General features: G+C 62.6%; 118 protein-coding genes and 1 pseudogene (1 of these 119 running past the window's edge). 56 read left to right on the top strand and 63 right to left on the bottom strand.

All coding sequences use genetic code 11. The annotated features are described in order from the left end of the window. The 4 genes from NKH97_RS08260 to NKH97_RS08245 all read right to left on the bottom strand — a co-directional run. Nucleotides 1-832, bottom strand: the 5' portion of a protein-coding gene (locus tag NKH97_RS08260; RefSeq protein ID WP_128303772.1) for a glycosyltransferase family 4 protein. It extends 191 nt beyond the left edge of the window; the window shows 832 of its 1,023 coding nt (coding positions 1-832); its start codon is at nt 830-832; its stop codon lies off the left edge, out of view. A 221-nt stretch (nt 833-1,053) separates the two neighbouring features. After that, complete coding sequence (locus NKH97_RS08255) at nt 1,054-2,469, bottom strand: ATP-binding protein (protein ID WP_127416366.1); 1,416 nt, start codon at nt 2,467-2,469, stop codon at nt 1,054-1,056. Nucleotides 2,470-2,518: 49 nt separating this feature from the next. Next, nucleotides 2,519-3,238 (bottom strand): response regulator, encoded by a 720-nt coding sequence (locus NKH97_RS08250; RefSeq protein ID WP_013530014.1) that lies wholly within the window; start codon nt 3,236-3,238, stop codon nt 2,519-2,521. Continuing rightward, entirely contained in the window at nt 3,225-3,758 is a 534-nt protein-coding gene (locus NKH97_RS08245) for a MarR family winged helix-turn-helix transcriptional regulator (RefSeq protein ID WP_027039379.1), read from the bottom strand. The genes NKH97_RS08250 and NKH97_RS08245 overlap by 14 nt, the downstream gene beginning before the upstream one ends. A 246-nt stretch (nt 3,759-4,004) precedes the next feature. Between NKH97_RS08245 and NKH97_RS08240 the strand changes: the two genes are divergently transcribed. The 3 genes from NKH97_RS08240 (at nt 4,005) to NKH97_RS08230 (ending at nt 6,137) form a co-directional block, all read left to right on the top strand. Continuing rightward, the gene (locus NKH97_RS08240) at nt 4,005-4,898 is read left to right on the top strand and encodes a branched-chain amino acid aminotransferase (protein WP_352796052.1); all 894 of its coding nucleotides are present in this window, start codon (nt 4,005-4,007) and stop codon (nt 4,896-4,898) included. A gap of 145 nt (nt 4,899-5,043) precedes the next feature. Next, nucleotides 5,044-5,361 (top strand): hypothetical protein, encoded by a 318-nt coding sequence (locus tag NKH97_RS08235; protein ID WP_023809804.1) that lies wholly within the window; start codon nt 5,044-5,046, stop codon nt 5,359-5,361. Between the two features lie 137 nt (nt 5,362-5,498). Continuing rightward, nucleotides 5,499-6,137 carry an MBL fold metallo-hydrolase gene (locus NKH97_RS08230; RefSeq protein WP_024505622.1) on the top strand — a complete coding sequence of 213 codons (639 nt, stop codon included), beginning with the start codon at nt 5,499-5,501 and terminating at the stop codon, nt 6,135-6,137. 126 nt (nt 6,138-6,263) lie between these two features. On the opposite strand, the gene NKH97_RS08225 is transcribed toward NKH97_RS08230, so the two are convergent. The 3 genes from NKH97_RS08225 to NKH97_RS08215 form a co-directional block, all read right to left on the bottom strand. Then, entirely contained in the window at nt 6,264-6,692 is a 429-nt protein-coding gene (locus NKH97_RS08225; RefSeq protein WP_023809802.1) for a BA14K family protein, read from the bottom strand. Nucleotides 6,693-6,874: 182 nt separating this feature from the next. Beyond that, complete coding sequence (locus NKH97_RS08220) at nt 6,875-7,087, bottom strand: cold-shock protein (protein WP_013530020.1); 213 nt, start codon at nt 7,085-7,087, stop codon at nt 6,875-6,877. Between the two features lie 320 nt (nt 7,088-7,407). Then, entirely contained in the window at nt 7,408-7,620 is a 213-nt protein-coding gene (locus NKH97_RS08215) for a cold-shock protein (RefSeq protein WP_006202520.1), read from the bottom strand. A gap of 492 nt (nt 7,621-8,112) precedes the next feature. Here NKH97_RS08215 and NKH97_RS08210 point away from each other — a divergent pair, with 492 nt between their 5' ends. Further along, a complete protein-coding gene (locus tag NKH97_RS08210) occupies nt 8,113-8,547 on the top strand; it encodes a Kazal-type serine protease inhibitor domain-containing protein (protein ID WP_352796047.1) in 435 nt (144 codons plus the stop codon). A 31-nt stretch (nt 8,548-8,578) separates the two neighbouring features. Here the strand turns inward: NKH97_RS08210 and NKH97_RS08205 are convergent, their stop codons facing one another. From NKH97_RS08205 to NKH97_RS08180, 6 genes are all read right to left on the bottom strand, one after another. Further along, nucleotides 8,579-10,132, bottom strand: a complete 1,554-nt coding sequence (locus NKH97_RS08205) for an EAL domain-containing protein (RefSeq protein WP_352796044.1) — start codon at nt 10,130-10,132, stop codon at nt 8,579-8,581. A 466-nt stretch (nt 10,133-10,598) separates the two neighbouring features. Then, complete coding sequence (locus NKH97_RS08200; protein ID WP_023809800.1) at nt 10,599-10,736, bottom strand: hypothetical protein; 138 nt, start codon at nt 10,734-10,736, stop codon at nt 10,599-10,601. A gap of 39 nt (nt 10,737-10,775) precedes the next feature. Continuing rightward, nucleotides 10,776-11,057: a hypothetical protein gene (locus NKH97_RS08195; RefSeq protein WP_023809799.1), complete on the bottom strand. Its 282-nt coding sequence runs from the start codon at nt 11,055-11,057 to the stop codon at nt 10,776-10,778. After that, entirely contained in the window at nt 11,054-11,323 is a 270-nt protein-coding gene (locus NKH97_RS08190) for a hypothetical protein (protein WP_023809798.1), read from the bottom strand. The genes NKH97_RS08195 and NKH97_RS08190 overlap by 4 nt, the downstream gene beginning before the upstream one ends. 144 nt (nt 11,324-11,467) lie before the next feature. Then, complete coding sequence (locus NKH97_RS08185) at nt 11,468-11,674, bottom strand: cold-shock protein (RefSeq protein WP_023809797.1); 207 nt, start codon at nt 11,672-11,674, stop codon at nt 11,468-11,470. A gap of 219 nt (nt 11,675-11,893) precedes the next feature. Next, complete coding sequence (locus tag NKH97_RS08180; protein ID WP_155930562.1) at nt 11,894-12,304, bottom strand: hypothetical protein; 411 nt, start codon at nt 12,302-12,304, stop codon at nt 11,894-11,896. Between the two features lie 94 nt (nt 12,305-12,398). Here NKH97_RS08180 and NKH97_RS08175 point away from each other — a divergent pair, with 94 nt between their 5' ends. Continuing rightward, entirely contained in the window at nt 12,399-14,021 is a 1,623-nt protein-coding gene (locus NKH97_RS08175; RefSeq protein ID WP_352796039.1) for a tetratricopeptide repeat-containing sulfotransferase family protein, read from the top strand. A gap of 144 nt (nt 14,022-14,165) precedes the next feature. Here NKH97_RS08175 and NKH97_RS08170 read toward each other — a convergent pair whose 3' ends face one another. Beyond that, nucleotides 14,166-14,519, bottom strand: coding sequence for a DUF1428 domain-containing protein (locus NKH97_RS08170; RefSeq protein ID WP_023809794.1), 354 nt, complete (start codon nt 14,517-14,519; stop codon nt 14,166-14,168). A 75-nt stretch (nt 14,520-14,594) separates the two neighbouring features. Next, on the bottom strand, nt 14,595-15,023 hold the full coding sequence (locus NKH97_RS08165) for a VOC family protein (RefSeq protein WP_023809793.1): 429 nt from the start codon (nt 15,021-15,023) through the stop codon (nt 14,595-14,597). A 237-nt stretch (nt 15,024-15,260) separates the two neighbouring features. Between NKH97_RS08165 and NKH97_RS08160 the strand changes: the two genes are divergently transcribed. Beyond that, entirely contained in the window at nt 15,261-15,875 is a 615-nt protein-coding gene (locus NKH97_RS08160) for a glutathione S-transferase family protein (RefSeq protein ID WP_023809791.1), read from the top strand. A gap of 16 nt (nt 15,876-15,891) precedes the next feature. Here NKH97_RS08160 and NKH97_RS08155 read toward each other — a convergent pair whose 3' ends face one another. The 10 genes from NKH97_RS08155 to NKH97_RS08110 form a co-directional block, all read right to left on the bottom strand. Continuing rightward, entirely contained in the window at nt 15,892-16,050 is a 159-nt protein-coding gene (locus NKH97_RS08155; protein WP_023809790.1) for a hypothetical protein, read from the bottom strand. 136 nt (nt 16,051-16,186) lie between these two features. Continuing rightward, nucleotides 16,187-16,495 carry a HigA family addiction module antitoxin gene (locus NKH97_RS08150; RefSeq protein WP_023809789.1) on the bottom strand — a complete coding sequence of 103 codons (309 nt, stop codon included), beginning with the start codon at nt 16,493-16,495 and terminating at the stop codon, nt 16,187-16,189. A gap of 27 nt (nt 16,496-16,522) precedes the next feature. Continuing rightward, nucleotides 16,523-16,801, bottom strand: coding sequence for a type II toxin-antitoxin system RelE/ParE family toxin (locus NKH97_RS08145; protein WP_023809788.1), 279 nt, complete (start codon nt 16,799-16,801; stop codon nt 16,523-16,525). Nucleotides 16,802-16,879: 78 nt separating this feature from the next. After that, nucleotides 16,880-18,406, bottom strand: coding sequence for an ABC-F family ATP-binding cassette domain-containing protein (locus NKH97_RS08140; protein ID WP_352796035.1), 1,527 nt, complete (start codon nt 18,404-18,406; stop codon nt 16,880-16,882). Between the two features lie 252 nt (nt 18,407-18,658). Next, nucleotides 18,659-19,246 carry a hypothetical protein gene (locus tag NKH97_RS08135; RefSeq protein ID WP_081734780.1) on the bottom strand — a complete coding sequence of 196 codons (588 nt, stop codon included), beginning with the start codon at nt 19,244-19,246 and terminating at the stop codon, nt 18,659-18,661. A 136-nt stretch (nt 19,247-19,382) separates the two neighbouring features. Next, on the bottom strand, nt 19,383-19,691 hold the full coding sequence (locus NKH97_RS08130; RefSeq protein WP_023809784.1) for a hypothetical protein: 309 nt from the start codon (nt 19,689-19,691) through the stop codon (nt 19,383-19,385). 63 nt (nt 19,692-19,754) lie between these two features. Next, nucleotides 19,755-22,925 carry an excinuclease ABC subunit UvrB gene (gene uvrB / locus NKH97_RS08125; protein ID WP_023809783.1) on the bottom strand — a complete coding sequence of 1,057 codons (3,171 nt, stop codon included), beginning with the start codon at nt 22,923-22,925 and terminating at the stop codon, nt 19,755-19,757. A gap of 128 nt (nt 22,926-23,053) precedes the next feature. After that, the gene (locus tag NKH97_RS08120; protein WP_023809782.1) at nt 23,054-24,676 is read right to left on the bottom strand and encodes a DUF2778 domain-containing protein; all 1,623 of its coding nucleotides are present in this window, start codon (nt 24,674-24,676) and stop codon (nt 23,054-23,056) included. A gap of 145 nt (nt 24,677-24,821) precedes the next feature. Further along, nucleotides 24,822-25,076, bottom strand: coding sequence for a hypothetical protein (locus tag NKH97_RS08115; RefSeq protein WP_155930561.1), 255 nt, complete (start codon nt 25,074-25,076; stop codon nt 24,822-24,824). A 35-nt stretch (nt 25,077-25,111) separates the two neighbouring features. Further along, nucleotides 25,112-26,374, bottom strand: coding sequence for a hypothetical protein (locus tag NKH97_RS08110; protein WP_023809781.1), 1,263 nt, complete (start codon nt 26,372-26,374; stop codon nt 25,112-25,114). A gap of 106 nt (nt 26,375-26,480) precedes the next feature. On the opposite strand from NKH97_RS08110, the gene NKH97_RS08105 reads away from it, so the two are divergent. Both NKH97_RS08105 and NKH97_RS08100 read left to right on the top strand, forming a co-directional pair. After that, nucleotides 26,481-27,539, top strand: coding sequence for a CapA family protein (locus tag NKH97_RS08105; RefSeq protein ID WP_023809780.1), 1,059 nt, complete (start codon nt 26,481-26,483; stop codon nt 27,537-27,539). An 84-nt stretch (nt 27,540-27,623) separates the two neighbouring features. Continuing rightward, a complete protein-coding gene (locus NKH97_RS08100) occupies nt 27,624-28,574 on the top strand; it encodes a hypothetical protein (RefSeq protein WP_352796031.1) in 951 nt (316 codons plus the stop codon). A 13-nt stretch (nt 28,575-28,587) separates the two neighbouring features. On the opposite strand, the gene NKH97_RS08095 is transcribed toward NKH97_RS08100, so the two are convergent. Next, nucleotides 28,588-29,508, bottom strand: a complete 921-nt coding sequence (locus NKH97_RS08095) for a YegJ family protein (RefSeq protein ID WP_352440385.1) — start codon at nt 29,506-29,508, stop codon at nt 28,588-28,590. A gap of 12 nt (nt 29,509-29,520) precedes the next feature. On the opposite strand from NKH97_RS08095, the gene NKH97_RS08090 reads away from it, so the two are divergent. The 4 genes from NKH97_RS08090 to NKH97_RS08075 all read left to right on the top strand — a co-directional run bounded on the left by NKH97_RS08090 (nt 29,521) and on the right by NKH97_RS08075 (nt 32,897). Beyond that, nucleotides 29,521-29,763 (top strand): DUF1344 domain-containing protein, encoded by a 243-nt coding sequence (locus tag NKH97_RS08090; RefSeq protein WP_013530037.1) that lies wholly within the window; start codon nt 29,521-29,523, stop codon nt 29,761-29,763. Between the two features lie 233 nt (nt 29,764-29,996). Further along, nucleotides 29,997-31,619 (top strand): FAD-binding oxidoreductase, encoded by a 1,623-nt coding sequence (locus NKH97_RS08085; protein ID WP_352752058.1) that lies wholly within the window; start codon nt 29,997-29,999, stop codon nt 31,617-31,619. A 17-nt stretch (nt 31,620-31,636) separates the two neighbouring features. Beyond that, nucleotides 31,637-32,269 carry a hypothetical protein gene (locus tag NKH97_RS08080; protein WP_352796028.1) on the top strand — a complete coding sequence of 211 codons (633 nt, stop codon included), beginning with the start codon at nt 31,637-31,639 and terminating at the stop codon, nt 32,267-32,269. Nucleotides 32,270-32,366: 97 nt separating this feature from the next. Continuing rightward, nucleotides 32,367-32,897 (top strand): dihydrofolate reductase family protein, encoded by a 531-nt coding sequence (locus NKH97_RS08075; protein WP_352610452.1) that lies wholly within the window; start codon nt 32,367-32,369, stop codon nt 32,895-32,897. Between the two features lie 33 nt (nt 32,898-32,930). Here the strand turns inward: NKH97_RS08075 and NKH97_RS08070 are convergent, their stop codons facing one another. The 3 genes from NKH97_RS08070 to NKH97_RS08060 all read right to left on the bottom strand — a co-directional run bounded on the left by NKH97_RS08070 (nt 32,931) and on the right by NKH97_RS08060 (nt 35,173). Continuing rightward, a complete protein-coding gene (locus NKH97_RS08070; protein WP_023809774.1) occupies nt 32,931-33,452 on the bottom strand; it encodes a hypothetical protein in 522 nt (173 codons plus the stop codon). A gap of 149 nt (nt 33,453-33,601) precedes the next feature. Further along, a complete protein-coding gene (locus NKH97_RS08065; RefSeq protein ID WP_352440389.1) occupies nt 33,602-34,732 on the bottom strand; it encodes a hypothetical protein in 1,131 nt (376 codons plus the stop codon). 6 nt (nt 34,733-34,738) lie between these two features. Then, nucleotides 34,739-35,173 carry a hypothetical protein gene (locus tag NKH97_RS08060; protein ID WP_127294990.1) on the bottom strand — a complete coding sequence of 145 codons (435 nt, stop codon included), beginning with the start codon at nt 35,171-35,173 and terminating at the stop codon, nt 34,739-34,741. 723 nt (nt 35,174-35,896) lie between these two features. Between NKH97_RS08060 and NKH97_RS08055 the strand changes: the two genes are divergently transcribed. Beyond that, nucleotides 35,897-36,835, top strand: coding sequence for a diacylglycerol/lipid kinase family protein (locus NKH97_RS08055; RefSeq protein ID WP_352630010.1), 939 nt, complete (start codon nt 35,897-35,899; stop codon nt 36,833-36,835). 79 nt (nt 36,836-36,914) lie between these two features. On the opposite strand, the gene NKH97_RS08050 is transcribed toward NKH97_RS08055, so the two are convergent. From NKH97_RS08050 to NKH97_RS08040, 3 genes are read right to left on the bottom strand one after another with little or no spacing between them, the layout of a single operon-like run. Beyond that, nucleotides 36,915-37,832 (bottom strand): NAD(P)-dependent oxidoreductase, encoded by a 918-nt coding sequence (locus tag NKH97_RS08050; RefSeq protein ID WP_352796024.1) that lies wholly within the window; start codon nt 37,830-37,832, stop codon nt 36,915-36,917. Continuing rightward, the gene (locus NKH97_RS08045) at nt 37,829-39,040 is read right to left on the bottom strand and encodes a mandelate racemase/muconate lactonizing enzyme family protein (protein WP_352440392.1); all 1,212 of its coding nucleotides are present in this window, start codon (nt 39,038-39,040) and stop codon (nt 37,829-37,831) included. Before NKH97_RS08045 ends, NKH97_RS08050 begins: the two co-directional genes overlap by 4 nt. Further along, the gene (locus tag NKH97_RS08040) at nt 39,037-40,653 is read right to left on the bottom strand and encodes a GMC family oxidoreductase (protein WP_352796255.1); all 1,617 of its coding nucleotides are present in this window, start codon (nt 40,651-40,653) and stop codon (nt 39,037-39,039) included. Before NKH97_RS08040 ends, NKH97_RS08045 begins: the two co-directional genes overlap by 4 nt. A 258-nt stretch (nt 40,654-40,911) precedes the next feature. Here NKH97_RS08040 and NKH97_RS08035 point away from each other — a divergent pair, with 258 nt between their 5' ends. The 3 genes from NKH97_RS08035 to NKH97_RS08025 all read left to right on the top strand — a co-directional run bounded on the left by NKH97_RS08035 (nt 40,912) and on the right by NKH97_RS08025 (nt 42,930). Beyond that, the gene (locus NKH97_RS08035) at nt 40,912-41,853 is read left to right on the top strand and encodes a phosphoribosylaminoimidazolesuccinocarboxamide synthase (protein WP_352796022.1); all 942 of its coding nucleotides are present in this window, start codon (nt 40,912-40,914) and stop codon (nt 41,851-41,853) included. Between the two features lie 365 nt (nt 41,854-42,218). Next, the gene (locus NKH97_RS08030) at nt 42,219-42,614 is read left to right on the top strand and encodes an acyl-CoA thioesterase (RefSeq protein ID WP_013530049.1); all 396 of its coding nucleotides are present in this window, start codon (nt 42,219-42,221) and stop codon (nt 42,612-42,614) included. Nucleotides 42,615-42,726: 112 nt separating this feature from the next. After that, complete coding sequence (locus NKH97_RS08025; protein WP_352555037.1) at nt 42,727-42,930, top strand: hypothetical protein; 204 nt, start codon at nt 42,727-42,729, stop codon at nt 42,928-42,930. Nucleotides 42,931-43,080: 150 nt separating this feature from the next. Here the strand turns inward: NKH97_RS08025 and NKH97_RS08020 are convergent, their stop codons facing one another. Continuing rightward, complete coding sequence (locus tag NKH97_RS08020) at nt 43,081-43,449, bottom strand: winged helix-turn-helix transcriptional regulator (protein ID WP_164780174.1); 369 nt, start codon at nt 43,447-43,449, stop codon at nt 43,081-43,083. Between the two features lie 89 nt (nt 43,450-43,538). Here NKH97_RS08020 and NKH97_RS08015 point away from each other — a divergent pair, with 89 nt between their 5' ends. Beyond that, a complete protein-coding gene (locus NKH97_RS08015) occupies nt 43,539-44,144 on the top strand; it encodes an NADPH-dependent FMN reductase (RefSeq protein WP_352796019.1) in 606 nt (201 codons plus the stop codon). 62 nt (nt 44,145-44,206) lie between these two features. On the opposite strand, the gene NKH97_RS08010 is transcribed toward NKH97_RS08015, so the two are convergent. Then, nucleotides 44,207-45,016, bottom strand: a complete 810-nt coding sequence (locus NKH97_RS08010; protein ID WP_352792980.1) for an MBL fold metallo-hydrolase — start codon at nt 45,014-45,016, stop codon at nt 44,207-44,209. Between the two features lie 68 nt (nt 45,017-45,084). Next, nucleotides 45,085-45,489 (bottom strand): winged helix-turn-helix transcriptional regulator, encoded by a 405-nt coding sequence (locus NKH97_RS08005; RefSeq protein ID WP_352796017.1) that lies wholly within the window; start codon nt 45,487-45,489, stop codon nt 45,085-45,087. A 97-nt stretch (nt 45,490-45,586) separates the two neighbouring features. Between NKH97_RS08005 and NKH97_RS08000 the strand changes: the two genes are divergently transcribed. Both NKH97_RS08000 and NKH97_RS07995 read left to right on the top strand, forming a co-directional pair. Then, nucleotides 45,587-46,567 carry a quinone oxidoreductase family protein gene (locus NKH97_RS08000; protein WP_352629994.1) on the top strand — a complete coding sequence of 327 codons (981 nt, stop codon included), beginning with the start codon at nt 45,587-45,589 and terminating at the stop codon, nt 46,565-46,567. A 109-nt stretch (nt 46,568-46,676) separates the two neighbouring features. Beyond that, a complete protein-coding gene (locus tag NKH97_RS07995) occupies nt 46,677-47,603 on the top strand; it encodes a DMT family transporter (protein ID WP_352796015.1) in 927 nt (308 codons plus the stop codon). A gap of 10 nt (nt 47,604-47,613) precedes the next feature. On the opposite strand, the gene NKH97_RS07990 is transcribed toward NKH97_RS07995, so the two are convergent. Then, the gene (locus NKH97_RS07990; protein ID WP_128303794.1) at nt 47,614-48,522 is read right to left on the bottom strand and encodes an alpha/beta fold hydrolase; all 909 of its coding nucleotides are present in this window, start codon (nt 48,520-48,522) and stop codon (nt 47,614-47,616) included. Nucleotides 48,523-48,638: 116 nt separating this feature from the next. Here NKH97_RS07990 and NKH97_RS07985 point away from each other — a divergent pair, with 116 nt between their 5' ends. Then, the gene (locus tag NKH97_RS07985) at nt 48,639-49,337 is read left to right on the top strand and encodes a CGNR zinc finger domain-containing protein (protein WP_352796013.1); all 699 of its coding nucleotides are present in this window, start codon (nt 48,639-48,641) and stop codon (nt 49,335-49,337) included. 55 nt (nt 49,338-49,392) lie between these two features. On the opposite strand, the gene NKH97_RS07980 is transcribed toward NKH97_RS07985, so the two are convergent. Then, nucleotides 49,393-50,898, bottom strand: a complete 1,506-nt coding sequence (locus NKH97_RS07980; protein ID WP_128303796.1) for a winged helix-turn-helix domain-containing tetratricopeptide repeat protein — start codon at nt 50,896-50,898, stop codon at nt 49,393-49,395. Nucleotides 50,899-51,128: 230 nt separating this feature from the next. On the opposite strand from NKH97_RS07980, the gene NKH97_RS07975 reads away from it, so the two are divergent. Next, nucleotides 51,129-51,383, top strand: coding sequence for a DUF1127 domain-containing protein (locus NKH97_RS07975; RefSeq protein ID WP_023809755.1), 255 nt, complete (start codon nt 51,129-51,131; stop codon nt 51,381-51,383). Between the two features lie 25 nt (nt 51,384-51,408). On the opposite strand, the gene NKH97_RS07970 is transcribed toward NKH97_RS07975, so the two are convergent. Both NKH97_RS07970 and NKH97_RS07965 read right to left on the bottom strand, forming a co-directional pair. Continuing rightward, nucleotides 51,409-51,540, bottom strand: a complete 132-nt coding sequence (locus NKH97_RS07970) for a hypothetical protein (RefSeq protein WP_352752079.1) — start codon at nt 51,538-51,540, stop codon at nt 51,409-51,411. Nucleotides 51,541-51,760: 220 nt separating this feature from the next. Next, complete coding sequence (locus NKH97_RS07965; RefSeq protein ID WP_128303797.1) at nt 51,761-52,114, bottom strand: winged helix-turn-helix transcriptional regulator; 354 nt, start codon at nt 52,112-52,114, stop codon at nt 51,761-51,763. A gap of 129 nt (nt 52,115-52,243) precedes the next feature. Here NKH97_RS07965 and NKH97_RS07960 point away from each other — a divergent pair, with 129 nt between their 5' ends. Beyond that, nucleotides 52,244-53,128, top strand: coding sequence for an NAD(P)-dependent oxidoreductase (locus NKH97_RS07960; RefSeq protein WP_352629988.1), 885 nt, complete (start codon nt 52,244-52,246; stop codon nt 53,126-53,128). 1 nt (nt 53,129) lies between these two features. Next, the gene (locus NKH97_RS07955; protein WP_023809752.1) at nt 53,130-53,522 is read left to right on the top strand and encodes a hypothetical protein; all 393 of its coding nucleotides are present in this window, start codon (nt 53,130-53,132) and stop codon (nt 53,520-53,522) included. Nucleotides 53,523-53,549: 27 nt separating this feature from the next. Here the strand turns inward: NKH97_RS07955 and NKH97_RS07950 are convergent, their stop codons facing one another. Continuing rightward, entirely contained in the window at nt 53,550-54,860 is a 1,311-nt protein-coding gene (locus NKH97_RS07950; RefSeq protein WP_023809751.1) for a hemolysin family protein, read from the bottom strand. Nucleotides 54,861-54,935: 75 nt separating this feature from the next. Then, nucleotides 54,936-55,850, bottom strand: coding sequence for a LysR family transcriptional regulator (locus NKH97_RS07945; protein ID WP_023809750.1), 915 nt, complete (start codon nt 55,848-55,850; stop codon nt 54,936-54,938). Nucleotides 55,851-55,976: 126 nt separating this feature from the next. Here NKH97_RS07945 and NKH97_RS07940 point away from each other — a divergent pair, with 126 nt between their 5' ends. Then, nucleotides 55,977-56,999, top strand: a complete 1,023-nt coding sequence (locus tag NKH97_RS07940; protein ID WP_352440404.1) for a zinc-dependent alcohol dehydrogenase family protein — start codon at nt 55,977-55,979, stop codon at nt 56,997-56,999. 13 nt (nt 57,000-57,012) lie between these two features. Here the strand turns inward: NKH97_RS07940 and NKH97_RS07935 are convergent, their stop codons facing one another. Next, nucleotides 57,013-57,720 carry an LssY C-terminal domain-containing protein gene (locus NKH97_RS07935; RefSeq protein WP_352796008.1) on the bottom strand — a complete coding sequence of 236 codons (708 nt, stop codon included), beginning with the start codon at nt 57,718-57,720 and terminating at the stop codon, nt 57,013-57,015. 110 nt (nt 57,721-57,830) lie between these two features. Here NKH97_RS07935 and NKH97_RS07930 point away from each other — a divergent pair, with 110 nt between their 5' ends. Continuing rightward, nucleotides 57,831-58,544: a gamma-glutamylcyclotransferase gene (locus NKH97_RS07930; protein ID WP_023809747.1), complete on the top strand. Its 714-nt coding sequence runs from the start codon at nt 57,831-57,833 to the stop codon at nt 58,542-58,544. 12 nt (nt 58,545-58,556) lie between these two features. Here the strand turns inward: NKH97_RS07930 and NKH97_RS07925 are convergent, their stop codons facing one another. The 3 genes from NKH97_RS07925 to NKH97_RS07915 form a co-directional block, all read right to left on the bottom strand. Beyond that, on the bottom strand, nt 58,557-59,363 hold the full coding sequence (locus NKH97_RS07925) for an extensin-like domain-containing protein (protein WP_352440407.1): 807 nt from the start codon (nt 59,361-59,363) through the stop codon (nt 58,557-58,559). 115 nt (nt 59,364-59,478) lie between these two features. Further along, nucleotides 59,479-60,432 (bottom strand): extensin-like domain-containing protein, encoded by a 954-nt coding sequence (locus NKH97_RS07920; RefSeq protein ID WP_502897073.1) that lies wholly within the window; start codon nt 60,430-60,432, stop codon nt 59,479-59,481. 271 nt (nt 60,433-60,703) lie between these two features. Then, complete coding sequence (locus NKH97_RS07915) at nt 60,704-61,129, bottom strand: DUF3775 domain-containing protein (protein WP_013530064.1); 426 nt, start codon at nt 61,127-61,129, stop codon at nt 60,704-60,706. A gap of 143 nt (nt 61,130-61,272) precedes the next feature. Here NKH97_RS07915 and NKH97_RS07910 point away from each other — a divergent pair, with 143 nt between their 5' ends. Both NKH97_RS07910 and greA read left to right on the top strand, forming a co-directional pair. Continuing rightward, nucleotides 61,273-61,812 carry a tetratricopeptide repeat protein gene (locus NKH97_RS07910; protein ID WP_128303804.1) on the top strand — a complete coding sequence of 180 codons (540 nt, stop codon included), beginning with the start codon at nt 61,273-61,275 and terminating at the stop codon, nt 61,810-61,812. A 270-nt stretch (nt 61,813-62,082) separates the two neighbouring features. Further along, on the top strand, nt 62,083-62,556 hold the full coding sequence (gene greA, locus NKH97_RS07905) for a transcription elongation factor GreA (RefSeq protein ID WP_013530066.1): 474 nt from the start codon (nt 62,083-62,085) through the stop codon (nt 62,554-62,556). Nucleotides 62,557-62,797: 241 nt separating this feature from the next. On the opposite strand, the gene waaC is transcribed toward greA, so the two are convergent. The 3 genes from waaC to rfaD are packed head-to-tail and all read right to left on the bottom strand — an operon-like array spanning nt 62,798 to nt 65,732. After that, a complete protein-coding gene (waaC, locus tag NKH97_RS07900; RefSeq protein WP_352677319.1) occupies nt 62,798-63,787 on the bottom strand; it encodes a lipopolysaccharide heptosyltransferase I in 990 nt (329 codons plus the stop codon). Further along, entirely contained in the window at nt 63,784-64,791 is a 1,008-nt protein-coding gene (gene waaF, locus NKH97_RS07895) for a lipopolysaccharide heptosyltransferase II (RefSeq protein WP_352796005.1), read from the bottom strand. Before waaF ends, waaC begins: the two co-directional genes overlap by 4 nt. Then, a complete protein-coding gene (gene rfaD / locus NKH97_RS07890) occupies nt 64,764-65,732 on the bottom strand; it encodes an ADP-glyceromanno-heptose 6-epimerase (protein ID WP_352796003.1) in 969 nt (322 codons plus the stop codon). Before rfaD ends, waaF begins: the two co-directional genes overlap by 28 nt. A 147-nt stretch (nt 65,733-65,879) precedes the next feature. On the opposite strand from rfaD, the gene NKH97_RS07885 reads away from it, so the two are divergent. The 6 genes from NKH97_RS07885 (at nt 65,880) to NKH97_RS07860 (ending at nt 70,059) form a co-directional block, all read left to right on the top strand. Continuing rightward, nucleotides 65,880-66,116 (top strand): type II toxin-antitoxin system Phd/YefM family antitoxin, encoded by a 237-nt coding sequence (locus NKH97_RS07885; protein WP_023809741.1) that lies wholly within the window; start codon nt 65,880-65,882, stop codon nt 66,114-66,116. Then, complete coding sequence (locus tag NKH97_RS07880) at nt 66,109-66,522, top strand: hypothetical protein (protein WP_236382885.1); 414 nt, start codon at nt 66,109-66,111, stop codon at nt 66,520-66,522. Before NKH97_RS07885 ends, NKH97_RS07880 begins: the two co-directional genes overlap by 8 nt. 36 nt (nt 66,523-66,558) lie before the next feature. Continuing rightward, nucleotides 66,559-67,191: a LysE family translocator gene (locus tag NKH97_RS07875; protein WP_352555052.1), complete on the top strand. Its 633-nt coding sequence runs from the start codon at nt 66,559-66,561 to the stop codon at nt 67,189-67,191. Between the two features lie 142 nt (nt 67,192-67,333). Next, entirely contained in the window at nt 67,334-68,827 is a 1,494-nt protein-coding gene (rfaE1, locus tag NKH97_RS07870) for a D-glycero-beta-D-manno-heptose-7-phosphate kinase (protein ID WP_352796000.1), read from the top strand. Between the two features lie 7 nt (nt 68,828-68,834). Then, the gene (locus NKH97_RS07865) at nt 68,835-69,407 is read left to right on the top strand and encodes a D-sedoheptulose-7-phosphate isomerase (RefSeq protein ID WP_023809738.1); all 573 of its coding nucleotides are present in this window, start codon (nt 68,835-68,837) and stop codon (nt 69,405-69,407) included. Beyond that, nucleotides 69,400-70,059 (top strand): HAD family hydrolase, encoded by a 660-nt coding sequence (locus tag NKH97_RS07860; protein ID WP_352795998.1) that lies wholly within the window; start codon nt 69,400-69,402, stop codon nt 70,057-70,059. The genes NKH97_RS07865 and NKH97_RS07860 overlap by 8 nt, the downstream gene beginning before the upstream one ends. Before the next feature lie 4 nt (nt 70,060-70,063). Here NKH97_RS07860 and NKH97_RS07855 read toward each other — a convergent pair whose 3' ends face one another. Together NKH97_RS07855 and NKH97_RS07850 are read right to left on the bottom strand one after the other, a co-directional pair. Continuing rightward, complete coding sequence (locus NKH97_RS07855; protein ID WP_128303810.1) at nt 70,064-70,858, bottom strand: glycosyltransferase family 2 protein; 795 nt, start codon at nt 70,856-70,858, stop codon at nt 70,064-70,066. 251 nt (nt 70,859-71,109) lie between these two features. Continuing rightward, nucleotides 71,110-71,589, bottom strand: coding sequence for an Lrp/AsnC family transcriptional regulator (locus NKH97_RS07850; protein ID WP_023809735.1), 480 nt, complete (start codon nt 71,587-71,589; stop codon nt 71,110-71,112). A gap of 247 nt (nt 71,590-71,836) precedes the next feature. Here NKH97_RS07850 and trxB point away from each other — a divergent pair, with 247 nt between their 5' ends. Beyond that, nucleotides 71,837-72,811 carry a thioredoxin-disulfide reductase gene (gene trxB, locus NKH97_RS07845; RefSeq protein WP_128303811.1) on the top strand — a complete coding sequence of 325 codons (975 nt, stop codon included), beginning with the start codon at nt 71,837-71,839 and terminating at the stop codon, nt 72,809-72,811. Between the two features lie 79 nt (nt 72,812-72,890). Further along, nucleotides 72,891-73,787 carry a LysR family transcriptional regulator gene (locus NKH97_RS07840; RefSeq protein ID WP_023809733.1) on the top strand — a complete coding sequence of 299 codons (897 nt, stop codon included), beginning with the start codon at nt 72,891-72,893 and terminating at the stop codon, nt 73,785-73,787. Between the two features lie 177 nt (nt 73,788-73,964). Here the strand turns inward: NKH97_RS07840 and NKH97_RS07835 are convergent, their stop codons facing one another. Together NKH97_RS07835 and NKH97_RS07830 are read right to left on the bottom strand one after the other, a co-directional pair. Then, nucleotides 73,965-74,462, bottom strand: coding sequence for a methyltransferase family protein (locus NKH97_RS07835; protein ID WP_127295043.1), 498 nt, complete (start codon nt 74,460-74,462; stop codon nt 73,965-73,967). A 718-nt stretch (nt 74,463-75,180) separates the two neighbouring features. After that, nucleotides 75,181-77,232: an elongation factor G gene (locus NKH97_RS07830; RefSeq protein WP_352795994.1), complete on the bottom strand. Its 2,052-nt coding sequence runs from the start codon at nt 77,230-77,232 to the stop codon at nt 75,181-75,183. A 309-nt stretch (nt 77,233-77,541) separates the two neighbouring features. Here NKH97_RS07830 and NKH97_RS07825 point away from each other — a divergent pair, with 309 nt between their 5' ends. Further along, nucleotides 77,542-77,937, top strand: coding sequence for a (R)-mandelonitrile lyase (locus NKH97_RS07825; RefSeq protein WP_352795993.1), 396 nt, complete (start codon nt 77,542-77,544; stop codon nt 77,935-77,937). A gap of 182 nt (nt 77,938-78,119) precedes the next feature. Beyond that, a complete protein-coding gene (locus tag NKH97_RS07820; RefSeq protein WP_352795992.1) occupies nt 78,120-79,637 on the top strand; it encodes an MFS transporter in 1,518 nt (505 codons plus the stop codon). 93 nt (nt 79,638-79,730) lie between these two features. On the opposite strand, the gene NKH97_RS07815 is transcribed toward NKH97_RS07820, so the two are convergent. Next, on the bottom strand, nt 79,731-80,933 hold the full coding sequence (locus NKH97_RS07815) for a pyridoxal phosphate-dependent aminotransferase (protein WP_352795991.1): 1,203 nt from the start codon (nt 80,931-80,933) through the stop codon (nt 79,731-79,733). Nucleotides 80,934-81,138: 205 nt separating this feature from the next. Here NKH97_RS07815 and NKH97_RS07810 point away from each other — a divergent pair, with 205 nt between their 5' ends. The 3 genes from NKH97_RS07810 (at nt 81,139) to NKH97_RS07800 (ending at nt 83,621) form a co-directional block, all read left to right on the top strand. After that, nucleotides 81,139-82,029, top strand: coding sequence for an EAL domain-containing protein (locus NKH97_RS07810; protein WP_352796250.1), 891 nt, complete (start codon nt 81,139-81,141; stop codon nt 82,027-82,029). After that, nucleotides 82,026-82,874, top strand: coding sequence for an EAL domain-containing protein (locus NKH97_RS07805; protein ID WP_352795990.1), 849 nt, complete (start codon nt 82,026-82,028; stop codon nt 82,872-82,874). Before NKH97_RS07810 ends, NKH97_RS07805 begins: the two co-directional genes overlap by 4 nt. A 138-nt stretch (nt 82,875-83,012) precedes the next feature. Further along, nucleotides 83,013-83,621: a glutathione S-transferase family protein gene (locus NKH97_RS07800; protein WP_128303818.1), complete on the top strand. Its 609-nt coding sequence runs from the start codon at nt 83,013-83,015 to the stop codon at nt 83,619-83,621. Between the two features lie 236 nt (nt 83,622-83,857). Here NKH97_RS07800 and NKH97_RS07795 read toward each other — a convergent pair whose 3' ends face one another. Then, a complete protein-coding gene (locus tag NKH97_RS07795) occupies nt 83,858-84,070 on the bottom strand; it encodes a cold-shock protein (RefSeq protein ID WP_010910991.1) in 213 nt (70 codons plus the stop codon). Nucleotides 84,071-84,346: 276 nt separating this feature from the next. Between NKH97_RS07795 and NKH97_RS07790 the strand changes: the two genes are divergently transcribed. After that, nucleotides 84,347-84,676 (top strand): hypothetical protein, encoded by a 330-nt coding sequence (locus NKH97_RS07790; RefSeq protein ID WP_023809723.1) that lies wholly within the window; start codon nt 84,347-84,349, stop codon nt 84,674-84,676. Between the two features lie 26 nt (nt 84,677-84,702). On the opposite strand, the gene NKH97_RS07785 is transcribed toward NKH97_RS07790, so the two are convergent. Then, nucleotides 84,703-85,593, bottom strand: a complete 891-nt coding sequence (locus tag NKH97_RS07785; RefSeq protein WP_164892914.1) for a LysR family transcriptional regulator — start codon at nt 85,591-85,593, stop codon at nt 84,703-84,705. 156 nt (nt 85,594-85,749) lie between these two features. Here NKH97_RS07785 and NKH97_RS07780 point away from each other — a divergent pair, with 156 nt between their 5' ends. Continuing rightward, on the top strand, nt 85,750-86,652 hold the full coding sequence (locus NKH97_RS07780; protein ID WP_023809722.1) for an MBL fold metallo-hydrolase: 903 nt from the start codon (nt 85,750-85,752) through the stop codon (nt 86,650-86,652). Between the two features lies 1 nt (nt 86,653). Then, a complete protein-coding gene (locus tag NKH97_RS07775; protein ID WP_352721595.1) occupies nt 86,654-87,043 on the top strand; it encodes a nuclear transport factor 2 family protein in 390 nt (129 codons plus the stop codon). Between the two features lie 304 nt (nt 87,044-87,347). Here NKH97_RS07775 and NKH97_RS07770 read toward each other — a convergent pair whose 3' ends face one another. Next, complete coding sequence (locus NKH97_RS07770; protein WP_023809720.1) at nt 87,348-87,917, bottom strand: methylated-DNA--[protein]-cysteine S-methyltransferase; 570 nt, start codon at nt 87,915-87,917, stop codon at nt 87,348-87,350. A gap of 181 nt (nt 87,918-88,098) precedes the next feature. On the opposite strand from NKH97_RS07770, the gene NKH97_RS07765 reads away from it, so the two are divergent. The 5 genes and pseudogenes from NKH97_RS07765 to NKH97_RS07745 all read left to right on the top strand — a co-directional run bounded on the left by NKH97_RS07765 (nt 88,099) and on the right by NKH97_RS07745 (nt 92,854). Next, entirely contained in the window at nt 88,099-89,004 is a 906-nt protein-coding gene (locus NKH97_RS07765) for a lytic transglycosylase domain-containing protein (protein WP_023809719.1), read from the top strand. A 5-nt stretch (nt 89,005-89,009) separates the two neighbouring features. After that, nucleotides 89,010-89,498: a GNAT family N-acetyltransferase gene (locus tag NKH97_RS07760; RefSeq protein WP_023809718.1), complete on the top strand. Its 489-nt coding sequence runs from the start codon at nt 89,010-89,012 to the stop codon at nt 89,496-89,498. A gap of 251 nt (nt 89,499-89,749) precedes the next feature. Further along, nucleotides 89,750-91,018: pseudogene (locus tag NKH97_RS07755) on the top strand (ABC transporter substrate-binding protein). 47 nt (nt 91,019-91,065) lie between these two features. Beyond that, entirely contained in the window at nt 91,066-92,028 is a 963-nt protein-coding gene (locus tag NKH97_RS07750) for a carbohydrate ABC transporter permease (RefSeq protein WP_352721590.1), read from the top strand. 1 nt (nt 92,029) lies between these two features. Further along, nucleotides 92,030-92,854 (top strand): carbohydrate ABC transporter permease, encoded by an 825-nt coding sequence (locus NKH97_RS07745; protein WP_352721588.1) that lies wholly within the window; start codon nt 92,030-92,032, stop codon nt 92,852-92,854. 13 nt (nt 92,855-92,867) lie between these two features. Here the strand turns inward: NKH97_RS07745 and NKH97_RS07740 are convergent, their stop codons facing one another. Beyond that, entirely contained in the window at nt 92,868-93,203 is a 336-nt protein-coding gene (locus NKH97_RS07740) for a hypothetical protein (RefSeq protein ID WP_023809714.1), read from the bottom strand. A 145-nt stretch (nt 93,204-93,348) separates the two neighbouring features. On the opposite strand from NKH97_RS07740, the gene NKH97_RS07735 reads away from it, so the two are divergent. Both NKH97_RS07735 and NKH97_RS07730 read left to right on the top strand, forming a co-directional pair. Next, nucleotides 93,349-94,092 carry a DUF899 family protein gene (locus NKH97_RS07735; RefSeq protein WP_352795985.1) on the top strand — a complete coding sequence of 248 codons (744 nt, stop codon included), beginning with the start codon at nt 93,349-93,351 and terminating at the stop codon, nt 94,090-94,092. Between the two features lie 210 nt (nt 94,093-94,302). Further along, nucleotides 94,303-94,860, top strand: coding sequence for a DUF4142 domain-containing protein (locus NKH97_RS07730; RefSeq protein WP_352795983.1), 558 nt, complete (start codon nt 94,303-94,305; stop codon nt 94,858-94,860). 349 nt (nt 94,861-95,209) lie between these two features. On the opposite strand, the gene NKH97_RS07725 is transcribed toward NKH97_RS07730, so the two are convergent. After that, nucleotides 95,210-95,530, bottom strand: a complete 321-nt coding sequence (locus NKH97_RS07725; RefSeq protein WP_352657104.1) for a DUF1476 domain-containing protein — start codon at nt 95,528-95,530, stop codon at nt 95,210-95,212. Between the two features lie 204 nt (nt 95,531-95,734). Here NKH97_RS07725 and NKH97_RS07720 point away from each other — a divergent pair, with 204 nt between their 5' ends. From NKH97_RS07720 to NKH97_RS07705, 4 genes are all read left to right on the top strand, one after another. After that, nucleotides 95,735-96,118, top strand: coding sequence for a DUF6152 family protein (locus NKH97_RS07720; RefSeq protein WP_352610394.1), 384 nt, complete (start codon nt 95,735-95,737; stop codon nt 96,116-96,118). Beyond that, nucleotides 96,119-96,580 (top strand): DUF6644 family protein, encoded by a 462-nt coding sequence (locus NKH97_RS07715; RefSeq protein WP_352775395.1) that lies wholly within the window; start codon nt 96,119-96,121, stop codon nt 96,578-96,580. Nucleotides 96,581-96,930: 350 nt separating this feature from the next. Further along, a complete protein-coding gene (locus NKH97_RS07710) occupies nt 96,931-97,323 on the top strand; it encodes a Rid family hydrolase (RefSeq protein ID WP_352795980.1) in 393 nt (130 codons plus the stop codon). Between the two features lie 178 nt (nt 97,324-97,501). Beyond that, a complete protein-coding gene (locus tag NKH97_RS07705) occupies nt 97,502-99,343 on the top strand; it encodes an ATP-dependent nuclease (RefSeq protein WP_352792994.1) in 1,842 nt (613 codons plus the stop codon). Between the two features lie 20 nt (nt 99,344-99,363). Here the strand turns inward: NKH97_RS07705 and carB are convergent, their stop codons facing one another. The 4 genes from carB to NKH97_RS07685 form a co-directional block, all read right to left on the bottom strand. Further along, complete coding sequence (gene carB, locus NKH97_RS07700) at nt 99,364-102,867, bottom strand: carbamoyl-phosphate synthase large subunit (protein ID WP_352795978.1); 3,504 nt, start codon at nt 102,865-102,867, stop codon at nt 99,364-99,366. 288 nt (nt 102,868-103,155) lie between these two features. Continuing rightward, nucleotides 103,156-104,055: an SH3 domain-containing protein gene (locus tag NKH97_RS07695; RefSeq protein WP_352792997.1), complete on the bottom strand. Its 900-nt coding sequence runs from the start codon at nt 104,053-104,055 to the stop codon at nt 103,156-103,158. A 178-nt stretch (nt 104,056-104,233) separates the two neighbouring features. Beyond that, on the bottom strand, nt 104,234-104,998 hold the full coding sequence (locus NKH97_RS07690; RefSeq protein ID WP_128305504.1) for a metallophosphoesterase family protein: 765 nt from the start codon (nt 104,996-104,998) through the stop codon (nt 104,234-104,236). Nucleotides 104,999-105,269: 271 nt separating this feature from the next. Next, nucleotides 105,270-105,626 (bottom strand): ArsR/SmtB family transcription factor, encoded by a 357-nt coding sequence (locus NKH97_RS07685; RefSeq protein ID WP_128305503.1) that lies wholly within the window; start codon nt 105,624-105,626, stop codon nt 105,270-105,272. A gap of 199 nt (nt 105,627-105,825) precedes the next feature. Here NKH97_RS07685 and NKH97_RS07680 point away from each other — a divergent pair, with 199 nt between their 5' ends. After that, nucleotides 105,826-107,004 carry an MFS transporter gene (locus tag NKH97_RS07680; protein ID WP_352795975.1) on the top strand — a complete coding sequence of 393 codons (1,179 nt, stop codon included), beginning with the start codon at nt 105,826-105,828 and terminating at the stop codon, nt 107,002-107,004. A 24-nt stretch (nt 107,005-107,028) separates the two neighbouring features. Here the strand turns inward: NKH97_RS07680 and NKH97_RS07675 are convergent, their stop codons facing one another. Beyond that, nucleotides 107,029-107,484, bottom strand: a complete 456-nt coding sequence (locus tag NKH97_RS07675) for a MarR family winged helix-turn-helix transcriptional regulator (protein ID WP_352440436.1) — start codon at nt 107,482-107,484, stop codon at nt 107,029-107,031. Between the two features lie 208 nt (nt 107,485-107,692). On the opposite strand from NKH97_RS07675, the gene NKH97_RS07670 reads away from it, so the two are divergent. After that, entirely contained in the window at nt 107,693-108,487 is a 795-nt protein-coding gene (locus NKH97_RS07670; protein WP_128305500.1) for an SDR family NAD(P)-dependent oxidoreductase, read from the top strand. The last annotated feature ends 139 nt before the right edge of the window (nt 108,488-108,626 follow it).

The raw sequence follows: 108,626 nt of genomic DNA, 5'->3' as shown, positions 1-108,626 counted from the left end.
TAGGCCCGGTCACCGGATAGGCGGCAACCGGCGTGCCGCTGGCCAATGCCTCGATGATGACGTTGCCGAACGTGTCGGTGCGGCTCGGGAAGACGAAGACATCGGCCGAGGCATAGATCTCGGCCAGTTCGTCGTTGGGGCGATGGCCAAGGAAATGCGCTTGCGGATATTTTGCCTTGAGCCTGGCAAGCTCGGGGCCTTCGCCGACGATCACCTTGCTGCCCGGCAGGTCGAGGTCGAGAAAGGCGGAGAGGTTCTTTTCGATGGCGACGCGGCCGACGCAGAGGAAGACAGGGCCGGGGAAGCCGAGATCCTTCTTCTTGTCGGGCCGGAAATGGTCGGTGTCGACGCCGCGCGTCCACGGCCGCAGCTTGGTGAAGCCGCGCGCTGAGAGGTCGTCTGCGAGCGACTGGGTGGCGACCAGCGTGCCTTGGCCGGAATTGTGGAAATCGCGCAGCCAGCGATAGGCCCAGCTTTCCGGCACCGGCAGCCGTGCGCTGAGATATTCGGGGAAGCGCGTGTGATAGCTGGTGGTGAACGGCCTGCCGGCATTGCGGCAATAGCGCCGCGCCATGATGCCGAGCGGTCCTTCGGTGACGATGTGGATGTGGTCGGCTCTGCCGGCGTCGATCAGGCGCGCGACATGGCCGGGCGTGGTCAGCGCCAGCCTGATGTCGGGATAGGTCGGCAAGGGCAGGGTGCGAAAGATGTTCGGCGTCAGGAAATCCACGGCGACATCGAAGGATTTCAGCGTCTCGGTGAGCCGCTCCAGCGTGTGGACAACGCCGTTAACCTGCGGCCGCCAGGCATCGGTGACCATCAATATGCGCATGGCGGCCCTTTGCAGGAAAGGTCGACGGTTGCCTTGAGACGATGCCGGAACGGCGACCAGCCCGCTGCTCTCGCTTCGCTCCAGCGCACCCGGACGGGCACGGGGTCGAAGTGAGGCGGCAAGGCCGAATCAATTGAGGTCGCGCGCTTCATGCACGCTCTTGATCATGGTTTCATGACGGGCCGATGAAGCCGGTTTCCACTTTTCGGAATCGTGCCCCGTTATGCGGGAACCTTGATGATGGCGCGCAGTCCGCCGAGCGGGCTGTCTTCAAGGGTGATGTCGCCGCCATGGGAACGGGCGATGTCGCGGGCGATCGACAGGCCGAGCCCGGTGCCGCTGGCATCGAGGTTGCGGGCCTCGTCGAGCCGCACGAAGGGTTTGAACACGTCTTCGCGCCGGTCAGCGGGGATGCCCGGACCATCGTCGTCGATGGTGACCAGCAGCGAGCCGCGGCCATGGGTGGCGTTGACTTCCACCGTCTTGGCATAGCGGAAGGCGTTGCCGATGACGTTGGACATCAGCCGGGCAAAGGCGTTCGGCCGCACATGCACGTCGGGGTCTCCGGCAAGCGTCGTTGACAGCTTGCGCTTGCGCAGCCTGGCCTCCTCGTCGAGCTTCTCGAAATAGGCCTCGAGATCGAACCGTCCGGCGTCTTCCGAAGCCTCGCCACGGGCAAAGGCGAGATAGCCTTCGAGCATCGACTGCATGTCGTCGATGTCCTGGTCGAGCGCGGCCTTGGTCTCGGCCTTGCCGCCGGAAAGCGCCAACTGCAGCTTGAAGCGGGTGAGGATGGTTCGCAGGTCATGGCTGACGCCGGTCAGCATGGCGGTGCGTTGCTCGATCTGGCGCTCGATGCGCTCGCGCATCTGCATGAAGGCAAAGCCGGCGCGGCGAACCTCCTCGGCGCCGCGCGGCCGGAAGTCGCGCGGCATCGGCCGGCCCTTGCCGAAGCTTTCGGCGGCTTCGGCGAGCATCAGGATCGGCCGGATCTGGTTGCGCAGGAAGGGGATGGCGATCATCAGGAGCACCAGCGAGGTGCCGACCATCCAGATCAGGAAGATGTGGGTGTTGGAGGCATAGGCCTGGCTGCGGCGCACGAAGACGCGCAGCACCTTGCCCTCGAGCTGCACGCGCACCTCGACGATGTTGGAGTTGCCGACCGTGTCGATCCAGAACGGGCGGTTGATCTGGCGGGTGATCTCGGACGAGAGAACATCATCCAAAATCGAGAAAAACGGCTTTGGACCGGGCGCGGGCAGTGGGTCGGGCGGCAAGAGGTCGACCTTCAGCTGCATGCGGTCCTGGGCGATGCGGATGATGTTGGTGTAGTCGGCATCGCGCGGATAGGTCTCGATCAGGTCGATGATGGCGGCAATGTCGCGCACGGTGGCCTGCGACAGGCGCTGCGTCACGGTTGCCCAATGACGTTCCATGAAGACGAAGGCGACGACCGATTGCAGCAGGATCATCGGCGCGATGACGATGATCAGCGAGCGGGCATAGAGCCGCTTGGGCATATAGAGCGAGACGAGGCGCCAGAAGCGGTTCCAGGCGCGCGGCACCGCCTTCAGCGTCCGCGCGGCGCGTGCGCTCAAGCCGCCATTGCCCGGCTGTTCCAGTTCCGTGGTTGCCATTCGCTCATTTCGCTTGCCCGCAGCCGCTCAGCAGGCCGCAGGCGGCATTCTATTCCACGCTGAGCCGATACCCAATACCGCGCACGGTCTGCAGCCAGACCGGGTTGGACGGATCGCGCTCGATCTTGCGGCGCAGCCGGTTGATCTGGACGTCGATGGTGCGCTCGCCGACCTCCGAATCGTCACCGACAAGCTCGTGGCGGGGTATCGTCTCGCCGGCCCTTGCCGCGAAGATCGCCAGGATCTCCTGTTCGCGGTCGGTCAGCTTCAGCGCCTCGCCGCCACGCTTCAATTCGCGCCGGGCGATCTGGAAGGTGTAGGGGCCGAAGACCAACTGCTCGACCTTGGGCGTGGTCGCCGGGCCACCACGGCGAAGGATGTTGTTGATGCGCAGGATCAGCTCGCGCGGATCGAACGGCTTCGGCAGGTAGTCGTCGGCGCCGGCCTCAAGCCCTGAGATGCGGCTGTCGGTCTCCGACAGGGCCGTCAGCATCAGGATCGGTACGTTCTTTTCGGCCCGCAGCGACTTGGTCAGGTCGACGCCCGTCTCACCCGGCATCATGACGTCCAGCACCAGAAGGTCGAAGTCGAGGCCGGCAAGCTTGCGCCTGGCTTCGCCGGCATTGCCGGCGACGGTGACGCGAAAGCCGTTTTCGGTCAGATACTGCTTGAGAAGATTGCGGATGCGGGTGTCGTCGTCGACGACAAGCAGATGCGGCGCGTCGTCGTCCGGCGCGGCCGCATGATCGACCCGTTCAGTGCTCTCCATGGCTTTTCCCTGACATTTTTGCGGACCCAACGTCGATCTGCGCCCTCAGTTCCGGATTGACCATCGCTTCGAGGAACCGTTCCACCAAGGTCCGTTCGGTTACTCCGGAATCCCCCAATGCAGCATGGATGCGGCGCGACTGTGGCCGCGCCAGCGCCAGCGCCAGCGCACGGCCCTTGGCCGTCGGATAAAGTTCGCGCTGGCGGCGGTCGCGCGGACCTTGCAACTGCACGACATGGTCGGTGTCAATCAACTGCTTGAGCACACGGGCCAGGCTCTGTTTGGTGATCTTCAGCACGTCGAGCAGTTCGGCGACCGTCAGGCCCGGCCTGCGGTTGACGAAATGCAGCACCCGGTGGTGGGCCCGGCCGAAGCCGTAGTCGGCCAGGATCTGGTCCGGATCGGAGGTGAAGTCACGATAGGCGAAGAAGAGCAGCTCGATGATGGCGAAGTCGATGCCGTCCTCGACCGACATGGCGGTCCTGATCGGTTTTCCGGCGGCTGGGCTTCGATCCGTCATTATTTCTCCGTGGGAAAGAGAGATTATGTCAGTACTATTGACGTAATTTCCCTGCAATGGTAATTTTTGACAAGCTTTTGGGCGGATTGCGAACGAAAAGGCAAAGGAGGCCGGTTTTTCCGGAATTTCCTAAGTTTGCCAGAGCGCAATTATCCGCCTACGCTCCACCATAAAAGCCGCTTTGGGCGGCCGACACGAAACACACAACGATACAACTATCCGGGCTGCCGCCCGTGGGAGGTTAACATGGCATCCGTTCCCTTCGATCAACTCGATGGCTTCATCTGGATGAACGGCGAATTCGCCCAATGGGGTGACGCCAAGATCCATGTGCTGACGCACGGGCTGCATTACGCCAGCGCCGTTTTCGAGGGAGAGCGCGCCTATGGCGGCGAGATCTTCAAGCTCAACGAACACACCGAGCGCCTGCATGAATCGGCACGCCTGCTCGGTTTCAATATCCCCTATTCGGTGGCCGAGCTCAACGACGCCTCTTCCACGCTTCTCAAGAAGCAGGGTTTCCAGGACGCCTATGTCCGGCCGATTGCCTGGCGCGGCAGTGAGCAGATGGGCGTCTCGGCGCAGAACAACCGCATCAACTGCGCCATCGCCATCTGGCAATGGCCGAGCTATTTCGATCCTGCGCAGAAGCTGAAAGGCATCCGTCTCGATGTGGCGGAATGGCGCCGGCCCGACCCGCGCACCGCGCCTTCCAAGTCGAAGGCAGCCGGCCTCTACATGATCTGCACCATGTCCAAGCACGCCGCCGAGGCCAAGGGCTATGCCGACGCCATGATGCTCGACTGGCGTGGCCAGGTCGCCGAAGCGACCGGAGCCAACATCTTCTTCGTCAAGGAGGGCAAGATTCACACACCCAAGCCCGACTGCTTCCTCGACGGCATCACCCGCCGCACGGTCATTGGGCTGGCCAAGGATCGCGCCTTGGAGGTGATTGAACGCGCCATCCTGCCGGAAGAGCTGGAAAGCTTCGAGCAGTGCTTCCTGACCGGGACGGCAGCGGAAGTGACGCCGGTTTCCGAGATCGGGCCTTACCGATTCGAGGTCGGCGAAATAGCCAAGAATCTTATGAATGACTATTCTGCGGCCGTTCAGCCCAAGCACGCGATCGCCGCAGAATAACGAAAGTCACAGCTTTTTTAGGAAGTAGGGGCGGTTTTCGGGCCGCCCCTTTTATTTCAGCGTTTCTGCATTTGACTTTCGTCCAATTCGGCGTCTCATGATGGTGTCGGCCCGGGAGGCTGACAGCTATGGAGGGACTAATCATATGGACATGAACACGCTTCTTCCGATCATCATACAGGTGATTACTGGCGTCATCGGTGGTCAGGCGGTCGGTGCGGCGCTCAAGACGGCGGCGATGGGTCAGCTTCCCAAAATCCTGGGCGGAGCCATTGGCGGCGTCGGCGGTGCGGCGATCCTCGGCAGCCTGCTGGGTGGCGGTGCGGTCGATCCGGCGGCTGCGGCAGCAGCAACGAGCGGTCTCGGCAGCGCGCTGAACCTGCAGAACATCGTCGGCGGCGCCGGCGGCGGCGCGATCTTGACCGCCATTCTCGGCGCGGTCATGGGCGCCATGAAGAAGTAGGCAGGCCGTTTCGGTCTTTTCAAATGGGCGGCTTCGGCCGCCCATTTCCGTTTTCGGAGCTACCGATGTTCGTCTTTCGAGGGTGGACGCCCTTTGTCCGCGCCTCTACATCACCCGTGAACATCGAAAGGACGATCATGGGTCAGCTCAATGCCGGCATCGTGCCGGTCACACCGTTCCAGCAGAATTGCACCATCCTGTTCGACATGGATGACAAGCATGGCGTCGTCGTCGATCCTGGCGGCGATATCGACAAGGTGCTGGCGGTGCTGAAGGACAATGCGATCTCAGCCGGGGCTATCTGGATAACGCATGGCCACATCGACCATGCCGGCGGCGCAATGGAGTTGAAGGAGGCGCTCGGCGTCGAGATCATCGGTCCGCATGAGGCCGACAAGTCGCTGCTCGACAATCTGGAAAACCAGGGCAAGCGCTACGGCATCGCCGGAGCGCGTAACTGCGTGCCCGACCGGTTCCTGGCCGAAGGCGAGACCGTGTCGTTCGGCGGCCATGTGTTCGAGGTGCTGCACTGCCCCGGCCATGCACCAGGTCACGTTGTTTATTACAACCGCGCGGCCAAGTTCGCCCATGTCGGCGACGTGCTGTTCCGCGGCTCGGTCGGCCGCACCGACCTGCCGGGCGGCGACCACGCGGCGCTGATCGCTTCGATCAAGGACAAGCTCCTGCCGCTCGGCGACGACATCGGCTTCATCTGTGGCCACGGTCCCGGCGGACGTTTTGGCGAGGAGAGGCGGACCAACCCTTTTTTGACTTGAACCAGGCTCGGAACCGTAGCTGTTTTCATCAGCCTCAAGCGACCGTTGACATTGTAGGGACCACAACAAAAAAGCGCTGGCCTTGCGGTCAGCGCTTTTCTGTTTTGGGGCAGGGAAGCCCTTGGTTTAATTGGCAGTGCAGAAATGCTGTTCGCCGTCATTGCCGGTGAACGTTCCGGTACGGGAATTGAAGCTGCGGTAGCGGTCCGAGCAGTATTCGTACCAGTCACGCGTCCACGGCTCGGCATAACGATCGGCGTAGACCACCCGCGGCTCCGCATAGTAGCGGCGCACCGGGGCCGGGCGTATCACCACGTCACGATCGTAACCGTCATCGTAGTAGCGGTCAGCGCCGGGCGGCGGCCGGTCATTGGCCAATGCACCACCGATCAGCGCGCCGGCCGCGAGGCCGAGCACGCCGGCGGCAATGGCATCGCCGTTGCCATGATGGCCATGATGACGGCGCCAGTCGCGTGCATTGGCGGCGGGCAAGGCCGTGAGCGTGGTAGCGACCACCGCAGCGGCCAGGACGGCGGTTTTGAAAATTCGGTTCATGTCGATCTCCTTCGTGCCGGCCCGTGTAGTTCGGGGATGCGGTCCGGCTTTACCGAAGACTAATATGCGACCGTGGCTGAACGGGGGCTGAACGGATTTTTACGTGTCTATTCAAAACAGACGTCAAAAATCATAGGCTCTCAAGGGAGCGATCTGCCTGGGATCGCCGGTTTGAAGCCGGCTCAGCCGACCGACAGGTTGACGGCCTTGGGACCCTTGCCGCGCTTGTCCGGCTCGGTGTCGAACGACACTTTCTGGCCATCCTCGAGACCGGGAAGACCGGACGCCTGCACGGCTGAAATATGGACGAAAACATCCTTCGCTCCATCATCGGGCGTGATGAAGCCGAAGCCCTTGGCATGGTTGAAGAATTTGACGGTGCCGGTCTGCGGCATGGGAAGCTCCTTTGTCCCATAGACTCCAGTCTCGGGCCGGCAAATGCCCGAGTGGAAATTTGTCCTTTATTTTAGCGTCATCGGCAAGGGAAAGTTTTGCGGGCGTCTAAAGCACGTTGCGGCATGCTTTGGGTCTTTGTTTTTATGCAAGTCGTTGCCCAGAACCTGGCGGCTTGGGCGACATCACCGGCCCGCGCCTTCGATAAGGAAAAGGCGCGACGAAGATCGCCGCGCCTTTCAAAATTCAGATCCCTCTCCAAGCCAGGGGCAGGCATGGAGCCTCCGTCGCACGTCCGAGTGACATGCGGCGCGCCGATGGCTCAGGCTGCGCGGAGGTTGACGGCCTTGGGGCCCTTGCCCATGCGGTCCGGCTCGACGTCGAAGGTGACCTTCTGGCCGTCGACGAGCGTGCGCAAGCCGGAGGCTTCGATCGCGGAGATATGGACGAACACATCCTTGGCGCCACCATCGGGCGTGATGAAACCGAAGCCTTTGGTCGCGTTGAAGAATTTAACGGTGCCGGTCTGGGCCATTGGGGAAACTCCTTCACCCGTTCAGTCTTTGGTGGTCCCGCCCGCCGCCTGGCGCAAAGGGCAGTTCCCGGTGGTTGCTTCGGCAGTCATGCATTGGCGCATGGTCAAACCCCCCGCCGAAAACGGGGCCGTCAGAGATTCACAGTATCGGGGAAAGGTCGTCCAAAACGTTCCGCTCTCCGGGTCGCAAATGCCCGAACACGGAATTTATCGCACGGAAACGTGATGGTTGCAAGATACCGCCGCGGGCCGCCACACTGGGCGCATCCCGACGCAAGGATCGACTGACTTGGGCATCGATGGGCTCGGCATAGGCTTGCTTGCCGGTCGGGTCATCGGCCAGAGCCAGCCCACGAATGGGCCAGACATCGGCGGCGCGCTATCCCCCCTTGCGGGCCAGGCGCCGTTGTCGTTTGCGAGGCTCAAACGGGGTTGCATTTGGCAAAGGAATGGCGAGGATCGGTAACCGGGGACCGATCGTGGGAGATCATCATGAAATTTCTGGCGGCAATCTTTTCGCGGCAGGGTTTTGTCATCCTGTTGCTGTCGGCAATTCTTGCCGCCTGCACCGTCGTCGTCGATGAGGGACCAGGGCCGCGCCCGCGTCCGCCACGGCCCGAACCGCAATATTGCAGCAAGCAGTACGAGCCGGTCTGTGCCCGCCGCGGCGGCGACCGCCAGACCTTCGCCAATGCCTGTCTTGCCGACCGGGCCGGCTACCGCATCGTGCGCGACGGCCCGTGCCGCGACGGCGGCGGTGGCGGTGGCGGTGGCGGTGGCGGTGGCGGTGGCGGTGAAGAGCAGACGTTCTGCACCCGCGAATATGCTCCGGTCTGCGGCCGCCGTCATGGCGAGATGCGCACCTTCCCCAATTCCTGCGAAGCCCGCGCCGCGGACTATCGCGTCGTTGGTGACGGGCCGTGCTGAGAACGATGCGCCTTGTTGAGGACGACAGGCGTCAAGCCGTCGGCTTCACCTGGCGACAGTAGGCGATGAACTCGGACGCGGGCATGGGTCTGGCGAAAAGCCAGCCCTGGGCGTAGTCGACGTCGCGCGCCGCGAGGTAGTCGGCTTGCGCCTGCGTTTCCACGCCCTCGGCAACGATCTTCAGCTTTAGTGTCTTGGCCATGTCGATGATATGCGGGGTGACGGAACTGGTGGCGGAATTCGTGCTGATCGTATCGATGAACGATTTGTCGATCTTGAGCGCATCGAGCGGCAGCCCCTCGAGATAGGACAGGCTGGAATAGCCGGTGCCGAAGTCGTCGATTGCCACTGCGTGGCCAAGTTCGCGGGCACGAACGAGCGTCGAGCGGGCCGAGTTGATATCGACGAAACCTCGCTCCGTCGCCTCGAGCCAGATTTGCTGGGGCCGGATCCCGGTGTGCTGCAACGCCTTTTCGATGATAGGCAGGACCCGCGCGGTGCCGACATCGGTTGCGCTGAGATTGATGGCGATGTGAAGCGAGCGGTCGGCGACCAGAAGCCTGTTCAGGTCGAACACAACCATCGCAATGACCTGATCGGTGATCGCCGTGATCAGGCCGCTCTCTTCCGCCAGCGGAATGAAGAGATCGGGCCGGACGAGGGAACCGTTCGGCCGCTTCCAGCGCACCAGCGCTTCCGCCCCGATGCAATTGCCGGTCCTGAGTTCGACGATCGGCTGATAGTGGACGATGAATTCGCGCTTGCGCACGGCGATCTGCAATTCTCCCAAGGGCGAAAGCCGCCTTCGCGACAGCCACACAACCATGCCGATGATGAAGGCGGCCATGAAGGCGCCGAGCGGGAGCAGCAGGAATTGCTGCTGGCGAACGCTGCCCAGGATCTGGCTTGTCGGTTCGGTGGCGACAGCGATCCAGCCCGTCTCGCGCGCGGTGGCAAACAGGAGATCGTCATCGATGCCTTCGCCGGGGCCGGCGACGATCTTCTCGATGCGGGCGGGATCCGGTCCGTTCAGCGCGCCAAGCAGGATGCCCGTTTGCGTCGTCAAAGCGAGCTGGACACCGGGATCGACGATGACGTCGACAAAGCGTACCGGATCGACAAGGACATTGTGGTCCCTGTATTGCAGCGCCATCAGAAAATGGTCCTCGCTCATCACCGGCTGCATGCGGGCGGTGACGGCAATGCCGTCCCTGGTGGTGAAGTCCGGGATGGATTGCGCAACGCGCCCTTCAGTCAGTCCCCAGGAAGAGCATTTGAGCAGGCCATTTTCGAAATAGCCCATCTCTTCGATCGGGCGCGTGTTGATGGTGAGTTGCCGCATGCGGGCTATATGGTCCGCCGAACAGCGGACGCCGGTGAACTGGTCGATCTGCCGCAAGGCGACGGTCGCATCCTTGAGCGAGATGTCGGCCCTGGCGATGGCGCGGCTGGCGAACAACTGCAGCCGCTCATGTTCCTTTTGGACGGCCTGAAGCCAAGCGAGATGAAACATAGCCGCTATCGGTACGATGGCGCCCAGCATGGCCAACACCACCGCCGTCACGATGATGCGCGACCTGTCCATGCGCCTCCTGCCTTCGGGTATGAGCGGCGATCGTGGGTGGTCGCCCGCAAACGTCTCGGCCACCAATCGTGGCAGCGGCCCGGTTCAGGCGGATCTTAGGGCCTCGATCTTACGTGAACTTTAATGGAGTCGTGGGGCAGCACCGCCGCTCTAAACCGGATAGGCGCCGTCGGCCGGGCCGGCGTAAAGCTCGCAGCCATTGTCGTCGCAGATGCGCAGGCGATCGGGGATTTGCGGCATGGCCAGCGTGTGGAACAGCGCGGTGGCGCCCTGCAGCGGCGCGCAGGTTCGGCGCCTCCAGTGATACCTTGTCGAGAGTGGCTTCGTCGGCGTCGCGCGACCGGTAGAACTCGATGACGAAATTCAAGCGCGCCTCCGTGGCAGAGCATTGCGCGGGCCTGTTCAGTCAATTCGTCCCCCACAGAGGGACGACGGAGAGGACGCACGAGGCGCGCCCTCCAGTTTGTCAGCCCTTCGACTTCGGCTTCAGGTTGCTCTCCGCCTGCTTGACCGAGGAGCCGAACGGGGAGGCGGGCTTTGCCACGACCTTGTCCTTCTTCGGCTTGCGTGTCTCGCGGTTGCTTCGCTGTTGACCTTTGGACATGTCGTGCTCCTACTTCAGTGTTGGCTTGGCGGTGAGGTCTCAGATGAGCGGGTTGCTGGCAACAACGGGGTTGCCGGCAACAACCGGATCTGCCGGTTCGAGATTGTCTTCGGTGGTGACCCGCTCATAGGTCTCCTGCTCGCTGCGGATGCGGTATTGCGGCGAACCATCCTTGACCGGCAGCCTGCTCTTGATCTGGAACAGTTCGGCGGTCTTCTGGACGAGGCCGGTGCGGCTCTTCATGCGCACGGTCTGACCGATCGAAAACTGGTGCGCGGGCGTGTCGGTGCGCGGGCGCGCATTCTGCTGGAAACGGATCATGCTGCATTCTCCCTGTCGCGCTTCAGCGCTGTTTCGAGTTCGAGGTAATCGATGGCGACAAGCTGGCTGGTGGGCGGGTTTTTCGCTGCCCTTGCCGGCAGATGGATGAAAGTGGCGACGCGGCGCCAGGCAAGCCGCGACATGCCCTCGATCAGCTCTTCGTCGTGGTCGATGTCGTAGTCGCCGGCCGGCAGCTGCCCTTCCAGTCCGCCGAGCACGAAAGGTGCGGTGAAGTGCGCGATGGAGTGGGTGGTGCGGTCCGGCATTGTCTTACCTATGCAAAGCAGCGGTCCTGAAAACAAAAAAGCGGGGACGAGCCCCGCGTTCCTATTTCCGGCAGTCGCTGGAAATAAGCCGCTTTCGAGAGCTGCCAGTACATCCGTGGTCAGCGTTCATCGAATTCGGCCGGATCAGATCAATTGCAAATTGGCGGCCGACTCGCGGCCCTTGGTGTCACGCTCCAACTCGAACTGCAGCTTCTGGCCTTCGGCGAGGCCGGGGAAGCCGGCGCGCTCCAGTGCGCTGACATGGACAAAGACGTCCTTGCCGCCATCGGTCGGCTGAATGAAGCCGAAGCCCTTCTGGCCATTGTAGAACTTCACGGTTCCGGTGTTCATGTCGGTCTTTCGAAGAATGAGAATGGTCGCGCGGAGCGAATATGCCGCGCGCCCGGTATCGATGATTTGGAATGAGATTGGCGGGTCGAGAACCTCTGACGCCGCGAGATGCCAATTCTGGCCCAAAGCGATCCTGTACAAATAGGCCTTTGTTGTAATTTAATCAAGGCGTTTTAAAATAAAATTGGGTTTCATTCAAAAAATTGCGCGCTGTAACTATCAGAAAAATGATGATACAAATTCATACAATTCAAAAACTGTTTGAAGCTTAGCGGGAATAATTCTCCCGGTATTTTCATTTTTCTTGTGAATTGAAGAAGGAGACCTCGTGATGTCCGTAAAGACGCCAATAGGCACCCCCGTAACGATCACGCCGGTCGCAAAGCCGGTAATGGCAAAGCCGATGGTTGTCCTGTCGCCGCGGCTGACTGTCAGAAGTGACGAGGCGGCAAAGCGAAGGATCGCCGACACCGATGGAACGGTCCGGCGTGCCAGGCAGGTTGCCGAGACCAATCGCCTGATTTGATCTTTCCGCACCGACGAAAGGACGAGACAGCAGGCGAAGCCTTGAACCTGCGGCGCCGATGGCTTAGATCGCCACAGGCGGACAAAACACGGCAGGTTTCCCATCAACAGAGATCAAAGACGAGCGGCGGGTGCGGGAGCCAGGTCTGGCGCAGGCGGACAGCCCCCGCTGGGCCTCGACCAGTATGTGCAGCAGGCGTTGCAACTGCATCAGGCCGGGCGCCGGCAAGAGGCTGAGACGATCTACCGGCAGGTGCTGGCGCGTCAGCCCAAGCACGCCGCCGCCGCGCATTTCCTGGGACTGCTGCTGCACCAGACCGGGCGCAGCGAAGAAGGGCTGGATCTCATCGAACGGTCGGTGAGCCTGCAGCCGACGAATCCCGATTTCCTCAACAATTTCGGGACGGTGATGCGCGACCTCGGCCGCCCTGCTGCGGCCATCGATTTCTTCCGCGGGGCGGTGGATCTGCGGCCGGACCAGCTCGCGGCGCGCGACAATCTAGGCTCATCGCTGAAGCAGGTCGGCCAGTTCGAAGAGGCCGAAGAGATTTATCGCGGCACGGTTGCACGCAACCCATTTCATGTGCGCGCCCGCATCGGGCTTGCCGAAACCCTGCAGGAAGCCGGGCGGCTGGATGAGGCGCTCGCCGTCTTCCGCGAAGCGCTGACGATCCGGCCCAAGGATGCCGACCTGCTGCACGGGCTCGGCGTCGGGTTGATGGAAAAGGGCAAGCTTGACGAGGCGGCCGACCTGTTCCGGCAGGCGTTGGCGATCAATCCCGCCATGGCCACAGCCTGGCTGATGCTGACGCAGGTCAAGCGCCAGAAGGAGCGCGACAGCGAGCTTGGGGGCATGGAGGCCCAGCATGCCAAGGCGCCGCAGGACAGCCTGGCACGCATGCAGCTGTCTTTCGGACTCGGCAAGGCGAATGACGATCTCAGCGATTATGGCCGGGCCTTCGACTATTTCGCCGAAGGCAATGCGATCCGCCGCAAAGGCATCGACTACGATCAGGCCAGGACGCGGGCCGAGTTCGAGGCGATGAAGGCCACCTTCGATGCCGGCTTCTTCGAGAAGCACAGGCCCAGCTCAATCAGCGACGACACGCCGATCTTCGTCGTCGGCATGCCGCGTTCGGGCACGACGCTGGTCGAGCAGATCATTGCCAGCCATCCGCAGGTCTATGGCGCAGGCGAGCTCAGCATCTTGAAGAAGGCGGTCGGCAGGCAGTTCCCGGCGACCATGCCGGGTGGCTTCCCATGGGGCGTATCGGATACCGGCGATGCGGATTTTGCCGAGGCAGGCCAAGCCTATCTCGACATGCTGCATGCCCGCTATACGAACATGCGTCACGTCACCGACAAAATGCCAGGCAACTTCCTGCTTGTCGGCTTCATCCACATGATGATGCCGAAGGCCAGGATCATCCACTGCGCGCGCGATGCAGCGGCCACCTGCCTGTCGATCTACAAGGTGCATTTCCGCGGCGACAGCCATCGCTATGGCTACGATCTCGGCGAGCTCGCCGACTTCCACAATCTCTACACCGACATCATGAAGCATTGGCACACGGTGCTGCCGGGCGTCGTGCATGATGTACGCTACGAGGATTTTGTCGCCGACCAGGACGGACAGACGCGGGCATTGATCGCTCATCTCGGCCTGCCTTGGGACGATGCGGCACTATCGTTCCACGAAACCGACCGACCGGTTCGCACGGCTTCAGCCGCACAGGTGCGCCAGCCGATGTATCAGGGGTCGGTCGATCTGTGGAAGCGCTATGGAGACCGGCTCAAGCCGTTGCTGGACAAGCTGGATTAGTGCAACGCTATCTAGCTGATCGCGTGGCCTTAGAGATTGGCCTAAGCACCCGCGTCGTCATCCTAGGGGCTTCGCGACGGAGCTTCGCTCCTGCTTCGCCCTAGGATGACGAAGCTGAGGCTTCTTCTAATCGCTACCGGCTGCTCAAAGCTCAATGAATGGCTTGAAGCCACCGAAGATCATGCGCTTGCCGTCGAACGGCATGTCCGCCCAATCGGCCTTCAAGCGCGGGTCGGCCATCACCTTGGCCATGACGGCATCGCGGCTCTCCCGCGACTCATAGACGGCCCAGGCGAAGACGACGATCTCGTCGTCCTTGGCCTGCACGGCACGCGGGAAGGACGTGACCTCGCCATAGGGCACGTCGTCGCCGATGCATTCGACATAGGCGAGCGCGCCATGTTCCCTCCAGATAGGCCCTGCGAGGTTGGCCAGCTTCTTGTAGTCATCGAGTTTTGCCTTGGATACGGCAAGTACGAAACCATCGACATAGGACATTTTGGATCTCCTCCTGGAAGTTCACGGGGCCTCACCGGCGCTGGCCGGTGAGGGGCTCGGGCCATCGGCGGCAGATCAGGCTTTCTTCACCGGCGCGTTCATCGCCCATTCGACGCCGAACGGGTCGCGCATATTGCCCCATTGATCACCCCAGAACATGACCTGGAGCGGCACGGCGACTTCGCAGCCGGCATCGACGGCGCGCTTCCACCAGGCTTCGATATCGTCGCTGCCGAGGTGAAGCTGCATTGTGTAACCCTGCGGCTTGACGGCGGGCATTCCGTTTTCCGGATAGAAATCGGAGAGCATGAGCGTCGAGCCGTTGATGTAGAGGTGAATGTGCATGGTGCGGCCTTTTTCGTCCGCCGGATAGGCAAAGACCTGCTCCGCGCCGAAGGCCTTCTTGTAGAATTCGGCAGCCTTGAAGGCGCCATCCAACTGCAGATAGGGGGTCAATCCGCCGAGCACTTTGGCCGCGGGCTGAACGGGGGTCTGGTCAGTCATTTGTTGTTCCTCTTTGCGTTTGGCGTTGCGAGCCAAAGGACGGATGAGGCGGCGGCGATCCTACATGGCCGGGAGATTTTTTTGGCCGACCGGCCCTGGACTGGCCAGGCAGCCGGCAGCTGAACGAGAGACGTGAAACGAACTTGCGTCGGCGGCCCCCAATCAGAGCGCAATTCTCGCTGCTCGCGGGCTAGAACAGATGGATCACGCGAACGCCGCTTCAGCCCCGAGATGACAATGATCCTCTACTATCAGACCCATTCACCCTTTGCGCGCAAAGCGCTCGTTTTCGCTCATGAGGCCGGCATTGCCGATCGGCTCGAGGTCATTCATCACGAGACCAGTCCGACCTTGCACAATGCTCGCGTCTACGCCGAAAATCCCCTCGGCAAAGTACCGGTGCTGCTGCGGCCCGACGCGTCGCCGATCTTCGACTCCGATGTCATCTGCGCCTATCTCGACACGCTGCATGACGGCCGCAAGCTGCTGCCGCAAGATGGCGAAGCGCGCTGGCAGGCGTTGCGGCTGCAGTCGGTCGCCCAGGGCCTCGCGCAGACAGGCATCGCTTTGCGCTGGGAGACGGAAAGAAGACCCGAACAGCTGCGTTATAGCGCTCTCGCCGACGGATACCGGGAAAAGATCGAGGCGAGCTACGACTGGATCGAAAGTACGCTGGACGACGAGGCACCGCTCCATGTCGGCCACATCGCCTTGGCCACCACGCTGTCCTGGATGGCGTTCCGACACCTGCCGCCTTTTCGCTCGCGGGCGCGGCTGACGCACTGGTTCGAGGCTTTCGAAAAACGCGTATCGATGCAGGCGACACCGCTTTCAGGCGATACGCATGACTGACTGGCGCCTCGCGAGGTCAGGGGCGGCGGCCGTTCTGCGCGTCGAAGACGTCCGGAAAACCGATATCCTTGCGCAGCGAGGCAGGCAGTGAAAGCAGGATGCGCTCGCTGCGGTGACGAGCGCGCGCTGCCGCATACCGGGTTGCGATGCGACCGATGGATGAAAGAACCGACATGATAATTCTCCCTGGGTTGGCGCCGGCATCATCGTGTCGGCATCCCAAGGACGGGGCTGGCTGAGGCTATCCGACAGACCGTCGAAATTTTTTTATCGTGGCGTCTGATGGTCTATTCGAATGCTGCCGTACGGACCTACGCAACCCTGAGCGTAGGGATCGCTGAAACATCAACCTCACGCTCTGCGTGCCAGGCATCGAAAGCCGCCTGCATTCGAAGCCAGATCGCGGCTCCGTCGCCGAACAGCTTGCCAAGGCGAGCGGCCACAGCCGGTGAAACCGGCTTCTTTTCGCGGATGATGTCATAGAGATGCTGCCGGGAGATCCCGAGCAGATTTGCAATTTCCACCTTGGTCTTGCCAGTTGCCGGGATAATGTCCTCAAGCAGCGCTCCTGGGTGGGAGGGACAACGCTCAATAGGACGCGTCGGCTCGTGCACGGTCATAAGTCGAACTTCTCCAGTCTGGCCGCCTCAGTGATATTGCTCGAAATCGACGCGGGCGGCATCCTTGCCGTCGAACTCGAATGTGATGCACCACGGGCCGTTGACGTGGACCGTGTAGCGGATTGGATCGAAGCCTTTCAGCGGGTGGAAATCGAAGCCGGGAAGGTTCATTTCCTCCGGCTTCTCCGAAGCTTCCAGGCGGTCAAGCCGGACAAGAATGCGCTTGTGCATCTTGGCGTCGATCTTGCCGGTCTTTCCAGTTTGAAAGAGGTCCGACAGCGCCTTGTTCTTGAAGGACTTGATCATCGGTATATGTAAACAGATTGCTTACAAAAAACAAGGTCTGTAAGCAAATAATTTACATGCCAGTCGACTCCGTTGGCCTCATCCTGCCGTTTCAACCACCGAGCGGAAGAAATCCTCCGGGTCTTCGACTTCGGTGAGCTTCCGCTTCTCGATCAGCCAGAAGCGGTTGCCGATGGCGCGGATGAAGGAGCGGTCGTGCGAGGCGAGCACGCAGCTTGCCTGATGTGCCAGCAGTTCCGCTTCCAGCGCTTCCTGGCCGTCGATGTCGAGATGGTTGGTCGGCTCGTCGAGCAGATAGAAGTTGGGATCGGCGAGCCTGAGGGCCAGCATCATCAGCCGCGCCTTCTGGCCGCCGGACAGCACGCCGATCTTTTTCTCCTGCATCTCGATGACCACGCCGGCGCCGGCCAGCAAGGACCGTGCGCGCTGCTCGCCGACATCGTAGCGGCGCGAGACCATCGCCAGCGGCGTGTCGTCGCCGCTGATGCCGGACAGCGCCTGGTCGCTGTAGCCGAGCACGGTCGACGGCGTCACCTTCACATTCCGCAACGTGTCCGGTTCGATGATGGCATTGCGGATCAAGGTGACGAAGCGCGACTTGCCGACGCCATTGCGGCCGAGCAGCACGATGCGGTCGCCCTGGCAGATATGGCGCCTGCCGGTCTGAAACAGCAGTGTGCCGTCGGGTGTTTCGACAGCCGCGTCGTCGAGCGTGATCAGCACTTTGGCGTGAGTGCCGCGATTGGCCAGTTTTATGGCACCCGCCGACTTCTCGCGATGCGCCGGGTTCGCCGCTTCCTCTAGTTTTTCGGCCCGCTGGTTGAGTTGCTTGGTCTTGACCGTCAGCAGATCGCTGCCCGAATTGATGCCGATGTTGTTGAGCTTGGCCGCCTGTCGGCGCAATTGCTGCGCCACCTTCATGTCGCGCTGGAACTTGCGCTCCATCGAAGCATCGACGTCGTCGAGCGCCTGTCTGGCGCGGGAGTAGGGCAGAGCAAACACCGGCGACTGTTCAGGGCGCAGGAACAGCGTCCGGTTGGTGGTGGCGTCGAGGAAGGCCCGGTCGTGGCTGGCGATGACGACCGGCACTTCGCGCGGCAGCGTGTTCAGCCAAGTTTCGAGCTGGCTGATGCGGGCCAGATCGAGATGGTTGGTCGGTTCGTCGAGCAGCAGCACGTCCGGATCTGTCACCCAGACGCGGGCGATCAGCGCCAGTCTCTGCCAGCCGCCGCTCAGCGCCTGCATTGGCCGCTCGCGCATGGGCTCCGGCACATCGAGTGAATCGAGAACCACGTCGACGCGCCACAGCTCGCTTTCAGCCTGCTCGGGCGGCAAGACGTCGGCCACTACCTGATGGAAGCTGCGGGTGAGAAGGGCCGGGGCAACGGATTGCTCGACATGACCGACGCGCAGGCCGCGCGTGCGGGTGATGTCACCGGAGGTCGGCTCCATCTCGCCGGTCAGGCATTTCAGCAAGGTCGACTTGCCGCGGCCATTGGCGGCGACAATGCCGAGCCGGTCGCCGGAGCCGATGGTGAGGTCGAGATTGGCAAACAGCGGCGCACTCATGGTGACGCCGAGGGATTTGAGGCTGATCAGGGCCATTTTGATTTCTCTGGTCTTGCCGGAGGAAAAGTCCGGTTCAATGCACTTTGACGGTGCGCAGGCTGGCCATCAGGCTCGGCGTTGCAAAACCACGAAGGGCAGACCAAAAAATCGAAGCGGGAAAACCCGGACCGTCCCTGGTCAGCCCTGCAAGCAAGCTCGCAGGGCAGAAATCGGGCCACGCTGACGATGGTGACGATGAAACGTAAACACGTGAGCCCTCCTTTCAAAACGTTCGAGTGTGTGGACTGGCTACACCAAAGGTGGGGCCGCTGGCAAGTGTGTCCTCTGCAGGCCGGCCTTAGTCTCGCGGCGGATTACCCAGTCCCCCTTATTTCCCTGGATTTCCTGCGGTGTCAGGAAGTGAAACTCCATCAGGATCGGTTCTTCCGGTCCCTTGAAGAAATGAAGCTCGGCGTGGGGGAGCACGAGCCGGCGGACAGTTTCAGATACGCTTTCCACCTTATATTCCTCGGCATGCAGTCCTAGACCTGCGAGGAGCGTCCTGGCGGCCGAAATCGTCATTGCCGGGCTAAAGCCATCGAGATCGATTTGGCTGTTGCCGCTCCATTTCAAAGGCAAAGGCTTGGGGACATCAGGCATGTCCCAAAGTTTGATGCTGATGCGATGGACGCGTGCTCGATTGCGCCTGGTCAAAATGTCGATTTCCAGATCGCCATAACCCAGAAGAAAGCCGCACGGCTGATCCTGATAGACATACAACCATTTAGGAAAGCCAAGGTGTTTCTCGACCGGACCGAGATCAGCTCCGGCCCGCAAAGGCGTGTCTTTGCTACCTAAGATTAGGGGGAGAATATGGAGTTTGCCTCGCTGTCGCATCGATCAAACCTTGGTTGGCTGGATATCCCGTCGCAGGGAGCATATTCCGCCTGCCCTGACCATTGTGCTACCCAGCTGATTGATTGAGCTTCACAGGTCAAAGGGCCGGATCAGACAGGTCTCAAGTAACCGCCGCTTAGTCCATATTCTTTGTTGAGATCGAGTAGGAAATGCCGAACACCGCGCTTCTGCCGAGATCGACAACGATCACAAGCAGGGCGTTGAACCTGCCGGTGCCAATCAAAACTTGATCAAACCGGTTTTGAACGTCCCGGTAAACATAGTGGACGTCGTTCAAATAGGGCACGCCGACTTCGTCCAGATTTAGCGCGTCGACATAGGGCCATATGTCTACGACAGCATTCGCCGTCGCGGTGATATTCGTCATCGGCTCGGCAAAGCAAGCCTTGAACTCCTCTTCATCAAGTCTGCGAACGACGACCATCACCTATTCTAAGCGGCGGCATCTGAAATCCGCAACCGATCGCAGGCTCGATGCTGCAGCTTCCTACCGCCCCGGCCTACCTGTCTTTCCCGGCCGACGCTTTTCGCGGCGGGCATCTCCCGCGTCTTCATACGAGCCGATGCCGGCGCGCTGGCGAACGATTGGTTTGCCGTCGCGTTCCTTTGTGCCCCCCTCTGTCCTGCCGGACATCTCCCCCACTTGGGGGGAGATCGGCTGTGGCTTTGCCGGCACTTTTCCCTCGACCGGCTTTTCCGTGCGCCGCACGGTCATCTCATCAAGCGAGTTCTTCTTGAACAGCGGCTTGACCGGCTCGCCGGGAATGCCGAAATCGGAGCCATGCGCCTCTTCGGCCGACTGTTTCTTGAACAACGAGCGCGACACCGCGCCGGCCGGCGTCGGCATGTCGGTGCCCGGACCCATGTCGTCGATCGAGGGTTTCGAAAACAGCGGTTTTTTCACTGGTACGGCGCCATCGGCGCCCATCTCGTCGAGATCAGGCTTGCGGAAGAGGTTGGGCCGCGCAGCCTTGGCCGCCTCTTCGGCGGCACGGGCTTCGTCGAACTTGCGGAAACGCTCCTGTTCCTCTGCTGTCCGATGTTTGGCCACGCCCTTGTTGTGCTTGCCCTTTTCGCGACCTGAGGCAGGACTTTCCATATCGGCGTATTTGGCCAGTGGGTCTTCGGAGATGGACAGTTCCATCTCTCGCAGACGCTTGATCTCGTCGCGGATACGAGCCGCCTTCTCGAAGTCGAGATTGGCCGCGGCATCGCGCATCTGCTTTTCCATCGCGTCGAGATGGGCCTTGAGGTTGTTGCCCATCATGGCGCCGGCATTGTCGGTGAACTGCGAAATGTCGGCGCGGACGTGGTCCTTCTCGTAGACCGAATCCAGAATGTCGGAGATGCGCGACTTGACCGATTCCGGGGTGATGCCGTTGGCCTCGTTCCATTCCACCTGCTTTTCGCGGCGGCGGTTGGTCTCGGCCATCGCCCGCTCCATCGAGCCGGTGACTTGGTCGGCATACAGGATGACCTTGCCGTCGACGTTTCTGGCGGCGCGGCCGATGGTCTGGATCAGCGAGGTTTCCGAGCGCAGAAACCCTTCCTTGTCGGCGTCGAGAATGGCGACGAAGCCGCATTCGGGAATGTCGAGGCCTTCGCGCAGCAGGTTGATGCCGACCAGCACGTCGAAGGCGCCGAGGCGCAGATCGCGCAGGATCTCGATGCGCTCCAGCGTGTCGATGTCGGAGTGCATGTAGCGGACGCGGATGCCTTGCTCATGCAGATATTCGGTCAAATCCTCGGCCATGCGCTTGGTCAGCACCGTGACCAGCGTGCGGTAGCCGGCCTTGGTGGTGTCGCGGATTTCGCCAACGACATCGTCGACCTGGGTCTTGGCCGGGCGAACCTCGACCGGCGGATCGATCAGGCCGGTCGGGCGGATGACCTGTTCGGCGAAGACGCCGCCGGCCTGCTCCATTTCCCAGCCGCCAGGGGTCGCCGAGACGGCGACCGAAAGCGGACGCATGGCATCCCATTCCTCGAAGCGCAGCGGCCGGTTGTCCATGCAGGACGGCAGACGGAAGCCGTATTCGGCCAGTGTCGCCTTGCGGCGAAAGTCGCCGCGATACATGCCGCCGATCTGCGGCACGGTGACATGGCTTTCATCGATGAAGACCAGCGCGTTGTCGGGAATGTACTCGAACAGCGTCGGCGGCGGATCACCCGGCTGGCGGCCGGTGAGATAGCGCGAATAGTTCTCGATGCCGGCGCAGGAACCGGTGGCTTCCAGCATCTCGAGGTCGAAGCGGCAGCGCTGTTCCAGCCGCTGCGCCTCGAGCAGGCGGCCTGCGCGCTCGAGTTCGACCAGCCGGTGCTTGAGCTCTTCCTTGATCGACTTGATCGCCTGGTTCAGCGTCGGGCGCGGCGTCACATAGTGCGAATTGGCGTAGATCTTGACGCTTTTCAGCTCGCCGGTCTTCTGGCCGGTCAGCGGGTCGAATTCGGTGATCTGCTCGATCTCGTCGCCGAACATTGAAATGCGCCAGGCGCGATCCTCCAAGTGGGCCGGGAAGATCTCGATCGTGTCGCCGCGCACGCGGAACGAGCCGCGAACGAAATTGATGTCCTGCCGTTTGTACTGCTGGGCGACGAGATCGGCGAGCAGCGCGCGCTGGTCGAGCCGATCGCCGATCTGCATCTGGAAGGTCATCGCCGTATAGGTCTCGACCGAGCCGATACCGTAGATGCAGGACACCGAGGCGACGATGATGACGTCGTCACGCTCGAGCAGCGAACGCGTCGCCGAATGGCGCATGCGGTCGATCTGCTCGTTGATCGAGGATTCCTTCTCGATGAAGGTGTCGGTGCGCGGGACGTAGGCTTCCGGCTGGTAGTAGTCGTAGTAGGAGACGAAATACTCGACGGCGTTTTCCGGGAAGAATTTCTTGAACTCGGAATAGAGCTGCGCCGCCAGCGTCTTGTTCGGCGCCAGGATCAAGGCAGGGCGCTGCGTCTCCTCGATCACCTTGGCCATGGTGAAGGTTTTTCCGGAGCCGGTGACGCCGAGCAGCACTTGGGTCCGGTCGTTGTTGTCGACGCCTTCGACCAGATCCTTGATCGCGGTCGGCTGATCGCCGGCCGGCTCGAAATCCGAAACCATCTTGATGGCAATGCCGCCTTCGGATTTTTCGGGGCGGGCAGGGCGGTGCGGCGTCCACAGCACGCCGTCCTTGTGCAGCGGATTGCCGGATTCGATCAGCGCCGACAGCGCGGCGACGGTAGCGGTGACGCTGCCCGAGGCCATCGTCTCGGCGTCTTCCAGCGAGATGTCGAGACCGGCGACCGGGTTGAGGCCGGCTGCCGTGCGCTCCCTGGCTGACGCCGCGCCACCCATCGAGGTGCCGCGCGAACTGCGTCCCGGCGAGCTTGAGCGCTCGGGTATCTTCTTCGACGGCTTCGGCGATTTGCCGCCGTCGCCCTTGCCGACAAGACGTCCTTCGTTTTCGGCTTCCTGCTCGATCTGCTCGGCCCAATCCGCGATCGAACCGGTCAGCGGCGTGCCAGAGAGCTCCGGCTGCGGCATCTCGGCGAAACCGCCTTTGTGCAGCGGCTCGGAGGCGTCGAGGAAATCGGTCAGCGGGCTGCGCCGCTTCGGCGCGGCGCGGTCGTCGTTCGCCGTCGGCGGCGTTTTCTTATCGGGGGATTTGGCCATGTCCCGAATATGGGATTTCCTGGCCAAAATGGAAAGAGCGCGGTGGGGAGAGGCGTGCCGAACAGCGCTGCTCCTGACAGCAGGCTGTCAGGAGCAGGCGGGAAGGTGCGGCCGAAAGCCTCTTGTCGCTACACGCCCCTGGCGGCTGATGCGACCTGCGTCGCCGACCCGTTCAGGCGCGGCACCACGACAAGGCGTTTGATCTTGCCCTTCTTGTAGGCGGCGAGGAAGCGCGCATAGTCCTTGAAGGCGACGCAACCGCTCGACTGGCCGTAGCGGCCTCGAAGCAGGTAGGTATGGGCCAGAAAGCCGTCGCGATTGTATTTGTTGCGGCCATCGGCCGGTGTCAGGCGCAAGGCCTCCACTCCGTGGAAGCGCGTCTCGCGCAGCGACAGATTGTAGGTGTTGGGCGGTGTCGGTCCGCGGTTCTTCTGGTCGGCATAACGCGGCTGGTCCGTCATGGCGCCGATGCCAGAATGAGCCTCGAGCCTTGAGCCGTCAGGCATGTAGACGGTGCCGGCGCTGATATCGTAGACGGCGACGCCATTTCCGGCTCCGCTTCTGGATCCCGGCGAGTTGAACAGATTTCTGAACGCCTTGCCAAGGCCGCCCGAAGGCGTGTCGGGCTTAGCATAGGCCAGCACATCGCCGCCATCGGCTGGCCGGCCTTGCCGCGTCGGTTTCGCCGGCTGGGCCTGCTGGACCGTCTCGCGTGCCGGCTTCGATTGCTGGGCGGGCTTGAGCTGCTGAACAGATTTGGGCTGCTGAACGGGCTTAGGCTGCTGCTGGACGATTTTGGGCTGCGGCGGGTCGAATTGCGGGCGGCGGGTCGGCAACGGCACGTCGTTGGTCAGCGCGTCCGGCAGCGAGGCGGCATCACCGGGTTGATCCTGCTGGGTTTCGACGGGGGAAACCGCGACATCGGCTGACGATTCCTCGATCGGCAGCGGTGAGGCAAACGCCCCGGCGTCGACCGGCAGCGACTGCACGAGGGCAAGTGCCAACTGCGAATTGTCTGGCGTATCAGATTGGGCAAAGCCCATCGGCTGCGGTGCGGTCTGCACGACCACCGAGCCGGTATCCAGCCGGGCGAAACGTTCGGCCGCCGGAACTGGCATGTTATCGGACAGGCTGGCCGTGACCTGGACGGACGGCACCAGCGACGCCTCGGCAATTCGCGGTGCGACGGTGGAGATCACCGGGCGCGTGTTGGCAGTGGCGGCAGGCTTTCCGGCGTCGGCAAAGGCAGCGGCCAGCTTCATCGGCGAAAGCGACGCTTCCATGCGTTCGAAGCGCTCCTGCGCCTTCGACTTCACGGCGGCTGGCATCGGCTTTGCCTGCGCTACAAGGCGTTCGGACTTTTCCGCCCGTGAGCTTACCCTGGCCAGCTTGAAACAGCTGGCACCGCACTGCACCGAATGATCATGCAGGGCCTGAGTGCCGCCATTGGCATTGGCCAGCACGAAGGGTGCTTTCAAGAAGTGCTGTTTCAGCGGATCGGTAAATGCGAGCGATCCCGGCATGGACAGCGTCTGGGGCAGGCCAACCGAAGTCGCCGACAGCGAGGCGCCGACGGAACTGAGGCCGGCCATGGTGCCGATCAGCCAAAGGCCGATGGCAGTGCTGACGCAGGGCAGTGCGACCCAGCGGGCCACCCGGCCAGCGTTGAAGGAAGAGGAACGCGGAGCATCGACGAACTCGCCGCCCTCACGCTGTCCCCGGTTTTTTTTATGTGTACTCAACAACGCCATGCAACCAATCTCGCTTCAATCGGTTTCCCCGTACGTGGCCTTGAGAGCCGCGACGACCATTCTGTGAGTGATCCCAGGTGGTCCCCGACGCGTTTGCCGCGTCTGTAGTTGGTTGCCAATTGCTTCAAAATATGGACAAAGTTGGTTAATCAATTCCTCTCAAAACCAACGACGAGATGTGGATTTTGGCCAAATCAGCCTTCGTCCACGGCCAGGAAAGTGGTGTTGTCGCCCTTCCGACCTGGTTTTGCTGCCTGTTTTTGGCGGCCGAGTCAAGCAAAACAGCCGCTGCTAATTTTTGCGAAGCGCCTTCGCGCGGCATCTGCAGTGAGGTGACTGCCAGCAGACATCGCTTGGGAAAGGCGCCTGTTTCCAGTAAAAATGTTGCCGGTCTTGCCAAGATTTCCCCTGCGGAAGAGCCTCAACATCCCGCCCTCAGTTGAACCAGAGCGCAAAGGTCAGAAACCCGCCGCCGCCGAACTGGCGCTGGATCTGGTCGAAATCGCTGCTGGTGACGAGCTCGCCGCTTTCGAGGTAGGGCGCGATGGCCGGGCCGGTGATCGACAGCACCAGATCGAAGTTTTTCGGGTCATCGAAGAAGCGCTTCATGTTGATGCCAAGGCCCGTGCCGGCGGTGACGCGGAAATGCGGCAGCAACTTGCGGCCCTCCAGGAGATCTTCGGCCATGGTCAGGGCGGCGAGCCAGGCCTGAACCTGCTCCTCGCCGACTTCGAGGCCGGTGAGCGGGTTCTCGCCCTTCTGCTGCGGTCCAGGCAGCCATTCGCGGTCATTGTCGGTCTCGGCGCGGATCGCCTTCCAGTCCTCGCGCGACAGCCGGATCATTTCCAGCAGGTGGCGGCGCGCCGCTTGCCGGCGCTCCGGTTCGACCACCGGCCAGTTGATGAGATGCACCATCGAGATGAAATCGGCGATGCGCCATTCCGACGAGAAGATGCTCGAGCCCATGTCGCCGGCCGGCGGCACCAGAATATCCTGCAACGGCAGCTTGGCGCGCGGGAACAGCATGTGGAACGAGCCGTCGAAGGTGCTCCTGAAATCATGCGCCAGCCAGAAATCGGCCTGGGCCATCAGGAACTCGGCATAGCCCTGCAGCCAGTACCCGTCGGCGCGGTCGAAACGGAAGGTGAGCGTGGGGACGGCGTCGTCCGATGTAATGCCGCCACGGGACAACGCGGCGATGATCGCCGCCATGCTCTCGTCCGGAGCGATGGTGCCGTCCTCGTTGAGGTCTATGCCCGCACGGGTGAGATCGATCGCCATGCCGATATCGGCGTTCGCCGGCACCGACGCAAACGTCGCCGCGGATTTTTCCAGCCGGTCGCGGAAGCCGACCAGGATGGCGCGGAACTGCTCGTAAGTCAGCGGCTCGGGATTGGGATTGTCGGGCACCGGCAACCGCATCAGTGGCAGCATGAAGGACTGCGGGCTTTCGAAACCATGGCGGTGCAGGCCGGTGGCCAGGATCTCCAATGCGGTAAAGAACTCGCCCGCCCCGGCCGCATAGGCGGATGCCGGGTCGTTTGGCGCGGCGGCCTCCAGCATCGACAGGGCAGCGTCGCGCGCGGCCACGCTCTTCGCCTCGAACAGTCGGGTAGCCGCTTCGGGCATTGCCGCCGACGCGGAAGACAGCGGCAGGAGCAAAATGAAAGCGGTCAGCAGGCCTGCCAGTCGTGTCATCTTTTCCCCCAATATTTGTCGCGCAGCGCAGATATACACCATTTGCAGCGCTGCGCTTCAACCCGCCCGCCGGACGGTCTACACAGGGCAAACAATTGGGCATCGCGTGTCGAATTATCCGTTTTCCTACAAACTGTCCTGGCTGCCGCGTTTCTTGAAGCCGTCTCTGGCCGGCGATGTGCAAGACTTTGCGCTGATGGCTGGGACGCTTATGGATCCGCCGCCGAGGCAGACAATGCGGCTTGCCTTTGTCGGGGACATCTCGGCGGTGGCCAACCGCAGCGCGCCGGATTGCGATCCGGCGATCAAGGCGCTGCTCGGCGCTGCCGATCTGGTGATCGGCAATTGCGAAAGCCCCGTGGTGGACAGACCAAGCGCGGCGCTGGGCACAAGGCTCGGCACGCATCATGCGATGAGCGAGTTGTTTCTGGCCGAGGCGCTGGCGGCGGTTGGTATTGCGCGAGAAAGGCTCGTGCTGTCGCTGGCCAACAACCATGTGCTGGATCAGGGCGTCGCCGGTTTCGACGAGACGGTGGCGGCGTTGCAGCGGCTCGGCATCCGCACGGTCGGCCTGGCCGCCAATGGCCCGGTGGTGCCTGTCCAGGTCGGACCGCTTGATATCGGCTTCGCCGCATTCACGCTGTGGCGCAACGCCGATGAAAAACTGTTTGCGGGGCGCGTTTCGATGGACAGCGATCCGACGGGCTGGCCGCGCGCTGGCTTGGATCTTCTCTGCGCCGTGCCGCATTGGGACTGGGAGTTCCGGCATTTTCCGCGTGCCGAGACGCGGGCGCTGGCCAGGCGGCTGGCCGGGCAGGGCGTCGGACTGATCGCCGGCCATCACGCCCATGTCGTGCAGCCGGTGGAAAGGATCGACAAGACGGTGGTCGCTTATGGACTTGGCGATTTCCTCGGCACCGCCTTCGCCCGCCAGCCATGGCCGGGTCGCATCGGTTCTATCCTCACTGTCGATGTCAGTGCCGATGCCGGTACGCGCGGGACGATCGCGTCTTACCGGCTGCATCCCTTCATGCGCCTGCGCGCCGGCGACCATGAGCGGCTGGTGTTGGTGGAGGCTTTGGAGGGCCGAGTGCGTGACAAGGTCGAGGGGCGACTGAAAGCGATCTTCCCTTCTCCACCAACCGATCAAGGCGTACCCGCTTAAACGTCTGGCGGCCCCTGCAAAACCGACTATCATGCTCCCGCAGAGGCAGGATTGCGGGGGATAGCGGTGGAAACAGCGGATTTCATGCCGAGCGAAACGGTCATCGCCGGCATCCGGAAAGACATCGCGGCCTATGAAGCGGCGAGGGCGTCGGCGGTCAGGCAGGTGCGCTGGCGGGTGCCGGTGTTCGTCGGCCTGGTGCTGGTGGCCGTGGTGCTGGTCGCCTGGCTGTTCAACAAGGTCGCCGACCCCAACGAGCAATGGGTCTCGACGCCGCATGTGTTCCTGTATGTCATCGGCTTCGCGGCTTCGATCCTGCTCTATTTCCAGGCCAGGAAACCGGCGACGCGGCTGCAGCAATCGTTCCGCGAGACGCTGTTGCCGATCATCTTCGGCTTCATCGCCGACATGCGCTACCAGCATGGCGTGACGCCGAATTCATTCGACCGGTTGCCGCGCACGGCGGTTGGTCCGTTCAACCGGCAGGCGTTCGACGACATCGTCGCGGGCCGCTACGAAGGGTTTCCGTTCGAGCTCTACGAGGCGCATCTGCGGGAAGGGTCGGGCAAAGGCTCGTCGACGGCCTTTCAGGGCGTCATCGTCGCCTTCGAGACCATCGCGCCGTTCCCCGGCATATTGGTGGCGACGCGCCGGACCAACGCGGTCATCAGTTTCTTTCGCGGCATATTCGCCAGCAAGCTGCAGGAGCTGTCCAGTGGCGACGTGGCGCTCGACGCCGCGTACGAGTTCCGCACCGACAATCTCGGGGCGGCACAGCCACTGGTGAGCGGCCGGCTGGCGCAGGCGCTGAAATGGCTTGGCGAAACCTGGCCGGACGATCCGGCCCGTGTCGCGCTCAATGGCAGCGATGGGTTCCTGCTGCTGCCGCAGACGAAGAACTTCTTCGAGCTGCCGGATATTTCGGTGCCGCTCGATTACACCACGCATGTCGCGCCGATGATATCGGACATCGGCGCGATGCTGGCGACGGCGGCACTTGTGCGCAAGATCGGCGCGAAGGACGAGATCGATTAGTTGGGCCTCGCTGTCAGCAGTCAAAGCCGTATTGGTCGCGCATGGTGTCCGCCTCCTCTTTCGACATTTTGTTGAACATAACGCAGACGGTGAAGCTGCCGACCTGATGGCCGGCGCGCATATAGCCCCAGTCGGAAATATCGTTTCGGGTGAATTCTATATTCTGCCCGAGGACCACATTACGCACTTGCTCCGGCTGGTTCGCCAATATGCCGACAAAGCCTGTTTCAGTGCGGCGGAACGGGATGACCCAGAAGTGCTCGCTGACGTTGCCGTCGCGCACCTTGACCTTCAATTTGAACCTGTCGGTGTCGGAGGAAGGAGCCTCGGACAGTGCCAGGAATTCATCCAGGCTGGCGAGCGCCTGCGCTGTCGCTGCCGCCATCTCGGGATCGTCCTCGGTAAACATAATCGTCTTGTCATCGCCCGGATCCGCGCCTTGCGCACAGGCGGACCCCGGCGCAAGCGCCAGCATCAGGGACATCGCGGTCCGGACTGCAAGTTTCATGGAAGGCCCCCTTTCATCGTAACGGCGCACCATCCTGCATCCGTTCCCGATTTGCAACCGGAGCGCGAGTTTCATCCACTTCGGAGCGGCGAGTTGAGCTGATCCATGAAACAAAATGTGTATCGATGACCGGTCGGCAGTCTGTTTCGTGATGCCGCTTGAGACGGATTGCGGCGGCCGCGCCGTGATCGAAACCGCCCGCCACAATCCGGCTAAACGACTCTTTTCGCGGACAGAAGTCCGCTCATTGGGGGAGCCGAAGCGGCCTGAAATGATCTCGGTCGCAGACAATGTGTCGGAATTAAGCCTATGATATTGTTTGCAAAAATTCACCCAACGTGATTTGCGGAGCGAGCGCTTCCGTTCCAGTTTAAGGCCGTCCGGTGCTGTCGTTTCCCAAGGCGGCCCGGAAAAGTGAAACAGCACGGAGTGCACCCCATGAAGAAGACCCTCGCAACCACCGCCGCTCTGCTCGCCTTCCTCGGCACGGCCTATGCCGCGACCGTTCAGGGCACGATCCAGGCCGTCGACCCGACGACCAAGTCGATCACCCTCGACGACGGCAAGATCTACCAGCTGTCACCGGAAGCGACGATCGGGAAATTGAAGGTCGGCGCCAAGGTGGCGGTGACTGTCGATGACAAGACCGGCATCGTGACGTCGATCAAGAAGGCCTCGTAACGCGAGAGCATCGTGCGTCGGCAGACCTGCTGACCGGATTTTTCAAACCCTGTTCCACTCATGGCCGGTCCCTCCGGGGATCGGCCATTTTCATGCCTCGCCCCTCGATGCCGGGCGACCTGGATGAGGTCTTCCGGCTGGACCCCAGGGCCGGCCGGCGGAACGCTGTCCGGCGGCATCGCTATGGTTTTTGCCAAAAAGCCGCGCTATCCCTTGGCCAACGGGGGATATTCATGGCCGACGAACAAAAAGGGTTTCGCCTGTCGCGGCGATTGCTGCTGGGTGCGGCTGTCCTAGGTGGCGCGGTGCTGTGGGGCGGCAACACCGTGGCGCGGCTGGCGCGCGCGCCTTCGGGGCCGAAGAACGCCGGACGGATAGCCGATATCGACGGCTTCGCGTTGCCTTTGAAGCCGCTGGACAATGCGCCGGCCTTCGATGCGTCGCTGCCCTGGTCGGCAAAAGGCGGCGACATCAACGATGCCAGCGGCCTGTCGATGACGCCGGTCTACGGCGTCGTCGAGGTCAGCGAGGACGAGCACATCGCCAATGCGCTGGCCTTCGCGCGTGCCAATGGCCTGAAAGTCTCACTGGCCGCCATCCGCCATTCGATGGGCGGGCATGCCTTCGACGACAACGCGCTGGTACTCGACCTCAGAAAGTTCAACAATGTGACCGTGGATGCGGCGGCGAAGACCATGACCTTGCAGCCGGGCGCGCGCTGGCACGACATCCAGAACCTTCTGCATCCGCGCTTTGCGGTGAAGGCGATGCAGTCGACCGACATCTTCTCGGTCGGCGGCTCGCTGTCGGTCAATGCGCACGGTATGGACCACCAGGCAGGGTCGGTGGCGGGCTCGATCCGCTCGATGCGAGTGATGCTGGCCGACGGCTCGGTGACGACCTGCTCGCCCACCGAGAACACCGATCTGTTCCGCCACGTCGTCGGCGGGTATGGCCTGTTCGGCGTGGTGCTGGAGGCGACGCTCGATATCGTCGAAAACGCCGTCTACCGGACCTCGCGCGAAATCATCAGATCGGACGATTTTCCGAAATTCTTCGCCGAGGTGCTGGAGCCGAACAAGAATATCGGCCTGTTCTACGGCCATCTGTCGACGGCGCCCGGCAATTTCCTCGAGGATATGATCGTCTACCGTTACGACAAGGTGGCGGAGCAGCCGCCGGCGGATCAGCCTGAGATCGGCGAGCCGGGTTCAGTCGGGTTGAAGCGGGTGATCATCAACCTGGCGAAATGGGGCAGCCTGTTCCAGGAGTTGAAGTGGTTCACCGAAAAGACGCTGGAGCCGAAATTCGAAAGCTGCACGGTGGCGCGTACTTCGGCCATGGCCGAGGGCGAGGCCTGTCTCGTCACCCGCAACAACCCGATGCATGATTCGGTGCCCTATCTCTTCAACGATCAAATAGAAGAGACCGACATCCTGCACGAATATTTTATTCCACGTGCCGCCTATGTCGAATTCATCGCGGAAGCGCGCGAGATCCTGCGCAACCAGACGCTGCCGGTGCTCAATGCTTCGGTGCGCATCGTCCACAAGGAGGATGTGGCGCTGACCTACGCGCCGGAGCCAGCCTATTCGCTAGTGCTCTACATCAACCAGCCGACCGATGCCGACGGCAATGCCAGGATGCGCGCGCTGACGCGGGCGCTGATCGACGTGACGATCAAGCATGGCGGGCGCTTCTTCCTGCCTTACCAGCTGCATTATACGGCCAGGGAATTGCTGGCCTCCTATCCCGAACTGCCGGCCTTCCTGGCGGCGAAGCGGCAGTATGACCCTACGGAACTGTTTTCCTCGACCTTCTACCGTGCCATCAAGGCGCTGAGCGGGGTGGCATAAGAAGCAGGAGAACAGCCATGCGCATGGTATCGGCGGCGGCATTCACCCTCATCGCGCTGTGCGCTGGACCGGCCGGGGGCGAGGATCTCAAAGCCTTCAAGCTGACCATCGACGGGGTAACGATCGATATCGATCCCGGCGAGAGCACTGATGTGACGCTACCCGGCGGTAAGCACAGCAAGGTGACGCTCGAGCGCAACGACTTCGCCACCTTTTCCGGCAGCGTTTTCTCCTTCGTTCACCCCAGCAGCATTTCGGTGACCAAGACCGATCTCGGCGATGATATCACGCAGTATCTGATGGCGTCGGCTCTCGGCACGATCGTCGTCGTGCAGGAATATGGCACGATGAACCCGGTGTCGCTCAACCAGCTGATGCTGCAGGAGATGACCAAGGAATCGGTGCAGGCCGGCGCCAAGCTGACGCAGGAGCCGACGACGCGCAAACTCGCCGACGGCAAGGAATTGACCGGGATTCGCGCCGAGGTGAAGACACGCACCGACACCGCCGATTTCGAGATCGTCGGCTTCGACCTGGCCGATCGGGGGCTGCTGTTCATCACCCGCGTTGCCGGCGAGGATGCAGCGACCGAAAAGCCGCTTATCGACAAGTTCTGGCAGAGCCTGAAAGTCAAGCTGCAGCGGGACTAGGCTCGTCTCTCAGTTTGGGTTTCGGGGGGGAATCCATACTTTTGCATAACGGCGGCTCAAGTTATTCTGACGATCCGGATGTTGGAGATCCTGCAGCATGGCGAAGCTCATTTTCAGAATGAACCAGTCCCTCGACGGCTATGTCGACCACCAGAAAATGCCGTCAGGCCCGACAATCTTTCGTCACTGGATAGAGCAAGTGCGCAATTTGAGCGGCAGTGTTTACGGTCGCGGCATGTACGAGGTCATGCGTTATTGGGACGAAGACAGTCCTGAATGGAGCGCGGAGGCGCACGAATTCGCGGCGGCGTGGCGGAGCCAACCGAAGTGGGTTGTGTCGCGCTCTCTGAAGTCGCTCGGCCCCAACGCCACACTTGTCGGGGACGACGTCGAGGCGGTGATAGGTGGGCTTAAGGCTGAGCTCGTCGGGGAGATTTCAGTTTCCGGACCAAACCTGGCACGAAGCCTGACCGACCTTGGTCTTATCGATGAATATCAACTCTACCTCCACCCGTTCGTGCTCGGTCATGGCAAGCCATTCTTCGCCGGCCCCCGGCCGCCGCTTCGCTTTGTGGCCAGCGATTTGATCGGCGATGACGTAATCAGGTTGACCTATGTGCCTGCCTGATTAAGCGGTCGTCAAACCGAGACGCTAGCAGGACTACAGCCCCTTTGGCACTAAGCCGGCCAGCCAGTTCACGGAGCGTTTCGCGGCATCGGCGGTCGCCGAGGCGGCGCGGCCGAGATCGGTCTTGACCACGGCGTAGCCGTTCTTGGTGCGATAGAGCACGCCGGTTCCGCCATCGACCACCTGTTCATAGGCGACGGGCCGGGCGGCGTCGGCTTCCATGGCCGTCGTCGGCGAACCGACCGAGACGCTCGGCCGGTGGCTCAATTCAGGCGGTAGCGGGCTTTCGGTTCTGACAACGCGGCTGGCCGGCTTCAGCTCCGGGCGCGACGCGGTCGCGGCCAGTTGCGAGGAGGACGACGAACCCTTCGTGCGGCAAATGCCGGAGACGAGCGGATAGTTGAAATTGCGCTCGTGCAGCATCTGGCTCTTCATCGCCGCTTCGCACTCGGCGACGGTCGACCACTTGGCCGGCGTCTCGCCGATATATTCGCAAAGCTTGGCGTCGCAGTCGCAGCCGACAATGGTCATAGCGACAAGGGCGGTCTTGATCACGGTCTTGTCCCTTCGAGATGCCCCCGGCAACCCATCCATTTCTTCCCATTCCTTCGCGCGCGAACAAGGCGGGATTTGGCCGCGATTGTGGAATGGGCGTGGCGGAGCCCAGGAAATGCATAATCCTGGCCGGGCGTGGCCGAAAGGCCTCAGTAGTCGTAGACGTGTTCAAGCCTGGCGCCAGCCTTGATCAGCGCCGGCAGCACGAGATGCAGCTTGCGCACGGCGACGGTCAGCCCGGTGCGGCGCGTGGATTGATCGGCCGGGAGCGGATAGCTGAACAGGATGCGCATGCCTTCAGGGATGGCGATCGTATCGGTGGAGAGCACCGTGACCATGATCTCGTCATTGCCGCCGATCTCGACGAAGGAGACGCCCTTGTCGATCAGGCGCGGGATCATTTCGGTGAAGACCTGATAGCGCCTGGTGACGAAGATGGTGCCGTCAGCGCCCATGTCGCGTTCGAGCAAGGTGTCGGGCTCGTTGCGGGTGGCTTCGCCGACGGGTCCCTTGGCCCAGACATGGACGTCGAGCAAGGCAGGGTCCATCGTCGCGGCGAGCGCCTTGGTGATCAGGTCGGCATAGCCCTGCTTGATGGTGTCGGCGAGGCCGAACGCCAGCTTGCGTTCGCTGGTCCGGATCGAGCTGTCTCCCGGCGCCGGCTGCACGGCAAACAGGCCGGCGCGCTTCTCGGCATAGGGGAACTGATACCAGGGCACCTGGTCGAGAAACCCTGCATAGTCCGCCGCCAGCTTGGCCTGATAGATGTCGGCGGCGGTGCGCTTGGCCGTCGTCGCCTCGGTGATGCGGCCGACCGTGTTCTCATAGGCCCACTGCAATATATGCTCGATCGAGTGGCTGGTGCCGATGATGACCAGCATCTGGTGGTTGGCGTAGTTGAACTTGTAGGCAGAACTGGCTCGGATGACCATGGCGTAGTCCTGCCAGAAGCGGCCGACATAGGACCAGTAGGGAAAGCCGCTCGGCTGGTCCTTGTCGACGAAGCCGGCATATTCGCGCGCGGCGTAGACGATCGCCCATTCCGGATAGGTGAGGAAGGTCGATTCCTCCGGCCGCTGGTAGAAGGGGATCTCGGCGCGGACCTTGTCGGCCAGCGCCTTGGGCGGCGCGCCATCGGCAATTCCGGGCAGCGGCGTCTTGTCGAGCGACGACGTCGTCAGAAAGCCGTAGCTCAGCCCGGCGATCGGGATGAGGATGACGAGGACGATCACCCACAGGATCGTCTTGATGATGCGCTTCAGCCAGCGGAACAGGAACATGCCAGATCAGGCCGTGGCGAAGTGTTCGTGTATGCGCCTGGCCAGCCGGAAACCGACATAGACGGCGAAGCCACCGATGACCAGGTGCGGCAGGTTGGCGAAGAAGCGGGCCGGGAATTCGATATCGTTGAGGGAGCGGAAGCCGTTGATGAAGATGCCGGCATCGAGGCAGCCGGAACCGGTGACCAGACCGAGCACGCCGTCGAACAGGTAGACCGAACCGAACAACTTGAAATAGAACACCGCCTGGCGGTGCGAGATGAAGGCGGCGGCCAGCGCCCAGACGCCGGAGAAGGCGTGCAGCAGGTCGTCATACCATTGCAGCGAAAACAGACCGAACAGATTGCCGCCAGCGTCATTGAACGCGGGTATGTAGCCAATGGCGACGACGCCGAAAAACAGGAAAGCATAGGCGACGGCAAGCTTCTGGATCAGCGTCATGAAGTATCCCCCCTCTACGAGTCCGCTTTGCAAACAGACTCTGACGACGCAGCGATACTAACCGATTTTAGCGCGCGGTGAAGCGGCGCCCGCGAGATCGCCGGCGAAGGATATCGAGGGGCAAAAAGACCTTCGGCGCCGGGATTTCTCCCAGCGCCTCCCTGTCAGATCAGGACACGGTCGCGGCAGCAACTTCCGTAAAGTCGTCGCGCCTTGCCGGCCTTGATTTTGACGGTCCTGCCAGTCCGCCGCCCGAGAGCAGCGTCCGTTCGGGACCACGCTGGTTTCCACCCTTGCGGGCTTTGCCCTGCGCACCATCGAAGGTTTTTGCCGTCCTTCATGGCAGCATCGGTCCGCCGTCGGCGTTGGCACGCTTTCCGCGGCCCCGTAGGTCTCGGCTCCGTCCCTCGAAACAGGCAAGCCTGCTCTCGCTTCGGGCCGTCCGGGCCTCAGGAAATCCGCCTTTCACTTCGCCTTTCGGCTGGATGATCGGTAGCCGCCTGAGATGGGTTTAACCTACGCCGGGTAAGGGGCCTGGGGAATGGCCTGAGGCCTGTGGATAGCGGGATTATCGGGGATCAACCAGGGAATGCGATTTTCCGATCCGCCATGATGGGCGGCAGCGGTGGACATTCGGCCCTTGCCCTGCCGGCCGGTGCGGGCTTCAATGCCGGCAAAGGATTCGAGGTGCCGAGCGGCTCGATGTCCTTGCGGGAGGGTTGCTTGAAAGTCGGAGTGGTTCTCAACCCGATTGCCGGTGGGGGCCGGCTGAAACGGCACTGGCCTGAGGTCGCCGCGTCGCTGAAAAAGCACTTCGGCGAATTCGAGCTGCGCGAAACGCAGGCGGAAGGTGACGCCGAAAGGCTGGCAATCGATCTCGCGATGATTGGCTTCGACCTGGTGATCGCGGCCGGTGGCGACGGCACCGCCAGCGAAGTGGCCGATGGACTGCTGCAGGCGTTCCAGGAAAGCGGCCGGACCACCGAGCTCGGCCTCTTGCCGTGCGGCACCGGCATTGACTTCGCGCGCGGGCTCGGCCTGCCGAAAGAGGTGGATGCCGTGCTGAAGCGGTTGGCCGAAGCCAAGGGTCGCAAGGTCGATGCCGGGCGCATCTGCTACATCGATGATCATGGCGCGCTGGCCAGCCGGCATTTCATCAACATCGCCAGCCTGGGGCTTTCCGGCGCCACTGACCGCGCCGTCAATGCCGACAAGCGCAAGGGCAGGATGTCGGCCAAGGCGCTTTTCCTGTGGCGCACCGTGGTCGAGTTCATCCGCTACCGCTTCCAGGACGTCAGGATCACGGTCGACGACGGCGCGCCCGTCGAAGCGCGCATGGCGCTGGTGGCGGTCGCCAACGGAAAATTCTTCGGCGGCGGCATGATGATCGCGCCGGATGCGGAACTGACCGACGGGCAGTTCGACATCGTCATCCTGCGCGCCGCCGGCAAGCTGAAGCTGATCTGGGACATCCGGCTGCTCTATGGCGGCCGGCACCGCAACCATCCAGCGATCACCATCTTGCGCGGCAGGAAAGTGGTGGTCGAACCGCTCGGCGATGTCGAGAAGAACGGCGCGCTGGTCGACATAGACGGCGAGTCGCCGGGACGCATACCCGCGACCTTCGAGATCCTGCCGGGTGCGTTGACGCTCAGATACTGAATCAAGCCGTTGACGGATTGATTCAGATGAATCCGCCGATCCAGCCAACTCGCTGAAATCGCTTAATATCCAGCCGGCGTTAGAGTTCGAGCTTGGCCGGGAAACCAGGTGCGCGCAGGTCGGTGCCGACGGCATCTTCCAACAGTTTGACGATCTGGGTCGACCAGGCGCCGCCGCCATAGGCGGCCTTGCCTTGCTGAAAAATCGCGTTGACGCGCGACGCCAGCTCAAGCGGCACGCCTGACTGTTCGCCCATGGCGAGCGCGAAGCTGAGGTCCTTCAGCGCCAGATCCATGGTGAAGCCGATATCGTAGGAGCCGTTGAGAATGAGCTGGCTTTCGGTATCGTGGACGAAGCTGTTGCCGGAGGAGGCGACGATGGCGTGATAAGCTTGGGCGAGGTCGAGCCCGCCTCGCTTGGCCAGCATCAGCGCCTCGCCGGCGGCGACGAGGTGAACGAAGGCGAGCATGTTGGTGATCACCTTGATCACCGCCGCCGAGCCGACCGGCCCCATCAAGAACGATTTCGCGCACATCGCTTCGATTGCCGGGCGATGGCGCGCATAGAGCGCTGGATCGCCGCCGACCAGCGCGGTGATCTTTCCGGCCGCCGCCAGATGCACGCCGCCGGTGACCGGGCATTCCAGCGTCTCGATGCCTTTGGCCGAGGCGAGGGCCGCGAGGCGGAGAATCTCGTCGCGGCCGTTGGTCGACATCTCGATCCAGGTGCCGCCTGTGGGCAGGCCCTCCAGCAGACCATCGGCGCCCGCCAGCACGGCTTCGCTGACCTTCGGAGAGGGCAGGCAGGAGATGGCGTTGCCGGCCCGTGCGGCGGCCTCGGCGGGGCTGCTTGCCGCTGTGGCCCCGAGCGCCCCCAGGCGCTCGCCGGCGGTGGGATCACGGTCGAAGACGGTGACGGCAAAGCCGTTGCGGATCAGGCTGGCGGCAAGGTTGCCGCCGAGATGGCCAAGACCGATGAAGGCGTAGCTTTCGCTCACGGCATCAACGGCGTCTGCATCATCTGCAGATGCAATTCCTTGCCCGTATAGGGATGTGCGTCGCAGACCGCTTCGTTGAGCTCGACGCCGAGGCCGGGCTCCTTCGACGGGATGATTTTGCCGTCCTGCCACTCGATCTTCTTCTTCAGCAGCGTGGCGTGGAAACCGTCCCACTGCTTCAGCGATTCGAGGATGAGGAAGTTGGGCAGCGTTACCGCCAGCTGGATGTTGGCGGCACCGACGATCGGTCCGCAATAGCAATGCGGCGCGATCTGGATGTGGTAGGCCTCGGCCATGGCGGCGATCTTCTTGGTTTCGAGAATGCCGCCGGAGCGGCCGAGGTCCGGCTGAAGGATGGTCGCGGCGCGGTTCTCGATGACGCGGGCGAACTCGAATTTGGTCGTCAGCCGCTCGCCGGTGGCGATCGGGATCGAGGTCGCGCGGGCCACTTGGGCCATGACCTCAGGCATATCAGGCGGCACCGGCTCCTCGAACCACAAGGGATCGTAGGGCTCGATGGCGCGCGCCATGCGCAGCGCGCCGGACGCCGTGAACTGGCCGTGCGTGCCGAACAGGATGTCGGCGCGGGTGCCTACCGCCTCGCGGATCGCCTTGATCATGCGGGTGGACAGGTCGATATCGACGAGGCGCGGCTGGTGGCCGTCGAAGGCGGTGTAGGGGCCGGCCGGGTCGAGCTTGACGGCATTGAAACCCTGCTCGACATATTCGAGCGCACAGGCAGCGGCGAGATCTGGATCGTTGTAGACGTTCTTGCCGTGCGCGTCCTCGGAGTGGACGCTGCCGCTGTGCGGATAGAGATAGGTGTAGGAGCGCAGCGTCTCGTGCACCTGTCCGCCGAGCAGTTTGTAGACCGGCTTGTCGGCTTCCTTGCCGATAATGTCCCAGCAGGCTATTTCCAGCGCCGAGAAGCAGCCCATGCCGGACACATCGGGGCGCTGGGTGAAGCCGGAGGAATAGGCGCGGCGGAAGAAGTTCTCGATGTCGTGCGGATCGCGGCCGACGAGATAGCGCTCGGCCATGTCCTCGACCATCCGGGCGGTAACATGGGCCGAGAAGGTGGCGTTGTAGGCCTCGCCATAGCCGACCACGCCACCATCGGTGGTCAGCTTGACGAAGATGAAATACTTGCCGCCGATGCCGGGCGGCGGATTGCCGACAACCCAGGTCTTGACGTCGGTGATCCTCATTCTTGGTCCTCCAGAACCAATTCGGCGCCTTTCCAACCGGTCATGATCGAGGCGGCGTTGGTGTTGCCAGTGATGTTGTCGGGAAAGATCGAGGCATCGATGACGCGCAAACCTTCCAGACCATGCACCTTGAGGCGGGGGTCGACGACGGCGCGCGCGGGATCCGGCCCCATGCGGCAGGTCGAGACCGGGTGATAGACGGTGCCCGAGCGCTTCCTGAAATCCTGGACCAGATCGGCGTCCGAGGTGATCGACGGGCCGGGCAACACCTCTTCCTCGATGATCTCGGCCATGGCGGGCATCGAGGCGATCTTGCGCACGAATTTCACCGCTGACAGCATCTCCTCGACATCGGCATTGGTGGAGTAGGCATTGGCCGTTATCCTGGGGTAGTCGCGTGGGTTGGCCGAGCGGATCATGATCTCTCCACGGCTCGACGGGCGGCAGTTGGATAGGCCGATGGAAAAGCCCGGCCATGGGTCGGGCGTCAGGATGGGGCGCTCGCCGCTCTTGGGAATGACGGTCGAGAAGGCCTGGAAATAGAGCTGCATGTTTGGCCGCGTCGCCGCCGGGTCGGTGCGGAAGAAGCCACCGGCATTGTTCATCGACAGCGACAGTGGGCCGGAGCGGGTCAGGATGTATTGCATACCGACCAGCAGCTTGCCCCACCAGGGACGCAGCGTCTGGTTGAGCGTCGGCAGCCGGCCCTTGAAGGTGTAGTTGATGCCGACATGGTCCTGCAGATGCGCACCGACATTTTCGTTGGCATGGACGACGGGAATGCCCAGGCTCCCAAGCAGGGCGGAAGGGCCGACGCCGGACAGTTGCAGCAATTGCGGCGAGTTGATCGAACCGCCCGACAGGATGATTTCGCGGCCGGCACGCGCCGTCTTCATCCCGCCGTTCTGCTGGTATTCGACGCCGACGGCACGCTTGCCCTCGAACAGGATTTTTGTCGCCAGCGCCTTCATCTCGACGCGGACATTCCCGCGCTTCATCGCCGGGCGCAGGAAAGCGCGCGCCGCCGACATGCGGCGGCCGTTGCGGGTCGAGATCTGGTAGATGCCGACACCTTCCTGGGCGGCGCCGTTGAAATCCGGGTTGAGCGGCAGGCCGGCCTGCTGGCCGGCGGCGAGATAGCGCCTGGTCAGCGGATGGACGGCGTCCGAACAGTCGGTGACATGCAGCGGACCGCCGACACCGCGCCATTGGTCTGCGCCGGCCTGGTTATCCTCGAGCGCCTTGAAGGCGGGCAACAAATCGTCATAGCCCCAGCCGGGATTGCCGGCGGCGGCCCAGGCATCGAAATCCTCGCGCGCGCCCCTGATCCAGACCATGGCGTTGATCGAGCTCGAACCGCCGAGCAGCTTGCCGCGCGGCCAGTGGTCGGCATTGCCGGCGAGGCCCGGGTCCGGCTCGGCCTTGTAGTTCCAGTTGACGGCAGGATCGAAGAAGGTCTTGCCGTAGCCGAGCGGCATCTGCACGTAGAAGCGGCGGTCGGTGCCGCCGGCCTCCAGCACCAGCACCGAGAAGCGTCCCGAGGCCGAGAGTTTTTCGGCCAGGACCGAGCCGGCCGAGCCGGAGCCGACGATGATGAAATCATAGGTCTGCATGATGATGCGGGCGGCTCCGGAAAATTGGCTGCAGCCTAGACGCGACGGCATTCCGAAGTCGCCGCGCCATCCGGCATCAGTTGTGAAAAAAGCGACCGTCGAACTGGCCGGGCGTGCGGGGATGCCCGACAATCGCGCTTGATATCTACCTTCTCGACAGCCTATGCGATGGCATTATTTTGGCGCATGATTTTCTCCGAAAAGTCTGCAACTTTTCGGAATCATGCTCTGGCCACTCTGCGGAAGGCAGGAAATCATATGCGAACCCTCCCTGACGCATTCATCCCCGAACTGCCGGGCCACTACAGCGGCAAGGTCCGCGAGAACTACGACCTTGCGGATGGCCGGCGCATCATCATCGCCACCGACCGCCTCAGTGCCTTCGACACCATCCTGACTTCGATCCCGTACAAAGGAGAGATCCTGACGCAGACGGCGCGCTACTGGTTCGAGGAAACCGCCGACATCTGCCCGAACCATGTTCTCGAATACCCCGACCCGAACGTCGTCGTCGGCACGAGGCTCGACATCCTGCCGGTCGAGATCGTCGTGCGCGGCTATCTGGCGGGCACCACCAGCACCTCGATCCTGACGCGCTACAAGCGCGGTGACCGCGACATGTATGGCATCCACCTGCCGGACGGCCTGCGCGACAATGAAAAGCTGGCGGAGCCGATCATCACGCCGACCAGCAAGGCCGCGCATGGCGGCCATGACGAACCGCTGTCCAAAGCGGAGATCCTCGAGCAGGGTCTTCTCACGCAGGCGCAGTGGGATACCGTATCGGACTACGCCTTGCGGCTGTTCGCCCGCGGCCAGCAGCGCGCCGCGGAACGCGGCCTGATCCTCGCCGACACGAAGTACGAATTCGGCACCGACAAGGACGGGACCATCATTCTTGCCGATGAAATCCACACTCCGGACAGCAGCCGGTACTGGATCGCATCGAGCTACGGACAGGCGCTCGCCAGCGGCAGCCGGCCGGAGAGTTTTGACAAGGATTTCATCCGCTCGTGGGTCTCGGCCAGATGCGATCCGTACAACGACCCGATTCCAGAGATACCCGACGAGATCGTCGAACAGGCTTCGCGGGTCTATGCGCAGGCCTATGAGGCGATCACCGGCAAGGAATTTTCTCCAGACCTTTCCGGGGACAGCGTGCTCGATCGTATTCGCACGAACCTCAGGCGCTATCTCTGATCGACCTTCGCCGGGTGAGGCGAACTGCCGTCTTCCACCCATCGCCATGCCAGAGCCCACCAACTCGGGTTAACGGAGCCTTGCCGGGCGTTGGCTGACGGTGCATCAAACGAAAAACCCGCCTGTGCGGCGGGTCACTGGCGCAAATCAGCACCATAGGCAAAAATGTACCATAGCTGAGGTCACCGAGTCAAGAAAAAATTCCTATCGTGAAAAGCTGCCGGCAAAACAGCTGCCGACACCGCGACCCGGCTGTCGCAGGTCTTTTGTCAGTTCGGAGTCTCGTGGCCATGCCGTGGCGCGTTGACCTTGGGGCGCCGTGACGATACGGGGTCGAGGGCAGCCGGTCTCGAAGGATTTCTCGCATGGTGCACTACGCTGAAGGACGGCCGCTTGGCGATCTGACGCTGCGCACCCTGGCCATGCCTTCGGACGCCAATGCGGCCGGCGACATTTTCGGCGGCTGGGTGATGGCGCAGATGGACCTCGCCTGCGGCATCCGTGCCGCCGAGCGCGCCAAGGGCCGCGTGGTGACGGCGGCGGTCAAGGAAATGTCCTTCGCCAAGCCGATGAAGATTGGCGACACGCTGTGCATCTACACCCATGTCGAGCGCGTCGGCCGCACCTCGATGACGCTCAAGGTCGAAGCCTGGGCGCAGCGCTACCTCTCCGACCTGATGGAAAAGGTCACCCATGCCGATTTCGTCATGGTGGCGCTGGATGGCGAGGGCAAGCCGAAAGCGGTTCCTGCCGAAGGCTGACGCCGTTTCTCCCACGCTTGGTCATTTGTAACAGTGCCCCTCCGGCGGACCCGTTTCGCGACATCCAACGGTTGCCTCCATGCCCGATCCTGCTGCAATCGGAGGAGAGACAATGCGTCAACATCTGCTGAACGGTTGGCTCGTGGCAGCCCTGGTCGCGACGACCTGCCTGCTCGGCGTGACCGCCTACGCGGAGGTGAAGGAAGACATCTCGCGCATTGCCTGCACGCATGAGGACAAGGCTCCCGGCGAGCGGGGCGCACGGTGTGATACCTGTGCCGCGGCGCGATGCGATGTCCGCATGTCAGGAGCCTGAGCGGCAGCCGTCAGCGGACGGCATGAGCGGCAATCCGCCAGCCAAAACGGCGCGTGCATTCGGGCAACGATCCGCGCAGCCGAGATAGAATTTCCGATCAGGCAAGCCGGATGTTGCGTGCGGGGCTGAATCCCTTGCGGCGCAAGGGTTTCAGGCGTGCGTGCCGTCGAATTTTTCGCGCGCCGCCTTGACGCGCATGGTGTTCGCGCGCGCCCATTCGCTCAGTGCGCTGACGGGGATCAGCAACTCGTGGCCGAGCTCGGTCAGCTCATAATCGACGCGCGGCGGAATGGTTGGAAACACGGTGCGGGTGACGAAGCCGTCACGCTCCAGGCCGCGCAAGGTGGTGGTCAGCATTTTCTGCGAGATGCCGCCGACGGCGGCGCGCAATTCATTGAAACGCATCGGTCCGTCGCCCAGCTTGCCGACGACCAGAACAGTCCATTTGTCGCCGACGCGCTGCAGAATTTCCGAGATGGCGCGGCAGTCCTCGGTGCGGTGTGGGTGCCTCGGTAACAAAAAAGTGCCTTCTTGTGCATCGCGTTTGCAGTATCTCATATAGCGCAGGTATCCAAATGATACCAGTACTTCGTGCAAGGAGAGCCCTTATGTCCAAACCCAAAATTGCCATCGTCGTCGGATCGACGCGCGCCGCTCGTTTCGCCGATGTGCCAACCCAGTGGATCGCCAAGATCGCCAAGTCGCACGCCGACATCGATGTCGAGATCGTCGACCTGCGCGACTTCCCGCTGCCGTTCTTCGACGAGGTCGCATCCTCCGCCTGGGCGCCGTCGCAGAACGAAGTGGCGCAGCGCTGGCAGAAGAAGGTCGCCGAATTCGACGGCTTCATCTTCACCGCCGCCGAATACAATCATGGCCCGACGGCCGTGCTGAAGAACGCCATCGACTACGCCGCCAATGAATGGAACAAGAAGCCGGCAGGCTTCGTCGGTTATGGCAGCGTCGGCGGCTCGCGTGCCGTCGAACAGCTTAGACTGTATGCCGTCGAATTGCAGATGGCGCCGATCAAGTCGGCCGTCCATATCGCCTGGGGCGATTTCCTCGCCGTCCGCCAGGGCGAGAAGAAGCTGGAAGACCTCGAGCATCTGAACCAGGCCGCCACCGCGCTGGTCAACGATGTTGCGTGGTGGGCCAAGGTGCTCAAGGCGGCGCGTCAGGCCGACGCCGTTGCCGAGGAAGTCAAGGCGGCCTGACCGCCAATTCGAATTATCCTCCCAAGGATCCGGGGGCGGCGTCTTGCGCCGCCCTTTTTCAATTATAGCGGCTCGAATTGAAAGCTGGCGCCGGATCGGACGACGCGGCCGACACCGGGCGAATCCAGATGCGCGCCGGCGACGAAACAATGATCGTCGGCTGCAAGCGCCAGCAACCGCAACCGGCTTTCGCGCGCCTGGTCCTGATCGGCGTCGAATTCCCATGTCACCTCAGGTCGATCGAACTGAAGCGATGGGACGTGAACGGTGTCGCCCCAGATCAAAATGCGTTCGCCGCCGGCAGAAACACGAAAGCAGCTGTGTCCCGCTTCATGGCCATGAGCGCCGACAATGTCGACATGTGTCCCGATACGGTCTCCGGCTTCGAAGGGTTCCGCCGTGCCGTGAAATCGTTCGAGCCGCGCTTCGGCGCGAAAAAAGCCGAGTTCTTCCCCGGGAACGAGCAAGCGCGCCAGACGCGGGAAAGCGTCGCGGCCGTCGGCAAGCACAAGACCATGGATGTGGTCGAGATGCGTGTGGGTGAAGCAGACGGTACGGACTCGTCCTGCATCGATGCCAGCTTCGTCCAGCGCCTCGGGAAGTCGGCCCATGGTGGGATGCCAGGCGTTCGAGGCGCCGGTATCGATCAAGATGATCCCGTTTCCATCGTCAATCGCGAAGGCATTGACGGAAAGCCTGAGTTGACCACCAACCAACGCGACTTGTTGCGGCAATTCATCGCCAAATGGCTTGTCGCCGCGTTGCCGAAGCCGTCCGATCGGCATGTCGACATAGCCATCGCGCAAGGAGGTGATGCGCAAGTCACCAAGATCGTAGGTCTGATAAAGGTCGCCCGAAGCTATGCGGTGCATTTTCCGATCCGTTCTGTGGACAATCGACAACCTGCGACGGGCAACCCGCGTCGCCCCGTCAATTCGATTTATGCTATTTGTGCAGGCGTCGCCTGCCTCGGCCGTATGATGCAGTCTGCGAGGCGGTTCGTCTCGTTCAACTCGTCGGCGTGGTGCTGGCCCCATTGGCAGAGCGCCAGCAGGATCGGCTCGAGGCTGAGGCCGAGGCGCGTCGCCGAATATTCGACGCGCGATGGCACTTCGGCGAAGATTTCACGGCTGACCAGGCCGTGCTCTTCCATTTCGCGCAGCTGCTGGATCAGCACTTTCTGGGTGATGCCCGGCATCAGCGTCTTGAGCGCCGACAGGCGCCGGGGACCATCGAAGAGATGGTAGAGGATGACCGCCTTCCAGCGACCGGCGATCACTTTCAGCGCCCGTTCCGCCGGCAGCATCGGCAGTCTTTTGATCGGCATTCTCTTGGAATCTGGCATGGTCACCTCCTGGTCAGCAGGGGACAAATGAGTGTGTAGTCGAGGCTCCGCAGATAGTGGCAAACCGCTGCCGATGCCAGTGCTATCGGAGTTTGCCATGAAAGCCATTCAACTCAGCCGCTTCGGCGGTCCCGAGGTGCTGGAGGTGGTCGATCTGCCGGCGCCGGTGCCGCAGTCCGGCGAGGTGCTGATCCGTGTCCACGCCGCCGGGATCAACTTCTTCGAAGTGCTGATGCGCGCGAACCGCTACGCGGTGACGCCGCAACTGCCGATGATCCCGGGCGTCGAGGCGGCGGGTGTCGTCGAGGCCGTCGGGCAAGGTGTGGATGCGCAATTGCTGGGTCGCCGCGTGGCCGCGCCTTTGTTCATGTCGCAGCGTCCCCACAGCGGCTATGCGGAGCAGGTGACGATGTCAGCCGATCTCGTCGTGCCGCTGCCGGATGCGCTGCCGTTCGAGGCTGCCACGGCGCTGATGGTGCAGGGGCTGACGGCCCTTCATCTGCTTCGGCAAAGCCCGCCCGATGACAAGGCGGTGCTGGTGCCGGCCGCATCGGGCGGTGTGGGAACGCTGCTTGTCCAACTGGCCAGGCTGAAGGGCGCACGCCAGGTGATCGCAGCCGCCGGCGGCAAGGCAAAGCTGGATTTCGTCTTGTCGCTCGGCGCCGATGCCGCAGTCGACTATACCAAGCCGGACTGGCCCGCTCGCGTCCGCGACCTCACCGGCGGGGAGGGCGCCAACATCATCTACGACACAGTCGGCGGTGCGCTGACCGCTGCCTTGCTTGAGGCCTTGGCGCCTGGCGGCGAACTGGTGTTTGCTGCGCTCGGGCGCTTTGGCCTCGCTGCCTCCGATCTGGAGCAGTTGATCGGCCGCAACCAGTCACTCAGGGGTTTCGCGCTGCTGCCGCTGCTGTCTGCCGATGTGCTGAAAGCCAGCCTGTCCGAACTGTTCCAAATGGCGGCAGGCGGCCAACTGCAGGTCACGATCGGCGGCAGATTCCGGCTCGACCAGGCCGGGGAAGCGCACCGGTTGCTGGATGAGCGCCGGTCGACCGGGAAGGTGGTACTGATACCCTGATATGGCGATAGCCGCGAACACGACGCCAATCGGGGTTGGACTGCTACATCGACGGGACTGCCATCTGGTCGCGCCCTGTGGCCTGATATATCCGGCTGCAATCCGTCACATGAGTGAAGCCGTGAAGACATCCAGCCTGACCGGCGCCGTTTCCCCGATGATCCCGGTGCTCGTTTGCGCGCTTGCGATCTTCCTGCTGTCCGGGATGGATGCGGCGATGAAGATCCTGGTCATCGCGGTCGGCGTCTACAACACCTTGCTGTGGCGCAGCATGGTCGCGACCGTGGTCGCGGGCGCGGCCTGGTTGGCGGGACCGCGCCTAACGCCAACCGTTCCGGTGCTGAGGCTGCATGCGCTGCGTGCCGCGATTGTCGGCATCGTCCTGATATCCTTCTTCTGGGGCTTGGCCAGGCTGCCGCTCGCGGAGGCGATCGGGCTCAGTTTCGTGGCGCCCTTGTTTGCCCTGTTTCTCGCCGCGCTGCTGCTGGGCGAACGGATCCGGCGCCAGGCTGTCTGGGCATCTTTGGCCGGCATTGCCGGTGTCGCCATCATCATGGCCGGCCAGTTCGGGAAGGCAGACTATTCGCAAGATGCCATGCTCGGCACGGCAGCGGTGCTCGTGTCGACGGTGTTCTACGGCTACAATCTGATCCTCGCCCGGCAACAGGCGCAGTTGGCCAAGCCCATCGAGATCATGCTGTTCCAGAACCTTTGCGTTGCCATCCTCCTCGGCCTCGCAGCACCCTGGCTTGCCGTCGCCCTACCGAGCAATCTTTGGCTTCCTTTGGCCGGGGTGACGGTGCTGTCGCTTGCCGGGCAGTTCCTGATGAGCTGGTCCTACGCCCGCGCCGAAGCGCAATATCTGATCCCGACGGAATACTCGGCCTTTATCTGGGCGGTCGCGCTCGGCTGGTTCTTCTTCGGCGAGGAGGCGACCTGGACCACCTTGACCGGAGCGTGCCTGATCGTCGCCGGCTGCCTGATCGTCGCGCGGGCCAATCCCAGGCTTGCCGAGCCCATCGAAGTGGCGGTTTGAGCGCCGACGTTCAGCGCCCGGCAGGTTCGCGAAATACCCCAGTCTCCACCTCGTGGATGAAGTGAGCGATGAGAGCCGCGCATTGGCGATGATGCGTTTCGAGAAGCATGTGTCCGCTCTCAAAGACATGGATTTCGACTGCGTCGAGGTCGCGGCTGTAGGCCATGATCTCGTCCAGCGCGAAGAAGGCGTCGTGCCGTCCCCACAGCACGAGGCATGCTGGCTGTTGGTCGCGGAGATAGGCCTGGATGGCCGGGAAGCGGGCGATGTGCGAGCCATAATCGGTGAAGAGTTCGAACTGAATGTCGGTGTTGCCGGGCCTCGCCAGACGCTCCGTATCGAGATACCAACCCTCGGGCGGAAACAACACCTTCAGACGCTCGGGGAGACCGCCGATATATTGGTTCCGGGTCCCCTCGAAATTCATCCAGTCCGGCAGTTTGGCGCGGTTTTCTTCAGTCGGTTCGGCGAAGAACGCCTTCGGCGCGTCCCATTCCGGTCCCAGCCCCTCGTCATGAGCGTTGCTGTCTTGCGCGATCAGGCCGAGGATGCGATCCGGCCGCCGTGTGGCGAGATGATAGCCGACGGGCGTGCCGAAGTCAGTGATGTAGAGGAAGAATCGCTGGAGGCCGAGGGCCTCGATGAAGGCTTCTATCGTGTTGGCCAGGTTCTCGAACGTGTAGTCATAAGCATCGATGGAAGGGGCGGACGAAAAGCCGAAACCGGGCAGATCCGGCGCCACCACATAGGCTGTCTCCGCCAGCGGTTCGATGACATTGCGATAGACGTGCGACGAAGTCGGATATCCGTGCAGCAGCAGGATTGCCGGTCTGCCGGGATCGCCGGCATGACGGTAGAAGATGTCGAGGCCGTCGACATTGATGGTTTCGTGGCGGGTCTTGTAACGATTGCTGCACATCCTCTCTCTCCCAGGGGTTCCGCGCCGATCTGGCGGTGTTGTGGCTTTGACACCACATATCCGTATGATAGTGGTTACATCATAACCGTATAATCCGGCTAATGAGGTTATGTTCCATGGGCGATGCACACACCGAATGGGTGCCGGATCACTTCATAGGCGGGCATCCCGCTTTGGACCTGTCGAACGCCGTGTTCGACCGGCGGGTGCCAGCAGCTGACAATGAACTGTTCAAGTCCGTCCGGGATGTTGCGAACTGGTTCAACGCCTCAGGGCTTGCCGACGATCGCCAGGCGCAGGCCGTCGCCGAGATAGCGGATGGGCGGTTCGTGGAACGGGTCCGCGAAGTGCGGGAGGCGTCATTTCAGGTCTTCGAGTCAATCGCCGCGGGCAAACCGTCCGCGGTCGAACCGCTAGATCATTTCACCGTTTCACGGAAACGGCGAGCTGCTCTAACTCTTTGTTTTGACGCAATCCCGGACGGAAAACCGCTTCACACTTTTCCTGGAATTGCTCTAGGCGTGTTATTCTCGCGCACGGCAAGCTCGCTTGCCACCGGCTCTATCGAGCTGGATCGCACCAGGCCGGAGCTTGCCCTTGCCCGGTGGCGGGACCCGGATGCCGTCACCGCCTTGCTGGCCATGCTGTCCATCGAAGCGTTCTTCACCCTGCCGCGCGAAAGGCTGCATTCCTGCCCTCGCTGTGGCTGGCTTTTCCTCGATACGTCGCGAGGCGGCAAGCGGCGCTGGTGCAGCATGCGCACCTGCGGTAACCGCGAGAAGGTCTCGCGCCACCGAGATCATGCCCATGCCTAGATCCGGGTTAGCGCACCACTTCGCCTTTGCTGCGGGCAGGCCGGATGCCGGCGCGTCACTCCGGAAGACCGGCCTTGCGAAAACCATCGACGAAATGCTCGAGCGTAGCGGCGTCGCGGAATGGCTCGGTCGTCGCCCAGTGATGGGTTGTGAAATGCGGGTTGCCGACGAGAAACAGCTCGGCCTCCGCGCGCGCCTCGTCCAGCCGGCCGAGTTGCGCCAGGCTTGCCGCCAGGAAACGGCGTGAGCTTGTGCGATAGGTCTCGTCACGGCGCAACGTCTCGATAGCGGCTTGATAGTCGCGCGCCGCATATTGCGCCTGGCCGAGCGTCAGATAGTACCAGCTCGCCGGAAACGGGTTCAGCCGGAACGCCTTGCGGATGTGCTCGAGACCCTCTTCGACCCGGCCGGCCAGGACCGCGATGTCGGACAATGCCGCCCAGGTGTCGGCCTCGTTCGGGTCGAGCTCGATCGCCTTGGCGAATTCGGCATCCGCCTCGGCGAAGCTGCGCTCATAGGCAAGCAGGTAGGCCAGGATCCAGCGACAGCCAGCATCGTTGGGATCGATCGCCACAGCCTTGCGCGCCAGCTCCAAGGCAACGCTGCGGGCAGCTTCGGTTGGTCCGCCCCAATGCACCTGTCCCATCCAGTGGTTCATGGCAAGCCAGCGATAGGGCTCGGCGTATCCGGGATCGAGCGACACCGCGCGCGTCAGCATCAGATGCGCTTCCTGCGCCATCTGCGGCGAGTCGTCGATCAGCTTGCGCGCCCGCACGCAGAGATCGTAAGCCTCGAGATTGCTGGGCCGGTTGCGCGGCGGCAGCGTGCGCAGACGGCCAAGCAATGCCTCCACGATCTTGGCCGTCACCTCGTCCTGAACGGCAAAGATGTCGTCCAGGCCGCGATCGAAGCGTTCCGCCCACAGATGATCGCCACTCACCGCGTCAACCAGCTGTGCATTGATGCGCACGCGCCCCGCGGCGCGTCTTGCGCTGCCTTCCAGCAGGTAGCGCACGCCAAGGTCCCCGGCGATCTCGCGCACGTCCATCGCTTTTCCCTTGTAGGCAAAGGTCGAGTTGCGGGCGATGACGAACAGGCCGGAGATCCTGGACAGGTCGGTGATCAGGTCTTCAGTCAACCCGTCCACGAAGGAATCCTGCTCGGGATCGTTGCTGAAATTGACGAAGGGCAGCACGGCTATCGATGGTTTGTCGGGCAGCGGCAAGGGTTTTCGCTTGGCCTCGCCGAGCTGCTCGACGGCCCCCGTGAAACGGTAGCCGACGCGCGGAACGGTGGATATCCATTCGCCGTTCTCGCCGACAGGACCAAGCAGCTTGCGCAACTGCGCGATCTGGACGGTGAGGTTGCCTTCCTCCACGGCCGTGCCCGGCCATGCAGCGTCCATCAACTCGGCCTTTCCCAAGATTTCACCGGGCCGCCCGACGAGTGCTGCAAGCAGGCTCAGCCCGCGATAGCCAACGGCAACGGGGACGTCGTTCCGAAGCAGCGTTCCCGCACCCGGATCAAGCACGAACGGACCAAAGGCAAAACGCGATCCCATAGGCGCATCTATAGAGCAATTCCAGGAAAAGTGTGAAGCGGTTTTCTGTTCGGAATTGCGTCAAAACAAAGGGTTAGAGTAGGTTACCGGTTCCGTGAACCGGTGAACTGCTCTAGCTCGTTTGGAAGTTTTGAGAACTATTTGGGAGGGCTTAATTACGGCGCCGTCCGTATCGCGCAGAATTCAACCTCATCGAGAGCCCTAGGCCCTCAAACCATATGGAGGTTGCCATGACCAATACACTTGCATCAGCCCAGCGTTGTGCAGCGCGACCGGGAACGCCCGTGCGGCCGGCATCGCGCCGGCTCCTGAAGACCCTGCGAAGCATCATAGCGAGCTGGCACGATCGGACCTGGCGCGAACGGATACGCTTTCGCTGGCAACTCAGGCAGATGTCGAAGGACAATCCGCATCTGATCGACGATATCGGCCTGACGATAGAGCAGGTCGAGGGAGAGATCGCCAAGTCCTTCTGGGAACGATAGAGCGAATGCCGCAATTGCTCGGGCGTCAGCGCACCGCCTCGCGATGGGCGCCTGCCAGGCGGGATGCGGCGGCCGTCGAGATCGCCACCTCGAAGCGCCAGCCCTGCGCGTCGACGCATTCGCCAGTCGCCGGCATGATGCATGTGCGCCAGCACATAGCCGGCGACGGAGCCCGGTGGGAGAATGCCGGCCGTTGTGGCGGTGCGAAACGGTAGTACTCGTCATGACCAGCACCATCGGAACGCCTTTAATCTCGACAGGACATCCAGCGCGTCGCACCCCTGAAGCGTGTCCCGTACGAACGGGTTCAGGCGTTTTAGATCCTCGTTTTTATGCATGTCGTTCTCCCAAACCGAGGTCGCTTTGGGCGACATGCATCAGAGGGCATCCATATGTACGCCATTGGCAATCTGAGGGCAGCCGGGCAGGCCGAATTGCTCGGCCCACAGACATAGTGAACCTGCTGCTGCGTTGAGCGCCGCGCCGCGTTCTGTCAGCGAATAGACTACCTTCGCTGGAACCACGGAAAAGACTTTACGGTCGACAAGGCCGTCGGCCTCCAGTTCTCGCAATTGTTGCGCCAGCATCTTTTCACTGATGCCAGAAAGCGCCTGTTTCAATCGACCAAATCTGCGCGACGCCGTTCCGAGCTCGCAAAGGATATCTACTTTCCACTTTCCTTCGACCATCCTGACGGCCGCTGCAAAGCCATTGTCCGCGGAATTGTTCATCGCGCGTTCCTTACCTTCTGGTGACCACTTACGCCCGGGTGCGTATCGCGCGCCGCTCGTTTTGACATACCTCTCAAGACGATCACAGCAAAACGCGGTCTGACGCCGCCAATTGATATGGAGTGTGGAATGAAGCTTTCAATCACGGTCATTGGAACGGGCCGTATGGGCTCGGCGCTCGCCGGCAGCCTGCTTCAGTCGGGATATCCGACGACTGTCTGGAACAGAACCAGACAGAAGACCGATCCACTCGCCAGGCTGGGCGCAATCGCCGCGTCCTCCGTGGAGGAAGCCGTGAACGCAGGCGAGATCATCATTGTGAATGTCAGCGACTATAAGGCGACAAAAGCGCTTCTCCACAGTGACGCCATCGCCTCAGCCATTCGCGGCAAGCTGATCGTGGAGTTGACTTCGGGGACGCCGAGTGGCGCACGGGAAGCCGCTGAATGGTGTACGAAGCACGGCGCAAACTACCTTGATGGCGCGATCATGGCGACGCCGGATTATATCGGCACGGACGCCGGGACCATCCTGCTTGCCGGGCCAAGGGAGGCTTTCGACACGAACCGCGATGTGTTTCGCGCCTTGGGTGGCAATGTCCAGCATGTTGGCGAAGAACCAGGGCGTGCGAACGCGCTCGATAGCGCACTACTGGCTATCATGTGGGGCGCTCTGTTCGGGACGCTCCATGCGATCGCCGTGTCGCAGGCCGAAGAGATCGAACTGGGTGAACTGGCGCGGCAGTGGTCCGCGACGGCGCCGGTCATTGACGGCCTGGTGACCGACCTCATCAAGCGGACGAGCGCTGGCCGATTTGCCAGCGATAACGAAACGCTCTCGTCGATCTCGGCGCACCACGGCGCAATGCAGCATCTGTTGGAGTTGATGCAGTTCCGCGGAATCGACCGTTCAATAGTCGATGGTTATGATGCGATATTCAAACGGGCCATAGCGGCGGGCCACTTGCACGATGATTTCGCCGCGCTCTCGCATTTTCTGGCGACAGGGAAGTAGCATGCCTTTGACGCATCTCATTGATAAGTATTGTGCATCGTGGTCCACCGAAAACGCCGAGAAGCGGCGGGCGTCGCTGCTATCGGTCTTGAGCGATGGCGCGACGTATACAGATCCAACCGTTCACGCTGTTGGTGCCAAAGAACTGCTAGCCCACATTGCAGGAATTCAGAGCAAGCATCCTGGTGCCTGCATTCTGCGGACCAGCAACGTGGATGTTCATCACGGCGTCGCGCGCTTCGCGTGGAAGTTTGTGATGCCTGACGGTTCGTCTTTACCCGAGGGCCTGGACATCGCTTTTCTAGATGAGGAGCAGAAACGGATAACGCGCATCATTGGCTTCTTCGGTTTGTTGAAACCAGTTCGACCTCTGGCAGAGGGCGGCGTCAGCTAACCGGTCAAAAGCTGACATTCGAACATGTCAGCGCACCGCCTCGCGGTGGGCGCCGGGCAGGCGGGTGGCGATCAGCTTGTCGATGCGGCGGCCGTCGAGATCGACCACCTCGAAGCGCCAGCCCTGCGCGTCGACGCATTCGCCAGTCGCCGGCAGATGGTGCATGTGCGACAGCACATAACCGGCGACGGTTTCGTAATCGCGGTTTTCCGGCAGGTCGATGCCGAGAATGTCGGCCATCTCGTCGGCCTGCATGTAGCCGGCGAGCAGCCACGAGCCGTCCTCGCGCTTGACCGCGTTCTCCTCGTCGCCGGCGTCTGTGTCCGCGCGGAACACGCCGGTGATGGCTTCCAGAATGTCGGCCGGGGTGACGATGCCTTCGAAATGGCCGTATTCGTCATGCACCAGCGCCATCGGCACGTCGGATTCCTTCAGCTTCTGTAGCACATCCAGCGCGTCGGCCTGGTCGTAGACGATGGGGGCTGCGCGAACATGCCTGCGCGGGTCGAGCACGCGGCCGGCAAGCAACGCCGCCAGCACGTCACGCGTCTGGACGACGCCGATCATGACATCGACGCCGCCGTCACCTGCCGGCAGGCGCGAATGCTGGGTTTCCATGAGCAGCTTGCGGATGGCCGCCTCGTCGGATTGCAGATTGATCCAGTCGACCTCGGTGCGCGGCGTCATCACCGCGCGCACGGCGCGGTCGCCAAGCCGCATGACGCCGGCGATCATGCGCCGCTCGTCGGATTCGATCGTGCCGTGATGCTCGGCCTCGGCGACCAGCATCTTGATCTCCTCATCGGTGACTTTCTCCTCGCTTTCGCCGCGCTGGCCGAGCAGCCACAATATGGTGCGGCCGGAGAAGTCGAGCAGGAAGACCAGCGGCGCCGAGATGGTGGCGAGGATGGTCATTGCCGGAGCGACCCTGGCGGCGACCCGCTCTGGGTCGCGCAAGGCAATCTGCTTGGGCACCAGCTCGCCGACGATCAGCGAGAAATAGGTGATGATGGCGACGACGATGCCGACGCCGAGCGGATCGGCGACGGTCTCGCGGATGCCGGTCGAGGCCAGGAACTGCGCCAGCCGTTCGCCGAGCGTGGCGCCGGAAAAGGCGCCGGAGAGGACGCCGACCAGGGTGATGCCGATCTGCACCGAGGAGAGGAACTTGCCGGGATTCGAGCCAAGCTCGAGCGCGCGGCCGGCGCCATTGATGCCGCGGTCGATCATCGCTTTCAGGCGGGCCGGTCGCGACGAGACGATGGCAAGTTCGGACATCGACAGAAGGCCGTTCACACAGATGAGGACGACCACGATAGCGATTTCTACGTATAACATGAGCGGTCAATAGCATTGCGGCGCGGTCTTCGAAAATAGTCTGACGTGATTTTTGAGAAATGACCGGCATTTCGGTCACGCGGCATCCCAGGGCGGCGTCGAAAAATGTTCGACGAGGGCGTCGACGACAACCCGTACCTTTGGCGTGAGCGCGCGCGTTACCGGCCAGACGGCATGCACGACGATGTTCTCGACCAGGCAGTCCGACAGCACCATTTCGAGATCGCCGCTTTTGAGGCTGTCGGCGGCCAGCCATGTCGGCAGGAAGGCGATGCCGCAGCCGGCGAGCGCTGCATCCAGCATCGGTTCGCCATGGCCGAGAACGAGTCGCGCCTTGGGCATGAAGGTTGCGAGATGGCCGTCGGAATGCCTGATCACCCAGGGACGGACGATGCCCTCGCGACCGTAGCCAATGACGCTGTGATCGGCGAGATCCTCGACCGATTGCGGCCGGCCATGCCTGTCGAGATAGTCGGGAGCCGCGCATATGGCCGAGCGCTGGGCGTAGAGGCGCCTGGCCGCAAGCGACAGGCTGTCGTCGAGTTCGCCCATGCGGATCGCCAGGTCGATGCCCTCCTCGATCAGGTCGACGCGGCGGTCATTGAAGGAGACTTCCACCGTCAGGTCCGGAAATTCCCTCGAAATCTCGAACAGCACGGGGGCGACGCAGCGTCGGCCGAAGGCCAGCGGCACGTCGATCCGAAGCCGGCCAGACGGGACCTGCCGGCGCGAGGCAAGCAGCGACTGTGCGGCTTCGATCTCGGCAAGGGCCCGGACGCAAGCTTCATAATAGCTGACGCCTTCGCTGGTCGGGCTGAGGCTGCGGGTGGTGCGGTTCAGCAAGCGAACGCCGAGTCTCTGCTCCAGCTGCGCGATCGATTTGCCGATCGCCGACTTCGTCACATGCAGCCGCTCGCCGGCGCTGGTGAAGCTGCCGGCCTCCACCGCCTGAACGAACGCGACGATGCCTTGCAGGTCGGCCGTTTCCATGGCGATTTCCTATTGTCGACTTTTAGTCCGCAATCAGTGTCAAATTATACCGCACGAAAGCACTATTTTCCATAGTCGAAAGGCATAAATGTCTCGCCTGCATCAACGCACGGAGCGCGACGCGACATGAGCACCCCAATCAACAGATCCTGGCAGATGAGCGGTTTTGGCCTGTCGAGGCTAAGCCAGGTGGAAGGCAAGGTACCCGAGCCAGGGCCGCACGATTTGCTGGTGCGGACCAAGGCCGTGTCACTCAACTACAAGGACAAGATGATCGTAGACGGCGTGCTGATCCCCGATCTTGCCTTTCCCTTCGTGCCGACATCCGACGCGGTGGGTGAAGTGGTGGCCGTCGGCAGTGCGGTCAGCCGCTTTCATGTCGGCCAGCGCGTGCTCGGCCAGGTGATCGCCGATTGGCCGGATGGCGACGCACCGCCAGTGCTGCATAAGCACACGCTGGGGTCGTCGCTGTCGGGCATGCTTTCCGATCATGTCATCTTCGGCGAGGACGCCGCGGTGCTGGCGCCGCCATCGCTCGGCGACATCGAGGCCGCGACATTGCCGATCGCGGCGCTGACGGCCTGGTTCGCCATGGCCGAAGCGACCAGACCGGTGCCGGGCCAGACCATTCTGATCCAGGGCACCGGCGGCGTGTCGCTGTTTGCGCTGCAGTTCGCCACCGCGTTCGGCCTGCGCGCCATCGTCACCTCAAGCAGCGACGAAAAGCTTGAGCGGGCAAGAAAGCTCGGCGCCTGGCAAGGGATCAACTACCGCACGCAACCGGCCTGGGACGAGGCCGCGCGTGAGCTGACGAATGGGCTGGGCGTCAACCACGTGCTGGAAATGGTCGGCGGCGACAATGCACGGCGATCGCTGAACGCGCTGGCCGCCGACGGCCGGCTGTCGATCATCGGCCTGCTGGGCGCGATGGAGCTCAGCTTCCCTATCGTGCCCTTCATGCGCAACCGCATCACCGTGCAGGGCCTGTCGGTCGGCCATCGCCGCGCCTTCGAACGTATGAATCAGGCGATCGAGGCGCTGGCGATCAAGCCGGTCATCGACAAGGTCTTTGGCTTCGACGAGGTGCCACAGGCCTTGCAGCATCTGGAGAAAGGGCCGTTCGGCAAGATCGTGATCACCACGAACTGACTTTTGCGATGGGTCATGGCAGCTGCTTCAACATGCCGACAATCGCCTCGCCGTCCGTGAAATAGGGATCGCCGCCGCCATTGCGGCCCGTACTGGTGGCGCCGACGCCCGATATGTCGCTGGTCGAGATCAGCGTGCCGGCGGTGGCCAGGTCGCGCATCAGGAAATCGCGCTCGGCGTCGATGTCGGGGCCGATATGGTGGGTGACGGCGCCGGTGTCGTGGCTGAGGCCGACGCCGCGATCGAAGCTGGCCGAGCCCAGCCACAGCGGCCGGCCATCGTCGCCGCTTGCCTCGGTCTGCCAGAAGCGCACATGATGCCGGCGGTCGGCGCTGAGGCCCTCCGGCTTTTCGAAGGCGAGATCCTGGGCGCGGCCATCGAACAGCAGCCTGCTGACCGGCGCATCGGGGTAGGGGTGGTCGAACAGCACGCTTTCACCGATCTCGATCGCGGTCTTCAGGGTCACGGCGTCGGCGGTGTCCCAGCCGGCGACGGCGAAGGCGTGGATTACTTCCTTTCGCGTACCGACAAGACCGACATTGATGGGATCGCCCGGAATGCCTTGCGGCGTGTGCGTCACCATCTCGAAGCTGTGCTTGCGAAAGCCGCGATCGTGAAACGTCCAGAATTCCGGTGCGGCGAAATAGGCGAGCGCCAGATAGGCGGCCAGCAAGGTCGCCACCCAGATTGCAACGCGTCGCCGAAAACTTCGCTGGCTCATGAACGCCGCCCGATCCGTGCGGTATCTTTTGCCCGAGGGACCCTGGAAATCAATGGCCAGCAGCGCGCCGCCGCTCTATCGTGGGCCATCGTTTCTTCGCGGGGGCAGCAATGGAGCGGAAGCTGGCAGGCCGCAAGCCAATGGCGTTGACCGCCGAGCTTGTCGCGCAAGTTGAGCGTGTCGAGCCTGATCCCGGGCCAGAGCCCGGAACCAGCGAGCACACCGATGCGGAGTTCGATGGCCTGGTCGAAAAGCTGCTTTCGCAGCATCGTCCCGACACGCTTTGGGTCTTTGCCTACGGGTCGTTGATCTGGAACCCCGAATTCGCCCATGTCGAGCAGCGCCCGGCCACGGCGCCGGGATGGCACCGCTCGTTTTGCCTGAAGCTGACCCGCTGGCGCGGAACCCGTGATTTGCCGGCCCTGATGCTGGCGCTCGATCGAGGCGGCAGTTGCAACGGCATCGTCTATCGGCTGCCCGCGGAAGACCATTTCGGGCAACTCGGCCAGTTGATGCGCCGCGAGATCGATGCCAACCCGCCAACCAACGTGCCATGCTGGATCAAGGTCAAGACCAAGGACGGGCCGCTGCATGCCTTGGCCTTCGTCGCGGCGCCGGATGGCAGGGCCTATGCCGGCCGGTTGCCATTGGAGCAGGTTGCCGACACTCTGGCACGGGCTGCCGGTCATTGGGGCTCTTCGGCGCAGTATTTGTTCAGGACCGTGAGCAAGCTTGAAGAGAGCGGCATCCGCGACCGGAATCTCTGGCGCATCCAGGACTTGGTTGCACGGCAAATCGCCGCTTCAACCGGTGGCGCCGACTAGGCTGATCTCTTTCTAACGGCAGGCGCGATAACCGTTCTTGCGGTTCTTGATGTCGAAATGGAAATGGTTGCGGTGGTCGTAATTGTAGCCGGGGCCGAGCACGGTGGTGAAATACTGGCAGCCGTCGGCGCGTACATTGTTGAGGAAGCCCCGGGTGCGGAAGGCGAACAGGCCGGGCTTGCGCACGTCGATGTCGTCGCCATTGTTGAGTTCGATGCTCATGACGTCGAGCGCATTGCCCTTGCCGTGCTCGGACAGGACACCTTCGCCGGCAATCCTGCGGCAGGAATAGCTGGAGCCCTGGTGGATGGTCTTGACGCCGGAGAAATAACGCCAGCGGGCGGAGGGGACGAGCTCGTTCTTCGTCCAGCCGGCAAAGGTGGCGGCCATGTCGCAGGTCAGGGTCGCGGCGGGTTTCATCTGGATGTTGCCGATGGCCGAAACCTTGACCGGATAATCGATGCCGCACTGGCCTTCATGGATCGGCGCCAGGTCGGTGTAGGCGACATCGAGGCGCTTCAATTGCTGCCGGCAGTCGGTTTCGCTGGCCGGCATCTGCTCGACGGGCGACATCGGCTCGTCCATGCGCGGATAAGCGGCCTGCGTCATGTATGGATTGGAAGGAACAAGCTTCTGCATGCCGGCATATTGCGGCACGGCAGCCGTCTGCGCGCCGACGTCGACGGCCGGCTGCAGCGACAGCACACTGCCGGTGTTGCAGGCGGAAAGCGCCGCCAGCGCCAGGCCGGCGGTCAGCCTTGCTGCATATTTTGACTGGCGCGCGGCGGCGAAAAACACGGCCCGAAATTTACCGGCCATTGGCGGAATCCCGTTGATGGATATCCGGCATTTTAACGATCAAGGGTAAAGGAAAACTCAGCGCCCGCGTTCATGCCTGCGGCCGAATTGCGGCACGCGGCTGGATCAGCCATGTTCACTGGCAAAACGTCCCGCCATGCCATCTCGGTTCGAGATCGAGATGGAAATGCAGGGAATGATCCGGATCGGCGCCCGGACCGAGCACCGTCTTGAAGGGTCCGCAGGCCGCCTTGCGCACGGCGTTGAGGAATTTAGCGTCTTTTTCCGGCGGTGCCGGGCCGACCTCGATCTTCTTGCCGTCCGACAGCGTGAAGCTGGCGATGTCGAGTGCGTTGCCGAACGCGTGTTCCGACAGTTTTCGTGTGCCGTTGCGTGGCCGGCAGACGAAGGCCGACGCCTGGCCGATCGATTTCAGGTCGGCGCCGAATTCAGCTTTCGCCGCCGGCTGGATCACATCGGCCGCAAAACGTGCCGCCGCCTCGGCCATCTTGCAGTTGAGCTCGGCGCCGGGGCCGATGGCTACGGACTTTCCAAGGGTCTTCAGCACGATGGGGTAGGGGATCGAACAGCCGATTTCAGGCTGGCTTTCCGCCTTGTGTTCTTCGAACTCGACGCCGAGCGTCTTCAGCCGTTCGCGGCATGCGACTTCCTCGGCTGGCATTTTTTCATCGGGCAAGTCGGCCGAGCGCGGGTCTGGCAGCATCTTCTCGTCGTCTGCATCGGCCGGCTTTTGCGACGGCTGCGGGCCAATGTTGGGCGGCTGAGCCTCGGGCTCCGCGATGTCGGGTTTTGGTGTCGGCGTTGGCGCGACCGCGGGCGGCTCCGGTTCGCTTTCCGTATCGGCTGAGGGTTCGGGAGCCGGCGGCTCGGGGAGTGCCTGCTTTTCCTGACGGGATTTTTCTTCATTGGAACGGTCGGGCGCGCCGGCGGTTTTCGCAGCGTCCGCCGGGCGTGGTTCCGGCACCGGAATGGCGGGTCCGGATCCCGAAATGCCGGGTCTGGGCATCGGAACATCGGCAGGCAAGGGCAGCGGCGGCAGCGTTTTCTGCTGTGCCTGCTTCGGCGTCACCGACCGGTGTCTTCGTGGTTTCAGGCGCTTTCCGCCTCGCGGTTTAAGGGGCTGTTCGGCTCTTGGTGTCAACGGCTGCTCTATCCTCGGTGTCAACGGCTCGTGATGCCGATGGCGATGTCTCGCCTCGGCCGGCATCACCAGCAAGACCGTGATGGTCATGACGAACGCGATCCTGCATATTCGGGAAAAGACAATCGACCCCATCGCCGTCAACGGCGCCGACGCGAGGAAAGTTGCCTTGGCCCCATCACGAACGGTAACCGCGTCGTTACGCACCGATCGCTTCCAGCCCTTCCTCCAGCCAGTCGGCGAGCAGCGGCATGCCGAGCAGGTATTTCGCGGTGCGCTTGTTGGCGCGTTCGCGCGCTGCCGCCAGCGCGTCCGCCCATTCTGTGGCGTCGTAGTCGCCGCGACCGACCCAGGCCAGCGCGATCAGCTCGGCTGCTTCATCGACATTGAGGTCGTTTATCAGCTCGCGCAGCTCTTCCTCGGTCAGATTCTCCGAGCTTTCCTCGGCAAGGCCGTCATGGTGATGGTTGACATGGGACTCGCCGTCGAGTTCGACCTCGTGCTCGGCGCCATCGGCATAGTCTTCATTGACGGCCGCACTCAGCGCCTTGGCCTTGAGGATGAACAGGCGCACCGTGTCGGGGCCGATCGAAAGCTCCCAGTCCTTTTCAAGCCGCCGCTGCAAGGGCCGTCTCCCTCAGGTCGTTTGCCGGATGATAGCGGATTCGCAGCATCCGTCACCTGATGTTCTCCCGCACGTAATTTTCCGGGATGAAACGCAAGCCGACCGGCGTTAGTGTTGCATTCTCACCCCTCCAGGAGGTTTCGATGCATAAAAGAGTGCTGATCCAGGCGGCGACTGCCCTTGTCGCGCTGCAGTTCCTTGCCGTTCCGGTGTTCGCCGCCGGCGGTGACAGTGGCGGCAGCGATCAGACCGTCACCCAATGCAAGAAGGGCGAAGTCTGGGACAAGAAGAAGAAAAAGTGCGTCGCACCCCAGGAGGGCATGCTCGACGACGACAGCATCTATGATGCTGGCCATGCGTTGGCGATGGCCGGGCGCTATGACGAGGCGATCGCCGTGCTCAGCCTTGCCGCCAACAAGCAGGATCCGCGCATCCTCAACTATCTCGGCTATTCGCACCGCCATTCCGGCCGCGTCACCGTTGGCCTCGGCTATTACGAGGAAGCGCTGCGCATCGATCCGAACTACACGCTGGTGCGTGAATATCTCGGCGAAGCGCATCTGCAGATCGGCGATCTGGCCGGCGCCCAGCAACAGCTGATGGAAATCGAGAAGCGGACCGGCAAGGGTTCGCGCGAATACGGCATGCTGGCCGAGCAGATCGACCATTTTATGCGAAGCTGAAAAGATTCCAGGGCTCTTTTAAGCGGCCGCGAGCGATCGCGGCCGCTTTTTTGTTGCCCCAGTCTCATTCACCGCCCCCGGCTGATGAATGCGGGGATGATTTTTACAAAACCGATTTTTGGGCGTGAAAAACCCGCGAAGATTGCTATATTCAGGGAAATTGCGGTGAAACGGTTCCGTTAGCCCGAGGCTGCCGGACCCGTTTTCTTTTTGTACCATCGACAAGGCTTTCCCCGAAACGCGGGGGCGGCAGCAGGAAAGGCAGGCATCATGAACAAGGTCCCGATGACAGGCGAGGGGTTCGCGTCATTGAAGGAAGAACTGCGGTGGCGCCAGCAGGAAGAGCGGCCGCGCATCATCGAGGCGATCTCCGAAGCGCGCTCGCATGGCGACCTGTCCGAAAATGCCGAATATCATGCCGCCAAAGAGGCGCAGAGCCTCAACGAGGGCCGCGTCAACGAGCTTGAAGATTATATCGCGCGCGCCGAGGTGATCGACGTCAGCAAGCTCAGCGGCGACAAGATCAAGTTCGGCGCCACCGTGGTGCTGGTCGACGAGGACACCGAGGAAAAGAAGACCTACCGGATCGTCGGCGACCAGGAGGCGGACGTGAAGTCCGGCCGCATCTCGATCTCCTCGCCGATCGCGCGTGCGCTCATCGGCAAGGAAGTCGGCGACGCCATCGAAGTCAATGCGCCCGGCGGTGCCAGGGGGTATGAGATCGTCCAGGTGCAGTTCATCTAGGGAATTCGAGGGGGGAGCGGCTGCGACTTTTAAGCTGAGGTTTGCGCCGCCCCTCATTGCCCTGCCGGGCATTTCTCCCCGTATAGTGACGGGGAGAAAGATGCTCTCATCGACGATTTCGCCAATTTTCAACGTAGCAGAATAGACGCTGGCCTTGCGTTCAGATCCCTTCTCCCCGTCGTTATACGGGGAGAAGGTGCCGGCAGGCGGATGAGGGCAGCGCCAGCCTTTCCGATTGACTTCAGTTCTTGCCAGCGTTGGCCTTGCCAAGGACCTGGAGTCCCGCCAGCCTTTCTGCCTCCGCCACCACCTCCGCCGGCATCACACGCTTCCCGGGCGGGGCCAAGAGCGTCGACGCATATTGCCCGCGAGGCCCCGTCAACCCTGGCTCGGTCGCCAGGAACACCGCAACCGTTGGCAGGCCGAAGGCGCTGGCGAGATGGGTCAGCCCGGTGTCGGCGCCGATGACCAGTTCCGAGCGGCCGATGAACGCAGCGATGTCGGCCAGCGGTGACTTTGGCACCACAACTGTTAACGGCACTGCCTTGGCAATGGCTTCGGCCATGGCCTTCTCGCGCTCGTTCGACCATGTGGTGACCGGCGTCATCCCACGTTCAGCCAGCAGGCGGGCGGTTTCAATCCAGTCTTCGGCCGGCCATTTCTTGTCTTCGCGGCTGGTGCCGTGCAGCAGGAAGGCGGTTTTTCCAGAAAGGCCCGCCAGAGTGCCGGCGGGCGGCACGATGCCGGAGTCCAGGGTCGAAAGATCGGGCTGATAGCCGAGCGCCAGCCCGAACAGCCGCCGTGTCCGTTCGATGGCGTGCAGGTCGCGCGGCACGGGATAGGTGGCATCGTAGAACAGCGTCGCAGAAGGTTCGCGCGCGCTCGAACGGTCGAAGCCGGCAATGGGGGAGCCCACCTGTCTTGCCACCAGAGCCGATTTCAGGAGGCCTTGCGCATCGATGACGAGGTCGTACCGGCAATCGCGCAAGGTCCGGCGCAGGGCGGCCGCCTCGCGCCAGGTGGCGCCGTCGAGCAGCGCCTTGCGCCAGCGCCGGATCGCCACCGTATGAATCCGGTCGATCGCCGGGTGAAGCGCGACGATGCCGGCAAATGCCTCTTCGACGCACCAGTCGAAGGTCAGGTCCGGGCGGTTGCGACGGGCATCCTCGACGGCCGGAAAGGTGTGAATGACATCGCCCATCGATGACGTCTTGACGATCAGCACCTTCATGCCGCTGCCGGGATGTCCAGCAGCCGCTCCGCCGCTGCCGCGACTTGGCCGACTTCCAACGTCTTCAGGCAGTTGAGGTGGCCGAGCGGGCAGACCTTCTGGTGGCAGGGCGAGCACGACAGGCTAAGCCAGACCAGTTCCCGGTGCTCGGCCAGCGGTGGCGTGTTCTCGGGCGAGGTCGAGCCGTAGACGGCGACGATCGGCGTACCGACGGCGGCCGCGACATGCATCAGCCCGCTGTCGTTGGACACGGCCAGCCTTGCGGCGGATATCAGGTCGATGGCGTCCTCCAGCCGCGTCTGTCCGGCGAGATCGACGACGCCGGGCGCCAGGGCCGCGATCTCCGCCGTCACGTCGCGGTCGTTCTTCGAGCCGAACAGAGCGACCTTCAAGCCTTTGCCCATGAAATCGCGGGCAAGCCCGGCATAGCTTTCGCTGGGCCAGCGCTTGGCCGGGCCGAATTCGGCGCCGGGCATCAGGGCCACGAATTTCTGCGGCGCTAGGCCGAACCGGCCGAGCAGGTCGACCTGGTTTTTCGTGTCCACGCTAAGCCGTGGCGCCCGGAAACCACCGCCCTGGGCAAGGCCGAAATAGGCCTGCGCGGTGCGTCGTTTGATGCTGTCGGGCAATGGCACGATGTCGGTCAACAGGCCATAGCGCATCTCGCGCAGGTTGCCGACCCGGCGCGGAATGCGGGCAAAGAACGGGATCAGCGCCGACTTCCAGCTGCCCGGCAGGACATAGGCGATGTCGTAGCGGCCGCGCAGCAGGCGGCCGAAGCGTCGCCGATGGGTGAATTCGAGCGCACCGGGTTTGAGCGGAAAGTCGATCTGCTGGCGGATTTCGGGCATGCGGTTGACCAGCGGCGCTGCCCAGGTCGGCGCCAGCACATCGATGGCGGCGTTGGGATGCAACTCCTTCAGCGCCGAAAACAGGCACTGCGCCATCACCATGTCGCCCACCCAGCGTGGGCCGATCACGAGGATCGTTGGGCTTTCAGCCATTCGACATAGTCTCTGACACCGGTTTCCACTGTCCGGAATTGGCCATTGTAACCGGCCGCGCGCAAACGGGACATATCAGCTTGCGTAAAGCTCTGGTAGCTGCCCTTGAGATGGTCGGGGAAGGTGATGAACTCGATCTCGCCCTTGCCCAGCGTGTCGATCACTGTTTCGGCTATGGCGCGGAAGGGCTGGGCACGGCCGGTGCCGCAATTGAAGATGCCGCTTGAGCCCTGTTTCCACAGCCACAGATTGACGTCGGCGACGTCGCCGACATGGATGAAGTCGCGGCTTTGTTCGCCGGGCCCGAACCCGTCATGGGCGCCGAACAGTTTCGGGTTCTCGCCGCGTTCGACCTGGTTGAACAGATGGAAGGCGACGGAGGCCATGGCGCCCTTGTGCGCTTCGCGCGGGCCATAGACGTTGAAGTAACGCAAGCCCACGACCTGTGAATGGTCGGTATCGAAGGCGGTGCGCCCGGCGAACACGGTTCGCCTGACGAAGTCGTCGAACAGCTTCTTGGAATAGGCGTAGACGTTGAGCGGCCGCTCGAGCGCCGGATCCTCGCGAAACTCCGAGCCGGCGCCATAGACGGAAGCCGAGGAGGCGTAGAGGAAGGGCACGCGCAGCGCCTGGCTTGCGTGCAGCAGCCGTTTCGAGAAGGCGTAGTTCACCTCCATCATGAACTTGCCGTTCCACTCGGTGGTGGTCGAGCAGGCGCCCTGGTGGAAGACGGCCTCGATGCGGCCGAGCGAGCCTGCCTCCATGCGGGGCAGAAAGTCGTCCTTGTCGAGATAGTCGGCGATCTTGAGATCGGCAAGATTGGCGATCTTGTGACCGTCGGTAAGGTCGTCGACGACGAGGATGTCGTCATGCCCTTCGGCATTCAGCGCGGCGACGATGTTGGAGCCGATCATACCGGCGCCGCCCGTGACGATGATCATGAAGGGCCTCTGGTTGCTTGCGATTCCGACCCTTATAGGGGAGGCTAGGCGGGCTGTCGATAAAGCCAGGCATGTGCCTGTCCTGCCATTTTTATGCGCTTGTCTGTTTTGTCTGTTTTGTCTATTATGGACAAAACGGGACATCCCATGAAAAACTATCCATCGACCGATCTGAAACAGAATCTTGGAGATGTGCTTGCAGCTGCCAGCCAGCAGCCGGTTTCCATCACTCGCCACAACAAGCCGAGATACGTCCTGATGAGCATCGAGGCCTACGAAGCGCGCTTCGGCAACGACAGCCGCCGCGTCTACGCTGCGGAGGATGCCCCGACCGAACATGTCGAGATGCTTGAGGAGTACGCCGCGGAATTGGACCGTGATTAAACCCGCCGCTGCGGACGTCTGGCGATATCCATATCTTTGGCATCGCCAACACGGAGACGGGGAGACCGAAGGCCGGAAGTCACGGCCTGTAGCCTTTGTGGCTGTCCTTCCTGGGAAAGCCGGCGGTACGAACCTCTTCATCCTTGCAATCACTTCCACGCAGCCGGGCCGTGATCGCGTTGCCGTCAGCATCCCGGAAATTGAACGCCACCGTGCGGGCCTCGACCCTATGCCCCTTTGGGTCATGGTCGACGAGTACAATCATGATATCCTGGAAGCGTCAGCCTATTTCGAGCCGGGTGCGCGAATCGGCGCGTTCAGCCCGTCATTTCACAAGAAAATTATGTTCGCTTTTACTGCGGTTGTCCGCACGGGTCAGTCCAAAGCCATCCCGCGCGCGGACTGAATCGACAGAACAGAGCACGATCGTGAGGGACCAAAAATGCCATCGACCGAACTGCTCATCGCGTTTTTCGCCACCACGGCGATCTTCGCCTACATTCCAGGCCCGGCCATGCTCTATGCCGCCGCGCAGACGATGGCGCGCGGCCGCTGGTCCGGCCTGACGGCGGCACTTGGCATCCATCTGGGCGGCTACGTGCATGTTTTCGCCGCGGCTGCCGGGCTGTCGGTGCTGTTTCATGCCGTGCCGACCCTCTACCTGGCGGTCAAGCTGGTCGGCGCGCTCTATCTGATCTGGCTTGGCGTCTCGCTGTTTCGCAAGCGCGCAGACGGCGATGCGTCGCTGCCTGCCATCGAGCGCAAATCGGCACGGCGCGCCTTTTTCGAGAGCATCACCGTCGAGGTGCTCAATCCGAAGACAGCGATCTTCTTCATGGCGTTCCTGCCGCAATTCATCGACGCCTCGGCGGCGTTTCCGGTCTGGCTGCAGTTCGTCGTGCTCGGCACGATCGTTAATCTGATGTTCTCCTCGGCCGATATCGTCTGCGTGTTCCTGGCGGGCGCCGTGATCGGCCGTTTGCGGCGTTCGAGCCGGGCACAGCGGCTGATGCAACGGGCGGGAGGGGCCGTGCTGGTCGGGCTGGGCGTCCATGTCGCCCTGCAGAAGAGCTGACCGCCCGAGCCTGCCGGGATCATGCCTGCCGTTGCGCTGCGTGAATTTGCGGTATATCGGCTTTCGCCATGAGCGATCCGACCAGTCGATTGATGAGCACTTATGAGATTGAAATCGGCCTTTTCCCTGTGTTGCCAGTGACATGATCAAGCACAATCCGCCTTCTCCCGAACCGTTGCACCGCGCCATTGCGCGGTTCGGCCAGGCCACCGTGCTGGTGGTCGGCGACTTCATCCTCGATCGTTTCGTCAACGGCGTCATCGAGCGGATCTCGCCGGAAGCGCCGATCCCGGTGCTGCACGGGCGCGGCGAGACCTCGACCATGGGCGGTGCCGGCAATGTCGTGGCCAACATCGTTTCGCTTGGTGCTGCCGCTGTTCCCGTCTCGGTCATCGGCACCGATGTGGCAGGCGATAGCCTGGTGCGGATGCTCGGCGAGCTTGGCGCCGATACGGCGGGCCTCGCGCAGGAGCGTGGTCGCATGACCTCGTCCAAAAGCCGCTTCAGCGCGCTCAACCAGCAGGTGCTGCGCTTCGACGAGGAGGAAATCAAGCCGTTGGGTGCTGCGGAGCGAACCGGCCTGATCCGGCATTTCCGCGCCGCGCTGACGCGCGCCGACATCGTCATCCTGTCCGACTACGGCAAGGGCATCCTGCTCGACGGCGTCGCCGGCGACTTGATCGCCATCTGCCGCGAGGCTGGAAAGCCGGTGCTGGTCGACCCGAAGGGCCGCGATTATGCGCGCTATGCCGGGGCGACCGCCATCACCCCCAACCGCAAGGAACTCGGCGAGGCCGTCGGCCATGCGGTGTTCGCCGATGACGAGATCGTGGCTGCCGCACGCGAGCTGATTTCGGCACATGGTTTCGATTTCGTCGTTGCGACGCGCAGCGAAAAGGGCATGAGCGTGGTCGGTCCCGACGAGGCGCGCCACATCGCCACCCAGGCGCGCGAAGTGTTCGACGTTTCGGGCGCCGGCGACACGGTGATCGCGAGCTTCGCGCTGGCGCTGGCCGTAGGCGCCGATACGGTCATGGCCGCTTCGATAGCCAATGCCGCTGGTGGCGTCGTGGTGGGCAAGCGTGGCACCGCGCGGCTGACGGTCGAGGAACTCACCGGCGCGCTGTTCCGTTCACATGGGCCGACCGCCCACAAGGACGCCATCCTTGATGCCACATCGGCCGCCCGCATGGTGGCGGCGTGGAAGGAAGAGGGCCTGAGCGTCGGCTTCACCAATGGCTGCTTCGACATCCTGCATGCCGGCCATGTCAGCTTGCTGCACGCGGCGCGCAGCCAGTGCGACCGGCTGGTGCTTGGCCTCAACAGCGATGCCTCGGTGCGGCGACTGAAGGGCGCCGGGCGCCCGGTCAACGACCAGCACGACCGCGCCTGCGTGCTGGCAGCACTTGCCTCCGTCGATGCGGTCGTGGTGTTCGAGGAAGATACGCCGCTGGCGCTGATCGAAGCGCTGCTGCCCGACATACTGGTCAAGGGGGCCGATTACACGGTCGACACCGTGGTCGGCGCCGATGTGGTGCAGAAGGCCGGCGGACGCGTCGTGCTGGTCGATCTGGTCGCCGGAAAAAGCACCACCAACACCATTGGTAAATTGCGCGCCGGCGGCACCACAAACTGAGGGTTTCATGTCCGAGTTGAACGATTATCTTGTCCGCTCCGCGGCTGCCATATCAGCCATGGTCGAACGGGACCTGACCGGTGAGATGGGGCGGGCAGCGAGCGCCGTGGTGACGGCGCTTTCGTCGGGGAAAGCCTTGCTCATCGCCGGCAATGGCGGCTCGGCCAGCGACGCCATCCACATTGCCGGCGAACTGGTCGGCCGCTTTCTCAAGGAGCGCAAGGCCTACAATGTCATCGCGCTGCCGGCCAATGCAGCGGTGCTGACCGCCTGGGGCAACGACTACGGATTCGACACGGTTTTTTCGCGCCAGGTCGAGGCGCATGGCGCCGCCGGCGGGGTGCTCCTGGCGATCTCGACCAGCGGCAACTCGCCGAGCATCCTTGCCGCCGCCGAACAGGCGCGGAGGATGGACATGACGGTGATCGGCATGACCGGCGACACCGGCGGCAAGCTGAAGCCTCTGTCCGATATCCTGCTCAACGTGCCGTCGACCTCGACGCCGATCATCCAGCAGGGGCATCTGTGCCTTTACCATCATTTGTGCGAGGTGGTCGAAGCGCGCCTCAGCAATGGCTGATCCCCCGACCTCTGGCCGCTATCCGCTGGCGGAGCCTGGCCTATGGGTCGAGCAGGTCGGCTCAAGGGTGTTCGCTGCCGGCTCGCCGGCGCTGTTCCTCGATCGCGACGGCACCATCAATGTCGACACGGGCTATCCGGATGATCCTGCCGAAATGGTGCTGCGCGCGGACATAGCTGCGGTGATAGCCGCCGCCAACCGGGCCGGCATTCCGGTCATCATCGTCACCAACCAGTCGGGCATCGCGCGTGGCTATTTCGGCTGGGGCGATTTCGCTGCCGTCAACGGCCGCGTGCTCGAGCTGCTGCGCGCCGACAATGCGTTCGTCGATATGGTCGTCGCCTGCGCCTATCACGAAGCTGGCACCGGTGTGCTTGCGGTCGCCGATCATCCGATGCGCAAGCCCAATCCGGGCATGCTGCTGGAGGCGGCCGGGCGCCTCGGGCTCGATCTGCGGCGTTCGCTGATCGTCGGCGACAAGGAGGCCGACATGGAGGCGGGACAACGCGCCGGCCTCGCGCAGGGCTGGCTGGTAGACGGGCAAGCAGCTGTCCGATCGGGCTTCACAATTCAGCCTTGGTGCGCCCGCGCGGATTTCGACGGCCTGCTCGCCGCAATAGCTGCGCTTGGCACCGCCTCGGGCGCGCCGTGACGGCTTACATCCGATCTTTGTCTCGCCAGGCTTCATAAAGCTTGGCCTCTGTCGCGAACGAATACAGCATCACCAGCATCGAATAGACGAACCCGTGCCGGCCGCACAGGAAGTAGCGCTTGGCCAGGTAGAACTTCAGGAAGTTGCCGAGAGGCGACAGCACCAGTCTTATCAGGCCGGGCTTCTTGGCTCGTTCGACAAGCGTGGCAACCTTGAGGCTGGAGTAGGTGTTGGCTCTTGCCAGATCCTCGGCAATGGTCATTTCGCGGCGATGCAGCAGCACGCCATTTTCTATCGTGCCGGTTTCGCCTGGCACCTCGAACGACTCATGGACCCGCAGATTAAGGTCCATCGTGGCCTTGTCGCGGCGGAAAAGACGCAGCAGCCTGTTGTGAAGCACCCAGCGGTGCGCATAGCCATAGCCCTTCAGCTTGTCGCGGCGTCTGATGTACCATCCGTCGAAGGCGTCATTCCCAAGCTGGGTCACATTCATGATTGACTGCCTGAGCACGTCGTCGATGGCCTCGTCGGCTTCAATCGAAAGGCACCATGGTTGCGTGGCCTGATCGAGCGCGAATTGCCGCTGACGAGGAAAGCCCGGCCAATCGTTGTGAAACAGCCTTATCGGGTAGCCTTTGGCGATGTACCCATTGACGACGTCCAGAGTGCTGTCCGTCGAGCCCGAATCGACGACGATGATCTCGGCGCAGAAATCGACGCTTTCCAGGCACTCGCCGATCATTTCGGCCTCGTTCATGCAGATGACCAGCGCCGAAACCGGGCTAGAAAATCGAGTCATCGTCCCACCCCACGGCACACTGTTCTCGGAATTGGGCTGCCCTGCGCCACCTGTTTACGCAATCCCGAAAGCGCTATGCGCTTTTCCCGGGAAAACCGTTACATACTTTTTCTGGAATTGCTCTAGGAAACCAACAAGACGGCTACGGCAGAAATTCCGGCTTCACAGGAGAGCTATCGAACGCCAAAGCGGCGCTGATATGGCGAGGCGTTCAAGCCGCATCGGCGAAAGCCCGCTGCGGTTCAACCGGCTCAAGGCTGTGCGAACGAGACCAGCCCTTCGTCCTTGACCCGGCGGATGGTGAGCGCTGTTCGCACCGTGTCGACATTCGGGGTCGAGGTCAGTTCCTCGATGACGAAGGTCTGGAAGGCGCCAAGGTCGCTCGCCACGCAATGCAGCAGGAAATCGGATTCGCCCGACACCATCCAGGCGTCGCGTACGATCGGCCAGCCGCGGGTGCGCTCGGCAAAGATGCGCAGCTCGGCATCGGCCTGATGATGCAGGCCGACCAGGCAGAAGGCAACGACATCGAGGCCGAGCGCTGGTGCATTGAGCAAGGCACGGTAGCCACGGATGATGCCGGCTTCCTCCAGGCGCTTGACGCGGCGCAGGCATGGCGGCGCCGAAATGCCGACGCGGTTCGACAGTTCGACATTGGTCATGCGGCCGTCGCCCTGCAATTCGCGCAGGATCTTCCAGTCGATGGCGTCGAGGTCGGCCTTGAGCGGCATGGGGGTTCTCGATCATCAGGGGCAATACGCAAGAATCTTGCGTGATTTTGTAATTAAACGACTTCGCTGTCCATTCCTCCTTCGCCCGGAATATTTCACGGGATCAGCGGGCGACAGGTGTGACAAAGCTTTCCGGGGACGAACTCCAACTTGCCTTGCTGGCGTCGTGGGCAACACTTACATTACGCGCGACAATGATCGAGTTTTCCATGCCGCAATTGCCGGCAGCCCTCCGCAGAGGCTTTAGATGACCACCAAGCACGCGCCCGTTCTCATCATCGGTTCCGGTCCGGCCGGCTATACGGCGGCGGTCTATGCCGCCCGCGCCATGCTGAAGCCGATGCTGGTCGCCGGCCTGCAGCAGGGCGGGCAGTTGATGATCACCACCGATGTCGAGAACTATCCCGGCTTCGCCGACCCGATCCAGGGTCCGTGGCTGATGGAGCAGATGCTGAAACAGGCCGAGCATGTCGGCACCGACATCATCAACGACATCATCACCGAGGTCGACCTCAACGTGCGACCGTTCCGTGCCAAGGGCGATTCCGGCACCACCTATACCGCCGACGCGCTGATCATCGCCACCGGTGCGCAAGCGAAATGGCTGGGCATCCCGACCGAGCAGGACTTCATGGGTTTTGGAGTCTCGGCCTGCGCCACCTGCGATGGTTTCTTCTACAGGGGCAAGGATGTCGCGGTGATCGGTGGCGGCAATTCCGCGGTGGAAGAGGCGCTCTATCTGTCCAATCTCGCCAAGAGCGTGACGGTCATCCACAGGCGAAGCGATTTTCGCGCTGAACGTATCCTGCGCGAGCGGCTTCTGAAGAAGGACAATGTCCGCATCATCTGGGACACGATCGTCGATGAGATCACCGGTCGACCCGGCAAGACGCCGCTGCCGCCCTCGGTCGAGGGGCTGAAGCTCAAGCATGCGGTGACCGGCGAGGTGTCGCACCTCAAGGTCGACGGCGTGTTCGTGGCCATCGGCCATGCGCCGGCGGTTGAACTGTTCGCCGGCAAGCTCAAGCAGAAGCCGAACGGCTATCTGTGGACGGCGCCGGATTCGACCCGCACCGATGTGCCGGGCGTGTTCGCGGCCGGCGATGTGACCGACGATATCTACCGCCAGGCGGTGACGGCAGCGGGGCTCGGCTGCATGGCCGCGCTCGAGGCGGAGAAGTATCTGGCCGGCATCGAAGTGCATCGCGAAGCGGCCGAGTAGAGAGTTCAGAGAGCGGCTTAGAAACGCCGTGTAAAAGCCTGATTTTTCATTCAGACGCCAAAACAGAACGAGGGGAATCATGGCGTTGGACTGGGACAAGCTACGCGTGTTTCACGCTGCGGCGGAGGCGGGGTCGTTTACCCATGCGGCCGAGACATTGCATCTGTCGCAATCGGCGATCTCGCGGCAGGTCAGCGCGCTCGAGCATGATGTCGGCGTGCCGCTGTTCAACCGCCACGCCCGCGGGCTGGTGCTGACCGAGCAGGGTGAGATGCTGTTTCGCACGGCGCATGACGTGCTGATGAAGCTGGAGACCATCAAGTCCCGGCTGACCGAGACCAAGGATCGCCCGTCGGGCGTGCTGCGGGTGACGACGACGGTGGGGCTGGGCGCCGGCTGGCTGACCGAGCGGGTACAGGAATTCATCGAACTCTATCCCGAAATCAGCCTGCAGCTGATCCTCGCCAACGAGGAACTCGATCTCACCATGCGCCAGGCCGATTGCGCCATCCGGCTGCGCCAGCCGCAGCAGCCGGACCTGATCCAGCGCCGCCTGTTCACCGTGCATTTCCACCTCTACGCGGCCCCATCCTATGTCGCCAAGCATGGTAAGCCGTCTTCCGTCGCCGAGCTGAAGGCCCATCGCATCGTCACCTTCGGCGTGCCGGTGCCGTCGCATCTGTCGGAGCTGAACTGGCTGGAAACGGTCGGTGATTTCGAAGGCGGACAAAGGGTGCCGACGCTGCAGATCAACGACATATTGTCGATCAAGCGTGCGGTGCAGGGCGGTGCCGGCATCGCCATGCTGCCCGACTATGTGATCAGCAAGGACTCCGATCTGGTGCAGCTGCTGCCGGAGACCGAGGTGCCGTCTTTCGACACCTATTTCGCCTATCCCGACGCGATGAAGAACCAGGCCAAGCTGCATGTGTTCCGGGACTTCATCATCGCCAAGGCCCGAAGCTGGTCCTTCTGAGGGCATGCCGATATTCAAGTGAGGCCGGCCCGCGAATGGCCGCTTCCTGCGCTTCCCCGTCTACCGCATCGCGGTAGAACTGTGCTCACGTACTTAAGTACGCTCCGCTCCGGTTCTCGGCAGCCACCATTCTCGACTCGGCCTGACCTGAATCTCAACGCGCCCTGCGATGGTGGCTCAACCACGCCAGGGCGACAGTCGAGGCAGCCAGCCCGGGACGTTGCGGCGGTAGGTGTCGTATTCGGCGCCGTAGCGGTGAGCCAAGGTCGGCTCCTCGTAGAACCGCACGAAAGAGCCCATGACGATCGCGCCGATGACTGCATAGGCGACAAGCGCCCAGCTCGAGAACAGCAGCGCCTGGCCGAGGATGATCGACAGCACGGCGACATACATCGGGTTGCGGACATGGCGGTAGATGCCGCCGATCACCAGCCTCTCGGTCGGGGCGACCGGTGCGGGTGTGCCCAGGCCCTCAAACGCAAAACGGCCGAAGGCATGCAGGAGTGCCGCGACCGCGGCGACGATCAGAAGCCCGCCGACAGGGACAAAGCCCGGCAGACCAGACCACGGCAAGCCCCAGCGATCGGTCAACAGCCAAGGCACCAGCCCGGCAACCACGCAGGGCGCCGCGATGAAGAAGGCCGCACTGCCCGCGATCGCCGAAAACGTCCGCATTGGCTGCTTCCTCCCCGATTGCCTTAGAAATACACGCCTGCTGCCCGCTTCCACATCATTGCCCAGTTTTGGCATTTCGAGCCGAAAGCCAGCCGAGATTGGCGATTCTGTAGTTGCAATTGCCCGATTCAGCGCTCCATTTCGACGATTTTGCTGGTCCTATTGGCTTCTGGAATGGGTTAGACCACAGCCTGCGTCTTTTTGCATGTGTGTGTTGCAAAATAGATGCTTGTTTCTTGGGCATGATGAGCACATATATAGATCATCTCCTGGGCGCGTTCTCCTCCCATTAGCGCCCTCGAGTGTTCCCCTCTGGAGGTTAGCCTTAACAGGCACTCCAATCAAACTCAGCCGGATCTTCATTGATCCGGCTTTTTTGTTGCCTGTGCCCTGCTGGGCCGGCCAAAAATTCCATCACAATTGCCACGTAACGGTGACATGTAACCTCTGGTAACATATCCCGGACGCTCGCGACCTGCTATGTAGATCATAGGACGCGGTGTGGTTCGGACGGGAGATGGGGGCATCACTCGTACGGCCCGGGCTCAGGCGGCTACCGCGTCCGAACCGTTTTCCGCCGAACACGGCGGTACCAAATGCGGCGGACCTGACGTTTTACCTCCCAAGGAAACGGTCCGCGAACAAAACGACGTCCGGCCCCGCCGGACGTCGTTTTCTCTTGTTCCCCCGAATCAGGTTCGATAGGAACGCCACGCCATCAGGCAGCCTTGCCGTTGGTGTTCATCGCCTCGTCGGCCAGACGGCCGGTGAGTTCGGCCATGTGGTCGAAGACGGCACGATAGCTGGCAACGCCCGCGGTCGCGGAGCGCAACTCGATGATCAGGTCGCCGATCTCGGCTTGCGGCATGGTTGCCTCGACGACATCCCATCCCGGCCAGTCGGGCCGCGCGTCGTAGCCGAGGATCTGGCCGCGCCGCTGCGGGATGAGAGCGATGATCTTCGAGGTGGCGTCGGAGGGGGTGACGATCTCGACCTTCATCACGGGCTCCAGGAGCACCGGCAAGCACGCGGCCATGCCTTCCTTCATCGCCAGCCTGGCCGCCATCTGGAAGGCCATGTCGGAGGAATCGACCGCATGATAGGAGCCGTCCGACAGGTTGACTGCGACATCCACGACCGGAAAGCCCAGCGGCCCGGATTTCAGATAGTCGCGCACCCCGGTCTCGACCGACTGGATGTAGGTCTTGGGCACGACGCCCCCGGTAATTGTATCGGTGAACTGGAAGCCCGAACCGCGCGGCAGCGGCTTGATCTCGATCACCACGTCGCCGAACTGGCCATGGCCGCCGGACTGTTTCTTGTGACGGCCGCGCTGCTGCGCCGATTTGCGGATCGTCTCGCGATAGGGCACCGCCGGCGGATGGCCTTCGACCGGTATCTGGTTCTTGCCTTCCAGCCGCTCGCGCACCACGCGCAGATGCATCTCGCCATGGCCCGACAGCACGGTTTCGGCCGAGTCCTGATTGTGGCGCAGGCTGAGCGAGGGGTCCTCCTCGGCCAGCCGCTGGATGGCAGCCGACATCTTCACTTCGTCCTTGCGCTCCTTGGGGCGGAGCGCGAAGGCGAAGACCGGCTGCGGCGGCTCGAACTGGACGAGCGGCTTGATGCCGCCCTTGGCCGAGCTCAGCGTCTGGCCGGTCTTGACCTCGTCCAGCTTGCCCAGTGCCACCGTGTCGCCGGCCTTGGCGATGGAGAGCTTGGACTGGTCCTTGCCGAGCATCCGGTAGATGCCGGAAACCTTGGCGGTGTCGCCGCCGGGCAGCCAGAGTTCGGAACCGTCGACGACCTGACCGGAGAGGATGCGCGACACCGACAGCTTGCCGCCATGCGAGGTGTGGATGGTCTTCATCACCTGGACCAGGGTAGCCGCGCCGTCGGGTGCACCGAGCCGTTTGCGGGTCGCCTCGATGTCGGGCGCGTCGTGGCGAATCGCCTTCAGGAGGCGCAGCACGCCGTTGCCTTTCTCGGCGGTGCCGATCAGCACCGGGATCACCGCACCGTCGCGCAGGTCGGCGGCGAGGTCGTCGAAGATCGCATCCTTGGGCGGCTCGATCTCCTCGAGCAGCTGTTCCATCAACTGGTCATCATGGTCGGCCAGCGTCTCCAGCATCGAGAAACGCGCTTCGAGCTCGCGCGCCTTGTCGTCGCCGGGAATCTGCGCCACCTCGCTTTCGGCATATTCGCGATAGATGTAGGCGCGCTCCAGCGCCAGGTCGATCGAACCAATGACGACGCCGTCCTTGCGCAGCGGAATCTGGCGCAGCAGCAACGGCACGGCACTGGCCGGCTGCAGCATCTTCAGCGTATCGCGCACACCAATGATTGCCTTGTCGACCTTGTTGAGGAACAGAATGCGCGGCACGCCGAGATCGTCGAGCTTGCGCATGATCAGTTGCAGGGCAGGGATCTTCTTTTCGTCGGCCTCGGCTACGACCACCGCGAGGTCGCAGGCGGCCAGCACCGGCTCGGCCTCGAAGGAGAATTCGATGGAACCGGGACAGTCGACGAAGGTGATCTGCTCGCCCATGAATTCGGTTGTGGCGACCGTCGCCTCGACGCTCATGGCGTGGGCACGCGCCTCGGGCGAATGATCTGAAACGGTGTTACCTGATGAAACGGGATTTTGTCGGGGAATTGAGCCCGTACGGGCCAATATGGCTTCGAGAAGTGTCGTCTTACCGCTTGCGAAGGGACCGACTATGGCAATGCATTTCGGTCCCGTGCGTCGTCCTCCGGCGCGAGTACCCATGACTGACCTCCACTCAGGCGTTTCCCGTAGGACCGACTGGCATGTATGGTTCAGGCTTGGTCAATCGGTCCTAAGCGGCGGCCGGCCTGTTCGACCGTCGCGGGCGGGTTCTTTTCAAGTGCCACCTGCCCAAAGCCATCGTCCCACTTGTTTGCCGGCAGGGCAAGAAAAATAGAAACCCTTTGCTCGGCCGTGGACCGTGCGGATCATATGCTGGGCTGGCAGCCGGAAGCTGTTGCACGTCGACCGATATCGGCCGAAACTGAAAACAGGCGATCCGTCGCCCGCTGTTTGAAGGACCATCGACCCATGAAGATCATTGCCTGCGGCAGCGTGCCGACCGTCATCGCACCGGAAAAATACTTTACCGGCCGGGTGCTGCAGACGCCGATCATCGAGAAAGAGGCGCCGGCGCGGCTGCGGGCCACGCTGGTCAGCTTCGAACCGGGCGCGCGCACCCACTGGCATACGCATCCGCTTGGCCAGACGCTTTACGTGACGGTGGGCGCCGGGCTTGCCCAGACGTGGGGCGGCCCGGTCCAGGAGATCAGGGCCGGCGACGTCATCTCGTTCGCGCCTGGCGAAAAACACTGGCATGGCGCGGCGCCGAAATCGGCGATGACGCATATCGCGATGCAGGAGGCGCTCGACGGTGTCCATGCCGATTGGCTGGAGGGGGTGACATCGGAACAATATGGCGGCTGAATGCTCAGTCCGCAGGAAGCCGGCTTCTCTTCCAGCCGCTACATTTTTAGAAGAGGGCGACTCGCGGCGAGTCCCGTATCGTGGCCCAGGCCATGCTCAATCGCCGGATCGACAGCGCCATGCTGCCCGTTCAACTGACCGTCGGTCAGTGATGATTGCGAAACTCACGTCCGGACGTAGCCATGTCAAAGCACCGTTTGCCCCTGGTCGCCGCTGTCTATCTTGGTTCGTTCGTGGCTCTGCTCGACGTCAGCATCGTCAATGTCGCGCTGCCGACCATCCAGCAGGCGTTGCAGACCGATTTCGGCGGCCTGCAATGGGTGGTCGACGCCTACACGCTGTGCCTGTCCGCCTTCATGCTGTCGTCCGGCCTGATCGGCGACCGCTATGGCCGCAAGCGCTCGTGGCTGGCCGGTGTCGGCATCTTTGTGGCCGGCTCGCTGATCTGCGCCGTCGCGCCCAATCTGCCGGTGCTGCTGGCCGGCCGGGTGGTGCAGGGCATCGCCGGCTCGCTGCTCATTCCGGGCGCGCTGTCGATCCTGACGCAAGCCTTTCCCGATGCGCGCCAGCGCGCCGGCGTCATTGGCGGCTGGGCGTCGTTCGCCGCCATCTCTCTGCTCGTTGGTCCCGTCCTCGGTGGCATCCTGGTCGAGACCGTCGGCTGGCAAAGCATCTTCCTGATCAACCTGCCGCTGGGCTTGATCACGATCGCGCTCGGTGCTGCTTCGATCAACGAGACGGCGCATCCCGAACATGCCCATCTCGATCTCGTCGGTCTGGCTCTCAGCATCCTGTGGCTGGGGGCGCTGACCTTTGGCCTGATCTCGGCCGGCGAGAATGGCTGGGGCGAGCCAAGGACGGTCACGGCGCTCATCGCCGGCGTCGTCGGCCTGGCTGCTTTCCTCGGCTTCGAGGCGCGCACGGCACGGCCGATGCTGCCGCTTGGCCTGTTCCGTGACGTTCGCTTCGCCGTCGCCAATGTCGCTTCGTTCGCGCTCGGCTTCACCTCCTATTCCAGCGTCTTCTTCTTCTCGATGTTCCTGCAGCAGGTGCAGGGCTGGTCGCCGACGCAGACCGGCCTGCGCATGGCGCCGGCCTTCATCGTTCAGATCGTGGTGTCGCCATGGATCGGCAGGCTTAGCGCGCGCTATGGTCACTCCGCGCTGATGACCATCGGCTATGCCGCTATCGGCCTGTCCATGCTCGGCATGTGCTGGGCCGGTCCTTCGACGCCCTATGCGATGCTGTGCCTTCTGTTCGCCATTGGCGGCCTCGGCAATGCGCTTGCAATCCCGACCGGCAGCGCTGCCGCCATGTCCTATGCGCCGCGCGAACGCTCGGGCATGGTGTCGGCGGTCATCAATGCCACCCGCCAGAGCGGTCTTGCCATCGGCATCGCCTTGCTCGGCGCCTTGATGAGCATGCGGGCGACCAACCTTTTGACCGGGTATCTCGGCGATGCCGGTGTCGCCGACGCGGAAGCGGTGGCTCGTGCTGCAATTTCGCGGCATGATTTCGCAACCGATGCGGCGATGGGCGAAAGCGGCGTGCATGAACTCTATGCTGCCGCCTATGCCGGCGGCTTCCACGCCGCGATGCTGACGGCAGCGATCGGCGCGTTCCTCACCGCCGCACTGCTGGTTGCCGTGCTGGCGCCGGCCGAGGCGCGCTCTGCCAAAGAGACCAAGCACGAGGCGTGAGGCTGACGGCCTATTAAAAAACTCGGCGGTGATGAACTGACCCCCGAAAGTTGGATACAACCTTCGGGGTTTTTCGCGTTCATAGTGCGTCGGTTAGGTCAGCGAAGCCGTAAAACGCTGGATGCGTGTGCAGGCTTCTTCCAGAAGCGTCTCCGAGGTCGCGTAGGAGATGCGGAAGTTGGGCCCGAGGCCGAAGGCCGAGCCGAACACCACTGCGACGCCCTCGGCTTCGAGCAGTTCCGAGCAGAAGGTCTCGTCGGTGTCGATCAGCCTGCCGGCCTTGGTCTTCTTGCCGATCAGCTGGGCGCAGGAGGGATAGACATAGAAGGCGCCTTCCGGCGACGGACAGGTGATGCCGCGTGCCTGGTTGAGCATCGACACGACAAGGTCGCGCCTGCCTTGAAAGATCGCCTTGTTTTTGGCGATGAAATCCTGCGGGCCATTCAGCGCCTCGACGGATGCCCATTGCGCAATGGTGCAGGCGCCCGATGTCTGCTGACCCTGGATCATGTCCATCGCCTTGATCAGTTGAACCGGACCCGCCGCATAACCGATGCGCCAGCCGGTCATTGCATAGGCTTTCGACACGCCGTTCATGGTCAGCGTGCGCTCGTAGAGCTTAGGCTCGACCTCGGCGATGGTCTTGAAGACGAAATCGCCATAGGTCAGGTGCTCGTACATGTCGTCGGTCAGCGTCCAGACATGCGGATGCCTCAACAGCACGTCGGCCAGTGCGCGCAGTTCGGCCTCGGTGTAGGCAGCGCCCGACGGGTTCGACGGCGAGTTCATCAGCAGCCATTTGGTCTTCGGCGTGATCGCCTTTTCCAGCACCGAAGCGGTCAGCTTGAAGCCATCGTCGATCGAGGTGTCGGCAAACACGGAGGTGCCGCCGCAGATCGCCACCATCTCGGGGTAGCTGACCCAGTAGGGGCGAGGAATGATGACCTCGTCGCCGGGGTTCAGCGTCGCCATGAAGGCGTTGAACAGGATCTGCTTGCCGCCGGTGCCGACTATGGTCTGCTCGGGCTTGTAGTCGAGATTGTTCTCGCGCTTGAATTTTTTTGCGATCGCCTCGCGCAGCGGCACGATGCCCGAAACCGGCGGATACTTGGTTTCGCCACGGTGGATTGCCTCAATCGCCGCATTCTTGATGTTGTCTGGCGTGTCGAAATCCGGTTCGCCGGCGCCAAGCCCGATAATGTCACGGCCGGCATTTTTCAGCTCGCGCGCTTTCTGCGTCACCGCGATGGTGGCGGAAGGCTTCACGCGGGAAAGGGTGTCGGCAAGAAAGGCCATGAGCTTGACGTCTCCATGGAAGATCGGCGCGTCCGGAAGCGGCCGCGGCGCTTCTCATGTCGCATGATTTCGCGCAACGCAAGCATTGTCGGCTGATCCAGGTCTCAAGGAGCCGTGATCGGGACCCGGTCGGCAACAATAAATTCATTAACGAGCGGTAGAGGCTTGAGTGGCAGGATCACAGACCATTGCGGAGCGAGGAACCGTGTCGCGCAGCGTCGGGCTTGCCCACATCATCCGCCAGGACGACGGCACCTCCACCGGTGTCTGGGGCATCTACACGCTGCAAAGCGCCTTCCAGCCGATCTTCGCTTTCAAGGAAGGCAAGCTGTCGGTGGTCGCGTTCGAAGGGCTGATCCGACCGTTCCGCGACGGCGAGCCACAATCGCCGATGAATTTCTTCTCGACCTGTCCGGCCGCCGACCGGCTGCATATCGAGGCGCTGACCAGGACGCTGCATCTTCTCAACGCCGGTGCCTGCCTGCCGCGGGAAGCGTCGATCTTCGTCAATTTCGACCCGTCCGTGTTCACCGAACGCACTGTTGCCGACGCTGCCTTGCGCGACATGCGGCTCGTGCTGCACGAGGCCGGCATCGACCCGCGCCGCGTCGTCTGCGAGGTGACCGAGCAGCGGTCGGCATCGCAGGAAGCCTTGCACGGCTTCGTCGCGGCACTGAGGGCCAACGGTTTTCGCATCGCCGTCGACGATTATGGCGCCGACGATTCCGACATCAATCGGGTCAAGGAGTTGAAGCCGGATATCGTCAAGTTCGATGCCTACTGGATCACGCAGCTGATGGAGTCCGGCGCCGGCTTTGCGTTGCTGACCGCCATGGTGAAGAACTTCGAGGAGCAAGGCATCCATACGGTGTTCGAAGGCATCGAGGAGGGCTGGCAACTGGAGCTCGCCGAGAAATCGGGTGCCTCGATGGTGCAGGGTTTCGTGCTGGCGCGGCCCGAATTGGCGCCGACCAGCTTTGGCGTCTTCGGCATGGCCAGGCAGGCGCCTGTCGCTGCTGCCGTCGACACGGTTCCTGCCGTGGCAACGCCTTCGGCGCGGCCGGTCAAGGCCTTCGGGCGCCGTGTGGCGACATGAGAGATGATCGGCGGCGCAATGTCGGCGATGCGATCCAGGTCGACGAAGTCGGCATCGAATACGGCATATATGGCGAGTTCCGGCTGCGCAGCGCCTACCAGCCGATTTTCGCGCCGCGCGGCCGGTTCCTTCACGCGGTGGCGGCCGAAGCCCTGATCGAGCCGCACCGTGCCGGCCGCCCCGGCGCGCCAAAGATGTTCTTTGAAAGCGTTGCCGTCTCGGACCGGCTGTTTGTGGAAAGCATGTGCCGGGCGCTGCATCTCAGGAATTTCCGCAACATCGGCGTCGACGGGCTCGACCTGTTCTTCAACTACAATCCGCTGATCAACGACCATGCCGGGCGGGCACTGGCCGAGATTCGCCTGATGACCAGGCATCTCGGCGAGTTCGGCCTGGCGCCGGCCATGCTGGTCTGCGAAATCACCGAACAGGCGGCCGACGATGCGCTTCTCACGCGGCTGGTGCGCGAAATGCGGCGCGACGGCATGCGCATCGCCATCGACGATTTCGGCACCGGGCACTCGACCGAGGAGCGGGTGAGCCTGCTCAAGCCCGACATCGTCAAGATCGACGGCACCTGGTTCGCGGAGTTCTGCCGCCACGCTGCCGCCGAACGGTTCTTCCGCCCGCTGGTTTCCAGCCTGCATGACCGCGGCGCCAAGGTGCTGGTCGAAGGCATCGAGCAGCCCACCCATCTGCGCGTCGCGCTCGAAGGCGGCGTCGACCTGCTGCAGGGTTTTCTCCTCGCCCGTCCCGCGCTTGCCGGCACGGTATTCGAGGAAAAGCCGCTGGTCATCGATGCGCTGCTGGGCCGGGACAGCAAGGTCGTGCCCCTCTTTGGCTAGGGCATGCCGACAATTGGTGCCGTGAGCGTCCTTGGACGCTTTGCATCAGCGGCGCTGATCGTCGTACCAAAACAAATCATTGGTTGAGGCCGCCGCCGCTGCGATAATCGCGCGGAGACAGTGCTCCGGAGAACAGCCATGATACTCTACGGCATGATCGACAGCGGCAATTGCTACAAGCCGCGCCTGCTGATGGCCAAGCTTGGCCTTGCCTTTACCAATGTCGGAGTGAGTTCGCACACAGGCGACACACGCAAAGCCGATTTTGTCGCCAAGAACCCGAACGCCATGGTGCCGCTGCTCGAGTTCGACGATGGCCGGCGGCTGGCCGAATCCAACGCCATCCTGCTCTATCTCGCCGAAGGCACACGCTTCCTGCCGGCGGACAGGTATGAGCGTGGGCTCGCCTATCAATGGCTGTTCTTCGAACAATACAGCCACGAGCCCTACATTGCCGTGCGCAAGGCGCTGCTGACCTTCCCCGAACGTGCCGGGGATGCGACCCCGGAGCGGCTGGCGGTGACGCTGGAGCGCGGCAACAAGGCGCTCGGCGTGATGAACAGGCATCTGGAAAACAATGCTTTCTTTTCCGGCAGCACGCTCAGCGTCGCCGACATCGCGCTGTATGCCTATACGCATACGGCGGAGCAGGGTGGTTTCCAGCTCGACGCCTATCCGGCGGTGGCGGCCTGGCTTGGCCGGGTAGAGGCCGATCCGGGGCATGTGCCGATCGATTGGGTGGAGTAAGTAACGCCGGTGGTCGTATCGCCTGCGGCGCCGATCTCCAGACAGCAAAAAGGCGGGATAAATCCCGCCTTCCATGCTTGGTAGCCTGATCGGGAGCGTCGGGTCCGGGCTGGCAGCTATCTGCTGATCCAGCTTGTCGGGTCTTTCCGCTCCAGCGCGCTTCTCGCGCGACTGTCAGTACATCCGTGACTTGCCGCGCGCCCCGAGCTCTCGCCCGGCGCGCGCACTTCGCAAAATCAGGCTGCCTTGCTCAGAGATCCCGCGGACGACTTGCCAGTGCGGCGGTCCTGCTCGATCTCGAAGTTGATCTTCTGGCCTTCGACCAGGGTCGACAGTCCAGCACGCTCGACAGCGGAGATATGGACGAAAACGTCCGCGCCGCCCGCGTCAGGCTGAATGAAGCCGAAGCCCTTGGTGGCGTTGAACCACTTGACCGTTCCTGTTGCCATTTTAGATAGTCCTTCAACATTTGCTTTAGATTGACCGGACCGAAGTCCAGCCGGTGTGCATCGAGATTTTGGAGATAGACGTCAGCAAACGCGAAGATCGCGAGGCCCGGATCGATCGGCCGAAATATCAATGGAAGGCATATAGGCTGGTTTCGCATAAAATACAAGACTGCGTGAGAAAGCCGTGATCGAGCGCTGCCCAACGGCTGCCCCAATCTGCTGAAAACGTTGCGGCAGATCACGCTGTTCTCGAGCGGCGGATCAGGGGAGACGACCATGAAAATCATTCTGCTTGCCGCCTGCCTCACGCTTGTCGCCGCTCAGGCGCAGGCGATCTCGCGCTACGACCCGACGCGTATGAGCTGCGGCAAGGTTCAGGGGACGATCGCCCGGCAAGGGGCCGTCATCCTGCGCTATCAGTCGAAGCGGGTGCCTGGGCTGCCGCTCTACGACCGCTATGTACAGAGCCAGCGATTCTGCAGCATGGGCGAGGTGAGGACACGGGCCTACGTGCCGAGCGCCGACACAAAGTCCTGCCCGGTCTACAACTGTAAGCGGCCGGACAATGACCGGCATTTCCGCCGGCGGTTCTTCCACAACAACTAGCGCTTATCGACCGGCAGCCATTGCTCTCAATCCCGGATGTGTTCTGTGAGCATGGACACAAATTGCGTCACCTTTTGCGGGCGAAAGCGCGCTGCCGGATAGACCACGTGAATGCCGCCGGAGGGCAGCACCCAGTCGGGGAGCACGTGGACGAGGCGGCCTTGCGATAGGTGGTCGACGACCAGATAGTCCGGCAGAACTGCCAGTCCGCCCCCGGCGAGCGTCGCTTCCAGCACAGCCGGCGTCGAGTTGATGGAGAATGCCTCGCGCAGGGTGATGGTGCGCGGCTCGAAACCGCCTCGGGTGAAGTTCCAGGTGAACGGCTTGCGAAGCACGGCATTGGCAACGAGCGGTAAGGAAGAAAGGTCTTCTGGCTTGTCTACTCTGATCCCGGCGGCGAAATCCCGCGACGCGACCAGGATTTGCCGGAAGGTGCCGATGCGGCGCGCCTGCTGGCTGGAGTCCTCCAGCCAGCCGACCCGGATGGACAGGTCTATCTTGTTGTCGATCAAGTCAATTATGGCATCGGAAATGAGCAGTTCGACGCCGCAGGCAGGAAATTTCTGGCGAAAGCGGGCGGCGATCGGGGCCAGCACGATCGCGCCATAATCATTGGACGCGGAAACACGCAGCACACCGGCCACCTCGGCGTTGGCCTCGCCAACCTCGGCGATCGCTTCTTCGACATCCCGCAGGATCAGAACGCAGCGTGCATGCAGAAGACGGCCTGCTTCCGTCGGCTCGACCCTTCGCGTCGTGCGCACGAGAAGCGTGGTTCGCAGCTCAGCCTCAAGGCGCGCGACCTGTTGGCTGACAACTGTTTTCGTGATGCCGAGCCGCTCGGCCGCGCGGGTGAAGGAACCCGCGTCGACCACCGTGGCAAAATAGGCGAGGCGATTGAGGTTTATCGATTCCACCACGAAGGCTCATTGTAAGCTTTCAACATACAGTTTGTATTATTATAGCCAATTTATTGATTAATCCAAAGAGCCTACCGTGCCGTTCCACCGTCCGTCCTGCGGCCGGCGGGTGCGCAGCCGCATCCGATCCCTTTCATTCAACGGAGATATTCCATGTTCACGAGGAGACAGATCATGAAGACCTCATTGGCCCTCGGCGCAACCGCCGCTTTCGCTCCCATCGACAGCGGCCGAGCCGCCGGCGCCAAGCTTGGCTGGAAACACTTCCCGGCGGGTCCAAACGGCTTCTTCCGTGCGCCGGTGCTGCTGTCAGGGCCGAGCGAAGCCCTGTTGATCGATGGCGGCTTCACCTATCCGGACGGCAAAGCGCTCGCCGATGCCATCAAGGCCAGCGGCAAGAAGCTGACCACCATCTACGTCACTCAGTCCGATCCCGATTACTACTTCGGCCTGAAGCCGGTGCGGGACGCCTTCCCGGAGGCGAAAGTGATCGCCGCCTCCGCCACGCTGGAAGCCATCAAGGGCAATGTGGAGAAGAAGCTCGCCGTCTGGGGTCCGCAATTGAAGGAAAATGGCCCGCAGGCGCTGTCCGACATCGTCTTCCCCGAGGCATTCGACGGCGCAACGCTGACCGTCGATGGCGAGACTGTCGAGATCGTCAATGCGGAAGAAGGATTGGCCAACCGCCGCTATCTGTTCGTGCCGTCGCTCAATGCCGTTTTCGGCGGAGTGATGATCTTCTCGGGCGTTCATGTCTGGACCGCCGACACGCAGACCAGGGAGAGCCGCGCCGCTTGGATCAAGACGCTGGACGCGATTGCCGCCCGCAAGCCCGCTGTCGTGGTGCCTGGCCACATGGCCCCCGATGCCGCGATCGGTCCTTCGGCGGTGGAGTTCACCAAGTCCTATCTCATCACCTTCGAGGAAGAACTGGGCAAGGCGGCAGACAGCGCCGCGTTGAAGGCGGCCATGGAGGCCCGCTTCCCCGGCCTCGGTATGGGCGTCGCCCTCGATGTCGGATCCAAGGTCGCCAAGGGCGAGATGAAGTGGGGCTGAGATGGCGACGAACCTCGATTTGATCCGTAGAACCTACGAGGGAACTTCCGAGGAGAACGGCCGCAATCTGCTGGCCGTTCTTTCCGCCGACATCGAATGGACCGAGGCGGAAGGGTTTCCCTATGCCGGCACCTATACCGGCGTCGAGGCCCTGATGCAGGGTGTTTTCAAGCGGCTCGGCTCGGAGTGGACCGGATACCACGCCGCCGTGCACAGTTTCATTGCCGATGGCGACCGGGTGGCGGCCTTCGGCGTGTATTCCGGTACATACAAGGCGACGGGAAAATCCATGACGGCCCCCTTCGCTCATCTCTACGAACTGCGGGACGGCAAGATCATCCGCATGCGGCAGTATGTCGATACGGTCCTCGTCGCGCGCGCACTGACCTGACACCGACGCAACCAGGGAGACATCCATGCTGCAACTTAAACCCGACGATGACGGACGGTCGCGACTCGGTCAGGCAGCTTCTGGAAAAGATGGGAGTTGCCCATTGGCCGAAACAGGCGGTCGACTTCAAGCGGGTGATCGCCCAAGGCGATCTTGTCATGCCCCAGGTCGTTCAGCCGAAAACGGCTGACACGCCAGAGACGGTCATCGTGGATATTTTCCGCGTTGGAAGCCAGTGCCCGCCAACCCGGTCAACAGGCGATCGATGTACTGATCCCGGCTTACTGCCAGCACCGGCCGCCGTTCAAAACCCGAACGACACCTGCGCCGGTGGCAGCGGGCCGACGCGCACGCCTTCCATGGCCAGCATCTTCTCCTTGGTGATCGATCCGCCGGGCGCCGAGAAGCCGCCGATCTTGCCGCCGGCGGCAAGGATGCGATGGCAAGGGATGACCAGCGGCACCGGATTGGCGCCAAGGGCGGCCCCGGTTTCGCGGGCGAGCCCGGCATGGCCGGCGGTTTTGGCCAGCTCACCATAGGTGGTGGTTTCGCCGAAGGAGAGTTTTCGCGCCGCGTCGTAAATGGCGAGGCGGAAATCGTCGACGCCGTCGAGATCGACCGGCACGGCGGAGAAATCGATGTCCTCGCCCGCCGCATAGGCCTTGATCGCTGCGATCAGCTCGACCACCCATGGCGGCTGCGCCGTGGAGGTGGAAACGCCGCCATGGCGCAGCAGGCGCCGCTCCACCGCTTCGCGGCTGCGTTCGGGCAGGCAGAGCCGGATCAGGCCCTTTTCGCTCCAGGCAATGCCCATGAAACCGATCACTGTTTCTAACACTGCGTGGCCGGCCGTGATCGAAGCTGTCGTGACCATGATGCGCTCCTTCCCGCAAAGTGGCGAAATCCGGGATTCGTCCCAGTACATATCCGGAACAATATGGCACCACCGCCTGCGTCTCGCCACCCGAAAACCACCTGATCGCCCCGATTGCCCGGCCTGAATCGCTGGTGTAAGGGATTTCTTAACAACCCGACAAACCGGACCCGAGCGCGGCTTGCCAGCAAAACTCAACCTTATCGCGATCGGCGTGATCCTGGCCGCCGCCGGCATCAGCGGCTGCACGTCGACCTCGCAGATGAAGTCCGCGCCTGCTCTCACCGAAACAGCGACCGTCGCCGGCACTGACGCCGGCTTCACCGTGCCTCTGCCGGAGACGGTTTCGGTGCTGCCGGAATCATCGGGAATCGCCCCCGCTCAGACGGCCGAACTGCCGCTCGATCCCGCCGCACAGCCGGCTGCCGCGACCGCCGCTTTTGCCGGATCGACACCGGCGGCACCAGCCGTGCCCGCGGTGATGACCGCCAATGCCTGGCAGGCGCCGCCGCCGGCAAAGGCGAGCGAGCCGGTCAAGGCGGCCGAGACCTATACGACCGCGGGGCTCGTCATACCGGCAACCGCCAAGGGCGATCGCATGCCGGGCGTCCAGCAGGTCGCCTATGTCGTGCCGCAGAACCCGGCGGCCCTGGTCCAGTTCCCGGCAGGGCCCGTGCAAGAAGAACACGCGACGGGCGTGCGTGGCGATGTCGAGCGGCTGATCGAGAAATATGCGGCGATCTATCAGGTGCCGGTGGATCTGGTGCGCCATGTCGTCAACCGCGAGAGCACCTTCAACCCAAAAGCCTACAACAACGGCCATTGGGGACTGATGCAGATCAAACACGCGACGGCGCGCGGCATGGGCTATGACGGGCCGGCCAAGGGCCTGTTCGACGCCGATACCAATCTGAAATACGCGGTGAAATATCTGCGCGGCGCCTGGCTGGTGGCCGGCGGCAACGCCAAGAAGGCCGACTGGCTCTATCAAACCGGCTATTATTACGACGCCAAGCGCAAGGGCCTGCTCGAGGCGACCGGCCTTGGCCGCGACCGCCAGCGCCGCCGCCTGCAGCCCGACGCCTGAGCGCAATGCCTGAACCGCGCCCGCCGGCTCTGAATGACATCCGGCTGTGCAAAATCCTCGACGAGACGCTGGTTCCGCCGCACTGGCCGGAGGGTTTTGTCATGCGCAGCTTCGAGCCCGGTGACGCGCCCGCCCTGCATGCGCTTTTGACCGAAGTGTTCGATGACGACGCCGATGGTCCGTTCGACGAGTGGTGGCCGCGTATCGCGGACGATCCCGAATTCGACCCGGCGCTGTGCTTCCTCGTCATCGACGCCAAGGGCCGGCTGGCGGCGGCGGCGTTGTGCTGGACCCGCGGCTTCGTCAAGGACCTCGCCGTTCATCCCGAGGCGCGCGGCAGGGGTGTTGCCGAAGCGCTGATGTGGCACGCCTTCGCCGTTTTTCGCGAACGCGGCGCCGATCATGTCGACCTCAAGACCAACACGGTCGAGAATCCCGCCGCGGTCCGGCTCTATGAGCGGCTGGGGATGATGCCTGTCGCCTGGGAAGGCTAGGGTGTGCGGATATTCAGGTGATGCCGGCCTGCAAGCGACGGTTCCCTGCGCTTCCGGCCTTCGCCGGCCGAAGCACCCATAGTTGCCTGACCTGAATCTCAACACACCCTGATGCATGTCGCCCACGCAGGAACGGCATGATTTGGGAACCCAAAAGCGCCGCTTCGCATTTAATGGGAGGTGAGGGCCTGACAAGCTGCCGGCGCGTGGGAGGATTTTCCGTCACCGGCTGCGGAGGGACATCCACCACCATGACGTTTTCTCACGCATTCCTTGCGGTCGGCGTCGCTGCCATGCTCGCTGGCACGCCAGCATGGGCCGTCGATCTGTCGATCGTGTCGGGCGATACCGGCGATGGCATCAAGGTGCTGCGCGAGATCCTCGACCGTTACGAGAAAGACAGCGGCAACAAGGTCGGCATCGTCGTCATGCCGGCGTCCGGGACCGACCAGTTCGGCCAGTACCGGCTTTGGCTTGCCGCCGGAAACAGCGACATCGACGTCTACCAGACGGATGTGATCTGGGCGCCGCAACTCGCCAGCCAGCTCGTGGATTTGACCGCAGCGACCAAGGATATCGTGGCTGAGCATTTCCCGTCGATCATCCAGTCGCAGACCGTCGACGGCAAGCTCGTCGCCTTGCCGATCTTTACCGATGCGCCGGCGCTCTACTACCGCAAGGATCTCCTCGACAAATATGGCGCCAAGGTGCCGGCCACCTGGAAGGAACTGGCCGACACCGCCAAGCTGGTCATGGACAAGGAGCGTGCGGCTGGCAATCGGGATATCTGGGGCTTCGTCTTTCAGGGCAATGCCTATGAGGGGCTGACCTGCGACGCGCTCGAATGGGTGATGTCGAATGGCGGCGGCCAGATCATCGAGCCGGACGGCACCATCTCCGTCAACAACAGCCAAGCGGCGGCGGTGCTCGACATGGTCAAGGGCTGGGTCGGGACCATCGCGCCACCCGGCGTGCTCGCCTACCAGGAAGAGGAATCGCGCGGTGTCTGGCAGACAGGCAATGCGGTGTTCATGCGCAACTGGCCCTATGCCTACGCGCTCGGCAACGGCGAGGGCTCGCCGATCAAGGGCAAATTCGACGTGGCGCCGCTGCCGGCCGGCACGGGCGAGGGCGCCCGACCGGTCGGGGCCCTGGGCGGCTGGAATCTCGCCGTCTCCAAATATTCGAAGCATCCGGATGCCGCGATCGAGCTGATCAAGTTCATCGCCTCGCCCGCGATGCAGAAATACCGCACGCTGAAGACGTCCAACCTGCCGACCATCCAGGCGCTGTATGACGATGCCGACATCGCCAGGCAACAGCCGATCGTTCCGCGCTGGTAGCAGATCTTTCTCGATGCGGTGCCGCGCCCCTCGGCCGCGACCAGGATCAAATACAACGAGGCGTCGAGCCAGTTCTGGAACGCCGTGCACAACACGCTCTCGGGCGACGGCACTGCCGCCGACAATCTGGCCGATCTCGAAGCGATGCTGACCAAGTTGAAGGGCCGAGGCTGGTGACGATACTGGGACAGCCACCCGGCGGGACCGCAACGAGCGGGAGCGAGATGACAAGGACGGAACCGGAAACAGCCAGGGCCGCGCACTCGCAGTTGACGGCGCAGCGCGTTCGCTCGGCGTGGCTTTTCCTGGCGCCAATGCTGCTGGTGCTCGCCGCGGCGGCCGGCTGGCCGCTTGCCCGCACGGTCTATTTCAGCTTCACCGACGCCTCGCTGGCCGACCTCGACGCGCGCCAATGGGTCGGCTTCGCCAATTATTTCTCGGTGCTGCACATGCCGAGCGGCCGGACCCTCTATGACGGGCTGCTCGTCGATCCGGTCTGGTGGCGTGCCGTCTGGAACACGGTGCGTTTCACAGTGATTTCGGTGACCTGCGAGACCATCCTCGGCACCATCGTTGCCCTGGTTCTCAACGCGGAATTCGCCGGCCGCGGCATCGTCAGGGCAGCGATCCTGATCCCCTGGGCGATCCCGACGATCGTCTCGGCGAAGATGTGGCAATGGATGCTCAACGACCAGTTCGGCATCATCAATGTCGTGCTGCTCAATCTCGGCCTGATCAGCACCAAGATCGCCTGGACGGCCAACGCCGACACGGCGATGGCGGCCGTCCTCATCGTCGATATCTGGAAGGCGACACCGTTCATGACGCTGCTCATCCTGGCCGCGCTGCAGATGCTGCCGAGGGAGATCATCGAGGTCGCCAGGCTCGACGGCGCCAACCCCTGGCAGATCTTCTGGCGGGTGACCTTGCCGCTCATCCGCCCGGCGCTGATGGTGGCGGTGATCTTCCGCGCGCTCGATGCGCTGCGCATCTTCGACCTGATCTATGTGCTGACGCCCAACAATGTGCACACCAAGTCGATGTCGGTGTTCGCCCGCGAGAACCTGTTCGAGTTCGACAAGTTCGCCTATGGCTCCGCCGCCTCGACCTTGCTTTTCCTGACCCTCGCTCTGCTCACCATCGTTACCATCCGGATCGGCCGGATAAGCCTGGACGGAGGCCGCTGACATGTGGATCCTGAAGCGCACGGCCTTTTACCTGCTGGTCGCGGTCATCGTCTTCGTCGCCGTGTTCCCGTTCTACTACGCCATCGTCACCAGCCTGAAATCGGGGACCGACCTGTTCCGGGCCGATCTGTGGCCGACGACGATCAGTCTCGCCAACTACAGGAATGTGGTGACCGAGGGCAGCTTCGTGCGCAACTTGCTGAACTCGCTGTTCGTCTCCGGCGCGGTGGTTGCGCTTTCGCTGTTGCTCGGCGTCACATCAGCCTATGCGCTGGCACGTATCCGCTTTCGCGGCCGCTCGGCCCTGCTGTTCACAATCCTGTCGGTGTCGATGTTCCCGCAGGTGGCGCTGCTGGCCGGGCTGTTCGAACTGGTCCGCCTGTTCGGCCTCTACAATTCGCTATTCGCGCTGATCTTCTCCTACATGATCTTCACCTTGCCGTTCACCGTCTGGGTGCTCACCACCTTCGTCCGCGACCTGCCGGTCGAGGTCGAGGAGGCGGCGATCCTAGACGGCGCGACGCCGTGGATCATCATCACGCGGGTCTTCCTGCCGCTGATGTGGCCGGCGCTGGCGACCACCGGCCTGCTGGCTTTCATCGGCGCGTGGAACGAGTTCTTGTTTGCCCTGACCTTCACCTCCAACAACGCACAGCGGACCGTGCCGGTAGCGATCGCGCTGCTCTCCGGCAACTCGCAGTTCGAGATCCCTTGGGGCAACATCATGGCGGCCTCGGTGATCGTCACGGTGCCGCTGGTGGTGCTGGTGCTGATCTTCCAGCGCAAGATCGTCTCGGGCCTCACCGCCGGCGGGGTCAAGGGGTGAGGGGGCGAAACGCTCAGATGTCCGGTGCGTTGCCGATCTTCTTCTTGAGCTCCAGCGCCCAGGCGCGGCCTTCGTCGCCGCCCCACAGCAGCCAGGCAATGTAACCGGCCGAAGGGTTTTGCTCATTGCCGTAGTTCCTGCCGCGCTTGTCGATCTCGTGGCGGGCGAAATAGCTGACCATGCGGCGGATGGTGGAGGGCGCGAGCTTTTCCCGGTTCTTCAGCTCGGTGGCGCGGGCGACGCCGATCTCGGTGCCGCCGCGGCCGAATTCTCCGCGCAGCCTGAGGCCCTTGGCGGCATTGTCGGCCACCACTTGCGGGCAGCGCAGATCGATCTCGTCGTCGTGCATATTGTTCCCCGGATCACGCTGCCCGAACAGGTATTACGACATCTCACCATACGCAATAAATGTCGGGACCGATCGCCGCCAAACGTCCTTGGGTCGCAGAGCAACCGCGCCGGGACGCCGGCGCCGCGACTTGAAGGAGCCGATCATGATCACCTTTCCCAACGAATCCGCGAAATACCGCACCGCGCGCGAAAAACTGCTGCGCAAGGAAATCGAGCTGCGCCGCGTCATGGAAGAGGTCGCCGAGGCCCGGCGCGCGCTGCCGCCGGGCGGGCTGATCCGCCAGGACTATGAATTCGACGCACTGGATGCCCAGGGTAAGCCCGCAAAGACAAGACTGTCGGAGCTGTTCGCGCCGGGCAAGGACTCGCTCATCCTTTACAACATGATGTTCCCGCGCCACCCGCAGGAGAAGCGCGATGTGGCGACCAGCGGCGGCACGGCGAAGCTTGCCCGACCGGACCAGCCATGTCCGTCCTGCACGGCATTGCTCGATCAGTTCGACGGCGCCGTCGGGCATCTCCAGGCCGCTGGCTTCAATTTCGCGGTGGTGGGCAAGACCGCGCTCGAAAACCTGGTCACGCTCGGCCGCGACCGGGGCTGGCGCAACATGCGGCTGGTGTCTTCGGCTTCCAACAGCTTCAAGCGCGACTACAATGCGGAGGCGGCCGACGGCTCACAGATCCCGCTGCTGTCGGTGTTCCACCGCGACGGCGACGGCATACGCCATTTCTGGAGCTCGGAACTGGATTTCGCACCGACGGAGCCGGGCCAGGACCCACGCGGCCTTGGCACCTGCGAAACGCTGTGGAACCTGATGGATTTCACGCCTGAAGGCCGCCCGAACTGGAACGAGCAGTTGCAATATGGCGAGGCGTGTTGCCACTGAAAGGCAGCTCTGGTCAGCCGCCGCGTTTCAGTTTTCGGAACATGAGTCCCATGGCTGGCTCGAACGAGGGCATCGGCGAGCGTTCGAGCCCGGTACGGATACGGTGGGGCGATTGAGGCGACATGCGCAGGCTTCTTCCTCATGAGCTGCAACCGGAGTGCCCAAGCGACGTTGGTTTGTCCGAGGGACAATTCCAACCGGAGACATGCCATGAAAACGCTTACCATTTTGACCGCAGCAGCATTGCTTGCCGGCGCGCCGGCCTTTGCCCAGTCGAACACGACCGCCACGACCACGCCGCTCGCCACGACGACGACGAAGGTCGACACTTCGACCTTCATCAAGACGGTGCCGAGCGCCAATGAGTTCGAGATCGAGTCCAGCAAGCTCGCCGAGCAGAAGGCGACCGACGCCGACGTCAAGGCGTTCGCCAAACAGATGATCGCCGATCACACCAAGGCCGGCGAGGAATTCAAGGCGGCGCTTGCCCAAGGCCAGACAACCTCGGCCACAGCGCCGTCCGGTCCGGCCCTGCAGCCCAAGGAGCAGAAGATGCTCGATGAGTTGAAGAGCGCCAGCGGCGATCAGTTCCAGGCCAAATACATCGAGATGCAGACCAACGCGCACAAGGAAGCCGTCGCGCTGTTCAGCGGCTATGCGCAATCCGGCGACGACCCTGCGATGAAGGAATTCGCCAAGAAAACGCTGCCAACGCTGCAGATGCACGAGAAACACGTGAAGGAACTGGCGGCCGCGCATCAGGGGTGAGGGGCGGTTCAAGGTGGGCGCTCTATGGTGCCCCCCTCTGTCCTGCCGGACGTTCGTTATTTGGAAAGCCAAGCAATTGGCTTTCCATCCGCTTCGCGGACCACTCCTCAACCCCCACAGGTGGGGAGATTGGCCGTCGTCACTGTTTTCGCCAATTTTCAACGTTGCAAGATGAAGGCCGGCGCCAAAGCTGCCAATCTCCCCCCTTGAGGGGGAGATGTCCGGCAGGACAGAGGGGGGCGCCGTAGAGCGCTACCATGGAAGCCAGCCCGCTTGGCAAACCAACACCACAATGTGGCCCTGTGCCTCAAGGACGGCACGCCCTATACCGATCAAGGCTGAGCGCTGCTCAGGTCGACCTGATCTGCTCGACCGCGGTCACCAGCAGGTCTTCCATGGCGGTGCGTATCTGGGCATCCGACTGGGCGATGCCTGCCGCGTCGAAATCCGCGCGGACCTTGCGGAACACATCGTTGTCGCCGGCCTCTTCGAAGTCGGCGTGCACCACTTCCTTCGCATAGGCGTCGGCGTCCGCACCGGATTTGCCAAGCTTTTCGGCGGCCCACAGGCCGAGCAGCTTGTTGCGGCGCGCCATGGCCCTAAACTTCGTTTCCTCGTCCATCGCGAACTTCTTTTCGAAGCCTTCCTGACGGTCTCTCATGCTGCTCATGGTTTGCCTCGTTTGGATGTGAGTCCGGTCTTCAGCCCAGGGGAAGAACGGCCAGGAAGGAGAGAGTGGCGCGCATGGATGTCATTAGCAAGGCAAGGTCGCCGGTGATCGAGCGGCGCCTGGCGGCTTCGCCTGATGTGATTTGACCTTGCCGTGCCGCGTCCTACTCTTCAATCCCTGCGGGATGAACCGAGGAGACGAGCGATGCAGTTCAACGGAATTCGCGGCGTCTTGCTGACGGCGGCCGTGATCCTTGCCGCCGGCACCGCGGCCTATGCCCATCATGGCTGGTCGTGGACGCAGGACGGGTTTTTCGAACTCAGGGGCAAGATCACGGCCATCTATATCGGTAATCCGCACGCCACGCTGGATGTCGATGCAGAGGGCGAGGCCTGGCGGGTGGAGATGGCGCCGCCCTCCCGCACCATCGCCGCCGGCTTCACCGAGCAGGTGGCCAAGGTCGGCGACGAGGTGACTGCGATCGGCAATCGCTCGGTCGAGGCGAGCGAAAAGCGCATGAAAGCGGTGCGCCTCATCGTCAATGGGAAGACGTATGATGTCTATCCCGACCGTGTGCCGCCCGCCTAGATGACGGAGTTTTTCACCGGCATCGAGCACCTTGCGTTGGCGCGGTGGCTGAAGGGCTCCTTCGTCGCCTACCCCGTGGTCAATGCGCTCCACATCATGTCGATCGGCGCGCTGCTGACCAGCGTCGTTCTCATGGACCTCAGGATCTGCGGCGCTTTCCGCTCGCTGCCGCAGGCGGCGTTCGTCGCACTGCTGCGCCGCGTTGCTTTGGCGGCATTCGTGGGTGCGCTCGTCACGGGCTCGCTGCTGTTTTCCGTCAAGGCGAGCACCTATGCGGCGATGCCGGTTTTCCTCGCCAAGATGGCACTCATCCTTCTCGCTGGCATGAACTTCCTCGCCTTCATGCGCTTCTCCCGCGCAACAGGCAGCGGCGAGCCGGCGGGTGGGACCGCTTTGGCCGTGCTCTCGATTCTGCTGTGGACTTCCGTGCTTTTCGCCGGACGGTTCATCGGTTTTCTTTGATTAGAGCGAGCGCCGGCACTGGCGTTCCGCCAGTGCAGGGATAAGCTCCCTGAAGCACCTGGGTTGTCACCTACAGTTTTTTTGCGAAGAGGACCCCCACCCCTAACCCCTCCCCACAAGGGGGAGGGAGACTTCCGTTGGCGCTGACCTAGGCAAATCGTCTGTCTTTCGGCGCCAAAGAAGAATTTAAAGGCACGCGGCAGCGTTCCCTCCCCCTTGTGGGGAGGGTTAGGGTGGGGGTCCTTCTTCGCAAGAATCCACATGCGATAGCCCTGCCCTTGGGGGGAAGGTTAGGGGGCTCTTCATTAGCGCTAACGCGGCAGCCTGCTGCATACTCAGGGAGAACCACCATGAAGAAAGAAATCATCGAAGTGCCGGTCATGTCGGACAAGGTGCGGGCGCTCGGCCTTCCCTGCTCGACAGCGGTGAGGGCCAACGGCTTCGTGTTCATCTCGGCGACGCCGCCGGTGGACATGGTGACCGGCGAGATGGTGCGCGGCGACATCCAGGTGCAGACCGAGGCGTCGCTGAAGGCGCTGAAACATTGCCTGGAAGCGGCGGGCACCTCGCTGGACAATGTGGTGATGGTGCGCATCTACGCCGTCAATTCCGGCTTCTACAACGCCATCAACGGGGTTTATGCGCGGTATTTCAGCGTGAACCCGCCGGCGCGGAGCTTTGTGCCGGTGGCGTCATGGCCGATGGAGTTTGATATCGAGATCGAGTGCGTGGCGGTGGCGTGAGGGGCAACCCTTAAGCTGATAGCTCTAGAAGCCAAAGTCGATGCCTGGGATCGCAGCCATACGAGTATTCTTGAATAAACCTGGGCAAATGATGTGGTGCCGCCCAATACCTCGCCCCTACGCACTCTTTGACGGCTAAAATGTGTAGTAGCTTCCTCCGTCTACCTGGGGGATGGCTGTGAACCTTATTCAAGAAATTGAAATCGCGTATTTTCGTAGCTTTTATAAAGTTACGTTGTATAGATGCAATCATTTGAATATAATATTTGGGAAGAACGACGTTGGCAAGTCGAATATAGTTCGCGCTTTGAACCTCTTTTTTAACAACAAAACAGATCATATTAATGACTACGATTTTGGCATTGATTTCTCGGATAAGCGCTTAACTGAATCTCAGAATTCGGACGATGTTAGGAAGTTTATATATGTTAAAATTACGTTTGCAACTCCGAAGAATTATCAAAGGTCTCTCGGCGAGCGATTTTATGTGAAGAGGCAGTGGACAGTATCTCGTGGGGATGATTACCACGAAGAGGTTTCGTCGCATATTCGGGAGAATCAAAGACATATCGTTACGAGGTTTATAAACTTATTTAGATTTATTTATATCCCAGCGATAAAAGATCCCACGATATTCCGAAGTCTTCTTTTTAATATATATGAGACATTGTCTGAGTCGGACGAGTTTTTATCGACAGTTGGTGATTTTGCAAGTAGAGTTCAGGGCCTAACGAGCAGTCTTTTTTCGGATCTTCCAAAAGAGATAGCTCATGAAACCAAAATATCTTCCCCCAGTAAAATGGATGAGCTTTTCCAAACCTTAGATTTCGAGACAATCAGTAATGCGGGGGGCATTTCAAAATCGCTCACGACGCAAAGGGGCGATGGCATCAAGGCTCGACATATTCCCGAACTGCTCAACTTTATATCAAAGAGAGATCGATTCCAGTTTCATATATGGGGGTTCGAGGAGCCCGAAAATTCGTTGGATTTCGTAGCTGCTGAGGCAGAAGCTGTTCGGCTCTTGAAGATTTCAGCCGGCGATGGAGTCCAGATATTTACCACCACACATAGCCCATCTTTCTATAACCTAACCTCTGACAAGATAACTAGATTCTACGTCACCAGAGACGGAGAGGGTGGCGATGCAACTATCGTTCAGGGCAAGAATCTCGAACGATTTGATGCTGTGACTGCAATTGGAGAAGGTTTTTATCTGCCGGCTGTGGCTAAAGCTCTCGAATCTTATTCCATACAGCAGCTAGAAATAAATAAGTTCAAGGAGGAAATAGGAAGTATTAGAGATGAATTATTTGAGATAAAGTCTCCGATACTTTTAACAGAAGGCAAAACCGACGAGTTAATTCTTTGTGAGGCTTGGAAGCGCCTAAGAAAATCGAAACAAATATTTCGTATTAAGAGCTGTGATACAAGCGATGGTAGTGGCGGAGGTGCTGCTGGTTCATCTAAGCTGTCGTTGTGTCTGAAGGCAGTCGCCGCTGACAATCCGCATGTTGTCATCGGCTTATTTGATCGCGATGAGAGCGGGGTGAAAGAGTGGAGATTAGATAATAATTTTGTCGCAAACGATCTTTTTTCGGATGTAAAATCTTCGAAGAACGGACGCTCATTCGGAATTCTTATGCCTGTTCCAGATTTTAGAGCTTTATGCGCGACGAATGAAAATCTCCCGATTGAATTCTTGTTTCCCGATCAATACTTATCAGTTGTGGTCGATGGTCGTCGATTAGTACTTACTCCTTTAACAGCCAACAGAAAGTTGGGAAATGAAGTGTTCCGGGTGCCGCTGGCGGGAGGAACAGAAGTGCAGGCAATTGATGAGAGTTCCAAAATGGCCTTTGCGAAGGCCGTTGTACCTCAGCTGCCGGATGAAGCTTTTTCTGCGTTCGATGCGGTGTTCAAAGCCGTCGAGGCCGTTATTTCAGCTACCGAAAGTTCATCGTCAGCGGCACAGCCGCAGATGCGGATGCGCAGAAGTATCAGGGATGTGGCTGGTTGAGCGGATAGCCCTACAGGACCTCACGCAAAATACTCCTGCAGCGGCCTCACCTCGAGGCTCCCCGCCTTCAGCGCCGCGATCGCCTCGGCCACTGCCGCCGCGCCCGACAGCGTCGTGTAATACGGCACCTTCTGCATCAGCGTCGCGCGGCGCAGCGATTTTGAGTCCGACACCGCCTTCTGGCCGTCAGTCGTGTTGAAGACGATCTGGACCTGGCGGTTGCGGATGGCGTCTTCGATGTGGGGGCGGCCTTCCAGGACCTTGTTGATCTTCTCGGCGACGACGCCGTTTTCGGCGAGGAAGCGGGCGGTGCCTGAGGTGGCCAGCACCTTGAAGCCGAGGCCGGCGAGGCGCTTGACCGCTGGCAAGATGCCTTTCTTGTCCTCGTCGCGCACGGAGACGAACAGTGTGCCGGAGCGGGGCAGGTCGACGCCGGCCCCTAACTGGCTCTTGGCGAAGGCCAGCGCAAAATCGCGGTCGAGGCCCATGACCTCGCCGGTCGAGCGCATTTCCGGGCCGAGCAGGATGTCGACGCCGGGGAAGCGGGCGAAGGGGAACACCGCTTCCTTCACCGCGATGTGGCCGGGGTTCCTGGGGTCCGGCATGGCGCCGTAATGGGCGAAGGCGTCTTCCAGTTTTTCGCCGGCCATGATGCGGGCGGCGATCTTGGCGATCGGACGGCCGATGGTCTTGGCGACGAAGGGCACGGTGCGCGATGCACGCGGGTTGACCTCCAGCACATAGACCGTGCCGTCCTTGATCGCATACTGCACGTTCATCAGCCCGCCGACATTGAGCGCGCGGGCAAGCGCCGCCGTCTGGCGCTCCAACTCGTCGACCAGTTCGGAAGGCAGCGAGTGCACCGGCAACGAGCAGGCGCTGTCGCCCGAATGGATGCCGGCCTCCTCAATGTGCTCCAATATGCCGGAGACGAAGGTCGACTTGCCGTCGCAGAGGCAGTCGACATCGACCTCGATGGCGCCACTGAGATAGGTGTCGAACAGCAGCGGGTTCTTGCCCAGCAGCGTGTTGATCTGGCCGGTCTTGTCGTTGGGGTATTTCTGCTTGATGTCCTCCGGCACCAGGCCGGGCACCGTGTCGAGCAGATAGGTCTGCAGCATGCCCTCGTCATGGATGATCTGCATGGCGCGGCCGCCCAGCACATAGGACGGGCGCACCACCAGCGGGAAGCCGAGCTCGCCGGCGACAAGGCGGGCCTGCTCGACCGAATAGGCGATGCCGTTCTTCGGCTGGCTGAGGCCGAGCTTGTGTAAGAGCTTCTGGAAGCGGTCGCGGTCTTCGGCGAGATCGATCATATCGGGCGAGGTGCCGAGGATGGGGATGCCGGCCTTCTCCAGCGCATCGGCGAGCTTCAGCGGCGTCTGGCCGCCGAACTGGACGATGACGCCGACCAGTTCGCCCGACGACTGTTCGACGCGCAGAATCTCCAGCACGTCTTCCGCCGTCAGCGGCTCGAAATAGAGCCGGTCGGAAGTGTCGTAGTCGGTCGACACGGTCTCCGGGTTGCAGTTGATCATGATCGCCTCGTAGCCGGCGTCGCGCAACGCAAAGGCCGCGTGGCAGCAGCAATAGTCGAACTCGATGCCCTGGCCGATGCGGTTCGGGCCGCCGCCGAGGATGACGACCTTCTTGCGCGACGAGACCTGCGCCTCGTTGGCCAGCGCGCCGGCAAACGGCACTTCATAGGTCGAGTACATGTAGGCGGTCGGCGAGGCGAACTCGGCCGCACATGTGTCGATGCGCTTGTAAACAGGATGAACGTCGAGCTTTTCGCGAGCTTTCTGAATCACTTCGGCGTCGGTCTTCGTCAGCGACGCGAGGCGGGCATCGGAGAAACCCATGGCCTTCAGCATGCGCAGGTTGACGGCATCCTCGGGAATGCCGTGCTCGCGGATGCGGGCTTCCATGGCGACGATGCCTGCGATCTGTTCAAGGAACCACGGGTCGATCTTGCACATGGCGTGCACGTCTTCCAGCGACGTGCCCATGCGGATCGCCTGCGCCACCATGCGCAGCCGGTCGGGCGTCGGCGTGCCGAGCGCGGCCCGGATGGCGTTGCGGTCGTCGGCATGGTTGGCCGTCGCGGCACCATAGCCGAGGCCGGGGATCTCGATCTCGTCGAGACCTGTCAGGCCGGTTTCCAGTCCGCGCAAGGCTTTCTGCAGCGATTCCTGAAAAGTGCGGCCGATGGCCATGACTTCGCCGACCGACTTCATGGCGGTGGTCAGCACCGGCTCGGCGCCGGGGAATTTCTCGAAGGCAAAGCGCGGGATCTTGGTGACAACGTAATCGATCGACGGCTCGAACGAGGCCGGCGTGGCGCCGCCAGTGATGTCGTTCTCCAGCTCGTCCAGCGTGTAGCCGACAGCGAGTTTTGCGGCGATCTTGGCGATCGGGAAACCGGTCGCCTTGGAGGCAAGGGCGGACGAGCGCGAGACGCGCGGGTTCATCTCGATGACCACCAGGCGGCCGTCGGCCGGGTTGACGGCGAACTGCACGTTGGAGCCGCCGGTCTCGACGCCGATCTCGCGCAGCACCGCGATCGAGGCGTTGCGCATCATCTGGTGTTCCTTGTCGGTCAAGGTCAGGGCCGGAGCGACGGTGATCGAGTCGCCCGTGTGCACCCCCATCGGGTCGATGTTCTCGATCGAGCAGACGATGATGCAATTGTCCGCCTTGTCGCGGACGACCTCCATCTCATACTCCTTCCAGCCGAGCACACTCTCCTCGATCAGCACTTCGGTGGTCGGCGAGGCGTCGAGGCCGGACTGGACGATCTCGTAGAATTCGGCGCGGTTGTAGGCGATGCCGCCGCCGGTGCCGCCCATGGTGAAGGACGGGCGGATGATGGCGGGCAGGCCGACATGGTCGAGCGCCTGCGCGGCGATCGCCATGCCATGGCTGATGTAGCGCTGCTTGCGGTCGCCTTCGCCGAGGTTCCAGCGGGTTTCCAGCGCGTCGAGCGCGGCGTCGAGATCGGCCGGGGCCTCGGCCTTGACGGCGGCGCGCTCGGCTTCATGCGTCTTGCGGTCGGTGTTCTTGACGTCGGTGGCGTTGGCCAGCATCGACTTCGGCGTTTCCAGCCCGATCTTCTTCATCGCCTCGCGAAACAGAGCGCGGTCCTCGGCCTTGTCGATGGCCGTGGCGTCGGCGCCGATCATCTCGACATTGTAGCGCTCGAGCACACCCATGCGGCGCAGCGACAAAGCGGTGTTGAGCGCGGTCTGGCCACCCATGGTCGGTAGCAGCGCGTCGGGCCGCTCCTTGGCGATGATCTTGGCGACCACTTCAGGCGTGATCGGCTCGATATAGGTGGCGTCGGCCAGTTCCGGATCGGTCATGATGGTGGCCGGGTTGGAATTGACCAGGATGACGCGGAAGCCTTCCTCCTTCAGCGCCTTGCACGCCTGGGTGCCGGAATAGTCGAACTCGCAGGCCTGGCCGATGACGATGGGGCCGGCCCCGATGATCAGGATCGACTTGATGTCAGTGCGTCTTGGCATGTCAAAGGTCCGTTCGGCGGGCGGCTTGCACAAAAAACCGGGACGGGAAGACCCGGCCGGTTGTGCTCGCGATTCTGGTATCAGGCTAGGAGGGCCTTATAGGGAAGAGTTTTGACTGATGTAACCCCGAAAATGCGAGGTAGGGGAGTAGGGGAATAGGGGAATAGGGGAATAGGGGAATAGGGGAATAGGGGAATAGGGGAATAGGGGAATAGGGGAATAGGGGAATAGGGTGTGGGTTCGAGGGAATTCCAAACATACTCCCTTATTCCCCTACTCCCCTAAATTCTAATTCCCCAGCGCCAGCTGATCCGTAATCTCAAACCGCTCGGCCTCGCCGATGCGTATCATGTTGAGGCTGCCCTCCCGAGTGAAGCGGAAATTGCCGTCCGCGTCGGAACCGGCCGGCTGGCCGGCACGGAAGGAGATGATGCGCGTGCCGCCATCGGGCCAGGTCACAGTGATGTTCGCCTTGTCGGCGGTGTGCACCACGCTGACCTTGCAGCGCTCCATTGGTTGGCCGACATAGCGGGCGCAGGGAATCTCGGGGCCAGAAGCCGGCGTCGGAACGGAATCAAGCGGGACGTCAGGCGCCGCCAGCGCCAGTACATACGCATCCTGCATCGCGGCGCGGCCGATTTCCGCGGCCGATTTCGGCGTGCTTTCGGCAGCCGGACCGGCGCCGCCAAGCCGCGCTGTCAGGTCGGGCGGTGCGACCGGCGCGCTATTGGTGGCCTGCGATTGATCCGGCGCCGAGGCCTGCCCGGCCTCATTGGCGCTGCCGGTGGAGGCAACCACCGGCGCATCGGCCGGTCTTGTCTCGCCTTCGACATAAGGGGCCGGATTGAGGGGAATGAGATAGCGCGCCGGCGCCCAGCCGCTCAGCTTCTCCTTGCCCGTGCTCTCGATCTTGCACCATTTGTAGCCGTTGATGTCGTTGCAGCCGAGATTGGTGACCATGTCGCCGCTGCTCAGCCGCGCCTCGACCGTGGCGACCGGCGATGCGGTGGTGCGGACCTTGAGAAGGTCGTCCGGCGCCAGGCCGGTGACGACGGAGATGACGAGGTCCGGCGCCTCTTGGGCCATCTCTTCAGCCATAGCGGGGGCAATCACCGGCCACGCCGTCATCAACAGCGGAGCAGCAATCAGCGCATGCAGGGTTGTTCGGAGCGTGACTGTGCGCCTCATCGTTTGGCCGTGCGCTGACATCATGCCGCGGCGGATCGAGCCCGCCGCAAGCCCGGCCGGTTTTATAAGGGACGCCGCGGCGCCATGTAAGCCCGAAAATTCGGCTCGCCGTTCCGCCGGTCCCAACCCGGCCCGCCAGGCCGTGAGCCTACTCAGCCGGGCATGAACGCAAGAGCGTTCAGCCGGGCAGGGGCATGAACCCTGTTCTGAGCGCGTGAGCCCATTCCGGCCGGCCCGCCTGTTCGGCTTGCCTGGCGGCCGCCTCGTGGTCGTAGTCGACGGCGATGGCCTCGAAGCGGTCGGACTGGCCGTTGCTGCCCAAGGTGACGATGCCGTAGCGCGCATGCGGCGAGCCCTGCTCGGAGACATGCGCCGGCGGTGTGGAATCGTCATAGGCGGGGCAGCCGATGCTGCCCGGGTTGAAAATGACGGGACCATCGGGGACGCGGATCAGTTCCGCGCGGTGGCTGTGGCCGCACAGCGCGATGCGGCAAGCCGGGTCGAGCGCCTTCAGCCGCCGCCGGATCGCCGTCAGCGGCGCACGCACCAGCTGGCCATTGACGATGGTATCGGCGAGATATTTCTCGTCATGGTCGGGACGGGCGTGGAAAGCGATGATTCCGGGTGCGATCTCCAGCGTCAGCGGCTGGGCGAAAAGCATCTGGCGCTGCGTCTCGGTCAGCCGCTCCTGCGCATAGGCGTCGGAGGGCCACATGGTGTCATCAGCGGGGTCGGCGGCGACACGGCGGTCGTGGTTGCCGCGCACTGTCGGCAGGTTCAGCGCCTCCAACCGCGCAAACGTCTCGCGCGGCCAGAGCGGGCCGGAAACGCTGTCACCCAGGTTGACGGTCAGGTCGGCGCCGCCGCGCCGGCGCAGATCATCGAGCACAGCGTCGAGTGCCAGGACGTTGCCGTGGATATCGGCCAGTACGGCAATGCGCATAGGGGGAGGCTCCGTGGGTTGGCGGCCCCGTTTTACGGCAGGGCTATCGCATATGGGAAGCCGAGGCTTCTGCTCTACGATGTACCCCACCTGACTCGCGCCTTTCCTCTCCCCCGTCGCTCTCCCCCCTCCGGAGGGAGAGGAAGGGAGCCAAGGTTGGCGAAGTCGCGCCTTCCCTCTCCTCCGTCGACGATAGAAGCTCGACGGAGTGGGGGCCATCTTCGTAAGAATTCATATGCGAGCTCTGCGTTTCATCGTGCGAGGAAACAGCCTACGCGTGCACTTCGATGTCGTGGCCGCCGACCGCCGGCACTGCCGGATCGTCGCCGGCGGCGGCGATGACGCTGTCGAGCAGGCCGGGGAAGCGGGCGTCGAGATCGGCGCGGCGCAGTGTGATCATGCGGTTGGTGCCGACCACCTCGGCACGGGTGACGCCGGCCTCGCGCAGTTTGGCGAGGTGGTAGCTCAGATTGGTCTTCGAGCCGAAATCCAGGAACTGGCTGCAGTTCAGCGGCACGCCTTGCTTGCTGGCGAGATAGCGCACGATGGCGAGCCGGGTCGGATCGCCGAGCACGCCAAGCACGATCGGCAGGCTGATCTGGTCCGTATTGGGGTGTGGCAAGGTCATGGCTCGAAACTAAGCACAGTCGGGTCCGATTTCAACGCATCCATCATTGTTGGCCCGCACGCGGCCTTTCTCCGTCTCGCGCCGACCTGTGCTGACACAGGGCTGTCAGGAAGGTTCAGCTATTTTTCCCTGGCTTCATTGACATGATGCCCTATTATGTCCAATTGTTCAATAACTTTTGAACTAAGGACATCCCGCCATGGACAAGCGCCTTTTCTGGCTAGCGCTCGGATCGTTTACGATCTCGACCGAAGGCTTCGTCATCTCCAGCCTTCTGCGCGACATCGCGGCGGATGCCGGCATCTCCATTCCGCTGGCCGGCACGCTGATCACCGCCTTTGCGCTCGCCTATGCGATCGGCACGCCGATCCTGGCGACGCTGACAGGCGAATGGGACCGGCGCCGCGTCATCCTGTGGACGCTGGTGTTCTTCGTGCTCGGCAACATCGCCGCTGCCTTGAGTTCCTCCTTCGAACTGCTGCTGATCGCGCGCATCGTCATGGCGCTGTCGTCGGGCCTGTTCGCCGCAACCGCGCAAGGCACCGCGGTGGCGCTGGTCGATGACCATCACCGGGCGCGTGCCATCGCCGTCGTCGTCGGCGGAACCACGGTGGCCGTTGCACTGGGTGCGCCACTGGGCGCGCTCGTTGCCACCGTTGCCGGCTGGCGCGGCACCTTTTTTGCCATCGCCGGCCTTGGCGCGCTTGCAGGCGCGATCCTGTGGTACCGGCTGCCGCGGGGCATCGTTGGCACCAGGCTGCCCTTGAAGCGCAGGCTGGCGGCAGCGCTGCGTCCCGGCGTGATGCCGATCCTGTTGACGACGGTGCTGGCGCTGATCGGCGCCTTCACCGTCTTTGCCTATGTCGCGCCGCTTGCCATCGAGGGCGGCGGTCTCAGCCAGATCGCGCTGCCCGGCATGCTGCTCGCCTTCGGCGTCGGCGCCGTCATCGGCAACATTGGCGGCGGCCAGGCCGCCGACCGGTTCGGCGCGACCCGCACCGTCGGCTGGTCGTTGGCGCTGAGCGCCGGCATGCTGGTCCTGCTGTCGGTCATCCCGACCTTTCTGCCGCCGCATATTGCCGGACCGGCGCTGATGGCGATGATGGTGCCGTGGGGCATCGTCGGCTGGGCCTTCCCGCCGGCGCAGGCCAGCCGCATCATCAAGCTGGCGCCCGATGCCGCCCCGATCGTGCTGTCGCTCAATGCCTCGGCGCTCTATCTGGGCGTCGCACTCGGCGCGGTGGTGGGCGGTGCCGTGCTGCGCTACGGCGCGCCGGCCGATCTCGGCCTGATCGCCGCGATCTTCCCGATCGTCGGGCTTGGCATCGTGGTGGCCGGCCGCCGGGCGGCTCGGCCTGTAGAGATGCCTGCCGAGTAATCTCTTTGAAAGCCGTCGGCCGGCTCAGCTGGCCGGGGGCAGATCAAAATCCAGCGCGGCGATGTCATCCAGCGCCGCGCGCAGCTTTTCAGCCTTGTCCCTGCCGACGACATCCTCGAAACGCTGCTGGGCGATTTGCCACAGCTTCATCGCTGCCTCGAGCTTGGCCAACCCTTGCGGCGTCAGCCGCACACGCTTGACGCGGCGGTCCTCCGGATCGGCGAAAGTCTCGACATAGCCGTCGCGGATCAGTGGTTTCAGCGTATGGCCGAGCGCCGACAGGTCCATGATCAGCGACGTGGCGATAGCCCCCATCGCCGGCTCGGCGCCGATATGGATCTGGTAGAGCAGGCCCTGCTGCGTCGCCTTGAGGCCTGACGGCTCCACCACATCATCATAAAACTTGCCGAGCTTGCGCGCCGCACGGCGCAGCGCGGCGTTGTTGCAGAGCGTGAGGCCGGGCAAGCTGTCCTTTGACATGATGGTCCTTGGCGCCGGCGAATGAGGCCCGGCTGCTACCCTCAAATAATCCTCGTCCGTATCATTGACAAGATAGTGGCATATGCCTACTTCACGATTAGTGGCATATGCCACTAATTCAAATCAAGCGGCTTTCCGGCAGCGCGGCAGATGCCACGGCGCCGGATCAGTCGAAGCGAACCAGATCAGTCGAAGAAGGAACAGGACAATGAGTGGACAGGGCAACAAGGGCACGGCGGTCGTCACCGGTGCTTCGTCGGGCATCGGCGCGGTCTATGCCGACCGGCTGGCGGGGCAGGGCTACGATCTGGTGCTGGTGGCGCGGCGCGCCGACCGGCTGGAGGAACTGGCCGGGAAGCTGCGCCAGACCTATAGCCGCAAGGTCAGCGTGATCAGCGCCGACCTCTCCAACGACGACGACGTCCGCCGCGTCGAGCAGGCGATCGCCAGCGACGACAGCGTGACGCTGCTGGTCAACAATGCCGGCCTTGGCGGCCAGTCCGTGGTGGCAACCGCCGATGCGGACGCTGCCGAACGCATGATCAAGGTCAATGTCATCGCCCTGACGCGGCTGACCCGTGCCGTGCTGCCGGGGTTTTTGGCGCGCAACCGAGGTGCGGTCGTCAACATCGCCTCGGTGCTCGCCTATGAGACCTCGTTCGGCGGCATCTACAGCGGCACCAAGGCCTATGTCGTCAACTTCACCGAGGCTCTGCACCGCGAGGTCGCGGGTACGGAGGTGAAGGTGCAGGTGGTGCTGCCGGGCGCGACACGGACCGATTTCTGGGAGCTTGCCGGCAGCGATATCGACCAGCTTCCGAAGGAAATCATCATGACGGCCGACGATATGGTCGATGCGGCCCTTGTCGGCCTTGCCAGGGGTGAAGCCGTCACCGTGCCGGCGCTCGCCGAGCCGGCCAAGCTGGACATTTTCCTCGGTGCCCGGCAGGCCTTCTACGGCAGCCTGCACGCCGACAAGCCGGCGGCCCGCTACGCGGCTTGAGGGTTTCGAGGCCGATAGCAGAAACTGGGTTCCTCGCCCCCACGAATGTGGGGGAGAGCGACTATCTGGGGTGTCAAGTTGCAATTACGAACTCGTTGCGCGCATCGCGTGCTTTTGCATTGAGGATGACCAGGAGTTT

Origin of the sequence: Mesorhizobium sp. M0870, from assembly GCF_040319775.1 — a bacterium.
Classification (GTDB): Bacteria; Pseudomonadota; Alphaproteobacteria; order Rhizobiales; family Rhizobiaceae; genus Mesorhizobium.
The sequence above is the reverse complement of the archived record's forward strand: the minus strand, read 5'-3'. Positions and strand labels throughout refer to the sequence as shown.

Excerpts from the sequence above, each read along its gene's own strand:
- NKH97_RS08255 (WP_127416366.1), bottom strand. The coding sequence starts at position 2,469 with ATGGCAACCACGGAACTGGAACAGCCGGGCAATGGCGGCTTGAGCGCA.
- NKH97_RS08250 (WP_013530014.1), bottom strand. The coding sequence starts at position 3,238 with ATGGAGAGCACTGAACGGGTCGATCATGCGGCCGCGCCGGACGACGAC.
- NKH97_RS08245 (WP_027039379.1), bottom strand. The coding sequence starts at position 3,758 with ATGACGGATCGAAGCCCAGCCGCCGGAAAACCGATCAGGACCGCCATG.
- NKH97_RS08240 (WP_352796052.1), top strand. The coding sequence starts at position 4,005 with ATGGCATCCGTTCCCTTCGATCAACTCGATGGCTTCATCTGGATGAAC.
- NKH97_RS08235 (WP_023809804.1), top strand. The coding sequence starts at position 5,044 with ATGGACATGAACACGCTTCTTCCGATCATCATACAGGTGATTACTGGC.
- NKH97_RS08230 (WP_024505622.1), top strand. The coding sequence starts at position 5,499 with ATGGGTCAGCTCAATGCCGGCATCGTGCCGGTCACACCGTTCCAGCAG.
- NKH97_RS08225 (WP_023809802.1), bottom strand. The coding sequence starts at position 6,692 with ATGAACCGAATTTTCAAAACCGCCGTCCTGGCCGCTGCGGTGGTCGCT.
- NKH97_RS08220 (WP_013530020.1), bottom strand. The coding sequence starts at position 7,087 with ATGCCGCAGACCGGCACCGTCAAATTCTTCAACCATGCCAAGGGCTTC.
- NKH97_RS08215 (WP_006202520.1), bottom strand. The coding sequence starts at position 7,620 with ATGGCCCAGACCGGCACCGTTAAATTCTTCAACGCGACCAAAGGCTTC.
- NKH97_RS08210 (WP_352796047.1), top strand. The coding sequence starts at position 8,113 with ATGAAATTTCTGGCGGCAATCTTTTCGCGGCAGGGTTTTGTCATCCTG.
- NKH97_RS08205 (WP_352796044.1), bottom strand. The coding sequence starts at position 10,132 with ATGGACAGGTCGCGCATCATCGTGACGGCGGTGGTGTTGGCCATGCTG.
- NKH97_RS08200 (WP_023809800.1), bottom strand. The coding sequence starts at position 10,736 with ATGTCCAAAGGTCAACAGCGAAGCAACCGCGAGACACGCAAGCCGAAG.
- NKH97_RS08195 (WP_023809799.1), bottom strand. The coding sequence starts at position 11,057 with ATGATCCGTTTCCAGCAGAATGCGCGCCCGCGCACCGACACGCCCGCG.
- NKH97_RS08190 (WP_023809798.1), bottom strand. The coding sequence starts at position 11,323 with ATGCCGGACCGCACCACCCACTCCATCGCGCACTTCACCGCACCTTTC.
- NKH97_RS08185 (WP_023809797.1), bottom strand. The coding sequence starts at position 11,674 with ATGAACACCGGAACCGTGAAGTTCTACAATGGCCAGAAGGGCTTCGGC.
- NKH97_RS08180 (WP_155930562.1), bottom strand. The coding sequence starts at position 12,304 with ATGGGAAACCTGCCGTGTTTTGTCCGCCTGTGGCGATCTAAGCCATCG.
- NKH97_RS08170 (WP_023809794.1), bottom strand. The coding sequence starts at position 14,519 with ATGTCCTATGTCGATGGTTTCGTACTTGCCGTATCCAAGGCAAAACTC.
- NKH97_RS08165 (WP_023809793.1), bottom strand. The coding sequence starts at position 15,023 with ATGACTGACCAGACCCCCGTTCAGCCCGCGGCCAAAGTGCTCGGCGGA.
- NKH97_RS08160 (WP_023809791.1), top strand. The coding sequence starts at position 15,261 with ATGATCCTCTACTATCAGACCCATTCACCCTTTGCGCGCAAAGCGCTC.
- NKH97_RS08155 (WP_023809790.1), bottom strand. The coding sequence starts at position 16,050 with ATGTCGGTTCTTTCATCCATCGGTCGCATCGCAACCCGGTATGCGGCA.
- NKH97_RS08150 (WP_023809789.1), bottom strand. The coding sequence starts at position 16,495 with ATGACCGTGCACGAGCCGACGCGTCCTATTGAGCGTTGTCCCTCCCAC.
- NKH97_RS08145 (WP_023809788.1), bottom strand. The coding sequence starts at position 16,801 with ATGATCAAGTCCTTCAAGAACAAGGCGCTGTCGGACCTCTTTCAAACT.
- NKH97_RS08140 (WP_352796035.1), bottom strand. The coding sequence starts at position 18,406 with ATGGCCCTGATCAGCCTCAAATCCCTCGGCGTCACCATGAGTGCGCCG.
- NKH97_RS08135 (WP_081734780.1), bottom strand. The coding sequence starts at position 19,246 with ATGCGACAGCGAGGCAAACTCCATATTCTCCCCCTAATCTTAGGTAGC.
- NKH97_RS08130 (WP_023809784.1), bottom strand. The coding sequence starts at position 19,691 with ATGGTCGTCGTTCGCAGACTTGATGAAGAGGAGTTCAAGGCTTGCTTT.
- uvrB (WP_023809783.1), bottom strand. The coding sequence starts at position 22,925 with ATGGCCAAATCCCCCGATAAGAAAACGCCGCCGACGGCGAACGACGAC.
- NKH97_RS08120 (WP_023809782.1), bottom strand. The coding sequence starts at position 24,676 with ATGGCGTTGTTGAGTACACATAAAAAAAACCGGGGACAGCGTGAGGGC.
- NKH97_RS08110 (WP_023809781.1), bottom strand. The coding sequence starts at position 26,374 with ATGACACGACTGGCAGGCCTGCTGACCGCTTTCATTTTGCTCCTGCCG.
- NKH97_RS08100 (WP_352796031.1), top strand. The coding sequence starts at position 27,624 with ATGCCGAGCGAAACGGTCATCGCCGGCATCCGGAAAGACATCGCGGCC.
- NKH97_RS08090 (WP_013530037.1), top strand. The coding sequence starts at position 29,521 with ATGAAGAAGACCCTCGCAACCACCGCCGCTCTGCTCGCCTTCCTCGGC.
- NKH97_RS08085 (WP_352752058.1), top strand. The coding sequence starts at position 29,997 with ATGGCCGACGAACAAAAAGGGTTTCGCCTGTCGCGGCGATTGCTGCTG.
- NKH97_RS08080 (WP_352796028.1), top strand. The coding sequence starts at position 31,637 with ATGCGCATGGTATCGGCGGCGGCATTCACCCTCATCGCGCTGTGCGCT.
- NKH97_RS08075 (WP_352610452.1), top strand. The coding sequence starts at position 32,367 with ATGGCGAAGCTCATTTTCAGAATGAACCAGTCCCTCGACGGCTATGTC.
- NKH97_RS08065 (WP_352440389.1), bottom strand. The coding sequence starts at position 34,732 with ATGTTCCTGTTCCGCTGGCTGAAGCGCATCATCAAGACGATCCTGTGG.
- NKH97_RS08060 (WP_127294990.1), bottom strand. The coding sequence starts at position 35,173 with ATGACGCTGATCCAGAAGCTTGCCGTCGCCTATGCTTTCCTGTTTTTC.
- NKH97_RS08045 (WP_352440392.1), bottom strand. The coding sequence starts at position 39,040 with ATGAGGATCACCGACGTCAAGACCTGGGTTGTCGGCAATCCGCCGCCC.
- NKH97_RS08040 (WP_352796255.1), bottom strand. The coding sequence starts at position 40,653 with ATGCAGACCTATGATTTCATCATCGTCGGCTCCGGCTCGGCCGGCTCG.
- NKH97_RS08035 (WP_352796022.1), top strand. The coding sequence starts at position 40,912 with ATGCGAACCCTCCCTGACGCATTCATCCCCGAACTGCCGGGCCACTAC.
- NKH97_RS08030 (WP_013530049.1), top strand. The coding sequence starts at position 42,219 with ATGGTGCACTACGCTGAAGGACGGCCGCTTGGCGATCTGACGCTGCGC.
- NKH97_RS08025 (WP_352555037.1), top strand. The coding sequence starts at position 42,727 with ATGCGTCAACATCTGCTGAACGGTTGGCTCGTGGCAGCCCTGGTCGCG.
- NKH97_RS08015 (WP_352796019.1), top strand. The coding sequence starts at position 43,539 with ATGTCCAAACCCAAAATTGCCATCGTCGTCGGATCGACGCGCGCCGCT.
- NKH97_RS08010 (WP_352792980.1), bottom strand. The coding sequence starts at position 45,016 with ATGCACCGCATAGCTTCGGGCGACCTTTATCAGACCTACGATCTTGGT.
- NKH97_RS08005 (WP_352796017.1), bottom strand. The coding sequence starts at position 45,489 with ATGCCAGATTCCAAGAGAATGCCGATCAAAAGACTGCCGATGCTGCCG.
- NKH97_RS08000 (WP_352629994.1), top strand. The coding sequence starts at position 45,587 with ATGAAAGCCATTCAACTCAGCCGCTTCGGCGGTCCCGAGGTGCTGGAG.
- NKH97_RS07995 (WP_352796015.1), top strand. The coding sequence starts at position 46,677 with ATGAGTGAAGCCGTGAAGACATCCAGCCTGACCGGCGCCGTTTCCCCG.
- NKH97_RS07990 (WP_128303794.1), bottom strand. The coding sequence starts at position 48,522 with ATGTGCAGCAATCGTTACAAGACCCGCCACGAAACCATCAATGTCGAC.
- NKH97_RS07985 (WP_352796013.1), top strand. The coding sequence starts at position 48,639 with ATGGGCGATGCACACACCGAATGGGTGCCGGATCACTTCATAGGCGGG.
- NKH97_RS07980 (WP_128303796.1), bottom strand. The coding sequence starts at position 50,898 with ATGGGATCGCGTTTTGCCTTTGGTCCGTTCGTGCTTGATCCGGGTGCG.
- NKH97_RS07975 (WP_023809755.1), top strand. The coding sequence starts at position 51,129 with ATGACCAATACACTTGCATCAGCCCAGCGTTGTGCAGCGCGACCGGGA.
- NKH97_RS07970 (WP_352752079.1), bottom strand. The coding sequence starts at position 51,540 with ATGTGCTGGCGCACATGCATCATGCCGGCGACTGGCGAATGCGTCGAC.
- NKH97_RS07965 (WP_128303797.1), bottom strand. The coding sequence starts at position 52,114 with ATGAACAATTCCGCGGACAATGGCTTTGCAGCGGCCGTCAGGATGGTC.
- NKH97_RS07960 (WP_352629988.1), top strand. The coding sequence starts at position 52,244 with ATGAAGCTTTCAATCACGGTCATTGGAACGGGCCGTATGGGCTCGGCG.
- NKH97_RS07955 (WP_023809752.1), top strand. The coding sequence starts at position 53,130 with ATGCCTTTGACGCATCTCATTGATAAGTATTGTGCATCGTGGTCCACC.
- NKH97_RS07950 (WP_023809751.1), bottom strand. The coding sequence starts at position 54,860 with ATGTTATACGTAGAAATCGCTATCGTGGTCGTCCTCATCTGTGTGAAC.
- NKH97_RS07945 (WP_023809750.1), bottom strand. The coding sequence starts at position 55,850 with ATGGAAACGGCCGACCTGCAAGGCATCGTCGCGTTCGTTCAGGCGGTG.
- NKH97_RS07940 (WP_352440404.1), top strand. The coding sequence starts at position 55,977 with ATGAGCACCCCAATCAACAGATCCTGGCAGATGAGCGGTTTTGGCCTG.
- NKH97_RS07935 (WP_352796008.1), bottom strand. The coding sequence starts at position 57,720 with ATGAGCCAGCGAAGTTTTCGGCGACGCGTTGCAATCTGGGTGGCGACC.
- NKH97_RS07930 (WP_023809747.1), top strand. The coding sequence starts at position 57,831 with ATGGAGCGGAAGCTGGCAGGCCGCAAGCCAATGGCGTTGACCGCCGAG.
- NKH97_RS07925 (WP_352440407.1), bottom strand. The coding sequence starts at position 59,363 with ATGGCCGGTAAATTTCGGGCCGTGTTTTTCGCCGCCGCGCGCCAGTCA.
- NKH97_RS07910 (WP_128303804.1), top strand. The coding sequence starts at position 61,273 with ATGCATAAAAGAGTGCTGATCCAGGCGGCGACTGCCCTTGTCGCGCTG.
- greA (WP_013530066.1), top strand. The coding sequence starts at position 62,083 with ATGAACAAGGTCCCGATGACAGGCGAGGGGTTCGCGTCATTGAAGGAA.
- waaC (WP_352677319.1), bottom strand. The coding sequence starts at position 63,787 with ATGAAGGTGCTGATCGTCAAGACGTCATCGATGGGCGATGTCATTCAC.
- waaF (WP_352796005.1), bottom strand. The coding sequence starts at position 64,791 with ATGGCTGAAAGCCCAACGATCCTCGTGATCGGCCCACGCTGGGTGGGC.
- rfaD (WP_352796003.1), bottom strand. The coding sequence starts at position 65,732 with ATGATCATCGTCACGGGCGGCGCCGGTATGATCGGCTCCAACATCGTC.
- NKH97_RS07885 (WP_023809741.1), top strand. The coding sequence starts at position 65,880 with ATGAAAAACTATCCATCGACCGATCTGAAACAGAATCTTGGAGATGTG.
- NKH97_RS07875 (WP_352555052.1), top strand. The coding sequence starts at position 66,559 with ATGCCATCGACCGAACTGCTCATCGCGTTTTTCGCCACCACGGCGATC.
- rfaE1 (WP_352796000.1), top strand. The coding sequence starts at position 67,334 with ATGATCAAGCACAATCCGCCTTCTCCCGAACCGTTGCACCGCGCCATT.
- NKH97_RS07865 (WP_023809738.1), top strand. The coding sequence starts at position 68,835 with ATGTCCGAGTTGAACGATTATCTTGTCCGCTCCGCGGCTGCCATATCA.
- NKH97_RS07860 (WP_352795998.1), top strand. The coding sequence starts at position 69,400 with ATGGCTGATCCCCCGACCTCTGGCCGCTATCCGCTGGCGGAGCCTGGC.
- NKH97_RS07855 (WP_128303810.1), bottom strand. The coding sequence starts at position 70,858 with ATGACTCGATTTTCTAGCCCGGTTTCGGCGCTGGTCATCTGCATGAAC.
- NKH97_RS07850 (WP_023809735.1), bottom strand. The coding sequence starts at position 71,589 with ATGCCGCTCAAGGCCGACCTCGACGCCATCGACTGGAAGATCCTGCGC.
- trxB (WP_128303811.1), top strand. The coding sequence starts at position 71,837 with ATGACCACCAAGCACGCGCCCGTTCTCATCATCGGTTCCGGTCCGGCC.
- NKH97_RS07840 (WP_023809733.1), top strand. The coding sequence starts at position 72,891 with ATGGCGTTGGACTGGGACAAGCTACGCGTGTTTCACGCTGCGGCGGAG.
- NKH97_RS07835 (WP_127295043.1), bottom strand. The coding sequence starts at position 74,462 with ATGCGGACGTTTTCGGCGATCGCGGGCAGTGCGGCCTTCTTCATCGCG.
- NKH97_RS07830 (WP_352795994.1), bottom strand. The coding sequence starts at position 77,232 with ATGGGTACTCGCGCCGGAGGACGACGCACGGGACCGAAATGCATTGCC.
- NKH97_RS07825 (WP_352795993.1), top strand. The coding sequence starts at position 77,542 with ATGAAGATCATTGCCTGCGGCAGCGTGCCGACCGTCATCGCACCGGAA.
- NKH97_RS07820 (WP_352795992.1), top strand. The coding sequence starts at position 78,120 with ATGTCAAAGCACCGTTTGCCCCTGGTCGCCGCTGTCTATCTTGGTTCG.
- NKH97_RS07815 (WP_352795991.1), bottom strand. The coding sequence starts at position 80,933 with ATGGCCTTTCTTGCCGACACCCTTTCCCGCGTGAAGCCTTCCGCCACC.
- NKH97_RS07805 (WP_352795990.1), top strand. The coding sequence starts at position 82,026 with ATGAGAGATGATCGGCGGCGCAATGTCGGCGATGCGATCCAGGTCGAC.
- NKH97_RS07800 (WP_128303818.1), top strand. The coding sequence starts at position 83,013 with ATGATACTCTACGGCATGATCGACAGCGGCAATTGCTACAAGCCGCGC.
- NKH97_RS07795 (WP_010910991.1), bottom strand. The coding sequence starts at position 84,070 with ATGGCAACAGGAACGGTCAAGTGGTTCAACGCCACCAAGGGCTTCGGC.
- NKH97_RS07790 (WP_023809723.1), top strand. The coding sequence starts at position 84,347 with ATGAAAATCATTCTGCTTGCCGCCTGCCTCACGCTTGTCGCCGCTCAG.
- NKH97_RS07780 (WP_023809722.1), top strand. The coding sequence starts at position 85,750 with ATGTTCACGAGGAGACAGATCATGAAGACCTCATTGGCCCTCGGCGCA.
- NKH97_RS07775 (WP_352721595.1), top strand. The coding sequence starts at position 86,654 with ATGGCGACGAACCTCGATTTGATCCGTAGAACCTACGAGGGAACTTCC.
- NKH97_RS07770 (WP_023809720.1), bottom strand. The coding sequence starts at position 87,917 with ATGGTCACGACAGCTTCGATCACGGCCGGCCACGCAGTGTTAGAAACA.
- NKH97_RS07760 (WP_023809718.1), top strand. The coding sequence starts at position 89,010 with ATGCCTGAACCGCGCCCGCCGGCTCTGAATGACATCCGGCTGTGCAAA.
- NKH97_RS07750 (WP_352721590.1), top strand. The coding sequence starts at position 91,066 with ATGACAAGGACGGAACCGGAAACAGCCAGGGCCGCGCACTCGCAGTTG.
- NKH97_RS07745 (WP_352721588.1), top strand. The coding sequence starts at position 92,030 with ATGTGGATCCTGAAGCGCACGGCCTTTTACCTGCTGGTCGCGGTCATC.
- NKH97_RS07740 (WP_023809714.1), bottom strand. The coding sequence starts at position 93,203 with ATGCACGACGACGAGATCGATCTGCGCTGCCCGCAAGTGGTGGCCGAC.
- NKH97_RS07735 (WP_352795985.1), top strand. The coding sequence starts at position 93,349 with ATGATCACCTTTCCCAACGAATCCGCGAAATACCGCACCGCGCGCGAA.
- NKH97_RS07730 (WP_352795983.1), top strand. The coding sequence starts at position 94,303 with ATGAAAACGCTTACCATTTTGACCGCAGCAGCATTGCTTGCCGGCGCG.
- NKH97_RS07725 (WP_352657104.1), bottom strand. The coding sequence starts at position 95,530 with ATGAGCAGCATGAGAGACCGTCAGGAAGGCTTCGAAAAGAAGTTCGCG.
- NKH97_RS07720 (WP_352610394.1), top strand. The coding sequence starts at position 95,735 with ATGCAGTTCAACGGAATTCGCGGCGTCTTGCTGACGGCGGCCGTGATC.
- NKH97_RS07715 (WP_352775395.1), top strand. The coding sequence starts at position 96,119 with ATGACGGAGTTTTTCACCGGCATCGAGCACCTTGCGTTGGCGCGGTGG.
- NKH97_RS07710 (WP_352795980.1), top strand. The coding sequence starts at position 96,931 with ATGAAGAAAGAAATCATCGAAGTGCCGGTCATGTCGGACAAGGTGCGG.
- carB (WP_352795978.1), bottom strand. The coding sequence starts at position 102,867 with ATGCCAAGACGCACTGACATCAAGTCGATCCTGATCATCGGGGCCGGC.
- NKH97_RS07695 (WP_352792997.1), bottom strand. The coding sequence starts at position 104,055 with ATGAGGCGCACAGTCACGCTCCGAACAACCCTGCATGCGCTGATTGCT.
- NKH97_RS07690 (WP_128305504.1), bottom strand. The coding sequence starts at position 104,998 with ATGCGCATTGCCGTACTGGCCGATATCCACGGCAACGTCCTGGCACTC.
- NKH97_RS07685 (WP_128305503.1), bottom strand. The coding sequence starts at position 105,626 with ATGACCTTGCCACACCCCAATACGGACCAGATCAGCCTGCCGATCGTG.
- NKH97_RS07680 (WP_352795975.1), top strand. The coding sequence starts at position 105,826 with ATGGACAAGCGCCTTTTCTGGCTAGCGCTCGGATCGTTTACGATCTCG.
- NKH97_RS07675 (WP_352440436.1), bottom strand. The coding sequence starts at position 107,484 with ATGTCAAAGGACAGCTTGCCCGGCCTCACGCTCTGCAACAACGCCGCG.
- NKH97_RS07670 (WP_128305500.1), top strand. The coding sequence starts at position 107,693 with ATGAGTGGACAGGGCAACAAGGGCACGGCGGTCGTCACCGGTGCTTCG.